Origin of the sequence: Duganella aceris (genome assembly GCF_011090165.1) — a bacterium.
Lineage (GTDB): Bacteria > Pseudomonadota > Gammaproteobacteria > Burkholderiales > Burkholderiaceae_D > Rugamonas > Rugamonas aceris.
In genome coordinates this window covers 114,533-229,875 of the sequence record NZ_JAADJT010000007.1, presented here as the reverse complement: position 1 = coordinate 229,875, position 115,343 = coordinate 114,533, and the positions used below count along the sequence as shown (strand labels likewise).

The window sequence follows — 115,343 nt, the reverse complement described above, 5'->3', positions numbered from 1 at the left end:
CCGGTCGGCGTCGCGCTGCCGATCTTGCTGCTGGGCTTGTACAACGCCTGGTTCAAGCCGCGCCTGTCGAACGCGATCCCGGCCAGCCTGCACCTGGAGGAAATCCAGGTCACCGAGTTCTACGTGATCGGCATGACGCTGGCCGAAGCCGCGCGCAACCTGCCGGCCGGGGTCTCCATCGCCGCCGTGCGGCGCGGTCACCACAACCTGGTGACCGACGACGCCTTCCGCCTGGAGCGCGACGACGTGCTGCTGGTCGCCGGCAACGACTGCGTCGAACTGCATGACGCGGCGACCCGCTTCGGCCCCGCCAACCCAGGCCGCATGCTGCACGACCGCAGCGATCTGGACTACGAGCGCTTCTTCATCTCCAGCCCCGCCATCGCCGGCCTGCAGCTGGCGCAGCTGAAGCTGCCGCAAGCGCTGCAGGCGCGCATCCTGCACCTGCGCCGCAACGACGCCGACCTGGTCCTGACGCCGCAACGCATGCTGGAATTCGGCGACCGCATCGGCGTGCTGGCGCCGCGCGCCAGCTTCCCGGCGCTGCGCAAGCTGTTCGGCGACTCGGTGCGCGGCACCGGCGAAGTCAGCTACATCGGCATCGGCGTCGGTGTGACGCTGGGCCTGGCCTTTGGCGCGATCCACTGGCCGCTGCCGCTGCTGGGGCATTTTTCGCTGGGCTTCGCCGGCCTGCTGCTAGTGGCGCTGCTGCTCGGGCAACGCCGCCGTACCGGCAAATTGCAGTGGGCGATGCCGGTCTCGGCCAATCTGGTGCTGCGCAACTTCGGCCTGACCTTGTTCCTGGCGGTGGTGGGCATCTCGTCCGGCGCGACCTTCGCCGCCACCTTCGCCAACAACGGCCTGCTGTACCTGTTGCTGGGCAGCGCCATCGTCGCGGTGCTGGTGATCGTCACCATGCTGGTGGCGCTGTTGGTGTTCCGCCTGCCGTTCGACAGCGTGGCCGGCATTGTCGCCGGCGCAACCGGCAACCCGGCGATCCTGGCGTTCGCCAACCGCATCGCGCCGACCGACCGGCCCGATATCGGCTACGCCATGATCTTTCCATCGATGACGGTGCTGAAGATCCTGCTGGTGCAATTGGTCGGGATCTGGGCGCCATAGCGCGCTCCGCTCAAGGATTGAATTCCGCGACCAGAAAATCAATGAAGGCGCGCATCTTCGCCGGCAGATTGCTGCGGCTAAGGTAGTACAGATACAGGTCGGCCGAAGGCAGGGTATAGCCGGGCATGACCTCCCTGAGCCGGCCGCTGTCGAGATACTTGGCCACGTCCCACTCCGAGCGCTGCACGATGCCGTGTCCTTCCAGCGCCCAGTTCAGCACGATGTCGCCGTCGTTGCTCGACACCGCGCCGCGCACCTTGACCATTTCTTCCGAGCGCCCCTTCTGCAAGCGCCAGGTGCCGTACACGTCGTCGTTCTGGCGGTGCAGGATGCAGCGGTGGTGGTGCAGATCCTCGGGCGTCTTCGGTTCGCCCGCCTCTTTCAGGTACGCCGGCGAGGCGCACAGGAAGCGCCTGTTCGACATCAGCTTGCGCGCGGTCAGCCGCGTGTCAGGCAATTCGCCGAAGCGGATCGCCAGATCGTAGGCCTCCTCCACCAGGCTGATCGGCCGGTCGGTCAGGTGCAGCTCCACCTCCACCTCCGGATACGCATGCGCGAAGCGCGACACCAGCGGCGCGATCCGCGTGCGGCCGAAACCCGGCGTCGCGTTCACCCGCAGCAAGCCCTTGGGCGCGGCGCGGCCGCTGGACACCGACTCCTCCATGTCGCGGATGCGGTTCAGGATCTGCGCCGCCTGGGTCAGGTACAGCTCGCCCTCGTTGGTCAGGCTGATGCGGCGCGTGGTGCGGTTGATCAGCCGCACGCCGAGCCGCTGCTCCATCAGGTTCAGCCGCTTGGTGATCGCCGGCGGCGTCACGCCGAGCTCGCGCGCGGTGGCGGTCATGTTGCCCAGCCTGGCCAGCAGAACGAAGAAAGCCAGGTCCGGCGCGGTGTCAGTTTTCATTTAAAGTGAAGAATGGTTTTAATTACGGTTAATTATAATCGATCGATTCAAGAGTAATCTGTCGTCATTCCAACCAGGAGACCCTCATGAAAATCGTAGAAATCCGCGAAAAAACCGTTCCGATCAGCTCCCCGATCCGCAACGCCTACATCGACTTCAGCAAAATGACGCTGAGCCTGGTCGCCGTGGTGACCGATGTCATCCGCGACGGCAAGCCGGTGATCGGCTACGGCTTCAACTCGAACGGCCGCTACGGCCAGGGCAAGCTGATGCGCGAACGCTTCATCCCGCGCGTGCTCGAAGCCGATCCGGACAGCCTGGTCGACGACGCCGGCACCAACCTCGATCCGCACAAGATCTGGAACTGCATGTTCACCAACGAAAAACCGGGCGGCCACGGCGAGCGCTCGGTGGCGATCGGCACCATCGACATGGCGATCTGGGACGCGGTCGCCAAGATCGAAGGCAAGCCGCTGTTCCAGCTGCTGGCCGACCGCTACGGCGACGGCAAGGCCGACCGCAACATCTTCGTTTACGCCGCCGGCGGCTACTACTACCCGGGCCAGGACCACACCAAGCTGAAGGACGAGATGCGCAGCTACATCGACCGCGGCTACACGGTGGTCAAGAAGAAGATCGGCGGCGCCTCGCTGGACGAGGACCTGCGCCGCATCGATTCGATCCTGAGCGTGCTGGGCGACGGCCAGAAACTGGCGGTCGACGCCAACGGCCGCTTCGACCTCGACACGGCGATTCAATACGCGAAAGCGCTGTCGCAGTACGACCTGTTCTGGTACGAGGAACCGGGCGATCCGCTGGACTTCGAACTGCAAGCGACGCTGCGCAACTACTACAAGAATCCGATGGCGACCGGCGAGGACTTGTTCTCGATGCAGGACGCGCGCAACCTGATCCGCTACGGCGGCATGCGCTCCGACCGCGACTGGCTGCAATTCGATTGCGCGCTGAGCTATGGCCTGGTCGAGTACCTGCGCACGCTGGACATGCTGAAGGAACACGGCTGGTCGGCCAAGCGCTGCATCCCGCACGGCGGCCATCAGATGTCGCTGAACATCGCGGCCGGCCTGGGCCTGGGCGGCAACGAATCGTATCCTGACCTGTTCCAGCCGTACGGTGGTTTCCCGGACGGCGTCAAGGTCGAGAACGGTCACATCATGCTGCCGGAACTGCCGGGCATCGGCTTCGAAGGCAAGGCCGACCTGTACGCCGAGATGATCAAACTGGCCGACTAATTCGCCGCCGCCATGCAAAGCGGCCGCAGAGCCGGGCATGGCCCCACGCAGCACATCAGACAGAGCGCCGCAAAGGGCGCGGGCATCCCGGCCCGCCTGCTCTCGGCTGGCGCTCGCCCATAGTTTTGTTTCGCGGGAGGAGACCCCATGAATACGCAACGCTTCAAGAAACTGGCTTCCACACTCTACATCCAGGTCATCGTCGGCCTGGCGGCCGGCATCCTGCTCGGTCATTTCTACCCCACTATCGGCGTCGAGCTGAAACCGCTCGGCGACCTGTTCATCAAGCTGATCAAGATGCTGCTGGCGCCGATCATTTTCGCCTCGGTGGTGGTCGGCATCGCCCGCATGGGCAGCGTCAAGGAGACCGGCCGGGTCGGCGCCAAGGCAATGCTCTACTTCGAGATCTGCTCGACCATCGCGCTGGTGTTCGGGCTGATCGTGGTGAACGTGCTCAAGCCCGGCGTCGGCATGAACATCGACGCCAGCACCATCGACACCGCCTCCATCAAGACCTACACGGCGGCGGCGGAACACAAGACCGCGATGGAATTCCTGATGAACATCGTGCCCAACAGCGTGGTCGGCGCCTTCGCGCAGGGCGACATGTTGCAGATCATTCTGTTCTCGCTGCTGTTCTCGTTCGCGCTGAACCGGTTGGGCAAGCGCGTCGCGCCGCTGGTCGACGGCCTCGACATGTTCTTGCACGGCATGTTCGGCGTGGTGCGCATCGTCATGCACTTGGCGCCGATCGGCGCCTTCGGCGGCATCGCGTTCACCATCGCCAAGTACGGCATCGGCACGCTGAACTCGTTCGCCGAGCTGATGATCGCGGTCTACCTCACCTGTTTCCTGTTCGTGGTGATCGTGCTGGGCGCGGTGATGCGCTATTGCGGCGTGCCGTTGTGGGGCTTCCTCAAATACATCAAGGATGAATTGCTGATCGTCATGGGCACGGCCTCGACCGAGGCGGTGCTGCCGCAGATGCTGATGAAGATGGAAGCCATGGGCTGCCAGAAGAAAGTGGTCGGTCTGGTGCTGCCCACCGGCTACACCTTCAACGCCGATGGCACCGCGATCTACCTGACCATGGCGGCGATCTTCATCGCCCAGGCCACCAATGTGGATATGACGATCTGGGATCAGCTGGTGATCCTGAGCGTGATGCTGCTGACCTCCAAGGGTTCGGCCGGCGTGGCCGGGGCCGGCTTCGTGGCGCTGGCGGCCAGCCTGGCGTCGATGCACAAGATTCCGTTGTCGGGCCTGGTGCTGCTGGTCGGGATCGACCGCTTCCTCAACGAGGCGCGCGCCATCACCAACCTGATCGGCAACGGCGTCGCCACCATCGCCATTTCGAAGTGGGAAGGCGCGCTGGACATCGAACAGATGAAACGCGCCTTCGCCGCCTCGGCCGAGGGACGCGAGCTGCCGGTGTCGCCGGCCGAGCCACAGCTAGTGCTCAGCAAGGACACGACGCCGCCGGTCGGCGCCCAACCGCGCAGCGGCACGTTCTGACACGCATCGCCCACGCAGCGGCCCTGCCGCTGCGATTTCCCATCACTTGAATCGACAACCATATGCAACAGCCTCCCACTCCGCCGACCGAACGCGAACGCCATCGCCTGGCGGCGCTTGAATACCATCAGTTGCCAACGCCCGGCAAGATCAGCGTCACCGCCACCAAGCCGATGCTGAACCAGCGCGACCTGGCACTGGCCTACACGCCCGGCGTGGCAGCGCCATGCGAAGAGATCGTTCTCGATCCGGCCAACGCCTATAAATATACCGCGCGCGGCAATCTGGTCGCCGTCATCACCAACGGCACCGCCGTGCTGGGCCTGGGCAACATCGGTCCGCTGGCCGCCAAGCCGGTGATGGAAGGCAAGGGCGTGCTGTTCAAGAAGTTCGCCGGCATCGACGTGTTCGACATCGAAATCAACGAGCAGGATCCGGACAAGCTGGTCGACATCATCGCCGCGCTGGAACCGACCTTCGGCGGCGTCAACCTGGAAGACATCAAGGCGCCGGAGTGCTTCTACATCGAGCGCCAGCTGCGCGATCGCATGAAGATCCCGGTGTTCCACGACGACCAGCACGGCACCGCGATCATCGTCGGCGCCGCCATCCTGAACGGCATCCAGCTGGTCGGCAAGGACATCGCCAACTGCAAGCTGGTGGTGTCGGGCGCCGGCGCGGCCGCGCTGGCCTGCCTGGACCTGATCGTCGACCTCGGCTTCCCGCTGGAAAACATCTACGTCACCGACCTGGCCGGCGTGGTCTACAAGGGCCGCGCCGAGCTGATGGATCCGGACAAGGAACGCTTCGCCCGCGTCACCGACGCCCGCACCCTGGCTGAAGTCATCCCCGGCGCCGACATCTTCCTCGGCGTCTCGGCCGGCGGCGTGCTGAAGCAGGACATGGTCAAGGCGATGGCGCCGAATCCGCTGATCCTGGCGCTGGCCAATCCGAATCCGGAAATCCTGCCGGAGGAAGTCAAGGCGGTGCGCGACGACGCCATCATCTGCACCGGCCGTTCGGACTTCCCGAACCAGGTCAACAATGTGCTGTGCTTCCCGTACATCTTCCGTGGCGCGCTCGACTGCGGCGCCACCACCATCACGCGCGAAATGGAAATCGCCGTGGTGCACGCGATCGCCGAGCTGGCCCACGCCGAGCAGTCGGACATCGTCGCCACCACCTACGGTTTCACCAACCTGTCGTTCGGTCCGGAATACCTGATCCCGATGCCGTTCGATCCGCGCCTGCTGATCAAGATCGCGCCGGCGGTGGCCAAGGCGGCCGAGGATTCGGGCGTCGCCACCCGTCCGATCAAGGATCTGCAAGCGTACGCCGACAGCCTGCAACAGTTCGTCTACCGCAGCGGCACCTTCATGAAGCCGCTGTTCCAGATGGCCAAGAAGACCCACGCCGACCTGAAGCGCATCGTCTACGCCGAAGGCGAAGAAGAGCGCGTGCTGCGCGCGGTGCAGGTCATCGTCGACGAGAAGCTGGCGCGTCCGATCCTGGTCGGCCGTCCGGCCGTGCTGGAGACCCGCATCACCAAGTTCGGCCTGCGCCTCAAGCACGGCGTCGACTTCGACGTGATCAACCCGGACCACGACGAGCGCTACCGCGACTACTGGCAGTCCTATTACGAGCTGACCGCGCGCAAGGGCGTCACGCAGGAGTACGCCAAGCTGGAAATGCGCCGCCGCCACACGCTGATCGGCGCCATGATGATCAAGAAGGGCGACGCCGACGGCATGATCTGCGGCACCTTCGGCACCACCCAGCTGCACCTGCACTACATCGACCAGGTGCTGGGCAAGCGCGAAGGCGCCTGCGTCTACGCCGCGATGAACGTGCTGATCCTGCCGGAACGCCAGCTGGTGATGGTCGACACCCACGTCAACGAGAATCCGAACGCCAACGAGCTGGCGGCGATCACCGTGATGGCGGCCGAAGAGATGCGCCGCTTCGGCCTGTCGCCGCGCGCCGCGCTGCTGTCGCACTCGAACTTCGGCTCGTCCAACAGCGAATCGGCGCAAAAAATGCGCGCCGTGCTGAAACTGGTCAACCAGCTCGATCCGAGCCTGGAGATCGACGGCGAGATGCACGGCGACACCGCGCTGGACTCCAAGCTGCGCCACGCCATGATGCCGGACTCGACCCTGACCGGCGACGCCAACCTGCTGGTGGCGCCGAACATCGACGCCGCCAACATCGCCTACAACCTGGTCAAGACGGCGGCCGGCAACGGCATCGCGGTCGGCCCGATCCTGCTCGGTTGCTCGCAGGCGGTGCACATCCTGACGCCGTCGGCCACGGTGCGCCGCATCGTCAACATGACCGCGCTGTGCGTGGTCGACGCGGTGGCGACCGCAGGGGGGGCCAAATGAGCTCGCGTCTGTTGTGCGCCGCCCCGCTGCCGCCGGCCATCGCCGGCCGCGCCTGCGCCGAGTTCGGCGCCGTCACGTCGCAGGAAAGCCAGCTGAGCACGGCCGAAACCATCGCCGCGCTGCACGCCGATCCGTCCTTGCGCGCGGTGCTGATCTCCAGCCGCATCCGCCTCGACGCCGCCGCGATCGCCACCCTGCCTGTGCACCTGCGCCTGATCGCGACGTGCAGCGCCGGCTACGAGCACATCGACATCGCCGCCGCCACCGAGCGCGGCATCATCGTCACCAACACGCCGGATGTGGTCAGCGAAGCCACCGCCGACATGGCGCTGCTGCTGATGCTGGGCGCGATGCGGCGCGGCCGCGAATACGCCGCCGTCATGGACCAGGGCTGGCGCCAACGCTTCGGCCTGGGCGACATGCTGGGGCTGGACTTCCACGGCAAGACGCTGGGCATCGTCGGCATGGGCCGGATCGGCCAGGCGGTGGCGCAACGCGCGCGCGGCTTCGGCGTCAAGATCCTGTACCACAATCGCCGCCGCCTCGCGCCCGAACTGGAAAACGGCGCGCGGTACTTCGACGACCTGCACGCCATGCTGCCGCATTGTCAGATCCTGTCGCTGCACACGCCGGGCGGCCGCGAGCTCGATGGCTTCATCAATGCCGAAAAGCTGGCGCTGCTGCCGCGCGGCGCGGTGCTGGTCAACACCTCGCGCGGCATGCTGGTCAACGAGGACGACCTGGTCGCGGCGCTGCAAAGTGGGCAACTGGCTGCCGCCGGACTGGACGTATTCCGCAGCGAACCGGACTTCGATCTGCGGCTGAAGGATTTGCCCAATGTGTTCATGATGCCGCACATGGGCACCGCCACCGTCGAGACGCGAGACGCCATGGGCCACCGTGCGCTGGACAATGTGGCTGCCGTCTTCGCCGGCCACGCGGCGCCTGACGCGCTGTAGTTAAACAACGGCAAGCACGGCAAGGTCGCCGGTGCGCCAGACGTTGTCGACCGTGACGCGCTCGATGCGCCAGACCTCTCCTTGCCGCGCCAGCTGGACGTCGTAGCGGTTCTTCATCAGGTAGTGGCGCGAGTGATCGTTCGAAGGCAAGTGCTGCGCTTCGACGATCGCCTCCAGCCTCGCCTTGTCGCCGTCAAGACTGACGCGGGGATTGCTGACCGAGTGCGTGGTATCGAATCCGCTCAGCGAATCCGACAGCGCGGCGACGATCACCTCCCTGCCCTGCAACAGCGGATACTCGAAACCGGCCTTTGCCGCGGCCGGGCCGAAATCCGATACCGCGTTCTCCACAAACGCGGACGCCAGCAATTCCCGGTCGCGCAAATCGATGCCGGCGGCGAAGCGGTACAGGGTTTCAATCACAGCGAACTTGTCGGCGGTGTCATTCGAATTCATCATGGTTACTCCTCATTTAACGAGGCCTCATGGTATACGTTATATACTTGGTGTCAATTAGGCACTTTAAAGCTATCAGGTATATAAAAGGAAACCGCATGGGGCATGACACATCCAATCATTCCAGTCGTTTGCTGCTGGACCAGATCACCGACAAATGGTCGGTGCTGATCCTGATGGCGCTTTGCGACCGGCCGCTGCGCTTCAACGAAATCAAACGCTGCCTGGACGGCGTCACGCAAAAGGCGCTGACGCAAAGCCTGCGCCGCCTGGAGCGCAGCGGCATCCTCGCGCGGCGGGTGATCCCTTCATCGCAGATCGCGGTCGAATACAGCATCACGCCGCTGGGCCGGACTCTGGAAGGACCGTTCACCGCCTTGTTTGCCTGGACCGTCGATTACTCGCCCCAGGTCTTGCAGTCGCAAGCGGAGTTCGACCAGCGCGCAATTTAACCGCACTTAGCGAAATTCCGGCAGCACCCAATATGGATTTTCCGCCGACATGAATTCGACGGGAACTTCCGGCACCAGCGGGGCGAGCCACGCTGGCAGCAACTCCATGCCGGCCTCCTCGAATCGCTCGTGGCTGATGATGATCAGGCCCTTGGGCCGGGGCATCCCAAGGCTGATGGCGTCCCTCACATACTGAAAGACATCGAACTCTTCAGTTTCCCCGACCACCACCACGTCGGTACGGAGCAGGACCGGATGCATTTCCCTGAGATTGTGCGCAGTCACGCCGACATGGCTGACCAGGATCGCCGGATCGCCGATGACGCGAACGTCGCGCGATCCTAGTTTCTCTTGTATATGCTTCGCCAGATTTCTCAGCGAGATATTCGGCAATCGGTAGGCAATGTCGTACGACGTCGGTCCATCGGGCGCGAAATATTTTTCCCACTCCAGCTTCTTGGCCAAGCCCGCGAAAATTGGATCCGGTTGATGCCTATGCCAATGGTCATGAAATCGCCATACGACCAGCCCATGGTCTTCGCAGAACCGGCGTTTCGCGACGAAGACGGGATCTCTTTCCAATGAGCCGGCGACCTCATAGGGCGCATCCTGCTTGAGAGTGCCGACTTCATCGATGAAATCCCAAAACAGTCGTTCATGGGAAATGATGAAATTCTTTTTGGCCGCGGCTGCGCGCTGGAGAACGTCGAACGTGACTTGAAACGTACTGACGATGCCGGTCACGGGCGCGCCAGAATCGCCAATTTTGAACGTGTCCACGCCGCCGCCGGACCAAGCGATTCCTTCCTGGGCGAGTTTCTTCCTGATGCGCTCGACGACCTCCGCAGCGCTCGGCCGCGCCGCCGTTTTCATGGCGGCGTTCGCAAAGCCGCTGCCAAGCAGCAAAGTGGCGCCCAGTTGCGTGCCGAATTCACGTCGGGATATCGGGTGTCGCATACGAACTCTCCTCTCGTTACGCCAGCCAGGACTGTTCCGGTAGCGCGGGTTGGACATCGACCGGGATTCCCGGAAAAGCCGTCCGCAACCAGGCTCCGATTTCCACCGCACCGGGATATTCGGATTTTTCGTAGCCAATTTGCATCAGGCCGACCTTGCGACCGGCTGTGATGGCATCGCGAATATAGCTGGTATTGAAATCAACCTCGGGCGTGGTTCCGGTCACGATGAGATCGACGGTTTGATCCCGCAGCACGTGGGAAAACACCAGCGTGGGAAAAGCGAGGCCGTGAATCACGGCGACACGCTTCACCGACAAATCCGGGTCGCCCACGTTGCGCAGCGTTTTCGCGCTCAGACGTTTGGCGGTAAATTCGGACAGCGCCAAGAGCGACGTTTCCGGCACGGTGCAATACACCGCGCTCCGCTGATCGCCAGGAATTTCCGCGTCGGTCTTCCACCCCAGCGCCCTGGCCAGAGCGCCTGAAAACCACTTCGGCCGCGCGTCATCCCACAGGCTGGCCAGACGGATGATCAGGATGCCGTTGTCTTCGATGAGCGCGCGCTTGGCTTTCAACACCGGGTCGTTCGCCAATTCCGTCTCAACGCCCCGCGACCAATGCTCGCCGAAGAGGTAGTAGGGATGATCACGACAGAGTATGCAGTTTCGCCCTGTCGCGATGGCGAGGCGTACCGCGTCGATCGATGGTTCGTTGGCCACCAATATTCCGGAAACAGGCTCGTACAGGCTGCGTGTGAGCCTGCCCTCGTACATGCCCTCCTTGTGCCGTTCGCCCAAAAGGTCATGAATCCTGTTGACCAGTTGCCACGCATTGATCTTCACCGTCATCCCTCAGTCTCCGTTAACTCTTGTGAACGACCTCGAAGTGGTAGCCATCGGGATCGATGACATCGGCGGCGTAATAGCCGGGGTAGTACTCCAGCCTGGCGCGCGGCGAGATGCGGTCCTTGGCGCCGGCGGCCATGGCGGCCTGGTAGAAGGCGTCGACTTCCTGGTTGCCCGCCGCCTCGAAGCCCCAGTGGATCGCGTCCGGAAAGGGCGTGCCCTGCTTGAGCCAGAAGAACGCGCGCTTGCCGTCGCCGAAGCCCCACAGATCGGCATGTCCGTCCTCGCCTTTGAACGGCATGAACATGGATATATTGAGCGGCGCCAGCGCCGCTTCGTAAAACTTCAACGACCGCTGCACGTCGCTTACACTCAGAATAATGTGGTCCATCATCGCGTTTTCTCCTCGTTTGTTACCTGAAATTTCATTCCCGACAGTTGTTCGCTCAGCACCCAGAGACGCTGTGCGGCCTGCTCGTCCAATGCATGCGGCGCCACGCCGCGCATGAGCGCGGTATCGATCACACCGGCGGCGTCGCCCGCGTCGAGCCGGTCCAGTTGCGCGATGTCCGCGTCTTCGCAGTAGACACCGCCAATATCGGCCAACGCCGGACTGGTCGCGCACCACACGGTGGTAGACGCTCCCTGCGACAGAGTCTTGAGGCCCTTCGACAAGTCATGGATCGGATTGTGGTCTGCGTCGAGCGCGCCGAATTTTTGCAGCGCTTCCCGGGGAAGATCCCGGCTCAGCTCGGTTCCAGCGATGATTCCCGGATGGACGGCATAGGCCCGCACGCCGGCGCCTTTTCCTCGCACATCTAATTCCAGCGAGAACAGCGTACTGGCGGTCTTCGATTGCCCGTAGGCCGACAAGGTGTCGTACTCTCTGGCGAGAAAATTCGGATCGTCAAATACCACGGGCGAATAGTGATGCCCCCACGATGAGACATTGACGACACGCGCACCCCGCGCCATCACCAATGCGCTCCAGAGCCTTGCGGTCAACTGGAAATGGCCGAGGTAATTGGTCGACAGTTGCGATTCGTTGCCACGCTCATCGCGTCGCAGCGGCGCCCACATGATGCCCGCATTGTTGATCAGCACATGCAGGGCGCGGCCCGACGCCAGGAATCTGTCGGCGAATGCATCGATGGAACCCGCGTCCGCCAGATCCATCTCCTCGATCTCGACGTTGGCGATGCCCGCCAGGCTGCGCGTGGCCTTCTCGCGATTTCTCGCCGGGACAATCACACGCGCCCCCGCCGCCGTCAGCGCCTTCACGGTCTCCAGGCCGATCCCCGCATAGCCGCCAGTGACGATGGCGGTTGTTCCCGCCAAATCGATGCCCTTGATGACATCGGAGGTCGTCGACGCGGCGCCGAATCCCGAGCCTATGGGCCGCTGCAAGGCGCCCTGATAGTTGTTCTTTGCCATGCTGTGCATCCTTTAAAGTAATCAACGAAAAAAGTAGCTCTCCTTAGGTAAGTAAGGATATAGTGGTTTGTAAGTCTCCGGAAGGAGGCACTTTTTCGTCAGTCACTAACCTGGAGGTAAGTCTTGAGCACCAGAGAGAAAAGAACCGCGCCGCCCGATCCCGCCAATCTTTGCAAAAGCAAAGACCCCGGCGCGATCCGCGAGATCCTGACCAAGGTGGGCGACAAATGGAGCATCTTCATTTTGCTCACACTGGAGATGTTTCCGGACTGGCGCGCCCGGTTTTCCGAGATCGAGAAATGCATCCCGGGCATTTCGCAGAAGATGCTCACCGTGACCTTGCGCAACCTGGAGCGCGACGGCCTGGTATCGAGGGAGGTGTTTCCGGAGATCCCGCCACGGGTCGAATACCAGCTAACCGAGCTTGGCGAAAGCCTGCTCGATCCTTTGCAGAATCTCCTTAACTGGGTGAATACGAACGCCGAGCAGGTACGCGCCTCTCAGAACAGGTACGACGAAAAATAAGAGACGCCATTGTTGACTTGCAATCTACAATGGCGGATTCCCTGTCATGGAGCGCCGCATGCTCGCACGTTATTTCAAGCTGGCGCTTAGCGCCGCCGTCATTCTGGTTGCTCAACACGCGTCGGCGCTGAATCCCAAGATCCGCCTGCAAGACCTGAACCACGTTTCGTGGAGCGAGAAAGACGGCGTGCCGGGCGACATCCAGAGCATGGCGCAAAGCCGCGACGGCTGGCTATGGCTCGGCACCTCCGACGGCCTGTACCGCTTCGACGGCGTGCGTTTCGAAAAGCGGCCGATGCCGCGCGATCGCATCTTTAACCTGCATGCGCTCGACAACGGCGACCTGCTGGTCAGTTACGACCTCGAAGGCCTGACCATCCTGCATCCCGACGGCAAAACCGAAGAGCTGATCGACACCAAGGCCACCACGATGGGGCCGATCGCCTCGATGGCGCGGGACAAGGACGGCGTCATCTGGGCGGTCTGCGTCACCGGCTTGTACCGGTACCGCGACGGCAAATGGGAAACGATGTCGTCCGGCCCCGAGTGGGCGGGCCGGAGCTTCAGCGTGCTGATCGACCAATATGGCCGGGTATGGGCATCGAACGAAAAATTCGTCTACATGTACGATCGCGCCAGCAAGAAGCTGCAACGCCTGCCCGACGCCGACTTGCACGGCAGCCTGCTGCAGTCGCCGGACGGACGCTTGTGGGTGGCGCGCGCCGACATGGTGCGTCTGGTCCCGACGCCGCCGACCGGCCAACAACTGCCGCGCGACCCGAACGCCACGCAAAGCGAGTCCCGGTCGGGCGGGCAGTTCGACCGCGACGGCAATCTGTGGGCGCTGAAATGCCCGTACGGCATTTGCCGCGTCGCCAACGCCGGCGCCTCCACCGCCAGCGTCATCATTCCATCGCGACAGGCCGACGACCGGCTGGACCAGCAGTGGCAACTCAGCGCGCTGTCCACCAACGTGGTGCTGGAAGACCGGGAGGGCAATATCTGGGTGTCCACCCAATCCGGCCTTGATCGCTTCCGTGAAAACAAACTGATCCCGGCGCGCATCCCCGGCCCCACCGCGATCTACAGCACCGCCAGCGATACCGAAGGCCAGCTGTGGGTGGTCGAAATGCTCAACCGCGCGGTGTGGCGGGTGTCGCCCGGCGTGCCGCCGGAACGCGATCCGCTGCGCAGCGGCTGGGTGCTGGCCAACGACCGCGATGGCGCATTGCTGATCGCGGGCAAACGCGATATCGAACGCATCTACCACGGCCGCTCGACCCGGATCGCCCTGCCTTTGCCACCGGGCACGCAGCCGCCGGACCTGACCGTCATCGGCATGCTGGACGACGGCAAGATATTGTGGATGGCGTCGCTGCAGACCGGCCTGATGGGTTTGGTCGATGGCAAATGGCTGCCGCGCGCCAGCTTCAATCTGCCGAAGCGCATTTTCATGTCGGCGGCCGGCGGCGTCGGCCAGTTATGGCTGAGCCACAACGACGGCAAGCTGACGCTGTACGACGACGGCAAGCTGAGCGAATTCGACATCGGCATGATCGGCGCCGAGTCGGGGATATTCCCCGGGCCGCAGTTGGTGGTCGGCGGCCGCGACGGCATCGCCTTCAAGCGCGAGCAGCACTTCGTGCAGCTGCAACCGCGCGACGCCGAACCTCTGCGCAACGTCACCGGCATGGCCGTCACCGCCGACGGCGACCGCTGGCTGAACGGCAGCAAGGGCGTGGTGCACATCCGCCGCGAGGACTGGGAAGCGTCGATCGCGCAACCGGCGCTGCCGTTGAAATACGCGGTCATCAACGTACTGGAAGGCTACCCCGGCCGGGCGGCGATGGACAACCGGCTGCCGACCATCTTCAACGCCGGCAACGGCCGCCTGTGGTTCCGCGCCACCGGCGGCCTGGTGCGGCTGGAGACGGCCGAGCTGAAGCTGAACACCGTCAAGCCACTGGTGCAACTGCTCGCGGTGGCCACCGGCAAGGCGAGCTATCCGCTGCTGGCGCCGGCGGTGCTGCCGCCGGGCTCCAGCAACTTCTCCATCGAGTACACCGCGCCGGGTTTGCGCAAGCCCGAAGGCATGCGTTTCGAATACCAGCTGGAAGGCCTGGACCAGGGCTGGCAGCAAGCCGGCACACGCCGCGCGGCCTACTACACCAACGTCGGGCCGGGCCACTACCGCTTCCATGTGCGCGCGGTCAACGAGGACGGCATGGTGGGCGACACCATCGCCACACAAAGCATCGAGATCACGCCGACCGTGATGCAGACCTGGTGGTTCCGTCTGCTGTGCGTATTGGCGCTGCTGCTGGCGATCTACGCGGCGTACCGCTATCGGATCAAGGTGGCGACCAGCGCCATCGCGCGCCAGATGCAGGCCCGGCTGGACGAACGCGAGCGCATCGCCCGCACCCTGCACGACACCTTCCTGCAAAGCGTGCAATCGCTGATCCTGCGGGTGTCCTCGGTGTCGCACAAGCTGCCGCACGATAGCGCCACGCGCGACAAGCTGGAGAACATCCTGAGCGACGCCGACCGCGCCATCACCGAAGGCCGCGACCAGGTGCACAACCTGCGCAGCGGACAGGACATCGAAGCGGCGCTGAACGAGACCGGCGAGATACTCGCGGCGACGCACCCGGCGACCGCGTTCGCGGTGGTGGTGGCCGGCGTGCGCCGCAGCCTTCAGGCGCCGGTGCAGGACGAGTTCGCCGAGATCGGCCAGGAAGCGCTGCGCAACGCCTTCGCCCACGCCAAGGCGAGCGACGTGACGGCGCGCATCGAATACGCCGCCGACAGCTTGATCCTGAGCGTCAGCGACAACGGGCGCGGCCTGGATGCGGAGGAAGTGAAGCGACGGCAAGCGGAGCGTCACTGGGGCTTGACCGGCATGAAGGAACGCGCCAAGCGCGTCGGCGCACAATTCGATATCGCCAGCGAGGCCGGCAAGGGCACGACGGTCACCGTCAAACTGCCGGCCCGGCTGGCTTACGACCGTGATTAGAGCATTGCGAGGCTGATGGTATTTAGGGGCGACGCGCCTGGTTAGGAACGGGCCTTGTTTTCGTCAATGACCGCAACCAGTTGGCGTGCTTCGGCGACCGCAATAGTGGCAGACTCTCCGGCATCGAGCCGCTGCCCTAATGGCGCCTGAACGATCGAAAGATACCGCTCATACTCTTCATCGCTCATCGCGATTTTTTTGATAAGTCCAGCCTTCTCCAGCGCACCGAGCTCTTCGGCATGGGACTGGCCTGCGCCTCTGGCAGGTAATCATGGAACCAGCTCAAGCGCGCTCTCATGTTCGCTCTCGCCATGATCCTCCAGCGCCCTGCGGGCGCTGACTAGATCAAGCTCCAACATGGAAGCAATCTGCTGCTCGCTCAACAATTCTTTTTTGTGCGCTGCCATCGCAAGCAGCATCGTGCGCGCGGTGAAGGCAGGAGGTTCAGGCGACAAACCTAACTCTTCTCGAACGATATCCTGATGTTTCAGAGCGAAGCCGTCAGCTTTCAACCGTTCGTACATACCGTTCGGCACAAGGTTGAGTGCAACCATACGGCGCACCAGCGCCTCCATTGAAACGTTGAAGTACAACGTCATGGTTAACAATTCACGAACCGTAAACTTGCCAACGATCTTCTTTAATTCATTGGCCTTTTTTCGAACGGCAGCAGCGGGCATCAACAAACAACAAGCGAAAACATCACAGAATTTCTCTTCTCTGCTATCGAACGACTGGTTAGCAAAATGCACGCTCACTCCTTGTTGCCTGAGTAAGATATGGGCAAGTTCATGTGCGGCCGTTACCCGTCTGCGATAGTTCGGGTGTTTCGCGTTAAGCAGCACGAAACCGCCGGCGGAGTCGGAGAACGCCTTCGCCCCGCTGACCTTGGAAGGTAGCGCACGCTCAAAAATACGCACGCCGAGTTCAGATTCCATCAAGCCGTTGAGATCCTGAATCGAGCCGATACCCAAGCCGAGGCGCGCACGCAGCGCCAAAGCGGCATCCTCAGCCTGCTGTTCCAGAGGTTCGTCTCGCGACAGCATAACTCCAGGCATATCCAGCGGCGACGACGGGAATCCCACAAGCGTCTCCAGCTGCACAACTGAGCGCGCCATTCGGTTGAGCATCGACGCCACCATCACCTCATCAGCGGACTCCGCTTCCGTGACATTGCTGCGAAACTCAACCGCCATATCCAGCATGGGCGTCGTCACATCGAGCAGTTCGCTCTCATGGACGTCAAAGAGCTCGGCAATTTTTCTCAGTTCGCTTGAGCTGATGGCCCGCTTGCCGGCTTCGATGGCAACCATCGTGGTTCGCGACATCCCCAACCGGGTTGCTGCTACCTCTTGCGTCATTCGTGCGGCGACGCGAACCGCCCGCACTCGACCACCGAGTTCATCAGGCCGAACTTTTTGTTCAAATTCCATTTTCTTCATCCTCTTGCAGAGCGAGGCCAAGAAAAGTATAGGTTGAAATCTGACTATGTCAAAAAAATTGCATTAAAACAAAAGACAATGACTAAAGGTTCAACGGCGACCAAATCACTACGCTGCTGAAAAGCGCTGCGCCAGGCGCTGGTCGCGGAACGCGGCGGTAAGGAAATCGACGAAGGTGCGCGTCTTGGCGGGCAGCAGTTTCTGGCTGGCGAAGTACAGCGAGACCGGGCCCGCGTCCAGATACCAGTCCGGCAGCAGCCGCACCAGGTCGCCGCGCTCGATGTGTTCGACCACGTCGGCCAGCGCCAGCAGCGCGACGCCCATGCCCATCAAGGCGGCCGCGCAGATCGCGTCGGGGTCGTTGACCAGCAGCGCCGGCCGCAGCGCGGCCTCCATCTCCACGCCTTTACGGTCGCGCAGGTTGGCGACGCGCAGCCGCCGCGTCTGCGGCGAGCGCATCACGATGCCGTCCAGGCCGGCCAGGTCGGCGGGCGTGCGCGGCGCCGTGGCACAGGCGCGCGCCACATACGCCGGCGCCGCCACCGCGACGATGTGCGCCCGCGCCAGCTCGCGCGCCACCACGCCCGGCGTCAGCTCGAAGCCGCCGCCGATGGCCGCGTCGACCCGCTCGGCGATCAGGTCGACCGCGCGGTTGTCGAAGCTGCAGTCGAGCGTCACCGCTGGAAAACGCTGCGCGTAGTGCCGCAACAGCGGCAGGATGTGCAGGCGGCCGAAGCGCGGCGGCATCGACAGCGTCAGCACGCCGGCCGGTTCGCCTTTGTTGGCGGTGGCTTCGGCGATCGCGCCCTGAATGCTGTCCAGCCCGCCGCCGACGGCGAGCAGGAAGCGTTCGCCCTCCTCCGTCAGCTTCAGGCCGCGCGTGCTGCGCTGGAACAGGCGCACGCCGAGGTTACGCTCCAGCTGGGCGACGTTGCGGCTGACCGCCGCCGGCGTCAACGCCAGCCGGCGGGCGGCGGCCGAGAAGCTGGCCGACTCGGCGCTGCGCACGAAGGATTCGAGATTGGACAGGGTTTCCATGGCTTTCATTTCAAGCATTGCTTGAAACTGATTATAGCCAGTTCCGACTACTGCTGGTGAAGGCGCGCGCCCATACTGGGTTCGTCATCCCACTACTTTACGAAGCTAACCATGAACACCAGCAAACAACTGCAAGGCAAAGTCGCCATCGTCACCGGCGCGTCGCGCAGCATCGGCGCCGCCATCGCCAAGCGCCTGGCCGCCGACGGCGCCAGCGTCGCCATCACCTATCACGCCTCGCCGGAGAAGGCGCAAGCGGTCGTGGCCGCCATCGAGGCGGACGGCGGCAGCGCCATCGCGATCCGGGCCGACGCCGGCTCGCCGCAGGCGGTGCGCGACGCGGTGGCGCAGGTCGCCGCGCGCTTCGGCAAGATCGACATCCTGGTCAACAACGCCGGCATCAGCGTGCTCGGCGCGCCGGAGGAGATCAAGTTCGAGGACTTCGAGCGCATCCTGGCGGTCAACGTCACCGGCGCCTTCGTCGCCACCCAGGAGGCGCTGCGCCACATGGGCCAGGGCGGCCGCATCATCCACATCGGCAGTTCGATGACGCAGTACGCCGCCTTCGGCACCGCCTCGGCCTACACGCTAACCAAGGGCGCGCTGTCCGGCTACACGCGCGGCCTGGTGCGCGACCTCGGTCCGCGCGGCATCACGGTCAACGTGGTCCACCCCGGCCCGACCGACAGCGATATGAACCCGGCCGATGGTCCGATCGCCGATTTCGTCAAGCCGGGCATCGCCGTCGGACGTTATGGCGTCGGAGAGGATGTGGCCGCTGCGGTGGCGTATCTGGCCGGCCCGGAAGCGTCGTTCGTCACCGGCCTGGACATGCGGGTCGACGGCGGCTTCACCGCTTGATTTTCCAGGAGACGAGATCATGAAAATCGCCATCATCGGCGCCGGCGCCATCGGTTCCGCCATCGCCCGCATCCTGATCCGCGCCGGCATCCCCGCCGCGATCGCCAACAGCCGTGGGCCGCAATCGCTGACGGCGCTGACCACTGAACTTGGGCCGCGCTTGCAGGCGGTCGACGTCGCCGAGGCGGCGCGGGCGGAGCTGGTGTTCCTGGCCGTGCCTTGGTCGAAGATCCCGGCGGCGGTCGCCGGCCTCGGCCCGTGGGAAGGCCGCATCGTGGTCGATGCCAACAATCCGATCGAGGCGCCGGCGTTCCAGCCGATCGACCTCGGCGGCCAGGCGTCGAGCAGCGTGATCCAGCAACTGGTGCCGGGCGCGCATGTGGTCAAGGCGTTCAATCATCTGCAGGCGGGGCTGCTGTCCAGCGATCCCGCCGCGCAGGGCGGCAAGCGGGTGTTGTTCGTGTCCGGCGACGACGCCGCCGCCAAGGGCGCGGTGATGGCGCTGGTGCGGCAGCTCGGCTTTGCCGACATCGACCTTGGCACGCTCGACGGCGGCGGACGCCTGGCGCAGTTCCCCGGCGGCCCGCTGCCGACGCTGAACCTGGTCAGGCTTGGCTGATCCGGCGTCAACCATTCGACGGCCAGGCCCGCCCGGTTAAATCCCGCAGTGCCGGCTTAGCTCTTGAGCCAGCCGGCTACCCTGCTTTCGTTCTGGCGCATCCAGATGCGCGCCGCTTCACGCGGCGTGTGCTTGCCGACGTTCACCAGGTAATCCATCTCGGTGACGCCGTCCAGGCCCAGCTCGACTTTGGCCAGGGCGGCGCGCGTCTTCGCCGGCAGCGCGCGCAGCTTGTCGCGCGGCGCCACCAGCGAGGCGTGGTTGACGCCGCCGAGCACACCCTTCGGATCCTGCAAGGGGCGCAGCTTGCCGTCGCGGTTCAGGTATTGCGGCGCCCAGGTGGGAAACACGACCCACTTGCCTGCGGCGCGCGCGGCGTCGTAGGTGGCGATCCATTCGGCTGCGGTGCCGGGGCGCAGGCTGTAGCCGGCGGCGTCCAGGCCGTAGGCGGGGATGGCTTTTTGCGATAGCGTGGTGATGGCGGCGCCGGTGCCGATGCCCTGGATTTGCTTGGCCATGCGCGCGGCCACCGCCGGCTTGGCCAGGTCGGCGATGGTGTGGACTTCGCCGGGCGGGACATAGTCGGGCACGGCCCAGAAGAAGCGGGCGCCGTCGTAGAGTTTCGCGACCTCTTCGGCGTCGTTGCCGTAGCGGGTCCAGTAGGCGGCGTGGCCTTCGGGGAGCCATGCGGCGGCCATCAGGTCGAGCGTGCCGTCGGCCAGCAGGGGAAACATTTCCTCATGCGGCCCCTGGCGCACCACGACCGTGTGGCCCAGGCGTTCCAGCACTTCCTGGATCACCGCGCCGGTCACCGCGTAGAAGCTGAGGCCGACCTGGCCCAGCACCACCCTGCCCGCCGCCGACGTCTCAGCGCCGGCCGACGCTGCCTCTGCCGGCGTGGCGGCAGTCGTGCCGGTGGCGGCAGCGGGCGCGTGGGCGGCTGGGGCCTGCGCGGGGGCGGCTGGGGCCTGCGCGACGGCGGCGTTGGCCCGCGCGGGTGCGGCGTTGGCCTGCGCGAGGGCGGCTTTGGCCTGCGCGGGGGCGGCGTTGGCCTGCGCGGGGGCGGCGGTGGCCTGCGCGACAGCGGCGTTGGCCTGCGCGCGGGCGGCGGTGGCCTGCGCGACAGCGGCGTTGGCCTGCGCGAGGACGGCGTTGGCCTGCGTGACGGCGGCTGGGGCCCGCTCGAAAGCGGCAGTGGCGCCAGAGGTGGCGGCTGAGGCGGCCATGGCGGCCAGTGCCAGCAGCGTGCGGCGGCGTGACGCTACCGGTTCTTCATCGAGTGCGCTATGCGTCATGCCATTCCTCCTTTATTTTGCGCGGCGGCGCGTTTCGTAGGCGTCGCCGAAGACTTGCTTGGCCTGGCCGCGCACTTGCACGAACTCCAGCTGCTCGCCTTCCGGACCCTTGGCGTAGATCAGCGACCACCCGTCGGACTTACCGCTGGTGATGCGGTTGGTCAGCGTATCAAGCGGCGCCTGCTTCCGCTCCTGCTCGCTGCCTGCGGCGACGATGCGATTCGCCCTCACATTGTCCATGCCGCGCCTGGCCGATTCCTCCTCCAGATCATGGATGAACTGGTTGAAGTCGACATCGTCGCGCACATAGAAACAGATGTGCATCGATTTCGGAAAGGCGGGGCTGGTGTGCTCGTGCGGCGGCGCGAAGCTGGCGCCGCTGCCCTGCGGCTGGTTGCTGTCGCGGTATTGCAGCAACTCGATCACCACATTGTCGAACTGCACGAAGCGTACGTCCAGCCGCTGTGCTCCGCCGCGCAGGTCCGGCACCCCCAGTGTGCGCGGATTGACCTTGCGCCGCTTGGCCTCCAGCTCCTCGGTGAGCAGCAAGGTGTTGTGGATGACGTCGCCCTGGAAATCGCCGTCGCGCATGATCTCCGTGCCGCCCAGCACCTGCGTGTAGAACTCGAAAGCGCGGTCCATGTTCTGCACCGTGACGCCGAAGTGCTGCACGCCCTGCAGCCTGGCCCCGACCGCGCCGCGATTGCGTGCCGTCGACGTCGATGCGGGACCCTGCGCCACCGCCGGCGCGGCGACGGCCATGGCCGAAGCGGCAATGCCGGTCAGGGTCGCGGCGCCCGCCACGCGCATCAGTTCGCGGCGACGCGGGTTGTTCAATTCATCCAGATCCATTTGTTTTCCTTCGCAAAATTGTTAATGCAAAGGCCCATCATCACCGACCAGCCAGCGCCGGGGCGAGTAAATTATGGTTAATTTTGGTAAGACGGCGGCCGCCGCGCGGCGTCAAAATTGACAACGATTAACCGTCAAATCACAGCGCTGAATACTAGACTGACTCTTTGAATATCCATCAAGGAGTCTGCAATGCCGTACAAACTATTTCCAGTGATGTTAGCGACAATATTGCTCGCCGCGTGCGCCGCCAAGCCTGAGCTGGCGGACAAACCGGCCGTCGGCAAAGTTGAAATCATCGCCGAACTCGATATCACGCCGGGCAACGTCACCGCCTCCAAGGACGGCAGGGTGTTCGCCAGCATCCACGGCATGCGCCGGGGTCCGGTGCAATTGATCGAAGTGACCGGCAAGAATACCTATGTGCCCTTCCCCGACGCCAGCTGGAACGGCAAGCCGGGCTCGGGACCGGATGTCCTGAATACGCCGCACGGCGTGCTGATCGACAGCAAGGAGCGGCTGTGGGTAATCGACCACGGCAACTGGATGGACCAGCCGCAGCCGCCGAAGCTGCTGGCCTTCGACATCGCCACGCGCAAGCTGGCCTATCGCCACGATTTCAACAAGACCATCGCGCCGGCCGACCAGATCCTGCAAGACCTCGCGGTCGACGGCGAGCGCGGCTTCGTGTACATCGCCGATTGCGGCCTCGATCCGGCCATCGTCGTGGTTGACATCAACAAGAACACGGCGCGCCGTTTCAGCAAACATCCGTCGCTGGCGGCCGAGAATGTCGAGCTGGTGGTGGAAGGCAAGCCGTTGCTGTTCCCCGGCGCCGGCGGCGTCATGGGTCCGGCACGGGTCGGCATCAATCCGATCACACTATCGGCCGATGGCGAAACGCTGTACTTCGGACCGATGAACGGCACCGCGTGGTACTCCGTGCCGGCGCGGCTGTTCCGCGACAACGCCCCGGACGCGCAGATCGCCGCCGCCATCCAGCGTGCCGGCTCGAAACCGATCTCGGACGGCGCGGCCACCGATGCCGAGGGCAATCACTTCTTCACCAATCTGCCCGACAACGGCATCGACATGCTGACCGCGCAAGGCGAGCTGCGTCCGCTGGTGCGCGACGCGCGCTTCCTGTGGCCGGACAACGCGCACTTCGGGCCGGACTCGTGGCTCTACGTCGCGGTCAACCAGCTGCACCGCAATCCGATCTTTTCCGGCGCCGGCGACCAGGGGCAGCCGCCGTATCTGATCGCGCGGGTGTGGACCGGCACGCGCGGCCAGCCGGGACGCTGATCAGTGCGACTCTTCGACGGCCAACGCCGCCCTCACGCCGGCGTCGTCGGCCATGCGGGCCATGAAGGCGGCCAGGTTGTTGAGCCCCTTCTGGTCGACCTGCTTGGCGATGGCCCAGCGCGTGACCACGAACAGGTAGGCATCGGCAACCGAGCGGTTGTCGACCAGCCAGTCGCGGCCCGACAGCTGACGGTCCAGCCGCTCCAGGTAGGTGCGGATGTGATGGCGGGCGTTGGCGTGCAGCAGGTCGTCGAGGTCGCGCTGCTCCAGGAAGCGTGACGGCGAGAAGATCGGCTTGAACGCCTTGTGCACGTCGGAGTTGAGGAAGCCGAGCCAGCGCATCACTTCGGCACGTCCGCGCGGCGTGCCATCGCCGACCAGCTTGGCGGCGGGATGGAGGTCGCACAGATAGCCGAGGATGGCGACGTTCTCGGTCAACAGATAACCGTCGTGCTCCAGCAGCGGCACCGTGCCGCCGGCACAGATCGCCAGATAGTCCGGCTCCTTCATGCTGTCCAGGCTCATGCGCACCGGCGTGTAAGGCACGTCCAGCCAGGCCAGCACGATCATGTCGGCCAAGGAACAGGCGCCCTGCATATAGTAAAGTTTCATCTGATTTTCTCCGGTTACAGGATGAGGTGGTGGTTGATTTGCGGCGTGGCCGTCGGCGGCGGGTCGCCCAGCAGTTGGCGCAGGTCGCATTCGATGCCGTGGCAGATGTGCGTGATCGGCACGTCGTTGGCGCCGCCTTCGAACGGGTTCTCGGTGCTTTCGCCGACCTGGTCCAGCGAGACGTACATCCACGCGATCAGCACGCTGAACGGCACCGCCAGCCAGGCCATATTCCCCGCCAACACGCCGGAGACGACGTCATTCAGCCTGTCGAATTCCTTGACCACGCCGAGCGGCAGCAGCAAGGCGAACGACCATACAAAGATGGTGTGGATGATGGCGTACTGCCGTGGATACGGGAAATTCTTGATGCGCTCGGCGCGGCTGTGCAGGTCGATGAATTCCTTCAGCGTCTTCTGCATTTCCATGTGGTGCAGCACCGGCACCTGGTCGCCTGCGAACAGTTGCTTGATCGCCGCGCTTTGCAGCGCCAGCAAGGCGTTGGCCGGACTGGCGGCATGCGCCACCGCGGCCGATTGTTCCGCATCGAGATAGGGACGCAGCGCGGCGTCCAGTGCGACCTCGTGCTCGGCGACGTTATAGCTGCGCGCGCGGTATTCGAAGTTGTAGCGGTTGGCCGCCGCTTCCCACACCTTGCTCAGTCGCAGTTGATAGCGCACGGCGGTCAGCCAGGCCAGATGGCGCTGGATCAGTGCGCGGGTCTGCTCGCCGTTCTTGGGAAAGTCGCGGCAGATCAAGCCCCAATAGCGGCTGCTGCTGGAGATGCTGCTCCAGATCTGCTGCGCTTCGGTGGTGCGCGCATAGGTTTGAGCGTTCTTGAAGCCGACGATGAACGAGGCCGCCGTGCCCAGCAAGGCGGCCACCGCCCACGGCATCGCGATCCAGTGCCAGCCCAGCAGCTGATAGGCCGCCACCTGCGCGGTCGCGACCGCAAGCAGGATGTACGATTTGCGTCGTGTCCAACGGACAAATTCCGTCAGCGCGTAGGATTTTCCGATGTGCATGGTCAGCTTTCAACGTGACGTTGCAGTATGACAGCGCGGAAAATCCCGATTGGTGCGTATAACTCACCACTGTGATGCTAGGCGAGCTTGAGCCGGTTGACGAACCAGCGTCCGGCCGGTCCGGGCGGATGGTCCTTCATGTGGATGGCGTGCATGGAGAAACCCGGCCCCAGCGCGGCGTGCGGCTCCAGCGCGATGCGCACCAGCTTGCCCGTACGCAGGTCGTCGTCGACCATGTGCAGCGGCATGTAGCCCCAGCCCAGACCGGCGCGCAGGAAGGCGTGCTTGGCGCCGAGGTCGGCCAGCCGCCAGGTCTGCGGCGACATCACGCCAAAGTTGCGTCCGGCCGTCAGCGAGGAGCGGTCGGTCAGCACCAGTTGCACGTGCTTGCCGGCTTCCTGTTGCGAAACCGGCGTCGCCACGGCGGCCAGCGGATGGCCCGGCGCGACTACCGCCACGGCGGCGACGCTGAGCAGAAATTCGGAGGCGCAGCCGGACGGAATTTCCGGCAGCGAACCGATGATCGCGACCCGGCAATGGCCTTCGACCAGCGGCTGCACCACCGCGCCCAGCGCTTCGACGTACAGGCGCAGCGGCGTGCCGGGAAAGGCTCGGTGGAAGGACTGCACCGCCGCCGTCAGCGTGGCGATGGGGAACATCACATCGACCGCGACCGCCAGTTCCGGTTCCAGCCCTTCGGCCAGCGTGCGCGCCTTGGCCTTGAAGGCATCCATGCCGGCGGCGGCCTGGCGCGCCTGCTCCAGCAGCGCCCTGCCCGCCTCGGTCAGTTGCGGATAGCGGCCGGTACGGTCGAACAGCGCGAAACCGACCTGCTGCTCCAGGTTCGCGAGCGTGGTGCTGACCACCGACTGCGCCCGGCGCAGCTTGCGGCCGGCGGCCGAAAAACTGCCCTCGTCGGCGGCGGCGATAAAGGTGCGCAACTGGTCCATCGACATGGCGTCAAGCATATATATCTACTTCCTGAATACTATCCATCCAATTATATAGGCTATTCAGATAGATGACGGAGATCTAATATCGCTTCAACAACCAAGGAGCCAGTCATGATCCAAGCACAAAGAAAACTGACCTATCGCACCCGCGGCCGCCGCCATGGCGCCATCACGCGCTTGGTCAGCCCAGGCGATGTCGGCCAGATGATCAAGCCTTTCGTTTTCCTCGACCACTTCAAGATGGAGGCCGATCGTGGCGGCAAGATGGGCATGCATCCGCATTCAGGCATCGCCACCGTCACCGTCATCTTCGACGGCGCCGTCGAGTATAGCGAAACCACCGGCAGCGCCGGCGTGCTGCGCACCGGCGGCGTGGAGTGGATGGCGGCCGGTAACGGCGTCTGGCACGACGGCGGACCGGTCGAAGGCCAGGGCGTGCACGGCTTCCAGCTGTGGCTGGCGCTGCCAACCGAAGATGAAAACGGCCCGTCGCACAGCCAGTACCTGGCGGCCGAGCAGGTGCCGCATTACGGCCCGGCGCGTGTGATCATCGGCGCCTACGGCGACGCGGTCAGCGCCATCCAGCCGCGCGCGTCGATCAACTACCTGCATGTGAAGCTGGCCGACGGCGAGCGCTGGACCTACGCCCCGCCGGCGGGACACGATGTGGCCTGGGTATCGGTCGGCGCCGGCGCGCTGCTGGCGGCCGGTACGGTGATCGGCCAGGAGGTGGCGGTGTTTGAAGAATGCAACGCGGCGATCGAATTCGTGGCCGAAGGCGCGACCGAGTTCGTGCTGGGATCGGCGGTCAAGCATCCGCACGACTTGGTCACCGGCTACTACTCGGTGCACACCAGCGAGGCCGCGCTGGCGCAGGGCGAGCGCGAGATCGAGCGCATCGGCAAGCAACTGCGCGCGGCGAACCTGATCTAGCCCTTGCTGAACAGCGCCTGCAGATCGCCATAAGCCATGGCGTTGGCGAGCAGCGGGCCGGCGTTGCCGGTGGCCAGGAAGCCCTTGGCCATGTCGGCGGCGACGGCCCACAGCGCTTGCGGAATGCCGGAACCGGCGCTCAGGCGCGCCACGCCCAGGCCGTGCAAGGCATCGGCGGACGGCAGGCCCGGCCAGTCCATCACGTTGAGCGGCAAGCCGGCGCCGGCCGCCACCGCTTCGATCTCTCCGGGCTTGCAGATGCCGGGCACGAACAGGCCGTCGGCGCCGGCCGCCTTGTAGAGCGCGGCGCGCCGCAGAACCTCGGCCACGCGCTCGCCTTCCGGCGCCAGGCCACGCAAGTACACGTCGGTGCGGGTGTTGATGAAGAGGTCCTTGCCCGCTTGCGCCGCCAGCCGCTTGATGGCGGCGATCTTGTCGGCCAGCAGTTGCGGCGCGGCGCCGCCGTCCTCCAGATTGATGCCGGCCACGCCGGCGTCGATCAGGCGTTGCGCGTGCTGCGCGACCACGGCGGCATCATCCGAGTAGCCGTTTTCCAGATCGACCGTCAGCGGCACCGTCAGCACGCGCGCGATGTTCAGCGCGACGCCGATGGCGATCTCGGCCGGCATGCTGTCGCCGTCGGCATAGCCCATGGCCCAGGCCACGCCGGCGCTGGTGGTGGCGATGGCCGGCGCGCCCAGGCTTTCAAACAGGCGCGCGCTGCCGGCGTCCCAGGCGTTGGGCAGGTGCAGCAGTTTGTTGCCATCGTGCAGTTGCTTGAATGCGGTAAAACCTGGACTCATGTTCCCTCCTGGTGCGAATTGTTCTTCATGGCGTGTTTGTTCTTGTACATGTCGGCGTCGCCATGCGCCAGCAGACGCGCGATGTCGGCGTCGCCGTCGGGCGGCAATTCGACCTGGCCGACGCTGAAGCAGATCTCGTAGCCGCGCCGGTCCGCTTCGTTGCGTTCGTTGATGGCGGTGCGCAGGCGATTCACCACCAGCGCGGTTTCGTCGCGGCTGGAATTGATCAGCAACGCGACGAATTCATCGCCGCCCATGCGTCCCGGCAAGTCGCTGCTGCGCAGCACCTTGCGTAGCGTCTCGGCAAATACCTTCAGCGCGCGGTCGCCTTCGGCGTGGCCGAAATTGTCGTTGATCTGCTTGAAGCGGTTCAGGTCGAAAAACAACAGCGAGGCCGGCTTGTCCATGCGCGCACACAGTTGCAGCGCCTGCGGCGCGGCCGCCTCGAAGCCGCGCCGGTTCAGCAGCGTGGTCAGCTCGTCGACGGTGGCCATCTGCACGGCGGCCATTTCCTGTTCGACCATCGCGGCCAGGTCGCGCAACAGCGACACGTCCTCGGCGCTGAACTGGCGCGGTTCGAAGTCGATCAGGCACAGCGAGCCGAGCCGCGCGCCGCCCGGCACCTCCAGCGGGCAGCCGGCGTAGAAGCGGATGAACGGCGCCTGCGTCACATATGGATTGTCGTGGAAGCGCGGATCGTTGCGCGTCTCCGGCACCAGCAGCACGCCGTCGTTGACGATGGCGTGGGCACAGAACGACAGTGCGCGCGGCACCGGCCCGGACGCCTGGCCGGCGCAGGACAGCGCGAACACCGCCTCGTCGTCGACCAGCGTGACCTTGGCCACGGGAACGCCGAACAGCCGCTTGGCCAACCGCGTCAGGCGGTCGAAGCGTTCATCGGGCAAGGCGTCGAGCAGGCCGAGCGAGTGCAGCACATGAATCCGCTGGGCTTCGTTGGTGGGCGTCTGCGGTGCTAACATCGTCATCCCCCGTGGCAAGATTGATCCTGCATTATGCGCCAGCTTCAGAACAAACTGGCTTGCGACGTGGTCAGGCTGGAAAAACTGTCGTGCATCGGCAGCAGGATCGAATCGGCGATCGGTTGCAGCTGTTTCGTCAGGTAATGTTCGTAGTCGATGTGGGAGCGCATCGCCTCCAGCGGCTCCGGGCCGCCGGTGGTCATCACGTAGCTGATCCAGCCGCCGTTCTGGTAGCGCAGCGGGCGGCGCTGGGCCTGGTTGTATTCGTCGGCCAGGCGCGCCGCGCGCACCTGCGGCGGCACGTTGACCTTGTACTCGTCCAGCGGCTGGCGCAGGCGCTTGCGGTAGACCAGCAGCTCGTCGAAATCGCCGGACATCGTCTTCTGCGCATAGTCGCGCACGAAGTCCTGGTAGGGCTGGTCCTTGAAGATGCGCGTGAACAGCCCCTGCTGGAACTGCTGCGCCAGCGGCGTCCAGTCGCTGCGCGCCACTTCCAGGCCGCGATAGATCACTTCCTCTTCGCCCTTGGCGTTGATGGTCAGGCCGGCGTAGCGTTTCTTGCTGCCGGTGTCGGTGCCGCGGATGGTCGGCATGAAGAATTTCTGGTAGTGGGTGTCGAACTCGATCTCGAGGTGGCATTCCAGGCCCAGCTTGTCCTTCAGCGTGGTGCGCCACCATTGGTTGATGCGGTCGGCCAGGCCTTGGCCAATGGCCAGCGCTGCGTCGTTGGCGTATTCCTGTTTCAGCCAGATGAAGATCGAATCGGTGTCGCCGTAGATGACGTCGTAGCCCTCGGCCTCGACCAGTTCGCGGGTCTGCTTCATCATCTGGTGACCGCGCAGCGTCACCGACGATACCAGGCGCGGATTGAAGAAGCGGCACTCGGTCGCGCCCAGCACGCCGCAGAAGGAATTCATCAGCAGCTTCAGCGCCTGCGACAGCGGCTCGTTCCTGGCGCGCTTGGCGGCGTCGCGCTGTTTCCAGATCTGGGTGGTGATCTCCGGCAGGCAATGGCGGGTGCGCGAGAACACGGTGCCGTTGACGCCCTCCACCACCGAGGCCGGATCGTCGGCGTGCTCGCCTTCGACCAGCCCGACCGGATCGACCAGGAAGGTGCGGATAATCGACGGGTACAAGCTCTTGTAGTCGAGCACCACCACCGAATCGTACAGCCCCGGCTTGGAATCCATGACGAAGCCGCCCGGCGAAGCGCCGCCGGAGATGTCGCCGACGCTGGGCGCGACGTAGCCTTCGCGGTGCATGCGCGGCAGATAGTGGTGGCCAAAGGCGGCGATCGAGCCGCCGAGGTGGTCGGCTTGCAAGCCGGTGACGGTGGCGCGTTCGATCATGAAAGCCAGCAGGTTGGCCTTGTCGAAGATGCGCGTGACCAGTTCGCAATCCTTCAGGTTGTAGTGCGCCAGCGCCGGCTTGTCTTCCTGGAAGCGGCGCTCGATCTCGGCCATCTTGTCGTAGACGTCGCCGATGTCCTTGCCCTCGCCCAGCATGGACTGGGCCACGTTCTCCAGGCTGAAGGATGGGAAGGTCCACGACGCCGCCTTGAGCGCATCGATGCCGTCGAGGACGATGCGGCCGACCAGCGGCGCGAACAGGTAGCCCTGCTTGCCCGGATGCTCGCGCCACTCGATGGTCTTGCCCTCGCGGCCGAGGGTCAGCGGAATGCGGTGCTTGTCGGCGTTCTTTTGCAGCACGTGCAGGTCGAACTGCACCACGTTCCAGCCGATCAGCACATCGGGATCGTGGCGCGCGAACCAGCTGTTGAGGCGTTCGATCAGCTGGCGCGGGGTGGCGCAGTATTCGAGGTCGAAGTCGATCTGCTGCGACGAGGCGGCCGGCGGCTCGCCGAGCATGTAGACCTGACGCTGGCCGCAGCCTTCCAGCGCGATCGAATACAGGTCGCCGTAGGCGCTGGTCTCGATGTCGAGCGACACCATCTTCAGCGTGGGGCGGTAGTCGGGCGCGGGCTTGAGCTTGCAGTTGTGGATCACGGCGCCGCTGACGTGGCCGCCGTCGATCTGCACGCCGGCGGTGATGAAGCGTTCCATCAGATAGCGCTCGGGCGGGCGGATATCGGCCTCGTACAGTTTGATGCCGTGGTCGCGCAGCGTGCGCTCCAGCGCGGTCAGCTGCTTGTAGCGTGACGCATAGATGCCGATCACCGGCTGCTGCTCGAAGGTCTTGAGCTCCAGCGCGCGCAGCTCGAAGCCGCCGTCGGGCAGCTGGGCCTCGATGGCGTCGCGCAGCGAGGCTTCGGCGAAGGCCACGGACGTTTGCGCGGTGAGGCGGATCTTGCGCGGACCGTCGTCGGTCGCCAGCCAGAACTCGATCTCCGTCCCCTGGGCCGTATCGCGCCAGTGGCGGGTCAGAATAAAGCCATTGTGGGAGGTGTGCGTCATGCGCGAATTATACTGTACGCGCATACAGCCTGCCCGGTAAAAAACTCCGGGGTCAGAGCTAAAAACTGGACACGGGCTCTACCGTAGCGACCGCTACGGTAGAGCCCGTGTCCAGTTTTTAGCTCTGACCCCGGAGTGAGGGGGACATTTGCTGGCTTAGTATTTCACGTCCAGCTTGACGCTGAAGTAGCGGAACACGTCGCGCGGCGGGACCCAGCTGCTGGCCGAGACTTGCGGCGAGGTCGCGGTCGGGCCGGCGCGGAACGACGATGGACCACTCGAGTTCGCATTCGGGATGTAGAACCGGTCGAACAGGTTGTTGACCCGGAAGCTCAGCTTGTACTTGTCCTGCGCATCGCGGATACCAAAGCCCAGGTCGGTGATGCTGTACGGCTTGTTGACCGAGAATGGATCGTTGTTGATGTTGGTGTTGTACTTGCTCTGGTAGCGCACGTTCAGATTCACGAATCCCTTGAACGGCATGGTCGGAATCAGGAAGTCGTAGTTGGCGCCGATGTTGGCCTTGATCTTCGGCGTGCCCGGAAACACGCCGCCGCTCAGGTCCTGCACACCCGTGGTCGATCCGGCCACGATCGGGAAACAGGCCGCGTTCTGGCCGGCGATCGAGCCGTTGGCGGCCAGCTTGGTGCCGCCCACCGCGACGTTGGTCGAGTCGCTATAGCATGGACCATTTTTCCATTTTTCGATCGTCGGCAGCGTGAACGCCAGCGCCGCGTTGACCGTCAGATCCTTGGCCAGCAAGGCGTTGGCGTCGATCTCGAAACCGTGGGTGCGGATGTTCGGGATCGAGTTCAGCTGGCTGTAGATGGTCGGGTCGTTCGGCAGCACATAGGTGATGTTCTGCTGGTAGTTGAAGAAGTCCGAGTTGTAGTACGTGGCCGCCACCGACATGCGGTTGTTGAACAGGTTGGCCTTGGTGCCGATCTCGAAGCTCTGGCTGGTTTCCGGACGAATCGGGAACGCCGCCACCGCCTTCAGGCCCGACGTCACGTCGTAGGCCTCGCCCTTGTAGCCGGTCGACACCTGCGAGTAGACCATCCATTCCGGCGTGATCTGTTTCTGCAGGCTGACCTTGCCGGTGGTGGCGACGTCGGAGTTGCCGATGCTCTGGAACTGGTCCACGCCGACCGGACCCGGCTTGAACGAGGCCACCGTCAGCTGGTCGGTGAAGTAGTTGCGCTTGTAGTGGTAGCCGGAGATTTCCTCGTTGACGCGCAAGCCGGCCGTCAGGGTCCAGGTCGGCAGGAATTCCCACGACGCCTGGCCGAACACCGCCTTGTTGGTGTTGTAGATGTCGGTGTAGTAGTTGGTCGGGCTCGACGGCGAGTTGGCGTTGCAGGCCACCGGCGCGACGCAATAGCCGCGGATGAAGTGGCGGTAGATCTCGTTGTGCGCCACCCACAGGCCGGCCACGTATTTGAAGGTGCCGGTGTCCGGCGAGACGTAGCGGATCTCCTGCGTCTTGGAGCGGATGTCGTAGGTGCCGAACTGGTTGTTGTCGATGGTCGGGACGGTCTGGCCGGACGGGGCGATGGTCGGCACGTCGGCGAAGTCCTGGTCGCGGAAGTCGTTGGCCAGGTACTTGCTGTACGAGGTGATCGACATCAGTTGGGCGTCGTTCGGCAGCGTCCACGACACCTTCAGGCCGACGCCGCGGTCGGTCGAGATCAGGCCGGTCGGGAAGTCGCGGCGCACGTTGCGGTTGCCCGGATCGTTGACGTTGATGCCCTTCAGGATGGTGCTGGCCGGCAGCAGCGGATTACCGTTCAGGTAGACGTTGTCGAGGCCGATCGGGGTCGACACCTGGTTACCCGCCGCCAGCGAACCGGTGCGCAGGAAGAAGCCGTTAACGGCGGTCACGCCACGGGTGTTGTCCTGGGCGTTGTAGCGCGGCGTCAGGTCGACCGAGATGTTCTCGGTTGGATTCCATTGCAGCTTGGCCATGAAGGTCTTGCCGCCCGAACCGTTGACGTCCTTGCCGTCGGTCAGGTTGTGGAAGGTGCCCGGCAGGCGGGTCTTGCTGGCGTACAGGCGCATCGCGAACTCGTCGTTGATGCGGCCGCCCATCGAGGCGTTGACGCGCCATTCCTTGTCGTCGGTCAGGTAGGTGCTGGCGCGATACACCATCGGCCCGGCCAGCGGCTTGGTGACGATGTTGACCGCGCCGGCCACGGCGGATTTGCCGAACAGCGTGCTCTGCGGGCCTTTCAGCACCTCGATGCGCGCCACGTCGGCCAGGTCTTTGAACGCCTGGAACTGGGTGGCGATCGGGATGTCGTCGATGATCACGGCCACGTCGGATTCGACGCCGATGCCGACCGAGACGGTGCCGATGCCGCGCATGAAGATCGCGTTGTTGGCGGCGGTGGTGCCGGAGTTCAGCGTCAGCGACGGCATCAAGGCCACCACGTCTTCGATCTCGCGGATGTTGGTGCGCTGGATTTCCTGCTCGCTCATGACCGAGATGGCCATCGGAACGTTTTCCAGTTTTTCCACGCGCTTGTTGGCGGTCACCACCACGGTTTCCAGCGTGCCGGGCTTGGTGGTCGATTCTTCCTGCGCCTGCGCGCCGTGCGCGAACAACGCCAGCGCCAGGGCGGACGCCATCGGCGTCATTTTGATGGTTTTGATCATGGTCGTCTGCTGCTTGTAATTGTTGTTAAACACTATTGTCCCCTAATGAACAGAGATGAAAACTGCGATGCCGCGTCGGCCTCCTGAGTTGCGATTTAGTTAAGTTAAAGCATTACCAAAAAATCTGTAATCAGCGCCATTATACGAGGTTTAATGCCAAGTTAAACGGTTTCTGGTACCGGTACCAGTTGTATGATGACTTAGGTTAATCCAAGCTATTTTGGATGTCAATAATTTTTGGAAATGACAGCTATGAGATTTGTAAATGGCGTGCGCTGCGCAACATAAACATGCCGTAATGACATGTTTACAGGCGCGTCAGGCGCTGTCGCGTTCGACGATGGAAAAGCCGATGTCGACGATGCCGTCGCGTACTTCGCGTTCCTCGGAACGCTCGACGATGAAGCGCGCCGCCGTGGCGCCGATGCGGGCGCCGTCGATGCGCACCGTGGTCAGCGCCGGATGCAGATCGCGCGCGAAACTGAGGTCGCCCAGGCCGACGACGGCCAGCCGCCCCGGCACGGCGATGCCCTGCGCTTGGGCCTCGGTCAGCACGCCCAGCGCCACCATGTCGGAACTGCAGAACAGCGCGTCGATGTCGGGATGGCGCGCCAGCAGCTCGCGCAGGCCGGCGCGGCCCATGCCGACGTTGGTCGGCGCCGGCACCAGCCAGCCCGGCACCTCGGTCGCGCCGGGCGCGGCCATGCCGAGTTCGATCGCGGTGTCGGAGAAGGCTTTCATGCGGCGCTGCGCACGCTGGTCGTTGGCGCTCAGCGTGGCGACGCGGCGCTTGCCCTTGCTATGCAGGTAGCGCGCCACCGCCTCGCCCACCTTCTCGTGCGAGAAGCCGACCAGCATGTCGATCGGATTCGGCGTCAGGTCCCAGGTCTCGACCACCGGGATGCCGCTGGTCAGCAGCCGCTGGCGGCCCTGCGGCGAGCGCATGATCCCGGTCAGCACCACGCCGTCGGGACGGCGGCCGATGATGGTCTCCAGCAGCTCGTCCTCGCGCGAATCCTCGTAGCCGGACTGGCCCAGCATCAGCTGGTAGCCATAGGCCGCCAGCGACGCGGTGAGCGACTGCACCATCTCCAGGAACACGTTGCCGGAGATGGTAGGGATCACCGCCGCCACCAGCCGGCTCTTGCGCGAGGCCAGGCCGCCGGCCAGCATGTTCGGCACGTAGCCGGTCTGCTCGACGGCGCTGCGCACGCGCTTGAGGATTTGTTCCGACACCGCGTTCGGCGTGTTGAGCGCGCGCGACGCGGTGATCGGCGCCACGCCCGCCAGCGCCGCCACGTCGCGCAAGGTGGTGCCGCCGCTTTTACGGCGGCTGCGGCGCGGCGGTGGAAGGATGAGGTCTTTTTTGGTTGCCGGGGTATCGTCCATGCGGCGATTCTAACATCCGATTTTGCGGCCGCCTATTTGTAGCGCGCCAGCTCCATCTTGCCGATCTGGCTGCGGTGCACCTCGTCCGGACCGTCGGCCAGGCGCAGCGAACGCGCGCTGGCGTAGGCGTGCGCCAGGAACGGGTCGGCCATGCCGCCGCCGCCCTGCACCTGGATCGCCCAGTCGATGACCCGGCAGGCCATGCTCGGCGCGGCCACCTTGATCATCGCGATCTCCTTGGCCGCGACCTTGTTGCCGACCGTGTCCATCATGTGCGCGGCGTTGAGCACCAGCAGGCGCGCCTGGTCGATCATGATGCGCGCCTCGGCGATGCGCTCCAGCGTCACGCCCTGCTCCGCCACCGGCTTGCCGAAGGCGACCCGCGACAGGCTGCGGCGGCACATCTGCTCCAGCGCACGCTCGGCCAGGCCGATCAGGCGCATGCAGTGGTGGATGCGTCCCGGTCCGAGGCGGCCTTGCGCGATCTCGAAGCCGCGTCCCTCGCCCAGCAGCAGATTGGTCGCCGGCACGCGTACGTTGTCGAACACGATTTCGGCGTGGCCGTGCGGCGCGTCGTCGAAACCGAACACCGGCAGGTGGCGCAGGATGTTGACGCCCGGTGTGTCGCGCGGCACCAGGATCATCGACTGCTGCTTGTGGCGGCTGGGGTTATCGGGATCGCTCTTGCCCATGAAGATGAACACCGCGCAGCGCGGATCGTTGGCGCCGGACGACCACCATTTGCGGCCGTTGATCACGTAGTCGTCGCCGTCGCGGACGATGGAGCTGGCGATGTTGGTGGCGTCGGACGAGGCGACGTCCGGCTCGGTCATGCCGAAGCAGGAGCGGATGCGGCCGTCGAGCAGCGGTTCCAGCCAGTCGCGCTGCTGCTCGGGCGTGCCGTAGCGCGCCAGCACCTCCATGTTGCCGGTGTCCGGCGCCGCGCAGTTGAACACCTCCGGCGCGAAGTGCGCGCGGCCCATGATCTCGCACAGCGGCGCGTATTCGAGGTTGGTCAGGCCGGCGCCGTGTTCGGAGTCGGGCAGGAACAGGTTCCACAGGCCGGCGGCGCGCGCCTCGCGCTTCAAGTCCTCCATGATCCGGGTCGGCAGCCAGGCGTTGCCGGCGGCGCGGTTGGTCTCGATCTCGGCGTGGAAGCGCGCCTCGTTCGGATAGATGTGCTGTTCCATGAAGGCGGTCAGGCGGGCTTGCAGCGCCTGTACTTTCGGGCTGTAGTCGAAGTCCATGGTGGTTCCTTATCGGTAGGTGACGGCGCCGGGTTGGCCCAGCCATTCCAGGTGCGCGTAGTTGTTCAGGTAGCTCAAGGTGAACTGGCCGGGGCGTTGCAGCAGCTTGGTGACGGCGCAATTGGCCAGCGTCCAGTTCATCTCCATCACCTGATAGTCCTGCAGGCCGAGCAGGTGCTGCATCAGCGTCGAGATCACGCCGCCGGAGGTGAACACGATGGTGGCCTGCTTGCTGCTGTCGGTGTCGAGGCGCTCCAGCGCGGCGACGCAGCGGCGCCGGAACGCCGGCCAGGTTTCCTTGTAGTCGTCGTCATGCCAGCCGCCCATCCAGCGCTGCATCGCGGCGCGGAACAGATGCTCCAGCGCGCGCGGCGGATCGACGTGGCGCGCCAGCAGCGCCTTGAACGCGACCGCGTCGGCGAACTCGGGGCAATGGCGCAGCAGCACCTCGTGATGATCGAATTCGGCGAAGCCCTGGTCGGTGATCCAGTCCGCCTCCGCCAGTTGTGGCTTCGGCAGCTCGGCCAGGCAGGTGTCGGCGGTCTGGCGATGGCGCGCCATGCCGCCGGTGACCACCCGCTGAAACGACTGGCGGCCGTTGGCATACCACTGGCCCAGCAGGCGGGCCTGCTCGTAGCCGAGCTCCGACAGCTGGTCGTAATTGACGGCGCCGAACGACGCCTGGCCGTGACGCACCAGGAAAATTTGTCCCATATCGTTTTCATTCCCTCATAAACAGGCACCAGCTTAACGGCCGGCCTATAATTCATCAAATGAATAGTATTAATTCACCCGCATAAATCCCATGCATATATCGAAAGTCGATCTCAATCTGTTCATCGTGTTCGAAGCGATCTACGCCGAGGGCAGCATCACGCGCGCCAGTCTGAAGATGAACCTGACGCAGCCGGCCATCAGCCACGCGCTGAACCGGCTGCGGCAACTGTTCGACGACCCGCTGTTCGAACGGCAGGGTCACGTGATGGTGCCGACGCCGCTGGCACGCTCCATCATAGACCCGGTGCGGCAATCGCTGCGCGGCTTTGAAGTGACGTTGAACGGCGTCGAGCGGTTTGAAGCGGCCGGCAGCGAGCGCAGTTTCTCGCTGGCGCTGCGCGACGTGCTGGAAGCGAGCGTGCTGCCGCCGCTGATGGCGCGGGTGGCGCGGGAAGCGCCGCTGGTCGGGCTGAACACCTTGCAGGTCGGACGGCGCGAACTGGAAAGCGAACTGGCGGCGGGCACGCTGGACGCCGCGATCGACATCCTGCTGCCGCTGTCGAACGACATCCGCCGCACGCTGCTGGCGACCGATCAGACGGTGGTGCTGGTGCGGCGCGATCATCCGGCGGTAAGGGGCACGCTGGATCTGGACGGTTATCTGACACTGGAGCACATCCAGACCAGTTCACGCCGGCGCGGGCCGGGGCTGGAGGATTTCGAGTTGAGCCGGTTGGGATTGCAGCGGCGGATACGCCTGCGCTGCCAGCACTACTTCGCCGCATGCCGTGTCGTGAGCCAGACCGACCTGGCGCTGACGATGCCGGAGCGGCTGGCGCGCGTGGTCAATCAGCAGTTCGGCAACCAGATCCTGGGGGTGCCGCTGCAGATGCCGTCGCTCGACATCTACCTCTACTGGCACGCCAACGTCGACGCCGACCCGGCCAGCCTCTGGCTGCGCGGGCAGATCAACGACGCTGTGCTCGTGACCTAAAAACTCCGGGGTCAGAGCTAAAAACTGGACACAGGCTCAACCGTAGCGGCCGCTACGGTTGAGCCTGTGTCCAGTTTTTAGCTCTGACCCCGGATTATTGGGACACGCACTCAGCAGGTTGGCGGGGTACCGGCGGCGATGGCGAGGACGGCTTTCGAGATGTCGGCGGCGATCCGGGCGACGGCGCGGCGGTGGCCGGCCACCAGCGCGTCGTAGCCGGCGGCGACCTGCTCGTTGGCGACGCTGCGGCAGGTCAGCACCTTGCTGCTGCCCACCAGCCGCACGCTCCATACCGCGTCGATCAAGGCGTACTGCCCCGGCGCGGATTCGAAACGCTGCACGTTGGTGCTGATGCGGTACACCGGCGCGCTGTCCGGCGTCGGCGTGCGGAACACGTCGATCGTCCCCAGCTCGCCCGATATCGCCAGCGACAAGGCCTGCCCGATCTCCGACGCCGGCGGCGACGACCAGCGCTCCTGCTCCAGCAGATCGATCCTCCCCGCGCCGGTGCTCACCACCAGCTGGTTGCGCGCCACCTGCTGCGGCACCGTCACCGCCGGCACTTCGATGTAGTAGGCGGCGCGCGGGGCCTTGGCTTCCGTGACGCCCATGCCGTTACTCAAGCTGTAGAAGCGCTCCGGCGGCGCGCTGGCGCAGCCGGCCAGCAACGCCAGCGCTACGGCGCCGGCGGCGGCATTCATTGGTCGCATCATTTCTGTTCTCCTTTTTTCTCCTGCTTGCCGCGTATCAGCGACTCGGGATGACGCTCCAGATAATCCGACAGCGCGTTCAGCGATTGCATCGTCTGCGTCAGCTGCTGCAACGCTTCGCGCAGGTCCGACTGCACCGGCGAATCCTTCTGCAACAGCTGGTCGGCGGTGCTGAAGGTCTTGCGTGCCGCGCCCAGCGTGTCCTTCATCTCCGGCACCACCTGCGTATCGAGCTGCTTGAACAGCACGTTGGCGGTCTTCAGCGTGTCGCGCAGGTTGTTGCCGATTTCTTCAAACGGCACCTTGTCCAATTTGCGCGCGATGCTGGAGAGCTGCGTCTGTAACTCGTCCAGACTGTTCGGCACCGTCGGCACCTCCATCGGATACTGCGTCACGTCGACCTTGACCTTGGCCGCGTTGGGGAAGAAGTCCAGCGCCACGTACAACTGCCCGGTCAGCAGGTTCCCGGTGCGCAGCTGGCCGCGCAGCCCGCGTTCCACCATCCGCTCCAGCACCAGCGGGCCGGCGTTGCGATCCTGGTCGTCGGCCAGCGTCTTCTGGAAGCTGCGTCCCAGCCGCGCCGGATACATGTCGACCGTGACCGGCATGCGGAAGCTTTTCTTGACCGGGTCGAATTCGACGCCCACCGAGCGTACTTCACCCATGACGATGCCGCGGAAGTCCACCGGCGCGCCCGGAGACAAGCCGCGCAGCGATTGATCGAAGTACAGCACCGTGGTGATCGGCGTGCCGTCCGGTTCGCGCAGCGCGCTGGCCTGGTCGGCCGCCAGCAGGAAGTTGCTGCCGGCCGCCGCCACCGCGTCCGGCTTCTGCCCGGTCATCGATTCGAAGGCGATGCCGCCCACCAGCACCGCCGCCAGCGATTGCGTGTTGACCTTGAAGCCGCTGGAGTCGAGCCGCACGTCGACGCCGCTGGCATGCCACCAGCGCGTGTTCTTGCCGACATACTGGTCGTACGGCGCGGTGACGAATACCCCGATCTTCACGCCGCGCCCCTTGTCGTCGAGGTCGAAGCTGGTCACCTGCCCCACCTGGATGCGGCGGTAGAAGATCGGCGAGCCGACATCGACCGAGCCGAGGTTGTCGCTGTGGAGCGTGTAGGCGCTGCCCTTCTCGTCGCCCGCGACCTGCGCCGGCTTTTCCAGCCCGACGAATTCCTTGCTGGTCTCTTCGGACTTGCCGGCGTCGACGCCGATGTAGGCGCCGGACAGCAAGGTGCCCAGCCCCGATACGCCGCTGGCGCCGACGCGCGGCCGCACCACCCAGAAGCGCGAATCGGCGGCGGTGAAGCGGCTGGCGCCCTTGCTCATCTCGATCGTCACCAGCACCTTGGACAGGTCGCGCGACAGCGATATGGTGCGCACCAGACCAATGTCGACGTCCTTGTACTTGACCTTGGTCTTGCCCGGCTCCAGCCCATCGCCGGTGCGGAAGCTGACCGTGACCGTCTCGCCCTGGTCGATGATGGACTTGGCCACCAGCGCCACGCCGATCAGCGCCGCCAGCAGCGGTATCAGCCACACCAGCGACGGCAGCCAGCGGCTGGCCTTTTCCACGTGCGGTTGCGGCAGCGGCGGCGGCGCGCCGTTCTCGTTTTCAGACATGCTTCTCTCCAGATGTATCGATGGGATCCCAGATCAGGCGCGGATCGAACTGCATGGACGCGATCATGGTCAGCACCACCACCGCGCAAAACGCCATCGCTCCCGGTCCGGCCGTGATCACGGCCAGCGACTGGAAGCGCACCAGCGCCACCGTCAGCGTAATGACGAAAATATCGAGCATCGACCAGCGGCCGACGAATTCAACGATCCGGTATAACACCGTGCGTTGCAAGGGCTGCCAGCGCGAGCGCCGCTGCGCGGTGTAGGCCAGCAGCGACAACGAGGCCAGCTTCAGCACCGGCACCACGATGCTGGCGATGAAGATGATCACCGCCAGCGCGGGCGAGCCGCTGGTCCAGAAGTAGACCACGCCGCTGATGATGGTGTCGTCCTCCTTGCCGAACAGAGAGGAGGTGTACATCACCGGCAGCAGGTTGGCGGGGATGTAAAGGATGGTGGCCGCCAGCAGGAAGGCCCAGGTGCGGCCGACGCTCTGCCGGCGACGGCGGTGCAGCCTGGCGCCGCAGCGTTGGCAGTACTGGCGCTGCTTGCCGAACTCGCGCGCCGCGACCAGGCCGCAGGCGGGGCAGTCGATCAGCGGCTTGCCGGCCAGCGCCTGATAGTTGAAGGTCTGCTGCGCGGCGCGGCGCGGTCCCGGCAGGTGCTCGCCGATATTCCACAGGATTTTCGGATCGAAGGCCGTCACGATGGCCAGCATCAGCGTCAGCGCGCCGAAGGCGAACAGGCCCGGTTGCACCAGCACCTGCGCCAGGCTGGTCATCTTGACGATGGTGATCAGGATGCCGATCATCAGCACCTCGGTCATGCCCCAGCGTCGCGCGGCGCCCACCGCGCGCAGCAGATGGTCGAAGCCGGGCGGACGGTAGCCGCCGCGCAGCGCCAGCGTCACATACAGCAGAGAGCCCAGCTCCACCGCCGGCAGCAGGATCGTGAACAGGAAGACGACGATCGCCACCAGCTGCATCTGCTCCAGCCACATGACGCGGATGGCGCCCAGCAGCGTGGCGCTGGTGCTGTAGCCGTTGATCTCCAGCTCGACGATGGGGAAGCACTGCGCGATCAGGAAGGTGAAGATGGCGGCCAGCGTGATGGCGGCCATACGGCTGGCGTCGGAATGAATGCCGCGATACAGGATGGCCTGGCAGCGCACGCAGCGCGCTTTTTCGCGCGGGCGCACCGGGCGGCGCAGATGCAGCACGCCGCAGTCGTGACAGGTGATCAAGTCGTATCGATGCACAGGCCGGCCATAGGGTCAATAATGACCCTATGATACGACACTCGGGCGAAACGACTGTGTACGCTCGGACACATTCGCCCGAAGCCGGGCGATGTCGCTCAGCCCAGGAAATCCAGCAGCGTGGCGGCGACGATTTTGGTGGCCTTCCTCAAATCCTCCAGCAGCAGCCGCTCGTCTGCTTTCTTGGCGTTCGACTCCGGCACGGTGCGCGGGCCGGCGCCGTACAGCACCGCTGGAATGCCATGTTCGCCGTACAGGCGCGCGTCCGCATACAGCGGCGTGCCCTGCGCCGGGATGGTCTCGCCGATGACGCTTTGCGCGTTGCGTTGCAGGCTGTCGACCAGCTTTTGCGTGCCAGGCAACTCGCGCAGCGCGTGCGACAGCAGCAGGCGCTTGATATCCAGCGTGATGCCGGGCTGGCCGCGCACCGCGTCCTCGATCAGCGCGCGCACCTGCGCCTCCACCGCGGCCGGATCCTCTTCCGGGATCATGCGGCGGTCCATCTTCAGCACCACCTTGCCCGGCACCACGTTGGTGTTGGTGCCGCCGTCGATGCGGCCCACCAGCATGGTCGGCGAGTCGATGCCGGCCACCTTGGACTTGATCTTCTTTAGCTTCGGCAGCTGGTCGTAGATCGCGTTGAGGATGCGCGTGGCCGCCTGCAAGGCGTCGTGGCCGGTCTCCGGCATCGCGCCGTGGCCGGACTTGCCGTTGACCGTGATCTCCAGTTGCAGGCATGCGTTGTGCGCGGTGACGATGTTGTAGCTGAAGCCCGCCGCGATCACGTAGTCCGGCCTGGTCAACCCCTGCTCCAGCAGCCAGCCCGGCCCGAGCAGGCCGCCGAATTCCTCGTCGTAGGTGAAGTGCAGTTCCAAGCCGCCCTTGAGCGGCACGCCCAGCGCCTCCAGCGCGCGCGCGGCGAAGATGTAGGTGGCGAAGTCGCACTTGGAGACGGCGGCGGCACGGCCGTAGATATAGCCGTCGGCGATCACGCCGCCATACGGCGGATAGGTCCAGTTGTCGCCCGGCGGCACCACGTCGCCGTGCGCGTTGAGCGCCACGGTCGGGCCGCCCGGCTGATACAGCCGGCGCACGATCAGGTTGGTGATCGATTCCATGCCGTAGTCCTGCACCGCCTGCGCCGGCACGGCGTGCTTCTCGGCGGTCCAGCCGTAGGCCTGCACCAACCCGGCCACCAGTTCCGCGTGCGGCGCGTTGTTGCCGGGCGGCGTATCGGTCGGGACGCGCAGCACCTGCTGCAGGAAGGCGACTTCCTCGTCAAAGTGCGCGTCGATCCACTGCGCCAGTTGTTCTTTTGGAGTGCTCATATCGTGTTCCTTCATTTTGCGCCGGCGTGGAACCAGGCCGCGAGTTGGGCGCGTTCGGCGTCCGTCATATTGGTCAGGTTCGCCAGCGGCATGGCTTTCAGCTCGACCGCCTGCTTGTAGATTTTTTCCGCGTTCTGGTGGATCTGGTCGGCGTTGTCCAACGCGATGCCGGCCGGCGCGGTGGCGAAGCCGGCCTGGGTCGGATGCGCCGAGTGGCAGGCCACGCAGCGCTGATCGATGACCGACTTGACTTTGGCGAATTCCGCCGCCGGATCGGCGGCGGCAGCCACCGCGACCGGACGCGCCGGCGCGATCGCCACCGCCACGCCGGCCAGCAGCGCGACGCCGATGGCCGGATAGCGCCACTCGACGCGGCCCTTGTGGCGCAGGTTGAAGAAGTGGCGGATGAAGACCCCGGCCGCCATGATGAACGCCAGCACCAGCCAGGCATGATCGTGACGATAGGTCATCGCGTAGTGGTTGCTGATCATGATGAACAGCACCGGCAGCGTGAAGTAGTTATTGTGCACGCTGCGCTGCTTGGCCTTCTGGCCGTGGATCGGATCGGGCATGCGGCCGGCCGACATGGCCTCGACCATCTTGCGCTGGCCGGGAATGATCAGCATCAGCACATTGCCGACCATGATGGTGCCGATCAGCGCGCCGACGTGGATGTAGGCCGCGCGTCCGCTCAGCACATGCGTCAGGCCGTACGCCGCCGCGACGATCAGCACGAACACCACGATGCCGAACCACAGGTCGCGCTTGCCCAGCGGCGAGCGGCACAGCAGGTCGTACACGGTCCAGCCGACCACCAGCGTGCCGACGCCGATGCCGATCGCCTGAAGGCTGCTAATGTCGGCCACCGATTTATCGATCATCATCGCCTGCGCGTTGAAGTAGTAGGCGATGGTCAGCAGCGCGATGCCGGACAGCCAGGTGGAATAAGCCTCCCACTTAAACCAGTGCAGCTCCTTCGGCAGTTCGGCCGGCGCCACCAGGTATTTTTGCGGGTTGTAGAAGCCCCCGCCATGCACCGCCCACAATTCGCCCGACACGCCCTTCTTCGCCAGCTCCGATCCGGCGGCGGGCGGGCGGATCGAGTTATCCAGCCAGACGAAGTAGAACGAGGCGCCTATCCAGGCGATGCCGGTGATGACATGCAGCCAGCGCACAATCAGGTTCAACCACTCGAGGCCATAGGGGATCAGGTATTCCATGTGTGCTTTCAGGTCAAAGATGTGGCTAATTTACAGAAGATAAACGGAATCGGTTCCGAGCACATGAACATTAGAGTATATTAAACATATCCGATCCCATATACCGAAGACCAAACGCACCTCATGGCCGCCTTGCCGCAACACCTGGACCTGCACCTTATCCGCATTCTCTACCTGCTACTGGTGGAAAAAAACGTCTCACGCGTCGCCCTCAAACTGAATCAGCCGCAGCCCTCGATCTCCGCCTCGCTGCGCAAGCTGCGCGAGCTGACCGGCGATCCGCTGCTGGTGCGCGGCGCGCGCGGCATGGTGCCGACCCAGCACGGCGAGAGCCTGCTGATCCCGGCCAAGCGCATCCTCGACGAGACCGAGAACCTGTTCCTGAAAAAGTCGCCCTTCATTCCGCAGGAAGAGGCGCGCACCTTCCACGTCGCCGCGCCGGATTACCTGGACAGCCAGTTCCTGCCGAATCTCGTGGCGCTGCTGCGGCGCGGTTCGCCCAACAGCCGCATCAAGATCCACAGCCTGGGACCGGGCGTGGACTATGTTCGCTTGCTGTCGGACGGCGACATGGACCTGGTCATCGCCAACTGGGACGAGCCGCCCGAACATCTGCACATGTCCAAGCTATTCGAGGATCCGATCATCTGCGTGATGCGCGCGGACTGTCCCTACGCGCTGCGCACCGCCGGCGACGAAATGACGCTCAACGATTACCTCACGCTGCCGCACGTGGCGCCGACCCAGATCTTGCCAGGCTACCACGGCGTCATCGACGACTACCTGGAACGACAGGGCATGCAGCGCAACGTCATGGTGGAATCGGCTTACTTCGGCCTGATCCCCAACATGCTGGCGCAGACCGACCTGGTGCTGACCACCGGCCGCCAGTTTGTGCGCCACTACGAAAAGCAGATGTCGCTGAAGACCTATTCGGTGCCGGTGAAATTCCCGGCGATGCGCTTCTACCAGCTGTGGCACGAGCGCGTGCACCAGGCGCCGGAACACAAGTGGCTGCGCGAGCAGGTCTCGGCCGCCGCCAAGGGACTGGCGACGCAGAAGTAAGCGCAGTCATATAAACCTTACCGCATACCGCATATATCGCGGTGGCGCTTGCAAGCTATGATGGTGACCATGATGACACTCTCCGAATTAAACAGCTGCGACACCGCCACCTTCACCGACCACCTGCGCGGCATCTACGAGCATTCGCCGTGGATACCGGAACGGGCTGCGGCGCAGCGGCCCTTCGTCAACGCCACCGCCTTGAAGCTGGCCTTGCAGTCGGTGGTCAGCGCCGCTGCGCTGGACGAGCAACTGGGCTTGATCCGCGCCCACCCCGAGCTGGCGGGCAAGGCCGCCGTCGCCGGCCAGCTGACGGCGGAATCGACCAGCGAACAAGCCAAGTCCGGCCTGCATCTTTGCAGCGCGGACGAATTCGCCGTGCTGCACCAGCTGAACGCGGACTACAACGCGAAGTTCGGCTTCCCGTTCATCCTCGCGGTCAAGGGCCCGGATGGCCAGGGGCTGACGCGGCGCGCCATCATCGCCACCTTCACGCGCCGCCTGAAAAACCAGCGCGCGGACGAAATCGCCGAGTGTCTTCGCCAGATCAAGCGCATCGCCGAGATCCGTCTCAACGATCTGCTGGGCGTGACGCTGGACTTCGGTCCGGCCATCATGCAGTGGTGCGAGACGCTCGGCGCCTGGAGCGATGCGGACAACACCGGCGCCGCCGACTTCGACCTGACCTGCGCCTACATGACGCCGGCCCACCGCCGGACCGCCGCGCAGCTGGCGGACTGGATGCGCGAGGCGGGAATGGACGCGCATATCGATGCGGTCGGCAACGTGGTCGGCGTCTACCGCTCCGATGTCGACGGCGCCAAGACCTTGATGACCGGCTCGCATTACGACACGGTGCGCAATGGCGGCAAGTACGACGGCCGTCTCGGCATCCTGCTGCCGATCGCCATCGTGCGCCATCTGCACCAGCGCGGCGAGAAGCTGCCGTTCCATTTCGAGATCGTCGGTTTCGCGGAGGAGGAAGGTGTGCGCTTCAAGAGCACTTTCCTGGGCAGTAATGCGGTGACGGGGCGTTTCGATCTGTCGCTGCTGGATCAGACGGATGCCGATGGCGTCAGCATGCGCGAGGCTTTGCTGGCGGCCGGTCATGACGTCAGCCGCATTCCCGCCATCGCGCGCGATCCTGCGGAGTTGCTTGGTTTCGTGGAGGTGCATATCGAGCAGGGACCGGTGCTGCTGGAGCGCGATCTGGCGCTGGGCGTGGTCACCGCCATCGCCGGCAGCTCGCGATATCTGGTGGAGTTGACCGGGCTTGCCAGCCATGCCGGCACCACGCCGATGACCATGCGTAAGGATGCGGCGGCGGCGGCGGCGGAAATCGTGCTGCTGGTGGAGCGGCGTTGCGCGCAGGGTGAAGCGCTGGTCGGAACGGTTGGGCAGTTGCAGGTGCCTGGCGGTTCGGTCAATGTGATTCCGGGGGCGTGCAAGCTGTCGCTGGATATCCGCGCCGCCGACGATGCGGTACGGCTGGCGGCGGTCAAGGATGTATTGGACGGCATCGCCGCGATTTGCGCGCGCCGGCAGGTCGAGTTCTCGCTTCAGCAGATTGTCGACGCCTCGGCCGCACCGTGTTCGCCGCGTTTGATGCGGCAGTTCGGCGACGCCGTCATGCGGGCGGGTCTTCCACGTTTCGACCTGCTGTCCGGCGCGGGGCATGACGCCATGGCGATGGCCGCCATCACCGAAGTGGCGATGCTGTTCACGCGCTGCGGCAACGGCGGCATCAGCCACAACCCGCTGGAAACCATGACCGCCGACGACGCCGACATCGCCGCCCACGTCCTGCTCGACTTCCTGCGCAGCTACCAGGCCTGAGCCGGCGGCGACGACGACGCCAGTTGCGCCAGCGCCGCCGCCACTTCCGTGATGACCGGTGCCCAGCCGCCGCCGGGCCGCTGGCGGAACAGGCGCATCGATGGATACCATGGGCTGTCATCGCGCTCCGTCATCCATCGCCAGTCGCAACGATAGTCGGGCAACAGCAGCCAGCACGGCTTGCCCAGCGCCCCCGCCAGATGCGCCACCGCCGTATCGACGCTGATCACCAGATCCAGATTCGCCATCACCGCCGCCGTGTCGGCAAAATCCCCGAGCAGCGGGCCGATCGCGTGCAACGACATGCCCGCCGGCGGCTGCAACGCCTCCTCCTCGCCCGCCCCTTTCTGCAAGCTGACGAAGTGCGCCGGCACGGTCGCCAGCGGCGCCAGCGTCATCACTGACGGCAGCGAACGATCCGCATCGTTCTCGAAATTGGGATTGCCCTTCCATGCCAAACCAACGCGCAAGCCCCGCTGCGGCAAGCGCCCGCCCCACTGCCGCACCAGCTCCGGCCGCGCCGACAGATAAGGCACCGCAGCCGGAATACCGTCCATCTGCGTGCCGAACAAACCTGGCAAGCGCATGGCCCGCGTCCAGAAATCCCACCCCTCGGCCGGCATCGGCGCCCCGAGCGCATACACCTCATCCACGCCCGGCAGCGTGACGAACAGGCGCACCAGCGACGGATGACACACCACCGCAACCCGCGCCGCGCCGCGCTCCTTCAACAACGCCGCATAGCGGAAAAAATGTATGGTGTCGCCATTGCCCGCCTCCTGCATGACGACCACCGACCGCCCATCCAGCGACTGCCCCTCCCACAAAGGACAATCGACCGCCTGCGGCACCTGATCGAAATCCCAGCGCGCATCCAGCATCCGCCAACCCTCCGCGAACCGCGCCTGACGCAGCAGCAGATAGCTCAGATTGAAGCGCGCCCGCGCATGCTGCGGATCCAGCGCAAGCGCCTCGCGGTAGCAAGCCTCGCCGTCCGCCTCGCGATGCGTACACACCAGCAGCATGCCCAACTGACTCCATGCCGATGCCGACTCCGGCGCCAATTCCACCGCCGCGCGCATCGCCGGTTCGGCGTCGGCAAAGCGCTTCTCGCGCCACAGCAGCACGCCCAGGTTCTGATACAGCTGCGCATGATCCGGCATCAGCGCGATCGCTTGCAGATAATGGAACTCCGCCTCCGCCAGCGCGCCCTGCCGCTCCTTCAGATAACCGAGATTGGCGCGCGCCGGCCCATGCAGAGGCTCCAGCGCAAGCGCGCGCAGATAGCACGCCTCGGCGCCGGCATCATCGCCGTCCGCCATGCGGTGATTTCCATCGAGGTAGGCTTGCTGCGGATCGGTATGCATCAAAATAACGACGCCAATTCCGCTTCGGGAACCGGCTTGCTGAACAGGTAGCCCTGATAATATCCGCAACCCTCGGAACGGATAAAGGACAACTGCTCCGCCGTCTCCACGCCCTCGGCCAGCACCGACATCTTCAGCGCCTTGCCCAGCGCGACGATGATGCGCACGATGGCCGCGCCATGCCCCTCCATGAACGCCTCGCGGATGAAGGAACGGTCGATCTTCAACTGATCCAACGGCAACCGGTGCAGATAGGACAGCGACGAATAACCGGTACCGAAATCGTCCAGCGAAAAGCTGACGCCGGCCTCGCGCAACCGCTGCATTTTCTTCGCCGTGCCCTCGACATCCGTCAACAGCAAGCTCTCCGTCAATTCCAGCCGCAGCCGGTCGGGCCGAGCGCCGGTCCGCGCCAGCGCTTCCAGCACCTGCTCGACGAAGTCCGGACGATGGAACTGCGCCGTACTGACGTTGACCGCCATTTCCAACATCTCCGTGCGCGGATCGCTCGCCCAGCGCGCCAACAGGCGGCAGGCCTCCTCCATCACCCAGGCGCCCAACGGCAGGATCATATTGGTTTCCTCGGCCACCGCGATGAACTCCATCGGCGACACCAGCCCGCGCAGCGGGTGATTCCAGCGCACCAGCGCCTCGACGCCCATGACGCGACCGTCCACATGCAATTGCGGCTGGTAGTACAGCACGAACTCGCCGCGGTTCAACGCCAGCCGCAGGTCGGCTTCCAGCGTCGCGCGCGCGGAGACACGCGCATGCATCGCCGCGTCGAACAGCGACATGCCGTTGCGCCCCGCCGCCTTGGCCTGGTACATCGCCAGGTCCGCGCGCCGCAGCACCTCGTCCACGCTGAGCGGCTCCCGATTGAAAATGGCGACGCCGATGCTCGGCGTGCTGTAATGGTCCATGCCGGCGATCTGGAACGGCGCGTCGAAGGCCCGCAGCAGCTTGGCCGCACATTCTTGCGCCGCCTGCACCGCCGCCTCCTCGATGAGGCCCAAGTCCTCCAGCAGCACGACGAATTCATCGCCGCCGAAGCGCGCCACCGTATCGCAGCTGCGCACGGCGTTATTCAGACGGTCCGCCACCATTTGCAGCAGCAGGTCGCCCTTGGCGTGGCCGCGCGTGTCGTTGATGCTCTTGAAGTTATCCAGGTCGATGAACAGCACCGCGCCGGGGAGGCCGGAACCGTGGGCGATGCCCAACGCATCCTCCAGACGGTTCAGCAGCAGTTGTCGATTCGGCAGCCCGGTGAGCTTGTCGTAGTAAGCCATGCTGTGGATCTCGGCTTCGATGGCGCGGCGCTCGCTGATGTCGCGGAAGTAGACGGTGAGGCCCTGCTCCGACGGATAGGCGCGGACTTCGGTCCACAAGTCCAGCGGCGCGTAGTGCTCCTCGAACGACACCGGGCTGCCGGTATCGACGGCTTGATGGTAGCAGCGATAATACGGGCCGCCGACCGCTTCCGGAAAGACCTCCCACAAGTTGGTGCCGACCACGTCGTCGAGCGTCACTTGCAGCAGTCGCGCGGCGTTGCCGTTCAAGTAGAGGATCTCCCAATCGTGACCCAGCATCATGACGGCATCCGAGATGCTCTCCAGCGTCGCCGTCAGGGAGATGACATGCAGCGCTTCGGTCTGCGGTTGATGCGATCCTTGCATATCGATAGCAGGCGGGGCCTGGTCCGGTTCAAAATCGGACCAGTATGCACCCCGTCCGCGCGGCGGTCAAACGATGCGCGCGCGCTCCAGCATCGCGTGCAACAGGACGTTGCAGCCGGCTTCCAGATGTTCGGACTTGGCGTCCTCGATTTCATTGTGGCTGATGCCGTCCTTGCAAGGGACGAAGATCATGCCGGCCGGCGCCAGGCGCGCGGCGTAGATCGCATCGTGGCCGGCGCCGGAGACCACGTCCATGGTCGAATATCCCAGCTTGGCGGTGGCGCTGCGCACCGCGTCCACGCATTCGGGATGGAACGGGCATGGCGGGTAGTAGGAGACGCGCTCGATCGAAATCGCCAGGCCGGTTTCGACGCGGGTCTTCTCGATAAAGGCCAGCATTTCCTCGTGCATGGTGTTGAGCAGTTCGTCGTTCACATTGCGCAGGTCGATGCTGAATTTGACTTCGCCCGGGATCACGTTGCGGCTGTTCGGGAATACCTGCACCATGCCGACCGTGCCGCGTCCATACGGCGGATAGCGGTTGGCGATGGCCACCACTTCCTGCATGATCTTCGTCGACACTTGCAGCGCGTCCTTGCGCAGGCCCATCGGCGTCGGACCGGCGTGGGCCTCCATGCCGTTGACCACGCAGTCGTACCACGACAGTCCCATCACCGCCGGCACCACGCCGATCACCTTGTCGGCGTCTTCCAGCACCGGGCCTTGTTCGATATGGGTTTCGAAGTAGGCGCCGATCGGGTGGTCGCCTGGCACCTGGTCGCCCTTGTAGCCGATGCGCGCCAGCTCCTCGCCGACGGTCTTGCCTTCGGTGTCCTTGGCGGCGTAGGCGGTCTCCAGGCTGAAGGCGCCGCAGAACACGCCGGAGCCCATCATCACCGGCACGAAGCGCGAGCCTTCCTCGTTGGTCCAGAAGGCGACTTCGATCGGCGCCTCGGTCTTGATCTGCAAGTCGTTCAGCGTGCGCACCACTTCCAGGCCGGCCAGCACGCCGTAGTTGCCGTCGAATTTGCCGCCGGTAGGCTGGGTGTCGATATGGCTGCCGGTCATCACCGGCGGCAGCGCGTTGTTGGTGCCGTCGCGGCGCATGAAGACGTTGCCGATCTGGTCGATGGTGATCGACATGCCGGCGTCCCTGGCCCAGCCGACCACCAGGTCGCGGCCCTGCTTGTCCAGATCCGTCAGCGCCAGGCGCTTGACGCCGCCCTTGGCGGTCGCGCCGATCTGGGCCAGTTCCATCAGCGCCGCCCACAGGCGGTCGCCATTAATGCGCATATCGGTCATGCCACTTCTCCTGTTGATGCGGCCGGCGCCAAACGGACGCTGCGGCCGCGATGAATTAACGCGCCGAAGTCGGCTTGAACGCCGGACGGTCGATGTGGCGGCCCGCGCCCTCAACGGCCATCAGCACGCCGCGATGGAACACGACGTTGCCGGCGGCCAGCGTGGTGCTCGGGATGCCGCGCACGGTCCGTCCTTCGAACACATTGAAGCCGCCCTTGGCGAACTGGGTCAGCGACGAAATGGTGCGCGTGCCTTCCGGATCCCAGACCACGATGTCGGCATCTGCGCCGACCGCGATCACGCCCTTGCGCGGATACATATTGAAAATCTGCGCCGTGTTGGTCGACGTCACCTTGACGAATTCCGACGGCGTCAGCATGCCGCTGTTGACGCCCGCGTCCCAGATCACCGACATGCGATCTTCGACCCCGCCGCAGCCGTTCGGGATCCTGGTGAAATCGTCCTTGCCCGCCGCCTTCTGCTCGGCGCAGAAGGTGCAGTGATCGGTGGCCGTGGTGTGCAGGTTACCGCTCTGCAGCCCATGCCACAGCGCCGCCTGATGATGCTTGCTGCGGAACGGAGGACTCATCACATGGGCCGCCGCGAATTCCAGATCGTCGCTCTGATAGACGCTGTCGTCGATGATCAGATGCCCCGCCAGCGCCTCGCCGTACACGCGCTGCCCATTGGCGCGGGCGCGGGTGATGGCCTCCAGCGATTCCGCGCACGAGACATGGACGATGTACACCGGCGTATTCAGCACATCGGCGATGGCGATGGCACGGTTGGCCGCCTCCGCCTCCACCGCCGGAGGACGCGACAACGGATGCGAACTCGGTCCTGTCAGGCCTTTCTTCAACAGATCCTGCTGCAGCTGATAAACCAGCTCGCCGTTCTCCGCATGCACGGTCGGAATCGCGCCCAGCTCCAGCGAGCGGCGGAAGCTTTTCACCAGCGTCTCGTCGTCGGCCATGATGGCGTTCTTGTACGCCATGAAGTGCTTGAAGCTGTTGACGCCATGGTCGCGCACCAGGATGCCCATGTCGCGGTGCACGGTCTCGTCCCACCATGTGATCGCGACGTGGAAGGTGTAATCGCCGGCCGCCTTCTGCGCCCAGCCGCGCCACTGGTGATAGGCCTCGATCAGATTCTGCTTCGGCGCCGGGATAACGAAATCGATGATGGTGGTGGTGCCGCCGGCCAGGCCGGCCGCCGTGCCGGTGTAGAAATCGTCCTGCGTCACGGTGCCCATGAAGGGCAGGTTCATATGGGTGTGCGGATCTATCCCGCCCGGCATCACATACTGCCCGCCGGCGTCGATCACCTTGGCCGAGGGCGGCGCTTCGAGGTTTTCGCCGACGGCGACGATCTTGTCGCCGTAGCACAGCACATCGGCGCGAAAGGCGCGGTCGGCGTTGACCACCGTCCCGCCGCGAATGATAGTTGTCATAACGTCTCCTGAATCTCTATGGGTGGGCCGGCGCCCTGATCGCGGGCACGGTTTTGCCCTTCATCATAATCCCATACACCACGGCCGAAATAGCGATTCCGACAAACCAGGCATAGGTATAAATTGTTTTGAAGCCGTCCGCCACGTCCGGGAAGGACGCGGGGAAGGCGGCATTGAGGAAACCGGGAATGTTCGGCGCCACGCCGATCACGAAAGCGATCAGCGCCGCCATGTTCCAGCCGCTTCCATATGAATACTGACCACCCTCGCGATACAGCTCGCCGACGTTCAATTCGGTTTTGCGCACCAGGTAGTAGTCGACGATCAGGATGCCGGCGATGGGGCCGAGCAGCGCCGAATAGCCGATCAGCCAGGTGAAGATGTAGCCCTGGGTCGATTCCAGTATCTTCCACGGCATCATGACGATGGCGATGCCGGCGGTGATGTAGCCGCCGGTTTTATACGAGATCTGCTTCGGCGCCAGCGACGAGAAATCGTAGGCCGGGCCGACCAGGTTGGCGGCCAGGTTGACCGAGACAGTGTCGATCAACAGGATCAGCAGCGCCACCAGCACCGCCGCGCCGGTCATGCGGCTCGACAGCTCGACAGGATCCCAGATCGCCTTGCCGTACAAGACCACCGTGGCCGAGGTGACGATCACCGCCATCGCCGCCAGCAGGCCCATAGGCAGCGGCAGGCCGACCGACTGGCCGATGACCTGGTCGCGCTGCGATTTGGCGAAGCGGGTGAAGTCGGGAATGTTCAGCGCCAGCGTGGCCCAGAAGCCGACCATCGCCGTCAGCGATGGCCAGAAAACGGTCCAGAACTGGCCGGCCTTCTTGCCGCCTTCGACGAACTGCGAAGGCGCCGACAGCAGGTCGCCGAAGCCGCCGGCCTTGCTGTGGACCCAGCCGAGCAGCACGAAGCAGATCAGGATCTTCAGCGGCGCGGTGTAGGTCTCCAGCTTGCGGATCGCATCCATGCCGTGCACGATGTACCAGAACTGGATCGCCCAGAAAGCCAGGAAGCAAAGCAGCTGCGCCAGATTGATGCCGAGGCCCGCGAGCTTGTCGCCGCCGATCTCGCCGCCCATCATCACGCCCAGCAGCGTGTAGATCATCGAACCGCCGAACCAGGTCTGAATGCCGTACCAGCCGCAGGCGACGATGGCGCGCATCAGCGCCGGCAGCCGCGCGCCGGACGTGCCGAAGGAAGCGCGCGCCAGCACCGCGTAGGGGATGCCGTACTTGGTGCCGGCGTGGCCGATCAACAGCATCGGCAGCAGCACGATCGCGTTGGCGAGGAACACCGTCAGCACCGCCTGGTAGCCGGACATGCCGCCCTCGATCAAGCTGGCGGACAGCGTGTAGGCCGGGATGCACATCACCATCCCGACCCACAGCGCGGCGAAGTGATACCAGCGCCAGGTGCGTTGCGCCTCGGTGGTCGGAGCCAGGTCTTCGTTCCAGAGTTGCGTGCTGCCAGACAGTTCTTTGCTCACGGGGCGTTCTCCAAGGGTTGATGTATCCTCTTATCGCTGCAAGTTCCGTACCTTGATGCTTGCGTTCACCCCGCACTGCGCTCCGCCGGGGTCAGACCCCGTACGGGGTCTGACCCCATGTGGCTGGGGGTGGCCGTGGCGCTCAATCATGCCGTCTCGGTGACCTTTTCGGCGCGCGGGTTGCGCGGGTCCTGGGTCCAGTTCATATACGGCTTGCCGGTATCCTGCGGCACCATCGTGATGCAACCCTGCACCGGACAAGTGATTTCGCACAGATTACACCCAACGCACTCCTCCTTGATCACCTCATACGTGCGCGTGCCGGTGGCCGCGTCGATCAGCTGCGCGATCGACTGGTGCGAAGTATCTTCGCAAGCCACGTAGCAGCGGCCGCACTTGATACAGTCGTCCTGGTTGATCTGCGCGATGACCTGATAGTTCATGTTCAGGTATTTCCAGTCAGTCGTATTCGGCACCGCCTTGCCGACGAATTCGCTCACGCTCTGGTAGCCCTTCTCGTCCATCCAGCGCGACAGGCCATCCTTCATTTCCTCGACGATGCGGAAACCGTGCAGCATGGCCGCCGTGCAAACCTGCACGCAGCCCGAACCCAGCGCCATGAACTCCGCCGCGTCGCGCCAGTTGCCGATGCCGCCGATGCCGGAAATCGGCAAGTCCTTGGTCTGCGGATCGCGCGCGATTTCGGCCACCATGTTCAGCGCGATCGGCTTGACCGCGGAACCGCAGTAGCCGCCGTGCGTGCTGGCGCCACCGACAATCGGAAACGCCACCATCTGATCCAGGTCCAGATGCGTGATCGAGTTGATGGTGTTGATCAGCGAAACCGCATCGGCGCCGCCGGCCTTGGCCGCGCGCGCCGGCGCGCGCACGTCGGTGATGTTCGGCGTCAGCTTGACGATCACCGGCAGCTTGCTGTGCGTCTTGCACCAGCGCGTGACCATCTCCACATACTCCGGCACCTGCCCGACCGCCGCGCCCATGCCGCGCTCCGGCATGCCGTGCGGGCAACCGAAATTCAGTTCGATGCCGTCGGCGCCGGTGGCTTCCACCAGCGGCAGGATATCGGCCCACAGCTGCTCTTCGCACGGCAGCATCAGCGAGACGATGATGACGCGGTCCGGCCAATCCTTCTTGACCTGCGTGATCTCTTCCAGATTGATCGCCAGCGAACGGTCGGTGATCAGTTCGATGTTGTTGAAGCCGAGGACTTCGCGGTTCTTGCCGTAGTGCGCGGAGTAGCGCGACGAGACATTGACGGCGGCCGGATCCTCGCCCAGCGTTTTCCACACCACGCCGCCCCAACCGGCTTCAAAGGCGCGCACCACGTTGTAGGCCTTGTCGGTCGGCGGCGCGGACGCCAGCCAGAACGGGTTGACCGATTTGATGCCGCAGAATTCTATGCTCAGGTCAGCCATTATGCAGCCTCCACTTTCTTGACGTTGATGTCTTCATGAATGGCGTGCGCCGCCAGCTTACCGTGTTGTACCGCCTGCACCGTCAGATCCTGCCCCGGCGCCACGCAGTCGCCGCCGGCGTAGATGCCCGGCAGGACGGTACGGAACTGGTCGTCGACATGGATCTTGTCGCCGTCGCGTTTCAGCGTCTTCGCCAGCGGATCGCTGATGCCGCTTTCGTCCATGCTTTGGCCGATGGCTTTGAAGATGGCGTCGGCCGCGATCTCGAAGGTCTCGCCGGTGCCGGCCAAGCGACCGTTGACGATGGCGGTCTTCTCGAAGCGCATGCCGCGCACGCGGCCCGCGTCGTCCAGCAGCACTTGCTGCGGCTGGGCCCAGGTGCGCATGCGGACCTGGTTCTCTTTCGCGATGTGCTGTTCGTGCTCGGTCGCGCTCATCGCCTCGAAGCCGCGACGATAGACCAGCGTGACTTCCTCCGCGCCGAGGCGCTGGATCTGCACCGCCATATCGATCGCGGTGTTGCCGGCGCCGATGACGATGGCGCGCGAAGGCAGCGGCAGTTTGCTCAGGTCATCGGCCTGGCGCAGCGCGGCGATGTAGTCGACGGCGGCCAGCAGGCCTGGCGCGTCCTCGCCGGTCAGGCCCAATTGCTTGCTGGCGCCGAGGCCGAGGCCCAGGAACACGGCGTCGTATTGCGCGTGTAGATCCTTCAGTTGCAGGTTGCCGCCCAGGGTCTGGCCATGCTTGATGTCGATGCCGCCGATTTGCAGCAGGAAGTCGACTTCCTTCTGCGCGAAGTTGTCGGTCAGCTTGTACTTGGCGATGCCGTATTCATTCAGGCCACCGGATTTTTCTTTCGCTTCGTAGATGACCACGTCGTTGCCAAGCATCGCCAGGCGGTGCGCGCAGGACAGGCCGGCGGGGCCGGCGCCGACCACGGCGATCTTCTTGCCGGTCGATGCGAAGCGCTTGAACGGATGCGCGTCCAGCTTCATGTTGTCGATGGCGTAGCGCTGCAGCAGGCCGATTTTCACCGGCTGGCCTTCGGCGTCGTGATTGCGCACGCAGGCGTCCTCGCACAGGATTTCGGTCGGACAGACGCGCGAGCAGCTGCCGCCGAGGATGTTCTGTTTCAGGATGCCGACCGCCGCGCCGTTGATGTTCTCGTCGTGGATGTTGCGGATGAAGCTCGCGACGTCGATGTCCGATGGGCAGATGCGCGTGCACGGCGCGTCGTAGCAATACAGGCAGCGCGAACTTTCAATCGCGGCCTGGCGGGCGTTGAGCGCGGGCGCGAGATCAGTGAAGTGTTTGGCCAACGAATCATTGGCTTCCTTCGGCTGGGGCATGTAGTTGAGCGATTCGATCATCATACTTTTTCCTGGCTGAGAATTCGGGAGTTACTTCATCTGTGGGAATGCAAATTCCGCGCCAGCGCTGGCGGTGTTCGGCCAACGCTGCATCACCGCTTTATGCCGCGTGTAGAAGCGCACGCCTTCCGGACCATAGGCGTGATGGTCGCCGAACAAACTGCGCTTCCATCCGCCGAAACTATTGAAGGCCATCGGCACCGGCAACGGCACGTTGACGCCCACCATGCCGACCTGGATCTGCCGCACGAATTCGCGAGCCACGCCGCCATCGCGGGTGTAGATCGCGACGCCATTGCCGTACTCGTTGCGGTTGATCAGCTCCACCGCGCTGCCCACGTCCGGCGAGCGCAGCATGCACAGCACCGGCCCGAAAATCTCTTCCTTGTAGATGGTCATATCCGGCGTCACGTGATCGAACAACGTGCCGCCGATGAAGAAGCCGTTCTCGCGTCCGGCCACCACATGATTGCGTCCATCGACCACCAGCGTCGCGCCCTGCTCGACGCCCTCGCCGATCAAGCGCTCTATGCGCTGCTTGGCCGCGCTTGATACGACCGGCCCCATTTCGGCGTCCGACGCCATCCCGTCGCGCACTTTCAGTGCGGCGGTGCGCTTTGCCAGTGCGTCGACGATCTTGTCGCCCGCATCGCCGACCGCGACCACCACCGAGATCGCCATGCAACGCTCGCCGGCGGAACCATAGGCCGCGCCCATCAAGGCATCGACGGTCATCTCCATATCCGCATCCGGCATCACCACCATGTGGTTCTTCGCACCGCCCAAAGCCTGCACGCGCTTTCCTGCCGCGCAGCCGCGCGCGTAGATGTATTCGGCGATCGGCGTCGAGCCGACGAAGCTCACCGCCTGCACCACCGGATGATCCAGCAGCGCATCGACGGTGACCTTGTCGCCCTGGATGACGTTGAACACGCCGTCCGGCAAACCGGCTTCCTTCAACAAGCGCGCATGCAGCAGCGACGGCGACGGATCGCGCTCGGAAGGCTTCAGGATAAAGGTGTTGCCGCAGGCGATAGCCACCGGGAACATCCACATCGGCACCATCACCGGGAAGTTGAACGGCGTGATGCCGGCCACCACGCCCAACGCCTGGCGCATCGACCAGGCGTCGATGCCGCGCGAGATCTGGTCGGTGAATTCGCCCTTCAGCAACTGCGGAATGCCGACCGCGAATTCCACCATCTCGATGCCGCGCGCGACCTCGCCCTGCGCATCGGCGAAGGTCTTGCCGTGTTCGCGCGTCAGCATCGCCGCGAATTCGTCGGTGTGCTGCTGGCACAGTTGCAGATACTTGAACAGCACCCGCGCGCGCGTCAGCGGCGGCGTCGCCGCCCATGCGGGGAATGCCGCTTCGGCCGCGCGCACTGCGACGTCGACTTCCTCGGTGGTGCCCAGCGCAACGCGGGCCACCGGCTCGCCCATCGCGGGATTGAATACGTCCGCATAGCGGCCGCTTTGCGTATCGACTTTTACGCCGTTGATGAAATGGGTGATGGTGTCAAGGTTGCTCATGGTGTTCTCTCAAAATTGGGTCAGCCCAACAGGCTGTCCGCGTCCACATAGGGGTAGCCCAGGCCGTGCGCCACCGCTTCGTAGGTGACGTGGCCGAGGCAGACATTCAAACCGTTCTTCAAATGCGGATTGGCTTTCAGCGCTTTCTGCCAACCTTTGTCGGCCAGCGCCAGCGCATGGCCTATCGTTGCGTTGTTCAATGCGAAGGTCGAAGTACGCGCGACCGCGCCCGGCATGTTGGCCACGCAGTAGTGCACCACGCCGTCGACCACATAGGTCGGCTTCTCGTGCGTGGTGGCGTGCGAGGTTTCGAAGCAGCCGCCCTGGTCGATCGCCACGTCGACCACCACCGCGCCCGGCTTCATGCGCGCGATCATGGCCTTGGTCACCAGCTTCGGCGCGGCGGCGCCGGGCACCAGCACGCCGCCGATCACCAGGTCCGCGTCCAGCACCGCTTCCTCGATCGAGTGCGCGTTGGAATACATGGTGGCGATGCGGTTGCCGTAGACCAGATCGAGCTGGCGCAGGCGGTCGATGTTCTTGTCCAAAATCGTCACGCGCGCGCCGATGCCGACCGCCATCTGCAGGGCGTTGGTGCCGACCACGCCGGCGCCGATGATGGCGATATGTCCCGGCGCCACGCCCGGCACGCCGCCCAGCAGCAAGCCCATGCCGCCTTTGGATTTCTCCAGGTGCGCGGCGCCGGCCTGGATCGACATCCGTCCAGCCACTTCGCTCATCGGCGCCAGCAACGGCAAGCCGCCGTTGGCGCCGGTGATGGTTTCATACGCGATGCAGACCGCGCCGGATGCAACCAGCGCCTTGGTCTGTTCCGGGTCGGGTGCCAGGTGCAGATAGGTGTAGAGGATCTGGCCTTTGCGCAGCATCGCGCATTCCTCCGGCTGCGGTTCTTTCACTTTCACGATCATTTCGGCGCGGGCGAAGATCTCCGCCGCGTCCTCGATGATGGTGGCGCCGGCGCCGACATACATCGCATCGGTCAGGCCGATGGCGGCGCCGGCGTTTTGTTGCACTAAAACTTGATGGCCACGCAAAACGAGTTCCTTCACGCTGGCCGGGGTGAGGCCGACGCGGGACTCCTGGTTTTTGATCTCTTTTGGGACGCCTACCAGCATGGTGTTCTCCTTTTCACGGACTTGTGCGGCACAGTTCAACCCCGCACTGCGGCGGGCAAGGGTCAGACCCCGTACGGGTCTGACCCTTTCGGTTAGGGGTACTGCGCGGCTCAAGCGAGGTTCTGCAGGACCTTCGTTAGCTTTCCGAATAACTCGTCGATGTGTTTTTTCTCCAGCACCAGCGGCGGCGACAACGCGATGATGTCGCCCGTCGTACGGATCAACACCCCGTCGGCAAAGGCCTGCTTGAACGCGGCGAAAGCGCGCGCGCCCGGCTTGCCCGCGATCGGCGCCAGCTCGATGCCGGCGATCAGGCCGATGGTGCGGATGTCGATCACATGCGGCAGGCCTTTCAGCGAATGCACAGCGTCGGCCCAATAAGCGGCCATACCTGCGGCATGCTCGAGGATCTTCTGTTCCTTGAACACTTCCAGCGTCGCCAGCGACGCGGCGCACGCCACCGGATGGCCCGAGTAGGTGTAACCGTGGAACAACTCGATGCCGGCCGGCGCCTCCATGAAGGCATCGTGGATGTGCTTCTTGCTGAACACCGCGCCCATCGGAATGGTGCCGTTGGTCAGCCCCTTGGCGACGGTCATCATGTCCGGTTCGACGTCGAAGTAGTCGGCGGCGAATGGCGTCGTCAACCGGCCGAAGCCCGTGATCACCTCATCGAAGATCAGCAGGATGCCGTGCTTGGTGCACAGCTCTCGCAGGCGCTTCAAATAACCCTTCGGCGGAATCAGCACACCGGTGGAGCCGGCGACCGGCTCGACGATCACCGCCGCGATGGTCGACGCATCGTGCAGCGCGACGATGCGTTCCAGCTCGTCGGCCAGCTCGGTGCCGTATTCCGGCTCGCCGCGCGTGTAGGCGTTCTTCTCCAGATTGTGCGTGTGCGGCAGGTGGTCGACGCCGGGCAGCATCACGCCGTAAGGCTTGCGGTTGCCGGCGATGCCGCCGACCGAGATGCCGCCGAAGCCGACGCCGTGGTAGCCGCGTTCGCGGCCGATCAAGCGGGTGCGGCTCGCCTCGCCGCGCGCCTTGTGGTACGCCAGCGCGATCTTCAGCGCCGTGTCCACCGCTTCGGAACCGGAGTTGGTGTAGAACACATGGCCGTATTTGTGATTGGTGTACTCCATCAGCTTTTCAGCCAGGTCGAAGGCGGCCGGGTGGCCCATCTGGAAGGTCGGCGCGAAGTCCAGCTGGCCGACCATCTCGCGCACGGCGGCGACGATCTTCGGCTGCGCGTGGCCGCACGGCACGCACCACAGGCCGGCGGTGCCGTCCAGGATGCTGTTGCCGTCGACGTCCTTGTAGTACATGCCTTCCGCCGACACCAGCAGGCGCGGATTGGCCTTGAAGTCGCGGTTATTGGTGAAGGGCATCCAGAAGGACGCCATCGATTCAGGTCGGGATTCGTTCATGCATATCTCCTGTGGCAACACTCGCGGATTTTCAACGCGCCGGAAAAAAAATTTACCAGTTGGCAAAATGATGATGCAATAATAGACAGCGCAACAACTATGGCACAGATACACAAATATCAAAACTGTCCAACCGTACTGGCGATAAAAACACTACAGTTTGGGTTTGCGGCGTTTATGGAGTCAAGGATGGAACAAGCGAGTCCTGCGATCGATCAAACCGACTGCCCACCCGGCGGCGCGGGCTGGCCGGTGCTCGCCATCGAGCGCAGCCGCAAGGGCGGCCTGGTCGACCAGATCGTCTCCGCCATCAGCGCCATGGTGGGCCGCAGGGAGTTGCGCATCGGCACTAAAATGCCTTCGGTGCGACAGTTTGCGAAGTGTAATGGCATCAGCACCTTTACAGTTGTCGAGTCCTACGACCGCCTCGTCACGCTGGGACTGTTGTCGTCGCGCCGCGGTTCCGGCTACTTCGTCGCGCGCCAGGACGTGCCGGCGACGCTGCTGCCGCTGGCCCTGCAGGCGACGCCCACCGCCATCGACGCCCTCACCCCCGACCTGTATTCCGGCGTCTCCGACGCGCTGCCGGTGGGCGCCGGCTGGCTGCCGCCCGAGTGGTACGGCGAGGACACCATCCTCGACGCCGTGCGCCAGGCGATGCGCATCCCAGCCAACCGCCTGCGCGGCTACGGCCACCCGCTCGGCTTCCCGACGCTGCGCCAGCACATGGCGGCGACGCTGAGCGAGGAGCTGTTCCCGGTCGAGCCGGAGCAGATCCTGCTGACCCATGGCGCCACCCACGCCTTCGACCTGATCCTGCGCACGCTGACCAAGCCGGGCGACACGGTGCTGGTCGAGGATCCCGGCTACAGCAACCTGCTGTCGCTGATCCGCCACCACGGCTGCATTCCGGTCGGCCTGCCGCGCGGCGAACAGGGGCTGGACCTGGACACGCTGGCGCAGCAGGCGGCGCAGCTGCAGCCCAAGCTCATGTTCGTCAACACGGTGCTGCAAAATCCGCTCGGGACGTCCTTGAGCGCGGCACAGGCGCACCGGCTGCTCGCGCTGGCCGAACAGTTCGACTTCTGGCTGGTGGAGGACGACATCTACCGCGAACTGGCGCCGCGCGGCGAAGCCTCGCTGGCGGCGATGGACGGCTTGCGGCGCGTGATCCGCGTCGGCAGCTTCTCCAAGACCTTGTCGCCGGTGCTGCGGGTCGGCTCGATCTGCGCCTCGGCCTCGCTGATTCCCGAGCTGTTGCGGGTGAAGATGCTGGCCGGGCTGACCACCTCCGAGATCAACGAGCGCGCCGTCTACCACGCCATCACCGCCCGCCCCTACAAGCGCATGGTGGAGAAGCTGATCTCGCAACTGGAGGACGGCCGCGAGCGCGCCATCGACAGCCTGCGCGGCATCGGCTTGACGCCACTGGCGCGGCCGCGCGGCGGCATGTTCGTCAGCGCCGGCTGGAGCACGCCGCCGTCGGCCGACTGGAACGGCAAGACCATCGCCGACCTGGCGCTGAAGTCCGGCATCCTGCTGTCGCCGTGCGACTTCTTCATGCTGCGCGCGCCGGAATCGATCTGGTTCCGCTTCAACGTCGCCTACACCGACCACCCGCAACTACTGACCTTCCTGAGAGACCTATGCCGACAGCCAAACTGAATGCGGAACCGGCGCCGAAAATCAAACGGCGCGTCCTCAACCGCGACAAGCTGGAGGCGGAGATCGCCGCCGAAGCGGTGCGCGTCTTCGCCGAATGCGGCTACGAGGGCACCTCGATCGCGACGGTGGCGGAGAACGCCGGGCTGTCGAAGCAGAACCTGATGTACTACTTCCCCACCAAGCAGGCGCTGTACCAGCGCGTGCTGGACGATGTGCTGGACGAGTGGCTGGACCGGATGGAGAACCTGGCCGCCGGCGACCAGGAGCCGCGCGAAGTGCTGCGCACCTATGTGCAGGCGAAGCTGAAGTTCTCGCGCGAGCAGCCGTGGGCGTCGCGCGTGTATGCGATGGAGGTGATCAGCGGCGCGCAGCTGTACGGCGCGCAGATCCAGAACCGCGTGGTGCCGCTGGTGCGCAAGGATATCGAGGTGTTCGAGAAGTGGATCAGCGATGGCAGGATCGCGCCGATCAACGCGACGCATCTGCTGTTCGCGATCTGGGCGATGACGCAGTCCTATGCGGACTTCTCCGCCCAGATGGCGCTGGTGTTGAACCGCAAGCAGCTGACCAAGAAAGACTTCGACGATGCCGAGAAGGTCATCGTCGACATGGTGCTGGCCGCGATCAGCGTGCCGCAGCCTGTTTGCGGCGACGCGCGATAAAGCCCATCAGGCCCAGGCCGGCGAGCAGCATGGCGTAGGTGTCGGCTTCCGGCACGGCGGTTGGAATAGCGCCGCTGTAATTGTACTGGTGGATCTCGCCGCGCTGGGTGATCGACGCCGAATACACGCCGCCGTCGATCGAATTCCCGTTGGTGAACGAGGCGCCGATGGCCAGCACCGAACCACCCCATTCGGTGCCGATGCTGACGCTGCCGGCCTTGTACATATTCCAGATCAGGCTGGAGCCGACCACGGTCGGGTCTTTGAAATTGGCGGCGGTGCTGATGCTGGTGTTGTCGGTATTGATGATCACCGAGGTGGCGCCGTTCAGATTGAACGTGATGCTGGATGCGGCGAACACCAGGTCGTCCAGCTGCGTCAGGTCGCTGCCGCCCGGATGGGCCAGCGCGGTCAGGTCGAACACCGCGACGCCGTTGTTCGACACCGCGTTGAACACCACGCCCTGGCTGTTGAATTCCACGCTGCTGTTGCCCTGCAGCTTGGACAGGTCGGTCGACAGTCCACCCAGCACAGTGGCGAAGTTGGTCGAGGTGGCCGCTTCGGTATTGGTGGCGATCAGCGTCTGCGAAGCGCTCGACAAGCCGCTGCCATTGACGTGCGAAGCGCTGTCGCCCAGCAAGCCGACATGTCCGCCGCCGTTCAGATTGCCGTTGGTGATGGTGCCGGTGATGTAGGTCGGATTCTGGTAATTCGTGTTGGCCGAATTGCCGCCGACGAAACTGGCGCCGACGCTGTGCTGCACATCACCGTTGGAGGCGCTGCCGCCGATGTTGACGCCGTTGTAGCCGCCACGGAAACCGCTGGCGCTGCCGATGACGGTCAGGCCGGCATACGACGACGCCGGCAGCGAGGACGACATGGCATACTGGCCGCCGGCGACGGTGCCGCCGATCCAGGCGCGGCCGATGGTTTCGGTGGTAGAGGTGGCGCTGCCCAGGGTGACCTGGCTAAACTGCTGCAATACTTCCAGGCCGGTCAACGGCGTGGTGGCGGCATGGACGGAACCGGACAACATCGCTGCGGCGGCCAGGGTCGTGAGTGCGAAACGGTGAATCATCATGGTTCGTCCTTAAGTTATTGCATTTAAATAACAACTATTGTGTTTAGTGTATCATGCTTTGTTTCGTTTAGTACATTTACGAATTATTTCAGCAACGGAATCCCTATGCCGAGCTTTTCTCCCTGCGAGCTGCACACCGAGCGCCTGACCTTGCGCTTCATCGATGGCGGCGATGCCGACGCCCTGTTCCGACTGTTCTCCGATCCGCAAGCGCTGCGCTACTGGAGCAGCGGCCCGTGGCTGCACATGGCGCAGGCGGCCGACAACATCGAGCAAACGCTCAAGGGTTACCAGGACGGCGCCGCGCTGCGCCTGGCGCTGGTGCTGCCGGACGGCGAATTGATCGGGACCGCCACCCTGTACGCCTTCGACCGCCGCAACCATCGCTGCGAGATCGGCTACATGCTGGCGCGCCCGTACTGGGGCCAGCGTTACATGCAGGAGGCGCTGGCGGCGCTGATCGGCTACGGCTTCGGCGCGCTGGAGCTGCACCGCATCGAGGCCGATATTCATCCCGACAATATCGCCTCCGGCCGCATCCTGGAAGGTTTGCAATTCCGCCAGGAAGGCCATCTGCGCGAGCGCTGGTTCGTCGGCGGCGAAATCTCGGACAGCATCATCTACGGCCTGCTGCGCCGCGACTGGATCGGCCCCATTCATCCGGCGCAATAACCGGCCATCCCCGCCAAACCGCAGTTGATCGGAATCCACTACGGTCCCCGGTGGCGCTTTGATACAGTGATCTCATCGCAACACGTTTTGATGGAGACACAACATGAGCAAACTGACGATGCAATCGGTGCTGGACCTGTTCGACGAAATCTTCCGCGCCTTCGCGCAACTGGCGCGCCACTGCGTGCGCCTGGTCGGACGCATGTCGCCGCAGGCGCTGCTCGGCGCGGCACTGATCCTGGCCTTCATCCTGAGCATCCTGCCGCTGGCGCTGGTGCTGTTCGTGGTGTTCATGCTGATCAAGATCGCGGTCGGCGCCTGCGTCATCGGCAAGCGCCGTCAGGCGGTGCGGCAGGAGCCGGGTAAATGAAGAAGCGGCTGGCCAAGGCCGGCTACGACAACGCCAAGAGCCTGCTCGACATCGTGCGCGAGGTCGGCGAGACCGCGGCTGGCTTGTGGTGGCGCTTCTTCGACTGGCTGGCCCAGGTCGAGTGGCGCAAGCTGATCATCATCTGGCTGCTGCTGTTGATCCTCGGCCTGACCCCGTTCGGCTTGCCGAAGCAGACCGGCGCGCTGATCCTGCTGTCGTTCGGCCTGAAGGTGCTGGCCGGCGGCAAGCGCAAGGCAGAGCTGGAGGCGCGCGACGCCACCTCGCACGCCGACGAGGAAGGCCTGGAGCGGCGCCTGGTCGAAGCGCGCATGGCGGCCTTGCAGGCGCAGGTCGAGCCGCACTTTTTGTTCAACACGCTGGCCCTGATCGGCCAGTTGATCGAAACCGATCCGCCGCAAGCGGCGCTGATCCACCAGAACCTGATCGACTACCTGCGCGCCACGCTGCCGCAGATGCGCGCCAAGGGCGCCGGCACGCTGGGCCGGCAGATCGAGATGTCGCGCGCCTACCTGGCCATCATGCAGGCGCGCATGCGCTCGCGGTTGGCGGTGTCGGTCGACGTGCCGGAGGAAATGCTGAGCGCCACCTTCCCGGTGATGATGCTGCAGATCCTGATCGAGAACGCCATCAAGCACGGGCTGGAGCCGAAGATCGAGGGCGGCCGCATCGACATCCGCGCCTCGGTCGAAGGCCGCATGCTGCAAGTGGACGTGATCGACGACGGCATCGGCTTCAACATCCACGCCGGCGATGGTGTCGGCCTGGCCAATGTGCGTGAACGGCTGCGCATCCTGTACGGCAACCGCGCGCAGCTGGTGATCGAAAAACCGCTGATCGGCGGCACGCAGGCCAGCATCCGCATCCCGTATGCGCCGGACATCTTCGCCGGGAGCGGCAAATGAACCTGAACAAACCGGGCGGCCAACGCCGCGCCACCGCGCTGATCGCCGACGACGAGGAGCCGATGCGCCAGCAGTTGCGCAGCCGTTTATTGGAAGCCTGGCCGGGTCTGGAGATCGTGGCCGAAGCGGCCAACGGCATCGAGGCCGTGGCGCTGGCGGGCCAGCATCAGCCGGACATCGTCTTCCTCGACATCCGCATGCCTGGCCTGTCCGGCATCGAGGCGGCGCGCATGCTGTTCAACCGCTGTCACCTGGTGTTCGTCACCGCCTACGACCAGTATGCGATCGAGGCGTTCGAACAGGGCGCGCTGGACTACCTGCTGAAGCCGGCCGGCGGCGAGCGGCTGAAGACCACCTGTGCGCGCTTGCAGACGCTGATCGGCCAGCAGCCGTCCGACATCGAGCGGCAGCTGACGCAGCTGCTGTCGAGCCAGGCCAAGCCGGCCGCCAAGCCGGATTACCTGCGCTGGATCCAGGCGGTGGTCGGCAGCAACCTGCGCATGATCAGCACGCGCGAGGTGTTGTTTTTTCGCGCCGATGAAAAGTACACGCGGGTGCAGACCGAGCAGTCCGAGGTGCTGATCCGCAAGACGCTGAAGGAGCTGGCCGACGAGCTGGATCCGGACGAATTCTGGCGCATCCACCGTTCGACGCTGGTGCGGGTCGATGCGATCGAGGAAGTGACGCGCGACTTGCGCGGGCGGCAGATGGTCAAGATCCGCAACTTCCCGGAGCAGCTGGAAGTGAGCCGCGGCCACGCACATTTATTCCAGCAAATGTAACGTGGTCCGCGCGCGCACGCGGGTATACTCGGCGTTCCAACTCAAGGAGGGAATGATGTCCAGCATACCCAAGCAGACTCTCACCAATGTCATCCCGTGCATGCGCTACCGGGATGCGCCAGCCGCGATCGAGTGGCTGTGCGATACCTTCGGTTTCGAAACCCAGCTGGTGGTGCCCAACGAGGACGGCAGCATCGCCCACGCCCAGCTCGCGTTCGGCAACGGCATGATCATGCTGGGCTCGGCGTTCGACACCGAGTACGGGCGGCTGTTGAAGCAGCCTTCCGAGATCGGCGATTTCGTCACGCAGAGCGCCTACCTGGTCGTCAACAACGCGGACCTGGTGTACGGCCGCGTGCTGGAGGGCGGGGGCAAGATCCTGCTCGACATCAAGGACGAGGAGTACGGCGGGCGCGGCTTCACGTGCCGCGATCCGGAGGGGCATGTCTGGAGCATCGGCACCTACGATCCGCAGGCCTGATGGCGTTACAGGCCGGCGAACCAGTTGTAGCCGTGCAGGTCTTCCCAGTAGCCGCTGGTGAAGCTGTTGGAGACGGTCATGCCGGTCAGGTGCTTGGGGTTCTTGAATCCGAGCTTGGTGGGGATGCGCAGCCGCAGCGGGAAGCCGAATTCGTCCGGCAGGCTGGCGGCGCCGTTGAAGCTGAACGCCAGCATGGTCTGCGGGTGCAGCGCGCTCGCCATGTCGATGCTGGTGAAGTAGCCGTCGGCGCAGGTGAAGGCGACATATTTGGCGCTGGTGTCGGCGCCGATCAGCTTGAGGAAGTGATGCAGCGGCACGCCGGTCCATAGTCCGATGGCGCTCCAGCCTTCGATGCAGACCAGGCGGGTGATTTCGGTCAGCGGCGGCAGGGCCTTCAGTTCGGGCAGCGTCCATTCGCCGGGTTTGCGCACCAGGCCGTCGACCTTGAAGCGCCAGGTCTGTTCGTCGATCTCGGGGACCGAGGCTTCGGAGTAGAAGGCGTTGAAGCGGAATGGCAGCGTCAGCTCGTTTTTGTGGAACAGCGGCGCCAGCGTTTGCGGGCGGAACAGGGCCGCCTGGGCGGCGTCGTTGAAGCGTGAGACGCGCTTCAGGGCGGCTTCGACGGTTTCGTTTTCCGTGATGCTACAGGCGGGCAGCAGCGCTGCCGCCGCGGCGCCCAGCGACAGGCGCAGCAGGCGGCGGCGGCCGGGGTCGGGTGTCCAGATTTCTTTTGTCATGATGCGTTCCGTTTCAGGCCCAGCATCGCCAGCAGCAGACGCGGCGACAGCAGCGCGAGGCAGATGTGGCCGGCGACGAACATCGCCAGCAAACTCATACAGATGAAATGGGCTTGGCGGGCGGTTTGGTAACCGCCGAAGGCTTGCGTCAGCCATTGCAGCTGCACCGGCTTCCAGATCGACAGGCCGGACAGCACGATCAACGCCAGCAGCGACAGCACGCCGAGGTAGGCGATCTTTTGTACGCGGCTGCGATCGCTGCCCTTGTGCGTCGCGCCGAGCGACAGGTACTGCCGCCGCAACCGGCCGGTGGTCAGCAGCAGGGTCAAGGCGACCAGGCCGTTGGCGGCCAGCAGCCACATGCCGGCGAAATGCCACATCAAGGCGCCGGGCAGCGAGCCACCAAGCGTCAGGTAGCTTTTAAACCCGGCGATCCAGAACGGAGCGGCGTTATAGATTTGCCAGCCGCTGGTCAACATCACCGCGAAGACCACGGCATTGGTCCAGTGGCACAGCCGCACCCACAGCGGCGGCGCGACGTGCGCAGTGGGCGATGCGACGTGCGCGGCAGGCGGCGCGGCACGAGCGACGGGCGGCGCGACATCGGCGGCAGGCGGCGCGACGTCGGCGGCAGGCGGTGCGACGGGCGCGGTGGGCGACGCGGCGGCTGCGGGCGGAGCGGCCGGGGTGGCGGGCTGGGGGCTCGGTGTCATGCGGCTGCTCCGGTCACGCTGGGCTTAGATCGGTGGCAGGAAGCCGTCGCGGCCCACCAGCACCGCGTTGGCGGCGGTGGCGCCGTCGGCGGTCGGGGCACCGATGACCAGCACCTTGGCGCCGACCACGATCAGCTCACGCTTGCCCGGCACGAACTGACCATACACGGTGGCCTTGTCCAACACCACCACCTGCGTCTTGCCGCCGAAGCGCATTTCCAGCTCGGTCGCGCTGGACTTCTTGCTCACCTTGGCGACGGTGGCGTTGGTCATCGTGCTCTTGTCGCCCATGTCCCAAGGGAAGTGCCCCTCGTTCAAACCGCGCGCCGGCTCCGGGAACACCATCACACCCAGCGCACGCACCTTGCCCTCCGGCGCCGGCGCCGCAGCCACGCCCAGATAACTATTCTCCTTGATCGCATCGACACTGCTGCGCGACACATCCAGCACCTGCGCCTGCTCCGGCAACTTGACGACGGTCTTCACACCCTTGCGGTCGGTGATGGTCAGATCGGTGGCGGTAACGGCGGTGACCTCGCCGCGCAGATGAACCGGGCGGTCGGCGGCAAAGCCGGAGGTGGCGGTGAACAGAGCGGCACCGGCGATCAGTACTTTAAGCATTTTCATGGCAGTCCTTGGATTGATGTTCGCAGTCGGAACAGGAGCCTGCACTATGGCGCAGCGCCGCCCCCCCGGCTATCGGTCAAACAACCGATGCGAACGTAAAACCGCGCATATCGCTATAATCGCCCCATGTACCCCGCCACCACCGCATCCATCACCGACGCCATGCACACGCTGGCCTACGTCGGCGACCTGAGTATGGGCCAGCCCACCGACCACTCGCTGCGCACCGCCTGGCTGGCCGCCCGCATCGCCGAAGCGATGGGCCACAGCGGCGCCGATATCGCCGCCGTACAGCAGGTCGCGCTGCTGCGCTGGTCCGGCTGCACCGCCAACGCGGCGGAATTCAGCGCCCTGATCGGCGACGACGTCGGCGTGCGGGCGAAACTGCTGTCGCAGAATCCGGACGATCCCGAGCTCCGCCGCGCCGGCGCGTTGGTCTTCCCCGAGATGCAGCCGCTATCGCAGATACACTGCGAAGTATCCGGCGAAATCGCCCGCATGCTGCAAGTGCCGGCCGAAGTCGAGCACGCGCTGCGCGCCATCTTCGCCACCTACGACGGCGCCGGCCCGAATCACGCGGCGCAAGGCGGCGTGCCGGACAGCGTGTACATCGTCGCCATGGCCAGCGATATCGAAATCTTCGGCCGCGAGCAAGGGCTGCCGCGCGCGCTGGCGCGCATCGCGCACAAGAGCGGCAAGACGTATCCTCCGGCGCTGGCCGACATCGCGCCGCGCCATGCCGCCGGCTGGCTGGAACAGCTGGACCACGACGAAGACTGGCACGCATCGCTCAGTTTCGGCGCCCTGGCCGGCAGCGACGCCGTGCCGCTGGAACTGCTGGCCGACGTGATCGACCTGAAGCTGCCCTGGATGACCGGCTATTCACGCAGCGTCGCGCAGACCGCGCACGGCGCGGCGGCGGCGATGGGCATGGCCGCCGAAGCGCAACTGCGCTGCTACCGCGCGGGACTGGTGCACGGCATCGGCCGGGCCGCCGTGCCGAACACAGTGTGGAACACGATCGGCAGATTGTCCGCCGCCGCGCGTGAACAGCTGCGGCTGGCGCCCTACTGGACCTGCCGCGCCGGCGCCCGCATCGGCGCGCTGGCCGGCGATGCCGACATCGGCTCCTACGCCGGCGAACGGCTGGACGGCAGCGGCGCCTTCCGCGCCTGCGGCGATACCGCGATCCCGCTCGAAGGAAAAATCGTCGCCGCCGCGACCGCGTGGGTGGCGTTGCAGTCGGCGCGGCCGTGGCGAGCGGCGATGTCGGCCGACGAAGCGCGCGCGCTGTTGCAGGCGGAAGCCGATGCCGGCCGCTTCGACGCGGCAGCCGTGCGCGCCGTCAGCGGCGCCGCGCGGCCTGCGGAAGCACCGGACAAGGTGCTGCTGACCGAACGCGAGATCGAAGTCTTCAAGGGCATCAGCCTGGGACAGACCAACAAGGAAGTGGCGCGCGCGCTGGCGATCAGCCCGAGCACCGTGCGCACCCACGTCGAAAACGTGTTCCGCAAACTGGGCTGCACCTCGCGCGCCGCCGCCACGCTGAAGGCGTCGACGCTGCGGCTGATCTAAGTCAGCGCAGCGATCAAGGCATGGTCGGCGACCGGCGTCGGCCGAATGCGGATCACGTCGCGATACAGCGGCGGCATGGCGGCGCAGATGGCGGCCAGGTCCGCCTCGGGCATGGCAGACAGCACATACTGGAATTGCGTCGGATTCGCCGCCGGCAGCGGGCCCTCCATCGTCGAGCCGTAAGCGCCGAGGTTCATGAAGCTGACCGCGCCGCCGTCCGGCCCGTGGGCGAAGACGAAGGTGCCGTCCTTGGGATGGCCGAGGAATTTGCGCACCTCGTCCTGCTGCGCCAGCGTGGCGCCGTTCATCAACTTGTAGCGCAGTTGCGCATAGGCGCGCGTGGTCTCCATGAAGGCGCTGCGGATGCCCGATTGCGACATCCGCCCCGGCATGCAGAGCAGCAGATTGCCGAACGAATCCAGCAACGCCACCGCATCCCCCGCCCCGCCATGTTCACGGTCGCGCGCCATCGCCTGCGTCAGGAACGGCGCGAGGCCGGCGTCGGGCAGGCGCGGCGCACAGCGATAGGCCAACGCATCGGGATACAACTGCTTGAGCGCGCGCACGATGGCATGGTCCGGCGCCAGCGTGGCCGGATCCCGCAACAGCTCCTGCGACGGATCGGTGCTGAACTTCTCCATCACCTCGGCCGACGTGGCCTCGAACACCAATGAGCACAAGGCCTGTGTCGGTTCGGCGATGGTTTTTCCGATGAAGAAGGACTTCGGCGCCGCGCCGCTGCCGGCGCGCGAATATTGCGAGGAGCCCAGCACCGCCGGATAGCCGAAGCTGGCGCCGGCCTGTGCGCGCAGCGATGCCGGCAGCGCATCGAAAGTCGCGGCCTGGTCGAAATTGATACCCGCGTTTTTATCCGGCGCGGCCACCACGACATTGAAGCCGCCGGCCAGGATCGCGCCGCTGCACATGCAGCAGGGATCGAGCGAGGTGACGAGGGTGATGTCCTCCGGCGCCGGCAGCTCGCGGCCCTTGGCGCGTTCGGCGTAGTACCAGTCGATCAACTGGCGCTCACCGTGCGCGGTCGGGTCGAAGATCAGGCCCTGCTTGATGACGTTGTTGTGCAGCGACTGCAGCACGTTGCCGTGCTGGTCGAGCATCAGGCCGCCGACACCGAAGGTGCCCTGCGTCTTGGCGGCGATCGCCTCGGCCGCCGCGATGGCGACGGCCGCCTGCACATCTATCGTCTTCTTGAAGGCCAAGGTATTACTTCTTTTTCAGGTCGGCGCCGCCGAAGGCGTTCGGCAGTTGATCGGCCGCCGTGGTCTCGTGGATGTCGCCTTTGAGATTGGTCAGCAGCACCGGCAACTCGTTGCCGCCCAGTTCCAGGATCACCTGGCGGCAGGCGCCACACGGGGCGATCGGGCCGTCGGTTTCGCCGATGACGACCAGTTGCTCGAAGTCGCCCTGCTTGTAGCCGTGCGCGAAGGCGCTGAAGAAGGCGGTGCGCTCGGCGCAGTTGCACAAGCCGTAGGAGGCGTTTTCCACGTTACAGCCGTGGAACACCTTGCCGTCGTTGGTCAGCAGCGCGGCGCCGACCTTGAAGTTGGAGTACGGCGTGTAAGCCTTCAGCCGCGCGGCGGCGGCTTCGGCGATCAGTTCTTGTTTGTTCATACTGCTCCTTGTGGGGCTGCTGTTCTTTTTGCCGGTGGGTGGCGCGGCTGGCTTAACCCGCACTGCCACCCTGGGGTCGGACCCCGTACGGGGTCCGACCCCGCCTTGCCGGGGTTACGGGCGAATAGTGCGGTAGATGACCGGATTCGCGGTCGGCGCGGCGTCGGCGATCTGGTAGGACGCCTGGATTTCGCGGATCGCCTGCTCGGCGGCTTCCTGCGTGCGCGCATGGACCATCGCCAGCGGCTGGCCGGCTTCGATCCTGTCGCCCAGGCCCACCAGCCCGGTCAGGCCGACGGCGAAGTCGATCGGATCGGCGGCGCGGCGACGACCGCCGCCCAGCGACACCACCGCCAGACCGATCTCGCGGCAGTTGGCCGTCGACGCATAACCCGACACCAGCGCCGGCGCCGGCACGATGATCGGAGAACGTTCCAGGTACTTGTCCGGATTGTCCATCAGGTCAGCCGGGCCGCCCAGCGCCACCACCATGCGCGAGAAGCGCTCGGCGGCTTCGCCGCTGTCCAGCGACGCCTGCAACTTGGCGCGCGCTTCGTTTTCATCGGCGGCCAGCTTGCCCAGCACCAGCATCTCGGCGCACAGCGCCATCGTCACTTCGTGCAGACGCGCGGGACGCGATTTGCCGGTCAGGTAATCCATCGCGCCGCGTACTTCCAGCGCGTTGCCGGCGTATGGCGCCAGCGATTCGTTCATGTCGGTCAGAATGGCCGAGGTCATCATGCCGGCGCCGTTGCCGACCTTGACGATGCTGTCGGCCAGCTCCACCGATTTGTCGTAGCTCGGCATGAAGGCGCCGCTGCCCACCTTCACGTCCATGGCCAGCGCGTCCAGGCCGGCCGACAGCTTTTTCGACAGGATGGAGCCGGTGATCATGGCGACCGATTCCACGGTGGCGGTGACGTCGCGCACGCCGTAGAAGATCTTGTCCGACGGCGCCAGCGACGCGGTCTGGCCGATGATGGCGACGCCGACTTCCTTGACCACTTTGCGGAACTGTTCGTTGGTCGGCACGGTGGTGTAGCCGGGGATGGAGTCGAATTTGTCCAGCGTGCCGCCGGTGTGGCCCAGGCCACGGCCGGAGATCATCGGCACATAGCCGCCGCAGGCCGCGACCATGGGGCCGAGCAGCAGCGAGACCACGTCGCCGACGCCGCCGGTGGAGTGCTTGTCGACCACCGGGCCGTTCAGGTCCAGCGCGCGCCAGTCCAGCACCTCGCCGGAGTCGCGCATGGCCAGCGTGAAGGCGACGCGTTCATCCATGGTCATGTCGTTGAAGTAGACGGCCATCGCCAGCGCGGCGATCTGGCCTTCGGTGACGCGGTTGGAGGTGATGCCGCCGACGAAGAACTGGATTTCTTCGGCCGACAGCACGCCGCCGTCACGTTTCTTGCGGATGATTTCCTGGGGTAGAAACATGGAATGCTCGCTTTCTCTAAATTGATAACGCCGCAGTGGAGCTCGCGGCACCCGCGAACCCCGCACTGCGGCGGCGCTCGGGGTCAGACCCCTTTATGGGGTCTGACCCCTTCTGTTAGGGGTAGCTTTAAACGCCGTAGGGGATCCAGACGTTTTTCACTTGCGACGCGTGCGCCAGCACCGCGCGGCCGCCGGATTGGGCGGTGCTGTACCAGTCGCGGCCCTTGGCGCCACCAACCCAGGTACGCTTCAGCGAAGCCGCCGACAGACGCTCCACTTCGGCGCAACCTTCGGCCGAACCGTCATGACGCCACACCGCATCGATGTCCGAGTGCGTCGCCAGCGTGCGCGCCAGCTCGTCCGCCGAACCGGTGACGATGTTGACCACACCGCCCGGCAAATCCGACGTATCGAACACCTGATACAGATCGGTCGCCGACAGCGGATGCGCTTCCGACGGCACCACCACCACGCGATTACCCAGCGCAATCGCCGGCGCCACCAGCGAGATGAAGCCCAACAACGGCGCCTCGTTCGGGCAAACGATGCCGATCACGCCGACCGGCTCGTTCAGCGCCACAGTGATGCCATGCATCGGCGGCTGATGCGCCAGACCGTCGTACTTGTCGGCCCACGCCGCATAGTAGAACAGGCGCTCGATCGAAGCCTCGACTTCCTTCTGCGCGTTCCTGGAGCCGGTCATGGCGGCGATGCGCGCCGCGAATTCCTCGCCGCGCGCGGCCAGGTTCTCGGCGATGTAGTACAGCACCTGCGCGCGGTTGTGCGACGTGGCTTTCGCCCAGCCGCCGGCCTTGTGCGCCGCTTCCACCGCGTTGCGGATGTCCTTGCGGCTGCCCTCGCCCACTTCGGCGATGAACGAGCCGTCGGCGCCGTGCACCGGACGGCTGTAGGCGCCGTCCGGGCGTGCCTGCTTGCCGCCGATGTACATCTTGGCGGTGCGGTCGATGGCGAACGCGCCGCCGCTGGCGGGAGCGGCCTGCTTGGCCTTGGCCTGGGCTTCGCGCAGCGGCGCCGCAGGACGCGCGTCTTCCGATTTCGCGGTCAGGTATTCGTACATGCCTTCGCGACCGCCCTCGCGGCCGAAGCCGGACTCGCGGTAGCCGCCGAAGCCGCACGCGGCGTCGAACTGGTTGGCGGTGTTAATCCACACCACGCCGGCCTTGATCTGCGGCGCGACGTCCAGCGCCAGCGAGATGTTCTCGCTCCAGACGCAGGCCGCCAGGCCGTAGACGGTGTTGTTCGCCAGCTGCACCGCTTCCGCCGGAGTGCGGAAGCTCATCGCCACCAGCACTGGTCCGAAGATCTCGGCCTGCGCCACGGCGGCCGAGGTCGAGGCGCCGGTGATCAGCGTCGGCGGGAACCACGAGCCGTTGGCCGGGATCTCGCACGCCGGCTGGTACACGGTGCAGCCTTCGGCGCGGGCCGATTCCACCAGGCCGGCGATGCGCTGCTGCTGGATCGGATCGACCAGCGCGCCGATGTCCATCGACTTGTCCAGCGGCGAACCGAGGGTCAGCTTGTCCATGCGGGCGCGCAGCTTGGCAAGGAATTTCTCCTGCACCGATTCCTGCACCAGCAGGCGCGAACCGGCGCAGCAGACCTGGCCCTGGTTGAACCAGATCGAATCGACCAGGCCTTCGACGGCGGCGTCCAAGTCGGCGTCGTCGAAGACGATGAACGGCGACTTGCCGCCCAGTTCCAGCGACAGCTTCTTGCCGCTGCCGGCGGTGGCGACGCGGATCAGGCGGCCCACTTCGGTCGAACCGGTGAAGGCCAGCTTGTCGATGCCGGGATGGTTGACGATGGCTTCGCCGACGCGGCCGTCGCCCGTGACGATGTTGACCACGCCCGCCGGCACGCCGGCCTGCACGCAGATCCATGCGAACAGCATCGCGGTCAGCGAGGTGAATTCGGCCGGCTTGAAGACGATGGTGTTACCGGCGGCCATGGCCGGCGCGATTTTCCACGACAGCATCAGCAGCGGGAAATTCCACGGCACGATCTGGCCGACCACGCCGACGGCGCGGTAGTCGGCGAATTCCTCGGCCTGCAGTTGCGCCCAACCGGCATGGTAGTAGAAGTGACGCGCCACCAGCGGCAGGTCGATGTCGCGGGTTTCGCGGATGGTCTTGCCGTTGTCCAGCGTCTCCAGCACGGCGAACAGGCGCGCGTGCTTTTGCATCAGGCGCGCGATCGAGTACATGACCTTGGCGCGGCCATGGCCGCCCAGCGCCTGCCAGCCCGGCTGCGCGGCGCGCGCGGCGGCCACGGCGCGGTCGACGTCGTCGCCGGTCGCTTGCGTCAGGTCGGCCAGCTTGGCGCCGTCGGCCGGATTGGTCGAGGCGAACAGCTCGCCCGGCTCGCTCCACTGGTTGTCGATGAACAGGCCGAAGGCGCGGCCGTGCTGTTCCAGCCACGCTTGCGCTTCTTTTTGGCTTTCGGGTGCTGGGCCGTATTCCATGGTGTTGAGGATCTCTTTAATTGATGGCATGACGTGTCCGTGTTCTTAAGGTTGCGCGTGGCGGTGAGCGGCCGAGTAGTTCCCGGTGACGTAATGCTCAAGCTGGCGTTCGATGTCGGTCAGCAGGCTGGATGCGCCGATGCGGAACAGATGCGGCTCCAGCCACTCGTTGCCCAGTTCTTCCTTCATCAGCGTCAGATACTGCAACGCGGCCTTGGCCGTGCCGACGCCGCCGGCCGGCTTGTAGCCGATCTTGAAGCCGGTCTGCTCGTGGTAGTCGCGAATCGCGCGCACCATCGTCAGCGATACCGGGATCGTGGCGTTGACAGGCTCCTTGCCGGTCGAGGTCTTGATGAAGTCCGCGCCGGCCATCATGCACACCCACGACGCCTTGGCGACGTTTTCCAGCGTGGCCAGTTCGCCGGTGGCCAGGATGGCCTTGACGTGCGCGTCGCCGCAAGCCTTGCGGTAGGCGACCATCTCGTCGTACAGCGCCTGCCAGTTGCCGGTCAGGACGTGCTGGCGGGTGATGACGATATCGATCTCGGTCGCACCTGCGGCCACCGACAGTTCGATCTCGCGCACCTTGGTCTCCATGCTGGTCAGGCCGGCCGGGAAGCCGGTCGACACGGCGGCGATCGGCAGACGGCCTTGCAGCACCTGCACCGCCGGCTGGATCATCTCGTGGTAGACGCAGACCGCGCCGGTGGTCAGCGTGGTGTCCTGCAGGCCCAGCGCCTCGACCAGGTCGGAACGCAGCGGACGCATCGCCTTCATGCACAGGCGCTCGACACGGCCCGGGGTGTCGTCGCCGGACAGCGTGGTCAGGTCGATCAGGCCGATGGCCTTGACCAGCCATGCGGCCTGATATTCCTTCTTCACCGTGCGGCGGTTCGCCAGGCTGGCGGCGCGGCGGTCGGCGGCGTTCTTGTTGATGTGGATGTGGTTGATCCAGCCCAGGTCCAGGGGGACCGCCTCGTTGCGCTTGAAATCAGTGCTCATAACAGATTGCTTCCGTGGGAAAGTGGTTTGACGCCGAGGTGATGGGCCAGGGTCTGGCCGATGTCGGAGAAGGTTTCGGAAATCGGCAGCTGCTGCGCCTTCACGCCCGGGCCGAAGAAGATCATCGGGATATGTTCGCGGGTGTGGTCGGAGCCGGGCCAGGTCGGGTCGCAGCCGTGATCGGCGGTGATCACCACCAGGTCGCCCTCTTTCAGTTTGGCGATGAACTCCGGCAGGCGCGCGTCCATCTCGTGCAGCGCGTTCGAGTAGCCGACGACGTCGCGGCGATGGCCGAAGGCCTGGTCGAAGTCGACGAAGTTAACGAAGGTGAGCGACTTGTCGCCGGCTTCCGCTTCAACCTTCAGCAGCGCGTCGAACAGCGCCATGTTGTCCTTGCCCTTGACCACGCGCGACACGCCCTGGGTGGCGAAGATGTCGCTGATCTTGCCGAGCGCGATGACTTCGCCGCCGTCGTTCTTGACGTGGTCCAGCAGCGTCGGCGCCGGCGGCGCGACCGCGTAGTCGTGGCGGTTGGTGGTGCGGGTGTAGTTGCCGTTGGCGCCGGTGAACGGGCGCGCGATGACGCGGCCGATGTTGTACGGTTCCACCAGCTTGAAGGCGATCTCGCACACTTCATACAGGCGCTCCAGGCCGAACGATTCCTCGTGCGCGGCGATCTGCATCACCGAGTCGCCGGAGGTGTAGATAATCAGCTTGCCGGTGGCGACATGCTCGTCGCCGTGCTTGTTGATGATGTCGGTGCCGGAGGCGTGGCAGTCGCCGAGGAAGCCCGGCACGCCGGTCAGCTGCTGCAGTTTGGCGGTCAGCTCGGCCGGGAACGACGGCACGGTTTTCGGGAAGTAGCCCCAGTCGAATTCCACCGGCACGCCGGCGATTTCCCAGTGGCCGGACTGGGTGTCCTTGCCGGTCGAGCGTTCGCGCGCGGCGCCGTAGGCGGCGCTGAAGCCGTCGCGCTGCGCGAAGCCTTCGGCCCACTGGCCGCTGGCGGTGTGGGCGGCGGCGGCAAGGCCCAGTTTTTCCATGGTCGGCAGCGACATCGGCTTGCCGGCCTTGGCGGCCCACTCGGCGATGTGGCCGAAGGTGTTGGCGCCGACGTCGTTGTACTTGGCCGCGTCCGGCGTGGCGCCGAGGCCGAAGGAATCCAGCAGCAGGATAAATGCGCGTTTCATAATGTGCTCCAGAAAAGCAAAAAGGGCGGCTCAGCCGCCCCTTGGGATGTTACGCCTGCGGCGTTTTGGCCACGTTGGCCAGGAAGCCGAGGATGACTTCGATCAGCGAGGTGGCGGCGATGGCCGCGTACTTCAGCGTCTGCTCGTGCGACAGCGGGAACGGCGACAGGCCTTCGGCCAGGTTGGTGATCGCCGACACGCCGACCACCTTCAAACCGCAGTGGCGCGCCGACACGACTTCCGGCACCACCGACATGCCGACCACGTCGGCGCCCAGCGTCTTGAAGGCGCGGATCTCGGCCGGGGTCTCGAAGTTCGGACCGGCGTAGGCGATGTACACGCCTTCATGCAGCGGCACGTTCTTCTCGGCGGCGGAGGACTTCAGCAGCGCGCGCAGGTCGGCGTCGTAGGCGTTGGCCATGCTGAAGAAGCGCGGACCGAAACGCTCGTCGTTCGGACCCATCATCGGCGTGCCCGGCAGGTAGTTGATATGGTCGGTCAGCGCGACCAGCGCGCCGGCGTCGACTTCGGTGCGCAGCGAACCGGCGGCGTTGGTCACGAACAGCATCTCGCAACCCAGCAGCTTCATGGTGCGTACGGCGCTGGTCATCACGCCGAGGCCGTAGCCTTCGTAGACGTGGCCGCGGCCCTTCATGCACACCACCTGCACGCCCGACAGCGTACCGACCACCAGCTCGCCGGCGTGGCCGTGCACGGTGGAGATCGGGAAGCCCGGCAGTTCGTTGAAGCTGATGGTGACCGCGTCGGTCATCTGTTCCGCCAGCACACCGAGGCCGGAACCGAGGATCATCGCGACGCGCGGCTTGAAGCCGGCGGGAATGCGGGCGCGGATGATGTCGGCTGCCTGGAATGGGGAATTATTAGACATGGATATCCTCTGTTTTTTGTGTTGTGGCTGGGGAAGCTGACACTATGCATCATCCTCCATATGTATGGCAAATACCATTTTTCTTCAGCATTTATACTAAAGCGATATAAATCGGCGGTATTATAAATCAATGAAAACTTAGCTGCAGCGCGCTGTTGACCGGATTAAAACAAATGTTTACCATGATGGACAATTGTTCAAAAGGGCCACGACCGTGACCGACTCCTCCAAGAAGGAACAGCTCTACCAGCTGATCCGCGCCAACCCCTTCATCTCCCAGCAAGACCTGGCGGTGGAGCTGCGCCTGTCGCGCTCCGCCGTGGCCGGCCACATCGCCGGACTGATCCGCGAGCGCCGCCTGCTGGGCCGCGCCTACGTCATGCCGGACAAGCGTCCGGTGATGTGCATCGGCGCCGCCAACCTCGACCGCAAGCTGCGCACCATCGCGGCAATGCAACTGGGCACCTCCAACCCCGCCACCGCCGAGGAAGTGTACGGCGGCGTGGCGCGCAACATCGCCGAGAACCTGGCCCGGCTGAACCTGCCGACCGCGCTGCTGACCGCGCTGGGCGACGACAGCGCCGGGCGCGCCCTGCAAGAGCACGCGGAACGGAACGGCATCGACACGCGCGGCAGCCTGAAGCTGCTCGACAGCCCCACCGGCACCTACACCGCCATCCTCGACGACCACGGCGAACTGGTGGTGGCGCTGGCCGACATGGCGCTGTACGACCGCATCACGCCGGAGTTCCTGGCCGGCCGCCTGCCGCAGCGCTCCGCCGCCGCGATGACCGTGGCCGACCTGAACCTGCCGGCCGACAGCATCGCCGCGCTGCTGGCCGGCGCGCACGCCGACCAGGTGCCGCTGGTGATCGTCGCCGTGTCGCAGCCGAAGATGGCGCGGCTGCCGGCCGACCTGGCCGGCCTGCGGCTGCTGATCCTGAATCGCGGCGAACTGGAAACCCGCGCCGGCCGCGCCCTGCCCACCGAGGCCGACGTGCGCGCCGCCTGCCGCGACCTGCAGGCCCAGGGCGCGCAGGACGTGATCGTCACCTGCGGCAGCCAGGGCGTGTTCCACACCAAGGCCGGCGAACTGGTCTGGCTGGCCGCGCACCAGGTGGACGTGGTCGACGTCACCGGCGCCGGCGACGCTTTCTCGGCCGCCGTCTGCTGGTCGCTGCACCAGGGCAGCACCGACCTGACGCTGGCCTGCCGGCGCGGCCTGAAGGTCGCCGCCATGACGCTGGAAAGCCCTGACACCGTGTCGCCGATGCTGGCCGCCGACGTGCTCGACGAGATCCACGACTTCGACCTGAACGCTCCGCTGTTCCCATTTAAAGGATAAACAATATGCATCAATACCTGCTGTTTTCGCCGGAAGTGGCCGCCGCCCGCGCCGCCGGCAAACCCGTGGTTGCGCTGGAATCGACCATCATTTCGCACGGCATGCCCTATCCGCAGAACGTGCAGATGGCGCGCGAGGTCGAGCAGATCATCCGCGACGGCGGCGCCGTGCCGGCCACCATCGCCATCATCGGCGGCAAGATCTGCATCGGCTTGTCGGACGAGCAGCTGGAGCTGCTGGCCACCTCGCCGGACGCGATGAAGGTCAGCCGGCGCGACCTGGCGTATGTGCTGTCGCAGGACAAGCTGGGCGCCACCACCGTGGCCGCCACCATGATCTGCGCCGAACTGGCCGGGATCCAGGTGTTCGTCACCGGCGGCATCGGCGGCGTGCATCGCGGCGCCGAGACCAGCTTCGACATCTCGGCCGACCTGCAGGAGCTGGCGCAGACGTCGGTGGCGGTGGTGTGCGCCGGCGTCAAGTCCATCCTCGACATCGGCCTGACGCTGGAATACCTGGAGACCTTCGGCGTGCCGGTGATCAGCGTCGGCCAGCGCGGCTTCCCCGCCTTCTTCACCCGCGAGAGCGGCTTCGACGCCGACTTCCAGTTGGACAGCGCGGTGCAGCAGGCCGCCTTCATCCGCGCCAAGTGGCAGCTGGGCTTGAAGGGCGGCGTGGTGGTCAGCAATCCGGTGCCGGCGGCCGACGCCATGCCGAAGGAAGAAATCGACGCCATCACCGCGCAGGCCTTGCAGGAAGCCGATGCGCAGGGCGTCACCGGCAAGCGCGTCACGCCGTTCCTGCTGGGACGGATCAAGCAGCTGACCGAGGGCCGCAGCCTGGCGACCAACATCGCGCTGGTGAAGAATAATGCACGCTGCGGCGCCGCGCTGGCCGTCGCCATGCAAACGCAGTAAAAAAACAAGGCCGCCGCCATGTCCATCGATCTGAAACAACTAAAGTACTTCCTCGCCGTCGCAGAAGAAAAGAGTTTCAGCCGTGCCGCCGAGCGGCTGCATATTTCACAGCCGCCGCTCAGCCAGCAGATCATGAAGCTGGAAAGTGAACTGGGCGTCAAACTGTTCGCCCGCACCACCCGCACTTTCGAGCTGACGGTGGCCGGCAAGGCCTTGATGGCCGAGGCGTCCGACCTGCTGGCCAAGATGCGCATGACGATCGACACCATCCGCCAGATCGACCGCGGCGAAGTGGGACGGCTGCGGGTGGGCATCGTCGGCTCGGCGATGTGGGGGCCGATCCCGAGTCTGCTGGAAGAGTTCCAGACCAAGTTCCCGCGCGTGACCTGGACCCTGCACGAACTGGGTCCGACGCAGCAGTACGAAGCGCTGCGCGCCAAGCAGGTCGACGTCGGATTCTGGCGCGAGCCGAGGCTGGACGAGGACGACCTGAAGGCCGACAACCTGCGCCAGGAACTGTGCTTCCGCGAGGACGTGTGCGTGGCCATCAACGAACATCACCCGCTGGCCAAGCAGGAGGCGATCGAATTGATCGACATCGCCGACGAGCCGATGCTGACGCTGACCCTGGAGCGCTCCTCGTTCCCGCGCTATCTGGTGCAGTGCTGCGTCAAGGCCGGCTTCCAGCCGACCATCTTCCAGGAAGCGTCCGAGCCGCAGACATTGCTGGCGATGGTGGGCGCGGGCCTGGGCGTGACGCTGCTGCCCGAGACCACCAGCCGCATCGGCTGGCCGGGCGTGGTGTTCCTGCCGATCCGCAGCAATCCGCCGTCGGCGAACCTGTACATCACCTACACCACGCTGGACGATGCGCCGGTGGTGCGGGCCTTCCTGAATATCCTGAATCCGCCGGCGCGCGCCGATTGAAGCGAACGCCTTAGTGGGTAAGGCCGCCCGCTTCGCGCAGATCGACGGTGTGGGCGAGCGTGGTGCGGATGGCGATACGCAGTCCTTCGACCATGTCCTCCAGCTTCATGCTGGCGAAGCCCGGATGCGCGGCCGCCTGCTGCGGCAGATACGGAATGTGAATGAAGCCGGCGCGCATGGTGGTGCCCCACTCGTGCGCCTGGTGCATCAGGCCATAGAACACATGGTTGCAAACGAAAGTGCCGGCGCTCTGCGACACCGACGCCGGCAAGCCCGCCTCGCGCAGCGCGTGCACGATGGCCTTGATCGGCAAGGTAGAGAAATAGGCGGCGGGGCCGCTGTTGACGATGGGCTGGTCGACGATCTGGCGCATCTGGTTGTCGGCGATCGGCGCGTCGTCGATATTGATGGCGATCCGCTCGATCGACAAATCCGGACGGCCGCCGGCCTGGCCGACCGCGATCACGATACTTGGCTGCAGTTCCTCCACCGCCCGGTGCATCACCTTGTTGGCGTGCCCGAAGACGCACGGCAGTTGCCGCGCATGCACCACAAAATCACCTTCATGCCAACCTTGCAGGCTACGCACCGCTTCCCACGAGGGATTGATGGTCTCCTGGTTGAAGGGCTCGAAGCCCGTCAACAATATTATCTTTTTCATCTCGACTCCAATTGCTTTGCTGCGTGCGCATTACTCTACTCCAACTTTCTGCATCTCACAGGTTCATCAGAAAATAAAGAAGTGCAATATTTGCAAGCAGCAGCGGCAATGCCGTCGCGATCTGGATCTTCACCACCGCGTTCTTGTCGGGCAGTTCCAGCAGCGCGGCGGGCACGATATTGAAGTTGGCCGCCATCGGCGTCATCAGCGTGCCGCAGTAGGCGCTGAACATGCCGATCGCCGCCATCACCGCCGGGTTGGCGTGATAGACGCCGACCAGCACCGGGATGCCGACCCCGCCCGCCATCACCGGAAACGCGGCGAAGCCGTTGCCCATGATGATGGTGAACAGCGCCATGCCGACGCAGAACACCGCCACCGCCACCAGCCGGATGTCGAGGTTGATATACGAGGTGACCACGTGCGCCACCGCCTTGCCCATGCCGGCCTCGGTGAACAACAGCCCCAGCACCGCCAGCATGTGGGGCAGCACCACCGCCCAGCCCAGGTGGTCGATCAGGCGGCGCGATTCGCGCATCGCCTGCAGGGGCGTGGAGCGCGTCAGCCAGCACGCGGTGGCGACCGCGAACAGCGAACCGCAACCGAGACTGACCAGGGTGGAGTTCTTCGGATCGAGCAGGAACAGGCCGTCGAGCTTGACGTCCTTGAACAGCGTGGAGCCGATCACGGTGGTGATCGGGATCAGCAGCGCAGGAATCAGCAGCTTGTGGCCGAGCCGCTGCGCGCTGTCGCGCCGCTGCTCCGCCGAGCGGTCGCCGTAGCGGCCCAGCGTGACGCCGCCGAAGCCGGCGATCAGCGCCATCACCACCATCAGCACGCCGGCGGCCACCGGCGGCAGCTGCTCGCCGGCCAGGTAGACCAGCGCGTACAGCGCCCAGAACAAGGCGCTGGAAAAACGCTTCGGATTGTGCTGGTCGCGCAGCGCCATCACGGCGACCAGCAGCAGCATCGCGCCCAGCACGTAGTAGAAGTAATCAAGCTTGAGGATCATGCCGCGCCCTTGCCCAGCATGGCGCGGGCGATGTGCGCGTCGAGCCGGCGCAGCCGCCAGGCGTGGATGACGAAGGCCGTCACCGCCGTCGGGATGCCCCACAACGCCATGTGCAGCGGATCGACCTCGATCCCCTCGCCGCGCAAAATGGTCTGCATCAGCAGGATCGCGCCGAAGGCGACGAAGACATCCTCGCCGAAGAACAAGCCGACGTTGTCGGTGGCGGCGGACATGGCGCGGATGCGGTAGCGCAGTTCCGTGGTCAGCCCCGGATAGCGGGTTTCGGCCGCGCCTTCGGCCATCGGTGCGATCAGCGGCCGCACCATGTTCGGATGGCCGCCGATGCTGGTCAGGCCGAAGGCGGCGCTGATCTCGCGGATCGCCAGGTAGACGATCAGCAGGCGGCCGGTGGTGGCCGACTTGATGCGGGCGATCGACGCCTGCGCGTGCTCCTTCAGGCCGTAGCGCTCCAGCAGGCCGATCGCGGCCAGCGGCAGCAGCAGGATCAGCGGCAGGTTGCGGGTCTTGATGAAGGCCGCGCCCAGCGACGCCAGCAAATGCTCGACCGGCATCGCGGCGGCGAAGCCGGTGACGGCGCAGGCGGCGATCACCACCAGCACCGGATGCGCGCGCAGGGCGAAACCAAGAATGATGACGGCCACGCCCAGCAGCGGCCATAGATTGACGACGGTGTTCACGAACAGTCCTCCAATGTAAAAATCCCCGCACTCCTTTCGGACGTGCGGGGAATTCTAAAACAAGATCAGATCAGATTAGAAATTGATCTTGAAGGTACCGCCCCAGGTGCGCGGCTCGTTCAACATACCGGTCAGGTTGTCGAAGTCGATGGCGCCGAGGATGACTTGCTTGTCGGTGATGTTGCGGCCGAACAGAGCGACTTCGTACTTGCCGCCGCCCCATTTGTAGCCGGCGCGCACGCCGCCTTCGGTCAGCGACTTGGCCTTGTACTCAGGCGCTTCGTACAGGAAGAAGTTGTAGCTGGTACGGTAGGTCCAGTCGGTCATCGCGTAGAACTCGCCGTTGGCGATTTCGGTGGCGTACTTCAGCGTGAAGTTCAACTGGTTCTTCGGCGCGCGCGGCAGCGGATTGCCGTCGATCTTGGACGTGCCGGCGAACGGACCCGCAGCATTGGTCGGGGTGCAACCGCTGAGGTGGGTCGGGTTGTTGCCGTAGTTGCCGCAGTACTGCACGAACAGGTTCTTGTCCTTGATCTCGGTGTCGTTGTAGCTGTAGCCGAAGGTCGCGCTGAACTCGTCGCTCAGGTTGGCCTGCATGTCCAGCTCGAAGCCTTGACCGACGACCTTGTCGGCGTTGATCAGCTGGTTCATGTTGACCGAGCCGCTACCCGCGGTCAGCTGCTTGTCCTTGACGCGGTAATGGAACACCGACGCGCTCAGACGGGCGCGCTTGTCGAACAGATCCTGCTTGACGCCGGCTTCATACGACAGCGCTTTTTCGGCGCCGGCGAACGATGGCTTGCTGGTCAGGTCGTCCAGGCGGCCCTGCATCGACGGTGCGCGGTAGCCGGTGGCGACGCGGGCGAACACGTTGGTCGACGGCGTGACCACGTAGTTGCCGCTCAAATCCCAGCTGACGTTGTGCGAGGTGTTGTCGATGTTGAACAGGGTGCTGCCGTCGGTCTGGACGCGCGACGCGGCGAATTCCTTCTTGTCGTTGGTATAGCGCACACCGCCGCGCACTTTGAACGCGTCGGACACGGCGTAGTTCAGCGAACCGAACGCCGCCCACGACTTGGTGTCCTGGAACTGCACGGCGTAGTTGGCGTTCTGCGGGTTGCCCGGCGCGAAGGTGTTGAAGCTGATGCTGTCGATCTGGATCTTCTCGTTGAAGAAGAACAGGCCGCCGATCCACTGCAGCGGACCCTTGTAGTTCGACTCGGCGCGGAACTCTTGCGAGAACTGCTTGTGGTTCGGCAGCACGTCGGCGGTTTCGACCGCGAACGGGATGTAGCCTGGGCCATATGGCGGAGCGTAGACCGCGCCATAGCCGCCGTCGACGTCGGCGCGGCTGTAGAAGTCCAGCTTCTCGTAGCCGGTGATCGAGTTGAAGGTGATGTCGCCGGCGTTGTACTTGACGCGAACGCTGCCGCCCTTGGTTTCCAGCTTCTGGCTGTTGATGCCGTCCGAAGCGTAGGAACCGTAGTCGAAGCCATCGACCAGGTCGTTGGTGCCGCGCTTGATGATGTTGGCGCGGAACAGCGTGGCGTTGCCGTGGTAGTTGCGCTCATGGTAGTTGAACAGCACGCTCAGGTCCTTGTTCGGCTGCACCAGGGCTTGCAGGCGGAAGGCGTTGTCGCCGTAGCCTTCGAAGTCCTGGGTGCCCTTGCCGCTCGGATTGGTGTTGTGCACGCGGTCGTCGCGGTGCTGGCTGGTGCCGGAGAAGCGCAGCGCCACGGTGTCGCTGACCGGGAGGTTGAACATGCCTTCGGCGGTCTTGGCCGAGAAGTTGCCCAGGCCCAGTTGCAGATAGCCTTCGGTCTTGAAGACCGGCTTGGCGGAGTCGAACTTGATCACGCCGGCCGGGGAGTTACGGCCGAACAGCGTGCCCTGCGGGCCGCGCAGCACTTCGACCTGGTCCACGTCGAACACCGGGAAGCCCTTGAGCATGGCGTTTTCCTGGACGATGTCGTCCATCACCAGGCCGACCGGCTGCGAAGCGTTCAGATCGAAGTCGGTGTTGCCCAGGCCGCGAATGTAGAAGCGCGGGAAGGTGCGGCCGTAGTCCGATTCGACGCTGACCGACGGCGAGCGGCCGTTCAGGAAGCGGATGTCGGCGGCGCCGGCGGTGATGGCGTCCAGCTTGTCGCCCTTGAGCGTGGCGATCGACATCGGCACGTCCTTGATGTTCTCGGCGCGGCGTTGCGCGGTCACGATCACGGTTTCCAGCTGGCCCTTGGTGGTGGCCTCCGGTACCGCCGCAGTGTCTTGTCCCTCAGCGGCTGCCGCCAAGGCGACCGCCTCGGTTTCGGTGGCCAGAGCCGAATGCAGCGGGAAGGCGCTTGCGACGGCCAGGGCGATCAACGATCGCACTGCGAAACCACTACTGTTTTTGCTCATTTGTCCTGCTCCCTTTTTGTGTTGTTGAATTCTCTTTTTGTTTATATATTTGCATCAAAACCCTAGGTTTTGATATATCGATATACAAATTAATAATCATGCTAGCACGGAAAAAAATGACAGAAACTCACTTTTTCAATGTTTCGATTCATATCTATTTTATATAAATAGCTAAAGAAAATCGAATTTGTCGTACATATTGACGCTGATGCATAGTAGTGAGCTGCCTGAAAAGCATGTCTTTTCGCAGGGTCGTACCACCTGACTTGCAGGGAAAAAGCCGTTTTGAGACGCGGCCGACGAACCCGGCCCAGCCCCGCCGGGCCTATCCTTTAGGCAGGAATTTTTTCCAAACGGACAAAAAAGCAACGCTATAAAAATATTTAATTCGGCGCGAACTGTTGCGGCAGTGCGACATAGCCCCCTTGCTCCAAGCGACGGGGCCGGTTGCGGTGACCAACTGTCGCGTTGATGCGTCGCACCACACACTTGGAACGGTAGATGAACAACATCCTCGAACACAACCCGGCCGGCCTGGTCGCCTTCGACCTTCCGGCCCACCTGGCGCACGACGCCGCCGCCATCGTCGCGGAAGCCAAACGGCTGTGGGCCGCCCTCGCCCGCGCGGACGCCGCGATCGGCGTCGCGGCCACGCCGGCCGGCATCGAAGCGCTGGAACACCTGGTCCACGCCGGCATCCCAACCCATCTGACCTTGATGTTCGGCGCCGGCCAGATCCGGGCGGCGCGCGCGGCGCATCGGCGCGGCCTGGCGCGGCGTCTGCACGACAAGCTGCCGGTGCAGCGCATCGCCAGCGCGGTCAGCATCGACCTGGCCCGCATCGACGCCGCCGTCGACGCGCTGCTGGCCAATTCGGCCGACGCCACCGCCGTCGCGGTGCGCGGCCAGGCGGCTCTGGCCGCCGCGCGCATGGCCCAGCGCGAGTGGCGGCACGATAACGAGACCGCCTTCGCCGTGTTCGCCGCCTTCGGCGCGACGCCGCAAGCACTGCATTGGCTGGGCGCCACGGCGCCCGCCGACGCCCCGGACGAAGCCGAGATCGAGTCGGCGCGCGCGGTGCTGGCGCAACTGGCCCATCATGGTATCGATCTGGACATCGTCGGCCAGCAATTGCTGGCCGCCGGCCTGCTGCAATTTGAGCAAGATTTTGACGAACGGCCGGCGCTGGCCGCCTGAATCCCAGAGAGAAAGCTCTAGAAATCAGGGATTTGCCGCATAAAACGGCACCGGATTACATGTTTCGTCCAATAAAAATATACAATATCGATCTTCCAGGAGCCTATTCATGAAACTTTCACAACTTAGTTTGACGGTTGCAGCACTGTTCATCGCTGCCAGCGCGTCCGCGGCTGACCCAAAGCTGGGCATCGTGTATGACGCGGGCGGCAAATTCGACAAGTCGTTCAACCAGTCCGCGTTTGAAGGCGCCTCGCGCTTCAAGAAGGAAACCAACATCAATTTCATCGAGGTGCAAGCCTCCAGCGACACCCAGGCCGAACAGGTGCTGCGCGGCCTGGCCCGCAAGAACCTGGACCTGATCGCCTCGATCGGCTTCGCCCAGCAGCAGGCGGTGCAGAAGGTCGCCAAGGAATTCCCGAAAGTGCGCTTCGTGCTGATCGACGGCGTCGCGCAAGGCGCCAACGTCAATTCGATCACCTTCAAGGAAGAAGAAGGCTCGTACCTGGTCGGCGTCGCCGCCGCCATGGCCTCCAAGTCGAAGAAGCTGGGCTTCATCGGCGGCATCGACATTCCGCTGATCCGCACTTTCGCCTGCGGCTACTCGCAGGGCGCGAAGTCGGTCAATCCGAAGATCGACGTGACCTCGAACATGGTCGGCACCACCTCGGCCGCCTGGAACGATCCGGCCAAGGGCGGCGAGCTGGCGCGTTCGCAGTTCGACCGCGGCGTCGACGTGGTGTTCGCCGTGGCCGGCGGTTCCGGCATGGGCACGCTGCAGACGGCCAAGGAAAAAGGCAAGCTGGCGATCGGCGTCGATTCGAACCAGAACCACCTGTACCCGGGCACGATGCTGACCTCGATGGTCAAGCGCGTCGACAACGCCGTCTACGACGCCTTCATGCAGATGAAGGCCGGCACCTGGAAGGCCGGCGTCACCGCCAAGGGCCTGAAGGAAAACGGCGTCGACTGGGCGCTGGACGAGAACAACCGCAAGCTGATCACGCCGGAGATCGAGAAGCGCGTACTGGGTGCGCGCAAGGACATCATCGACGGCAAGGTCAAGGTATTCGACATTCGTTCGGGCGCAGCCTGCCCGGCCTGATATCTGTTTGAACATTGAGCGCGCCGCCGGGGCTTTCCCCGCGCGGCGCGTTTTACTTAAATGAAAACGATCCTATGCAGCCAGCTGTAGAATTTCGCGGCATCTCCAAGCATTTTGGAGCCGTCAAAGCGAACACGGACGTCAGCTTCACCATCGCCAAGGGTTCGATCCACGGCCTGGTGGGCGAGAACGGCGCCGGTAAATCGACCCTGATGAGCATCCTGTACGGATACTACCGCGCCGACGGCGGCGAGATCCTGCTCGATGGCCAGGCGCGCCACATCCGCAACAGCCAGGAAGCGATCGAGCTGGGCATCGGCATGGTGCACCAGCACTTCATGCTGGTCGAGAACATGACGGTGCTCGACAACGTCATGCTGGGCAGCGAGGGCGGCTTCAAGCTGAAGGCCCAGCGCGCCATCGTCGAAGCGCAGCTGCGCGAGATCTGCACCCGCTACCGCCTCGACGTCGATCCGCTGGCCACCATCCACGACCTGTCGGTGGGCGCGCAGCAGCGGGTCGAGATCCTCAAGCAGATCTACCGCAGCGCCAACATCCTGATCCTGGACGAGCCGACCGCCGTGCTGACCGCGCAGGAGACCGCGTCGCTGTTCGAGATCCTGCGCCTGTTCAAGGAACAGGGCAAGACCATCATCCTGATCACCCACAAGCTGCAGGAGATCCTCGACATCACCGACACCGTCACCGTGATGCGCGGCGGCCGCGTGATCGGCGCCGTGCCGACCGCCGGCACCACCAAGGAAGAACTGGCCAATATGATGGTCGGCCGTCCGATCGAGAACAACCTGCCGCGCGCGCCGTACAATCCGGGCGAGCCGGTGCTGCACGTCGAGAACCTGCAACTGATGGACGATCAGCAGGTCAAGCTGCTGGCCGACATCGGCTTCACGCTGCGCGCCGGCGAGATCGTCGCCATCGCCGGCGTCTCCGGCAACGGCCAGAGCGAGTTGATGGAGATCCTGTCGGGCATGCGCTTGCCGACCTCCGGCCAGGTCGACTTCAAGGGCAAGGCGCTGCCCTACGCCGGCCGCTCCGACGCCGACGGCCTGCCGCGCACCTTCCGCGACATGGGCATCGCCCACATTCCGGAAGACCGCTTGCGCGACGGCGTGGTGAAGAACTTCTCGGTGATGCACAACACCATCCTGGGCTACCAGGACAAACTGAAGAACCGCTGGGGCCTGTTCGACTTCAAGGCCATCGCCGCGCGCTGCGCGCAGCTGATGCAGAACTTCGACGTCCGTCCCAACAACCACGACCTGCGTATCGGCCTGCTCTCGGGCGGCAACCAGCAGAAGGTGGTGATCGCGCGCGAAGTGCTGGCGCAGCCGAAGCTGATGCTGGTCGGCCAGCCGACGCGCGGCGTCGACATCGGCACCATCGAAAGCATCCACACGCAACTGCTCGCCCTGCGCGACGCCGGCGTAGCGATCCTGCTGGTCTCCGTGGAGCTGGAGGAAGTGCGCGCGCTGGCTGACCGTATCCTGGTCATGTGCGGCGGCCGCATCACCGGCGAACTGAAAATTGAAGAATTCGACACCACCCGCATCGGCTTGCTGATGGGCGGGATGCACAAATCTTGACGTCCTCTGCACTCTACTAAAGAGCGGAGATTCCTACAGCCAGCGTCGCACGTCCGCGACGGAGAATGTTTAATGCAGCATTGAGATCACGATCATGTACCGCACCACAATTACTGCATCGCCACTCTCTTATTCCAAGGTCTGCGATACCTTTCGGCCTCGTATCGGGCAGATTGCCACAATTCGAGCAGACTTGGGTGGTGAAACGTTCGTCAACTTCCTCAAACCAGGCACCATGCTTAACAGCCTTGTACGCCAATTGAGTTCTGAAGGACGACCAGCCAGCATCGAGGACCGACTTGGCCATGCTGGTTCTAGCCAGTTTAGTGACGTTAGCATTGCCAACAGCAATGTAGTCATATTCGTGTACGATGGCCGTTGTCCACTTGTGAATAAAATCCTGCCTGTGGTTGGCTATCCTCCGGTGGATCACTTTGACCCTCCTCTGTTTTCTAGCGCGCTGCGCCACGGCAAGCGCAGCTTCGGCGTCTCGATAAATACGCGGCGCCGCAATCTTGCATCCGTTCGACATCGTAGCAAGATCTTTCAAACCGAGATCGATGCCAACACCTCTTATCGGCATCCTTGCGGAAGGCTCGGCTATTTCGATCACGATGTTCAAGAACCAATTGCCCCGGCGATCACGGGAAAAATTCGTGCCGTCTGTGATCTTTCCCTCGGGAAGAGGCCGAGAGAAAAATACCCTGAAAGTATTGCCAGAAAAGCGAAAGGCATTGCCTTCCCGTTTAAGCTCGCGGCCTTTGATTGGCACCCAACCCAGGGATTTACGTCCGCGGTAACGCAGATACGGTCTGTGCGATTGTCGCCGCGATCGGGCATATTGCTGACACACGTCATTTACCGTGCCAGAATGCAATCCGAGTTCTTTACTGCAGCCGGTGGTCAGCCTTATCAGATCAAAACCAGAGTGCCAGCGGCGATTGAAACGCAATGCGTCCTTCTGCCTGTCGTTACAATAATTCCAAACGAAGTTGACCGCCCTAGCCTGCTTGTTCAGCAGGCCTGTAAAAGATTTCACTCGATATCTATAGACAAGTCTCATGCTAGTTTGACCTATAGAGTTAGAACTAGTTCCATTTTTTTAGAAGCAAAAATTGCATGAATAACCACGACCTGCCACGCTGGGCGACCGCGTTTGTAATGCCCATCCTGAACCTGCTGTCGGCGCTGTTGGTCGCCGCGCTGGTGATCCACCTGCTCGGCGAAAGCCCGACCGAATCGATGGCGATCCTGATCAACAGCGCCGTCATCAATCCGGAGGGCTTGAGCTACACGCTGTTCTATGCGTCGACCTTCATCTTCACCGGTCTGTCGGTGTCGATCGCGATGCAGGCCGGCCTGTTCAACATCGGTTCGGAAGGCCAGATGTATCTCGGCGGCCTTGGCCTCACGCTGGCCATGCTGGCCTTCGACAGCTCGCTGCCGACGTGGGCGCTGATCCCTGCCGGCATCGTCGGCGCCGCGCTGTTTGGCGGCCTGTGGGCTTTCCTGCCCGGCTACCTGCAAGCGAAACGCGGCAGTCACGTCGTGGTCACCACCATCATGTTCAACTTCATCGCGGCCTCGCTGATGAACTTCGTGATCGTCAAATACCTGATCCCGGCCGGCGAGCAGAACACCGCCAGCCGCGCCTTCAGCGCCGCCGCCGAGATGCCGCGCCTGAACCAGTGGTTCCCGATCCTGGGCGAGACGCCGCTCAACATCAGCTTCTTCCTGGCCATCATCGCGCTGGTGATTTATGGCGTGATGGTGTCGCGATCGTCGTGGGGCTTCAAGCTGCGCGCCACCGGCTTGAACAAGCACGCCGCGCACTATGCCGGCATCCGCATCAGCAAGATGATCATCATCGTCATGCTGATCTCGGGCGCGCTGGCGGGCCTGGGCTCGGTCAACTCGATCATGGGTTCGACCCACTACCTGTCGCTGAACTTCGTCGGCGGCGCCGGCTTCGTCGGCATCGCCATCGCGCTGATGGGCCGCCAGCATCCGGTCGGGATCTTCCTGTCGGCGGTGCTGTTCGGCGCGCTGATCCAGGGCGGCTTCGACCTGTCGCTGGAAAAGCAGAACATCCCGCCGGAGACCTTCATCTTCATCCAGGGCTTGATCATCCTGTTCTGCGGCGCGATGGAGAACTTCTACGCGCCGGCCATCGCCAAACTGCTCAAATTGAAGAAGTGAGGACAATATGACTTTTGACGACCTCCATATCGGCAGCATCCTGGTATCGACCGTGCGCAACGCGCCGGTGCTGATTTTCGCCGGCATGGCCGGCCTGTTCGCCGAACGTTCGGGCGTGATCGACATCGGCCTGGAAGGCAAGATCCTGGCCTCGGCCTTCGTCTCGGCCGCCGTCGCCTTCACCACGCAGAATCCGTGGTACGGCATCCTGGCCGGCATGCTGGTGTCGGTGCTGCTGGCGACGCTGCAAGGCTATGTCGCCATCTCGCAAAAAGGCAACCAGCTGGTGGCCGGCATCGCCATCAATATCGCCATGAGCGGCCTTACCTTCGTGGTGGCGCAGTACCTGTTCCAGCAGGGCGGCCGCACGCCGGACCTGGGTTCGGCGCGCTTGTTCGACGTGGTGCTGCCGGGCAGCGCCGCCGTCGAGGGCATCCCCTTCATCGGCTGGGTCTACGCGCATCTGATCGGCGGCCATTCGGTGCTGGTGTACCTGGCGTTCGCGCTGGTGCCGATCGTGCACTGGGTGGTGTACCACAGCCGCTTCGGCCTGCGCCTGCGCGCCTGCGGCGAGAACCCGCACGCGGCCGACGCGGCGGGCATCAGCGTCGAGCGGCAGCGCTACATGGCGATGCTGATCGCCGGCGTCTTGTGCTCATTCTCGGGCGCGTACCTGGCGATCGTGCAGAGCGGCTTCTTCCTGCGCGACATGTCGGCCGGCGCCGGCTACCTGGCGCTGACCGCGATGGTGTTCGGGAACTGGCGTCCTGTGTACACCTTCCTCGGCTGCCTGATGTTCGGTTTCTTCGGCGCGGTGCAGATCCAGATCGAAGGCGTCGACCTGCCGGTGGTCGGCCGCCTGCCTGGTTCGCTGATCCAGATGGTGCCTTACGTGGTCACCGTGATCGTGCTGGCGGGCCTGATGGCCAAGTCGGTGGCGCCGAAAGCGCTGGGCACGCCGTTCGTCAAATCGCGCTGATCACTTCAGCGTGCGCATATAGGACAGCAGGTCGGCGACCTGCTGTTCATCCTTGATCCCCCAGAACCGCATGCTCGTCCCCGGCACCACGTCGTGCGGCGCGCGCATGAACGCGGCCAGGGTTTTCTCGTCCCACACCAATCCCGACTTCTTCATCGCCTCCGAGTACTTGTAGTCGGTGGTGCTGGCCGCCTTGCGGCCGATGATGTTCTGCAGCTGCGGCCCGAAGCCGGCGCGCGCATACGGCCCGACGGCGTGGCAGGAGGCGCAGCGCTGGAACAGGAAGGCGCCGTTCTTGACATCGCCCGCCGCCGTGGCGTGCCCCGCCGCCAAAAGCGCGAGTAAGAGGAATCTTCTCATGCGTCGATGTTACCGCTTTTAGATGCGCACCGCTTACTTGAGCTGCTCCAGCAGGAAGCTGTAGGTGGTGGCCCACCATTGCACTTCCTGCTCGATCGAGGCGGCCGGGGAGTGGCCGCCTTCGGTGTTTTCCCAGTACAGCACGTCGTGGCCCTGGTCCTGCATCCTGGCCGCCATCTTGCGCGCGTGGCCGGGGTGGACGCGGTCGTCGCTGGTGGCGGTGGTGAACAGCACGCGCGGGTAGCGCTTGTCCTTCACCACGTTCTGATACGGCGAATACTTGCCGATGTAGGCCCATTGCGCCGGATCGTCGGGATCGCCGTATTCCGCCATCCACGACGCGCCCGCCAGCAGCTTGCTGTAGCGCCGCATGTCCAGCAGCGGCACGCGGCAGACCACGGCGTTGAACAGCTCCGGACGCTGGGTGAAGGCGGCGCCCATCAACAGGCCGCCGTTGCTGCCGCCCGAGATGCCGAGGTGGCGCGGGCTGGTGATCTTGCGCTGGATGAGATCCTCGGCCACGGCCAGGAAGTCGTCGAAGGCGCGCTGGCGATGTTCCTTCACCGCCGCCTGGTGCCAGGCTGGCCCGAACTCGCCGCCGCCACGGATATTGGCCAGCACGTAGACGCCGTCGTTCTTCAGCCACGCTTCGCCCATCGGACCAAGATAGTACGGCTTCATCGACACCTGGAAGCCGCCATAGGCATTCAGCAGCGTCGGGTTCGCGCCATCCAGCTTGGCCTGCTTGGCCATGACCACGAAGTACGGCACCCGCGTCCCGTCCTTGGAGACGGCGTGGAACTGCTTGACCGTGTACTTCGCCGCGTCGAAATACGCCGGCATCGATTTGAGCGGCGTGCGCTGGTCGCTGCCGATGCGCGCCAGGTAGGTGGTGGACGGCGTCAGGAAATCGGTGACCCTCAGGATGTATTCGTCGGAAGCCACCGGATCGAGCGCGGTCACGCTGAACACGCCGAACGCGGGCGCATCGACTTTGCGTTGCCGCCATTTGCCGCGCGCTGGACTGACTTCGACCAGACGGTTTCTCACGTTGTCCAGGATGTTGAGCAGCAGCGCGCCGCGCGTGATGCTTACGCCGTCCAGCGAACTGCTTGGCGTCGGCGTGAATAGCACGTCGAAGCGCCGCTCGCCCGCCATGAAGCGGCGGAAGTCGGTCCCCAGCAAGGCGCCCTGTGGATAGCGCTTGCCGTTCACTGTCCACTCCGAGTTCAACTCGACGATCAGCTGCGCGCCCATCGTGTAAGCCTTGGCGTCGCCGGGTACGTCGACCCTGGCCAGCTTGCCGTCCCGGCGCAAGAACAGCTCGGTGCGATAGAAGTCGACCGTGCGCGAGACCAGCTGGAACTCATGGCCCGGCGTGAAGTTCTTTTGCGCCGAGACGCTCATGTCCTCTGCCCTGCCCTCGAACACCGTGCGCGCCGCGTCCAGCGGCGTGCCGCGCGTCCACTCCTTGACCACGCGCGCATAGCCGGAAGCGGTCAGCGTGCCGGTGCCGAAATCGCTGGCGACGAAGATGGTGTCGGCGTCGATCCACGCCACGCTGCTCTTCGCCTCCGGCAGCGTGAAGCCGTCGCGCACGAAGCTGCGGCTGGCGGTGTCGAACTCGCGCACAACGTTGGCATCGCCGCCGCCGCGCGACAGCGACAGCAGGCAGCGCTGCTCCTTCGGATACAGGCATTGCGCGCCGTGCCATACCCACTGTTCATTTTCATCGGCGGACAGCTGGTCCAGATCGAGCACGGTTTCCCACTCGGGCTCGGGACGCTGGTACTGCGCCATCGTCGTGCGGCGCCAGATGCCGCGCTGATGCTGCGCGTCGGTCCAGAAGTTGTACAGGAAGCCGCCCTGCGCGACCACCTCTGGCACACGCGCCATGGTGTTGAACATCGCCCGGACGTTGGTCTCGATGACCGGAAATTCAGGGCGTGCATGCAGCTCCTTCAACGTCACCGCATTCTGCCGGTCGACCCACTCCATCTGCCGGTCGCCCTTCACGTCCTCGAGCCAGAGATAGGGATCGCTGTCCTGGGCATGGGCGTACAGGGACAAGCCGAGCAGCAGGCCGCCGGCGATTCTTTGATACAAACGCATAGCTTTACTCCGTTGTTGAAATCAGTTGCGCAGCGCCTGCGCCGGCGGCATGCGCAGCGCGGCCAGCGTGTGGCGGGCGGTGGCCAGCAGCGCGACCAGCAAGGCCAGCGCCAGCGACGCGGCCAGGGTCCAGACGCCCATCGGCGCCTGCTCGACGTAGCCGGCGAGGTAGCGCTGGATCGCCAGCCACGCCGGCGGCAGGCCGACCGCCGCGCCGGCACCGACCAGCGCCAGCATCTCGCGCGTCATCATCAGCGCGATGTCGGCGCGGCCGGCGCCGTACAGTTTGCGCATGACGATTTCGCGCCGGCGCCGCTCGACGCTGTAGGCCGACAGCACATAGATGCCGAATGTCGCCAGCGCGATCGCGATCGCGCTGGACGCGGCGAGGATGCGCATCAGCCGCGCGTCGGTGGCGTAGCGCTCCGCCAGCACCGCTTCCTGGGTCTTGAGTTCCAGGATGTCGTTCGGGAAGTGGCGGCGCCACAGCGGCTCGATGTTGTCGTAGGCCGTTTGCAGGCCGTCGGCGGTACGGATGTTCAGCACCGATGCCGGCGCGATGAAGTAGATGACAGCCTTGGGCGCCGTGCGCAGCCCCTGGAAGCGCAGCTCCGGCGCGATGCCGATGATCCGGTAGCCGGTGGCGATCGACTTGCCGACCGCCTCCTGCGGCGTCGCATAGCCGAGCGCCAGCGCGCCGGCGGCGTTCACCATCACGCTGCCGGTGTCGCCGTCGCCTCCCGGATCGCGCGACGGATCGAAGGACTGCCCGTAGTCCGCGTGCAGCCGGTGCATCTCGAACCAGCCGGCGCTAACGTTCTTGGCCTCCATCGGAATTTCCTGGCCATCGCTGGTCCTGATCTTTCTGGTGTTCTTGAAGCCATCGCGGCCTACCGCTTCGGAGATGGTGGACACGCCGTCGATACCGGGCAAGCGCCGCAGCTGTTCGATGAACGAGGCATCGGGCGGCGTGTCCTGCGCATAGGATGGCAGGACCAGCACCAGCAGCCTGGCCGGATCGAAGCCGGGCGATGCGTGCATGGCGAACGACGTCTGCCAGCCGACCGCCAACGCCGTCGCGCTGAGCGCCATCGCGCTGGAGAATTGCAGCACGGTGAGCACGCGCCGCAGCCACAGGCCGGCGGCGGTTTCGCTGTTGCCGCGCCCCGCCATCGCGGCTCCCGGCAGCGCGTGTTGCGCCAGCCAGGTCGGATAGGCGCCGGCGCACAGGCCGATGAAGACGCTGAACGCCAGCGCCGCCGCGCAACGCTTGACGGTGAACATGCCGTCCAGCGGGCGGTTCACCAGATCGGAAAACACCGGCAGCAGCAGCCACGCCAGCACCAGGCCCGCGACCGCCGCGAGCACGGTGGTCAGTATGGCCTCGCTGAGGAATTGCCGCGCCAGACGTCCGGCGCTCGCGCCCAGCAGCTTGCGGATGCCGATCTCGCGCTGCCGCTGCAAGGTCAGCACCGTCGCCAGATTGACGTAGTTGATCACCGCCAGCAGCAGGATCAGCGCACCGCCCGCCGCAAGACCGTAGACGCTGGCGCGCTGGCCGTATCGCTCGGCGTTGCGGGTGTTTGCCAGATCTTCGTCGAAGTAGGCATCGCGCAGCGGAAGCAGGCTGATATCGGAGACGTTGCGTCCTTTCAGCGTGTTGGCGCCCACTGATCTCATGCGCTGGCTCTGCGCGGAATTTTCGCTCGCCTGCTGAAGCAGCGCGGTCAGCGCGGGCATCGACACGCCCGGTTTGAGCTTCAGGTAGACGCTGCCCCGGTTCCATTCGCTGAACGCGGTTTCACGCTCGCGCCACGCGCTGCTGCCGGTGCCGACCAGCGCTTCGTACAACTGGGTGCTGTTGGCCGGAGGATCGGGCAACAGCGCGCGCACTTGCAGCGCGGTGCCGCCGATGTTGCCGGTGCGGCCCAGCGCAGAGCCGGCGTCGGCGCCAAACAGTTTGCGCGCGCCGGTGCTGGTGAGCGCGATGCCGTCCGGCTGCGTCAGCGCCGCATGCAAATCGCCTTGCAGCGCGACGACCGCGAACATGGCGCCGAACGCCGGATCGACCGCTTGCAGGTCCAACGCGCGCAGCGTATTCCCGGCACGCAGCGGCGCATCGATCGACTTGGCGATGCCCGCCGCCTCGACCATGCCGCTGGCCAGCGCGACATCGCGCAACGGCAGATAGGCCCAGGCCTCCCATTCGGGACGTGGGAATATATTGTTGCGCTGCTTGACCACCACCACGCGGTCGTTGTCCGGGATGGCGCTGTTGTAGTTCAGGCAGAAATCGACAAATCCGAACAGCAGAAAACAGGCGGCGAATCCCACCGCCAGCCCGCCGGTGATGACCAGTGAATAAGCGGGGTGCAGCAACAGCAGGCGCCAGCCGATACGGAAATCGCGCAGGTTCAGTTTTTCGAAGTTCATGCCAGACTTAGAGCAAACGCCGTGCCAAGAACGGCAAGCGCGCGTTTGCGCCGATTCTACCGCGTGGCGCGGCGCCGCTGTCCAGATGCGAACATCACCAGTGTTCGGATATGGACATCACGCGCGCGACGGGCAGCAAGTGCAGCGCGGCGTATTGCAGCAGCATGATGGTCTTGCCGTCGGCGATGCGGCCGTCGGCCATCATGCGCATGGCTTCATCCATGTCCAGTTCCAGCACCTCGATGTCCTCGCCCTCCTCTTCGATGCCGCCGCCGTCGCCAGCGCGCGAGGCGGCGTCGTATTCGGCGACGAAGAAGTACAGCCGCTCCGTCACCGAGCCGGGACTCATGAAAGCTTCGAACACCTTGCGCACCTCGCTGATGCGGTAGCCGGTTTCCTCTTCCACCTCGGCCTTGATGCGCTCCTCCGGGCTGGCCTTGTCCAGCAGGCCGGCCGCCGCTTCGATCAGGAAGCCGTCGTGGCCATCGCCCCAGGTCGGGAAGCGGAACTGCCGCACCAGCACCACCGTGCGCCGCTCCAGGTTGTACAGCAGGATGGTGGCGCCGTGGCCGCGATCATAGGTCTCGCGCGTCTGGCGCTGCCAGCTGCCGTCGCTGCGGCGATAATCGAAGGTGGTTTTTTGCAGCAGAAACCAGTCGTGCGACAAAGTCTCCACCTTGTGGATGCGGATGCGGTCCTCGGCCATGCTGTTCTCCCGGATGCGTATTTTTACGATATCATGCAATATCGTGCAATATCAAGATAATTCATGCAAACATGCTGACACGCCAACGCAAGGAACTCCTGCTCGCCCGCCTCAGGCAGGACGGCCAGATCATCGCCAAATCGCTCAGCGAAGAGTTGGCGCTATCCGAAGACACCATCCGCCGCGACCTGCGCGAGCTGGCTGCGGAAGGCTTGCTGCAACGCGTGCACGGCGGCGCGCTGCCGCTGGAACTGCCGCCGTCGCCGGCGATGGGCAACTTCGCCGAGCGCCAGCGGATCTCCAGCGACGCCAAGCCCGCCATCGCCCGCGCCGCCGCCGCGATGATCGAACCGGGACAGGTCGTGTTCATCGACGGCGGCACCACCGCCGTGCAGCTGGCGCGCGCGCTGCCGCACACGCTGCGCTGCACGGTCGTCACCCACAGTCCCTCGGTGGCGGTGGAGCTGGCGGAGCATCCGTCGATCGATGTGATCCTGATCGGCGGCCGCCTGTTCAAGCACTCCATCGTGGCAATGGGGCCGAGTGCGCTGGAAGCGATCGCGCAGATCCGCACCGACATCTACTTTATGGGCGTGTGCAGCCTGCATCCGCAGACCGGCATCAGCACCGGCGATTTCGACGAGGCGGGCATCAAGCGCGCCATCAGCGCCATGGCGCGGCGCACCGTGGTGCTGGCGTCGCCGGAGAAACTGGACACCGCCTCGCCCTACCAGATCGCGCCGTTGTCGCAGGTCAGCGCCATTGTCGTCAACCGGGACGTGCCGGAAGCGCTGCTGCAGCCGTACAGCGCCATGGGCATAGGCGTCGTCCGCGCGTAGAAGGCGCTTGATGAACAGCAGCCAGGCGTGGCACACTGGGTGCATGATAAAAGTCTGGCGACATGGTTACCGCACCGCGCGACTGCTGCTGGCGGCCGCGCTTTGCCTGCCTGCGGGCGGAGCCGGCGCGACCGACCGGCTGGTCTATCCGCTGACCAGCCTTGACGATATCGACAGCCGCTACGACTACGACTGGGCGGTGCTGCGCGCCGCGCTGGAAAAGACCGTGCCGCGTTTCGGCCCCTTCGAGATCAAGCAGTCGGCGCATGTGATGTCGTGGCAGCGCATCGCGCAGGAATTGGCGCGGTCGGGAGGCGGCATCAACATCCTTGCCCGCGCCACGTCGCCCGAGCTGGAAAAACAATTCATCCCGATCCGCCTGCCGATCGATCGCGGCCTGCTGGGTTACCGCATGTTCCTGGTGCGCGAGGCCGACCTGCCGCGCTTCGCCGCCGTTCGCACGCTGGAAGATCTGCGCAAGTTCCGCGCTGGACAGGGCAAGGACTGGATCGACGTGCCGATCCTGCGCGGTGGCGGGCTCACCGTGGTGGAAGGCGGCACCTACCGGGGCTTGTTCGCGATGCTCGACGCGGGGCGCTTCGATTTTTTCTCGCGCGGCATCGACGAGGCGGGACGCGAATACCAGGAGCGGCGCGCCGCCTATCCGAACATGGCGGTGGAGCCGACCTTGCTGCTGCAGTATCCGCTGCCGCTGTACTTCTTCCTGCGCCGCGACGCCGAGGGCAAGCTGCTGGCGCAGCGCATCGAAGCCGGCATGGAGATGATGATCAAGGACGGTTCGCTGAACGTCCTGTTCCAGAAATACAAAGGCGAGAGCATCAAGTCCGGCGCGCTGCAGAAGCGCCGCGTGATCCACCTCGACAATCCGCACATCACGCCCGAGACGCCGCTGTCGCGCGGCGAACTCTGGTTCAATCCCGCCACCGGGAAATAATCAGGGCCAGATGGCCTTCAGTATCGAGGCCAGGTGGTAGCCGCCCTGGATCAGCTGCGTCTTGGCGGCGGCGGATGTCGGCACCGGGTAGTTGTCCGGCACCGCCAGCGGCCACACGTTGTAGGTTTCACCGGTGGTCTTGCTGGTCTGCTGGTACATCACGCCCGGCACCACGTCGGTGTAGGCCAGCTTGGCCACCACCAGCGCCTGGTCGGCCCATTGATACGGCCAGGTCGACAGCTCGCCGCTGTTCGGCGACACCACCGGATTATCGGCGATCACCGTCTGCGCGAACTGCTCCGGCGTGCGCGCGCCGATGCGGCGGAACGCGTAGTTGACCACCGTGGTGTCCCAGTACGAGTGGAAGGCGCGCGTGGCCTGCGGCGGACGCGGCGGCGTGGCCGGCGTGCCGGCCGGCTTTTCTTCGACCGGCGCGGCCGGAATCAGCTGACCGCTGTTGGCGCTCAGCTTGAGATCATCCAGTTGCAGATTGTTGCCGCCCTGCGTGGCGAAGGCTTCCTTGGCGTCCAGCTGTTTCTGGGTCGGCACCACGAAGGCGCCGCTCTTGTCGACATAGCCTTCGCCCACATGCAGCGGCTGCGCGATGTCGCCGGTCAGGTGGGTCAGCATCAGCAACGCCTGGCGCGGCGTGAAGCCGTGCGGATTGGTGTTCTTGTCGCTTTTCCCTTGCAGCACCGCGATGCACTGCTTCAGCGTCTGCACGATGTCGTGGTCGTGCGTGCCGACGCCCTTGTCCTCGTAGTGCGACAGCTGGAACGGCACGTCGGTGTAGTGGTACTCGCCGTGTTTCGGATTGGCGGTGGTGTAGGCCACCATCTCCTCCGTCTGCGGACCGCAGTAGGTGCCCTTGACGCAGTCCGCCCAGCTGGCGATCTTGGCCAGGTTCTCGCCCGGCAGCAGCAGGGCCTTGACCTGCTTCTCGGCGTTGCTGCCCTTGATCAGCTGGTCGGCGATGGCGCCGACCGCGCGATGGCCGTCGTTGCCCCATGCCTGCGCGTTGAAGGAGACGACGGCGCCGCTGAGCGCCAGGACCAATGTGAGCTTGTTCATTCAGGAGTGCCTTTCGCCGGTTTGGCGTATTGTTTGTTGATGTCCAACGCTTGCGCGTACGGCGAGCTCCAGGTCTGTTCCTGCATCGCGGCCAGGCGCTGCGCCATTTTCTCGTTGCGCATCACGACCTCCAGGTTGCGCGACAAATCCATATAGCCGCCGGCCCAGTTGCTGGTGCCGACCCACGCCACCTGATTGTCGATCACCATTGTCTTGCTGTGGATGACGCGCGCGAACGGAATAAAGCCGGTCGACGCCACCGGCAGCGTCACCACGCGGATCTCGACGTTGGGCAGGATCGCCAGGCTTTTCAGGTAGACCAGCGCAGGCTGTTCCAGGTTCCAGTTCGACACCATCAGCTTGATCTTGACGCCACGGTTGGCGGCGGCGCGCACCGCGTTGTCGATCACCGCGTAGTAGGGACGCGTACCTTTCGGGCCGTAGCTCAGCGGCGCGTAGTCGAGCAACTGGATGCGTACCTCGCTCTTGGCGTCGGCCAGCAGCGCCGGCAACCCGGTCTCGGAATCGCCGACGCCGGACGGGTTGTATTGATTCGGGCTGGCCAGCAGAAAGGCGTTCTGGCGGATGTCGCCAGCCTCGGTCTTGACGTTCAGCGCCGGAGCCTTCAGGCCCTGCGCGGTCAACGCCTGCGCGCGCCAGTCCTGGTTGAAGATCGCCAGCACCTGGCCCGCCACCTTGGCGTCGGTGATGCGCAAGCCGGTTTCGTGGATATGCTCGAACGAGCGCCAGTCGAAGTTCTGGCTGCCGACGTAGGCCGTGGCGCCGTCCACCACCAGGTACTTGGCGTGGATGATGCCGTTGCCGGTCAGCTTGCTGTAATCGAGGATGCGCAGTTCCAGGTTGGGGATGGCCTTCAGCTGGTCGATGGTGGACTTCTCGGACAGGCCGACGCCTTTCTGGTCGAGCAGGAAGCGGATCTTGACGCCACGCTTGCCGGCGGCCGCCAGATGCTCGAACACTTTTTCGAACACGCTGCCAGGCTTGTTGACGGCATAGAACTGGCCGATGACGATCTCGCTCCTGGCGTTGTCGAACAACTCGGTCCAGACCGCGGCGGCGCTGCGCAAGTCGTCGCTGTGCAGCGGCGTTTCCACCGGCGCGGTTTGCACCAGTTCGAAACCGGGAATCGAAAACTCGGCATGCGCGGGAGCGCCGGCGATGAACGCGGCCGATACGACAAAGGACATTAATACACGACGCATGGATGCTCCAGTAAGTTATTGCACGCGCTTGTAGCGCGTGAGCGGCGCGGCGACGCCGGCCGGCTTGCGGTCCTGCTCGCGCTTGACCAGGTAATCGGTCAGCGCGTCGATATCGCGGATCTCGGTGGCGGCGCGGTTGCCGCCCTTGGCGAAGGTCGGGAAGCCGTCGCCGCCCTCGGCCAGGAAATTGTTGGTCACCACGCGGTAGGAGCTGCCCATGTCCAGCGGCACGCCGTTCAGCTTCACGCTGCCCGGCACCACGCGGCTGCCCGGCGGCTGCCTGGCGTCCCACTCGTAGCTGAAGCCTTCCGACACCTGCAGCAGGCCGCGCGTCGCATCGCGCTCGCCGATCCACTGCTCTTCCAGCAGCTCGACGATCTGCGCGCCGCGCAGGTTCATCGCCACCAGCGTATTCCCGAACGGCAGCACCACCAGCACCTGGCCCGCCGTCACGCGGTTGCCCGGGCCGCTCTCCAGATCCTGGCGGATGCCGCCCGGATTCTGCAAGGCGATCTGCGCGCCGAAGCGGCGGCCGGTCGCCAGCATCGAGTCGGCCACCAGGTCGCCCAGCGCGGACTCGCGGTCGTGTTCTTTTTCGCGCTTGACGCTGGGCACCGCCAGCGTCGCCACCGGGCGCGCCAGCGCGGCGTTGCTGCGGTCGCGGGTCTTCTTCAGATAAGCATCGATCGCCGGATCGGCGGGCCAGGCGCCCGGCACCATCACCTCCTGCGTGGCGCTGACGTCGCGCAGCGTGTTGGTGTTGGTATCCACCGTCAGCTTAATGCGCGACATGACGTGGCCGCCCATGTCCGACTGCGTCACCAGACGGCCGTCGACCTTGCACAGATAACCCTTGTGCGAATGGCCGCTGACCACCAGCCGGATCGCCGGATCGAGGCGCTTGACCACGTCGACGATGGGGCCGGTCAGGTTGGCGCAATCCTGCTGGTCGAACTTGTCGATGGTGCGGCCGCCCTGGTGGATCAGCACCACGAACACGCCGACGCCCTGCTTGCGCAGTTCCGGCAGTTGGCGGTTGATGGCTTCCGCCTCGTCGCCGAAATCCAGCCCGGCGATGCCGGAGGCCAGCGCCGATTCGGCGGTGTCGCGCAGCACGGTGCCGATGAACCCGACCTTGACGCCGTGCGAGGTCTCGATGCGGTACGCCGGCAGCACCGGCTTGCGGGTCACCATGTCGATCACGTTGGCGGCCAGGTACTGGAACTTCGCGCCTTCATACGTGCCTTCGAATTTGCAGGCCTTGTCGGGCCGTGGCGAATTGCAGCCGCCCTTCTGCTGGCGCAGCAGCTCCATGCGGCCCTGGTCGAATTCATGATTGCCGACCGAGCTGGCGCGCAGGCCCAGCAGGTTCATCGCGCCGATGGTCGGCTCGTCGGCCCACATCGACGAGATGGCGGGACTGGCGCCGATCAAGTCGCCGGCGCCGACCAGCAGCAGCTCCGGATCCTGCTTGCGCCACGCCTGCAAGGCGGCGCCGATGGTGTCGATGCCGCCGGCCTGGATGGTGCGCTCGCCCGGCGCGTAGGCGCTGGCCCAGACGTATTTGCTCGCTTCGATATTGCCGTGGAAATCGTTCAGCGTGACCAGCTGGATTTGCTGGGTGCCTGGTGGCGGTCGCGTCGCGCAACCGGCCAGCAACGCCGCCAGCAGCGACAAGGTCAGGCCGGCGACCGGGCTCGGATATTTTTTCATGGATGTGGAGCTTGGAAGTAATCGAATATTGTACAGCCCAAAGCCGCCGCCGATCGCGCCGCGACGGCGTCTAAAACGTTACGTTACAAAGCGGCGGACGAAAAAAAACGGCCGGTGTCGCCACCAGCCGTTCTTGTATCCCGCTACGAAACTACGATGTTAGAACTCGTACTTCACGGTAGCCTGGACAGCCCATTGCGACTCGCCTTTTACCTGACGGATGTCGACGGTTTCCACGTCGCGTACACGGTAGATGTATTTGCCGGTCGAATCCAAACCTTGGTAATCGACGAAGCTGCGAGCGGTACCGCCGTTGGTCTGGAAGCCGACTTCATTGATACGGCCCCACTTCTTGTTCAGCAGATTGCCGACGTTGAAGATGTCGAACGACAGGGTGCCCTTGTTGCCGGTGAACAGGCCAGGAACTTCCTGAGCGATGCGCAGGTCGAAGCTGTTGGTCCATGGTGCGAAGTCGGTGTTACGACCGGTCACGCCGCCGATGGCTTTCTTCAGCTTAGGATTGCCGTTGACGATGCTCCAGAACTTGTCTTCGTTGGCGTGGTTGGTGGCGGTATCGCCGTAGAACACCACCTGGCCCGAACCCGGCGCCGAAGGGATGAACATCAGGTCGTTACCGGCCAGGCCGTCACCGTTCAAGTCGTTGTTGATGGTCCAGCTGTATGGCTTGCCCGAACGGCCTTCATAGAACACGCCGAAGGTGGTGTTGTAGGCGCCGAACAGACGCTTGCGGAAGTTGATCAGCGCGCTGATACGGTCTTTCACCAGGTAGTTCGAGTTGGCGCTGACATCTTCGTTAGGATTGAAGATGGCGCGGCTGGCGTAGTTCGACGACGAGGTCGACGAAGTCAGCGGCGACACTTCCTTGGCGCTGGTGTAGGTGTAAGCCAGCGACCAGTTCCAGCCGTTCATCATCGGACGCGACAACGACATGGTGGCGACGTTGCTGGTGCCCTGGTCGGTTTTGGTCGCGACCAGCACGTTGTTGAACGCGGAGTTGCTCAGTGCCTTGGCGGTGAAGCCGGTGCAAGCCGTGCCATTGGTGATCGAGCCACCGGTGGCGCTCCAGCAGGCGGTGTTGTAACCCTGCGCGTTGTAGTACAGCGGACGGCCGTCGGTACCGGTCTTGGTCGGGACACCCAGGTTGGCGTTCTGATAGTAGATCGCGTCTTTCGACTTGAACTTCAGGAATTCCACGCCCAGGACCAGGTTGTACCATGGCAGTTCATGTTCCACCGCGATGTTGGACTTCCACACCGCAGGCTGTTTCAGGCCAGGCGCCAGCGCGTCGACGTTGGCGGCAGGGATCGAGCCGGTGAAGCTGGTGACTTGCTTGTTGATGTCCGGGCTGTACAAGCCGTCGGTGGTCGGGCAAGCCGCGTAGCCGGAGATACCGCAACCGACGGTCTTGGTCTGCACGCCGGTGTTCGAGAACGGGTTCGACAGCCAGACGGTCAGGGCCGAGCCTTGGAACAGGCCGGCGCCGCCGCGGATCTGGGTCTGACGCGCGGTGTCGAGCGTGTAGTTGAAGCCTGCGCGCGGCTGGATCAGTTGCTCGCCGTCGAAGGTGTTGGTGTTGTCGATACCGAAACCACCGGTGGCGCGGGTGTTGGTGGCGGGGTTGCCCGGCACGGCGGCCAGAGCGACCGTGTTGTTGCGCAGCGGACGGCCGCCGACTGCGGTGCGGTCGACGCGCACGCCGTAGCTGACGCTCAGGCGCGGGTTGATGGTCCAGGTGTCCTGGGCGAAGCCGCCGTAGTTCTTCATGTTGAAGACCGATACCGCGTCGTCCAGGGTCAGACCGGCGTTAGCCACTTGCACGCTGTAGGCGGTTGGACGGCCACGGCGGAAGTTTTCCAGCACCGCCGCTTCGACCTGCGCGTTGGTCGCGGTCGAGCAGTTGAACGTGCTGCTGTTCAGGAACTGGTAGTTGATGTTGTTGATACAGCCGAAGGTGTAGTTACCCCAGACGTTTTGCAGGAACGCGTTGTAGATCTCGTTCTTGCTGTAGTCGCCGCCGAATTTGATTTCGTGGTCGCCGACCGACCAGTTGGCGCCCAGGTAGGCGTCGGTGGTCTTGGTGCCCAGGATGTTACGTTGACGGCTGTTGTCGGTACCGAAGTTCAGGAAACGGTCGGCCGACGACACGGTAGTTGGCGTGCCGGCAGGCAGCGCGCCGGAGAAGCGCAGGCCGACCAGCGGCAGCTTGGCGTTCACCACTGGCACGGAATCGTAGTCGCGCGAGGACAGCTTGAATTCGGTCGAGAAGTTAGGCGTCCAGTCCGACAGGATCTGGCCGACTTTGGTCTCGATGGTCTTGCCCTGCTGGTACCACTCGGAGTTCAGCGAGACGCCGGTGGCCGAGATGCCGGTGAAGAACGGCTCGGTCTGGTCGGTCTTCGAGTAGCGGAACATCGCGCGGTGGTTCTCGTTGATGTTCCAGTCGACCTTGAACAGTTTGTCGGTCACGTTCAGTGCGGTGCCGGAAGGAACTTCCTGGGTGCCGATGTCGACGCCGTAGGTGTTCTTGGCGATCGCTTGCGCGGCGGCGATGGACGACGGGGTCACGCCGACGTTGGTCATCGAGCTGCCCAGCGGGCCGAACGATGGCGCGGTACGGGTCGATTCCAGTTTTTCCCAGTTCGCGAACAGGAACAGCTTGTCCTTGATCAGCGGCAGGCCGATGGTGCCGCCCTTGGTGGTTTCCTTGAACGGCGCTGGTGGCGCGTAGGTGTTGGACGAGGCGTTGAAGCGGTCGCCGGCCATGCTGTCGTTACGGAACACGTAGTAGACGCTGCCCTTGACGGTGTTGGTGCCGGACTTGGTCACCGCGTTGATGTTACCGCCGGTGTAGCCCTTCTGGGTCACGTCGTAGTTGGCGACGTTGATCTGCACCGACTGGATCGCGTCGATCGAGATCGGCTGCTTGGCGGTCGGCGAGCCGCTCGCTTCCAGGCCGAAGGTGTCGTTGACCGAGACGCCGTCGATGGTCAGCGAGTTGTAGCGCGAGTTCTGGCCGGCGACGGACATTTCGCCGCGCTCTTTGTCGGTCTGCGAAACGCGCGGATCGGAACGGGCATAGTCTTGCAGGTTGCGGTTGATCGAACCCTGGATCGCCAGTTCGGTCGCGGTGATGCTGGTGCCGGCGCCCATGGCGGTCTTCGAGAACTTGTCGGAACGGCCGCCGGTGCCGGCGATGGTCACGGTCTGCATCGAGGCGGCAGGCGCGCCCAGGGTGGCGTCCACGTTGGCGGTTTCGGCCAGCTGGATGAACACGCCGTCGCGGGTTTCGGTGACGCCATCTTTGGTGATGGTGATGGTGTACGGACCGCCGGTACGCAGACCGCGCTGGACATAACGGCCTTCCGCGTCGGTCACGACCTTGGTGACCGAACCGGATTCGGCGTGAATGATGGAAACGACTGCGCCGGCAGCCGGTTTACCGTCGCCGCCGGAAATGCGGCCGCCGATCGCCGACGTGGTGTTCTGCGCGAACGCAGGCGCCGCCAGGGCGATGGACAGGCTGAAGGCGATTTGCGTCAGCTTGAGCCGTTTATGATTGATCATTGTATAACCCCAAAAAAGACTAATAGTTATTTGAAACCCTTGCGATAAAGCAGGTATTTCCTCTTTACTGTATTGCAACTTGTTTGCCGAACAATGCCCGGCGCGCCTAGGGCAGCGGGTGAGTGTAACGGCTTAATATGTCAGGGCCGTGACGTCTTTATGACAACTTTGTGACACAAAAGATGGCGCTGAAAGCGCCGCGTCTGGCGGTTTTGCTACCTACGTACTGGACTGTGAGAAAAGCAATAAACTTGCTTTTTTGGATCATCTCGTCCAACTATGCATTAAGGAAAAATGTATGACAAATACGATTTAATTTACGAATTTAGACGATAAATATATAAATCAGGCGCGGTCGGACAGCAATTTCCAGGTAGCGTCGCCCGTTGAGGGCGTTCAGGCGGAATTATAAGTCGGCAACTGTTGCGTGAAATCTTTTCATTGGTTAAAAGCAAAAAGATGCGGGCTGGACACGCTAATGTGTCGCGGGGTCGCCACAGAGTTGGCAGAAAAAGATTGGCTTCTGATAAGTGCTGGGATTTATGACAACAAGGCGAATGCTGTTGTACGGAAGATAAATTTGTAACAAACCCGGGCGTCTGTGGGATACATGCCACAGCGCCCGGTGTCGCAGGCCGCGATCAGCGGCCCGGCTTGCCTTGCGATGCGGCGATCTCGGCTTCGAATTTGCCGAACTTGAGCGCCAAAGCCTTCAACAAGCGTTGTTTATCCGCGTCAGCCAGGAAGGAATAGCGGATGCTGTCATATGACAGTTTTTTGACTTCGGCGTAATCCGGCTGGTAGCGGGCGGCGTACAGCACGTACTCGCCGGACAGATTATTACGCGATACGCCGGCGTCGTCGGTCGACAACACGTAGGGCACGCCATATTTGCGGTACAGGGTGACCGGATGGGCCGCGCCCTTGATGCCCAGGATGAAGTCGTTGCTGCTCAGGTTGACCTCGACCGCGATGTCTTTCTCACGCATTTTTTTCATGATGGCCAGCGGATTGGTCTCATGCGCGATGTCCATGCCGTGGCCGATGCGGCTGGCGCCGGCGACGTCGATGGCGTCCTTGATGTGGAAGGTCAGGCCTTCCGGCTCGACCATGCCCAGCGACAGCTCGCCGGCGTGCAGCGCCAGTTTCACGGTCGGATACTTGGCCTTGAGGAATTTATACATCTGCATGTGCAGCGCATAGTCGCGCATGGCGACGTTGACGCTTTCCTGGCCGACGATGTTGGCGCCGACGATCATCGGGCTGGAGCTGGCCAGCTTGAAGCTGGACACGATCTGCGAAAACACCTGCGACGGCGACAGGAAGCGCAGCGCGAACGGCTGGTAGCGCAGCGTGAAGTCGGCGTCGTCGATGCCGGCGCCGGCGGTCTTGACGTTGTCCAGATACGCGGCGATCCAGCCCTGGAAGGCCGGATTCTGATCCAGCCGGGCGCTCAGCGCGGCCAGGTCGGCGTCGGTGACGGCGCCGGCGGCGGCCTTCTTGTCGAAATCTGCGTCCTGCGCGATCGGGGCGATCTCGTAGATGGTCTCGATGTAGCTGAGATTTTCCTGGATCGCGCGCTGCTTCAGGCGCTTCAGGCCATCGGCGGCGTTGGTCGACGCCACCGGATTGAAGTAGGCGAAGGTGTCGAAGAACTGGCGGTCCGGCGGCGACTGGATGCCGCTGTGGTTATGGAAGTCCTTGTCCGACCAGCGCTGCAGCAGGTTGGCCAGCACGGTGTTGTTGTTCATGACGTCCTGGCCGGACAGGCAGGCCCGCTCCGCCAGCGGCTTGCCCTGCTCCGCCTTGGCCACGTCCTTGGCGACGTCGATCTGGTAGCTGGTCTTGTTGACGCAGAAGCCTTCCTTGTCGACCCACTCCAGATACTGCTCGGCGTACAGCGCGCCCGAATAGTGGTGATGCAGGTCGCCGCCCTTGGGCATCATGGTCATGAACATCGTCAGCTCGGCCAGCTTCGGCTCCGGGCCTTTGACCAGCGAGGCGAAGTGGCGCCTGGTGATCTCCTCGTCCTTGCTGGCCGCCTGCGCGCCGTGCGGCAAGGCGCATAACAGGGAAGCGGCGAGTGCGACGGCCTTCAGGCTGGCGATATTCTTTTGCATGTGTGATCCCAATGTGATTTAAGTTGTTTCGCGAGTGTGCACCTGGCGTCCGGCGGAATACGTCGCCGCGATCGCGCGGTCGTCGCCCAGCAGGGCCAGCGCGAACAGCAGTTCTTCCAGGCTCTCGCGCCGCGCGGTGCGCCGTTGCAGCAGCGGCGTGGCCTGCGGATCGACGACGATGAAGTCGGCCTCGGCGCCCGGCGCAAAATTACCGATCACGCCTTCGAGCTGCATGCTGCGCGCCGCGCCGAGCGTGGCCAGGTAGAACATCCGCAAGGCCGGCAAATAACTGCCTTTCAAGCGCGCTACTTTATAGGCTTCATTCATGGTTTGCAACATCGAGAACGAGGTGCCGCCGCCGACATCGGTCGCCAGCGACAGCAGCACGCCGGCGTCGTCGGCGCGCTCGAAGTCGAACAGGCCGCTGCCGAGGAACAGGTTGGAGGTCGGGCAGATGGCGGCGGCCGACTGCGTTTCGGCCATGCGCTGGCGGTCGCGCTCATCGAGCCAGATGCAGTGGCCATACATGGCGCGCGGACGCAGCATGCCGTAGCTGTCGTAGACGTCGATGTAGCTGCGCGAGTTGGGGAACAGTTCGCGCACCCAGGCGCATTCGGCTTCGTTCTCCGAGACGTGGGTCTGGATGAAGGTGTCCGGGTAGGCTGCCGCCAGTTCGCCGGCCAGTTGCAGCTGGCGCGGGGTCGAGGTGGGTGCGAAGCGCGGCGTGATCGCGTACAGCGAGCGGCCGCGCTTGTGCCAGCGCTGGATCAGCGTCTCGGTGTCGCGCGCGCCGGATTCGGCGGTGTCGCGCAGGAACTCGGGGCAGTTCCGGTCCATCATCACCTTGCCCGCGACCATGCGCAGGCCGCGCCGCTCGCTGGCGGTGAAGAAGGCGTCCACCGATTGCGGATGCACGGTGCAGTAGACCATGGCGGTGGTGGTGCCGCACCGCAGCAGCTCGTCGAGGAAGAATTCGGCGACGTCGGCGCCATGCGCGGGATCCTCGAACTGGCGCTCGACCGGGAAGGTGTAGGTCTCCAGCCATGGCAGCAGGCCTTCCGCCGGCGAGGCGATCATGTCGGTCTGCGGGTAGTGCACGTGGGTGTCGATGAAGCCGGGCATCAGCAGCTTGCCGCTGTAGTCGTGCAGCGGGGTGCCGGGCGGCAGCGCGGCGTGCAGCGTGGTGTAGTCGCCCGCCGCCTGGACTTTGCCGTCGGCGACGATCAGCAGGCCGTCCTCGTGCCACGCGTGGGAGCGGTCGCTGAAGGCGGGATCGGCGAGAAAGTGCAGCAAGCTGCCTCGGTAGGCTTGCAGGTTGGTGGTCATGAGGGGCTTTCTTATGCTTGAATTCGGATCTTGACGGTGCTGTCGAGGGCGGCGATCTGTTGCGCTTCCCATACCATCAGCAATTGGGCGCAGACCGAGGCGGCGATCGCGGCGGGCAGTTTGTTGGTGATGCCGGCCAGGCCGATCGGGCACACCATGGCGTCGATGCGGTCTTGCGGCAGACCGCGCGCGGCCATGCGGCGCTCGAACTGCACGCGCTTGGTTTTGGAGCCGATCAGGCCGAACCAGCCGACGTCGGCGCGGGCGAGGATGGTTTCGCTCAGGCGCTGGTCCAGAGTGTGGCTGTGGGTCATGACGAGGTAGCTGGCATCGGGCGGCGCGGTGGCCACCAGGGCTTCCGGCAGGTCGGTCGCTTCGATGGTGACGTTGGCCGGGATCGATGGCGGGAACATGTCCTCGCGTTCGTCGATCCAGGTGACGGTGCACGGCAGTTCGCCCAGCATGCGGACGATGGCGGCGCCGACGTGGCCGGCGCCGAACAGCAGCAAATGCGCGCGCGGAGCGAGGCATGGGTCGGCAAGCCAACGGCGGCCGGCAGCGTCGCGCAGGATGTGCGTGCCGCGTTGGCGGTCGACCGGCGGCGGGCCGGCGGACGCGGCGGCAATGGCTGCGGCCGGCGTGGCCAGGGGCGACGCTGCGGCAGGCGTGGCGAGGGCCGGCGCTGGGGCGACCGGTGCGGCGGCGAGCACGCCGGTGGCGTCCAGCAGCAGTGAGGCGGCGGGGCCGTCGATGGCGCTCAGGCGCCAGCTGTCTTCGCGGCGGCGGGCGCGCAGGCTTGCCAGCACGGCGGCGAGTTGCGCATCCACCAGCTCGAAGGCGAGATGCACCACGCCGCCGCAGCACTGGCCCAGCGTCGGACCGAGCGCGTAACGCTCGAGGCGCGCGGTGGCGCCGGCGGCGGACAGCATGCCGCGCGCCAGCTCGACCGCGCACAGCTCCAGATGTCCACCGCCGATGGTGTCATGCTGGCCGCTCGCGGTGACGAGCATCTTGGCGCCGGGCTCGCGCGGGCCGGAGCCTTCGACGATCGCCACGGTCACCAGCACCGCCGGTTCCGCCATCCGCGCTGTCAGCCACTCGTTCATTACGCAGCCATTTCCACCGCGGAGATCGCCCGCAGTATCTCTTCACTGGTCGCCGGCGCGTTCAGCGGCGGATTGACGCGATGCCCGCCCACGGCGGAAATCGCATCCCGGATCGCAAAGAACACCGAAAACGGCAACAGCAACGGCGGCTCGCCCACCGCCTTCGAACGATGAATGCTGTCCTCCACATTACCGTTGTCGTAAAGCTTGATCCTGAAATCCTCCGGACAATCCGACACACCCGGGATTTTGTAGGTGGACGGCGCATGCGTCATCAGCTTGCCGGCCGGGTTCCACCAAAGCTGCTCGGTGGTCAACCAGCCCATGCCCTGTATGAACGCCCCTTCGACCTGCCCGATATCGATGGCAGGATTGAGCGAACGGCCGGCATCGTACAGCGCATCCGCGCGCAGCAGCTTCCACTCGCCGGTCAGCGTATCGACCACCACTTCCGACACCGCCGCGCCATAGGCGTAGTATGAGAACGGATGCCCGTTCATCGTCTTCGGATCCCAATGCAGGCCCGGCGTGGCGTAGAAACCATCGGACCACAACTGCACCCGCGCCAGATAAGCCTTCTGCACCATCACCGGGAACGGAACGATATGCCCGTTGACGTGCACCGCGTTGTCGAA

97 protein-coding genes (2 of these 97 running past the window's edge) are annotated in these 115,343 nt (G+C 64.6%); 33 read left to right on the top strand and 64 right to left on the bottom strand.

What is annotated here, in order from left to right; genetic code table 11:
- A protein-coding gene (locus GW587_RS16930) for an aspartate-alanine antiporter-like transporter (RefSeq protein WP_166105393.1) crosses the window boundary here: on the top strand, nucleotides 1-1,122 show its 3' portion. Its footprint begins 468 nt before the window's first position; 1,122 of the gene's 1,590 nt are visible here — the last part of the coding sequence; the start codon falls outside the window, past its left edge; its stop codon occupies nucleotides 1,120-1,122.
- Nucleotides 1,123-1,132: 10 nt separating this feature from the next.
- Here GW587_RS16930 and GW587_RS16925 read toward each other — a convergent pair whose 3' ends face one another.
- Nucleotides 1,133-2,026 (bottom strand): LysR family transcriptional regulator, encoded by an 894-nt coding sequence (locus tag GW587_RS16925; RefSeq protein WP_166105392.1) that lies wholly within the window; start codon nucleotides 2,024-2,026, stop codon nucleotides 1,133-1,135.
- An 86-nt stretch (nucleotides 2,027-2,112) separates the two neighbouring features.
- On the opposite strand from GW587_RS16925, the gene GW587_RS16920 reads away from it, so the two are divergent.
- From GW587_RS16920 to GW587_RS16905, 4 genes are all read left to right on the top strand, one after another.
- Entirely contained in the window at nucleotides 2,113-3,279 is a 1,167-nt protein-coding gene (locus GW587_RS16920; protein WP_166105390.1) for a mandelate racemase/muconate lactonizing enzyme family protein, read from the top strand.
- A gap of 147 nt (nucleotides 3,280-3,426) precedes the next feature.
- Nucleotides 3,427-4,794 carry a C4-dicarboxylate transporter DctA gene (gene dctA, locus GW587_RS16915; protein WP_166105388.1) on the top strand — a complete coding sequence of 456 codons (1,368 nt, stop codon included), beginning with the start codon at nucleotides 3,427-3,429 and terminating at the stop codon, nucleotides 4,792-4,794.
- A gap of 62 nt (nucleotides 4,795-4,856) precedes the next feature.
- Nucleotides 4,857-7,178 carry an NADP-dependent malic enzyme gene (locus GW587_RS16910; RefSeq protein WP_166105387.1) on the top strand — a complete coding sequence of 774 codons (2,322 nt, stop codon included), beginning with the start codon at nucleotides 4,857-4,859 and terminating at the stop codon, nucleotides 7,176-7,178.
- The gene (locus GW587_RS16905; protein ID WP_166105385.1) at nucleotides 7,175-8,137 is read left to right on the top strand and encodes a 2-hydroxyacid dehydrogenase; all 963 of its coding nucleotides are present in this window, start codon (nucleotides 7,175-7,177) and stop codon (nucleotides 8,135-8,137) included. The genes GW587_RS16910 and GW587_RS16905 overlap by 4 nt, the downstream gene beginning before the upstream one ends.
- Here GW587_RS16905 and GW587_RS16900 read toward each other — a convergent pair whose 3' ends face one another.
- Nucleotides 8,138-8,596: a nuclear transport factor 2 family protein gene (locus tag GW587_RS16900; RefSeq protein WP_166105383.1), complete on the bottom strand. Its 459-nt coding sequence runs from the start codon at nucleotides 8,594-8,596 to the stop codon at nucleotides 8,138-8,140.
- A gap of 95 nt (nucleotides 8,597-8,691) precedes the next feature.
- Between GW587_RS16900 and GW587_RS16895 the strand changes: the two genes are divergently transcribed.
- Entirely contained in the window at nucleotides 8,692-9,045 is a 354-nt protein-coding gene (locus GW587_RS16895) for a winged helix-turn-helix transcriptional regulator (RefSeq protein ID WP_207393527.1), read from the top strand.
- A gap of 6 nt (nucleotides 9,046-9,051) precedes the next feature.
- On the opposite strand, the gene GW587_RS16890 is transcribed toward GW587_RS16895, so the two are convergent.
- From GW587_RS16890 to GW587_RS16875, 4 genes are read right to left on the bottom strand one after another with little or no spacing between them, the layout of a single operon-like run.
- Entirely contained in the window at nucleotides 9,052-10,002 is a 951-nt protein-coding gene (locus tag GW587_RS16890; RefSeq protein ID WP_166105379.1) for a Nif3-like dinuclear metal center hexameric protein, read from the bottom strand.
- A gap of 16 nt (nucleotides 10,003-10,018) precedes the next feature.
- Complete coding sequence (locus GW587_RS16885) at nucleotides 10,019-10,852, bottom strand: Nif3-like dinuclear metal center hexameric protein (RefSeq protein WP_166105377.1); 834 nt, start codon at nucleotides 10,850-10,852, stop codon at nucleotides 10,019-10,021.
- Nucleotides 10,853-10,865: 13 nt separating this feature from the next.
- Nucleotides 10,866-11,243, bottom strand: coding sequence for a VOC family protein (locus GW587_RS16880; protein WP_166105375.1), 378 nt, complete (start codon nucleotides 11,241-11,243; stop codon nucleotides 10,866-10,868).
- Nucleotides 11,240-12,283 carry an SDR family NAD(P)-dependent oxidoreductase gene (locus tag GW587_RS16875; RefSeq protein ID WP_166105373.1) on the bottom strand — a complete coding sequence of 348 codons (1,044 nt, stop codon included), beginning with the start codon at nucleotides 12,281-12,283 and terminating at the stop codon, nucleotides 11,240-11,242. The genes GW587_RS16880 and GW587_RS16875 overlap by 4 nt, the downstream gene beginning before the upstream one ends.
- Nucleotides 12,284-12,406: 123 nt before the next feature.
- On the opposite strand from GW587_RS16875, the gene GW587_RS16870 reads away from it, so the two are divergent.
- Nucleotides 12,407-12,808: a winged helix-turn-helix transcriptional regulator gene (locus tag GW587_RS16870; protein ID WP_166105371.1), complete on the top strand. Its 402-nt coding sequence runs from the start codon at nucleotides 12,407-12,409 to the stop codon at nucleotides 12,806-12,808.
- Between the two features lie 58 nt (nucleotides 12,809-12,866).
- The gene (locus GW587_RS16865) at nucleotides 12,867-15,824 is read left to right on the top strand and encodes a sensor histidine kinase (RefSeq protein WP_166105369.1); all 2,958 of its coding nucleotides are present in this window, start codon (nucleotides 12,867-12,869) and stop codon (nucleotides 15,822-15,824) included.
- A 41-nt stretch (nucleotides 15,825-15,865) separates the two neighbouring features.
- On the opposite strand, the gene GW587_RS16860 is transcribed toward GW587_RS16865, so the two are convergent.
- The 3 genes from GW587_RS16860 to GW587_RS16850 form a co-directional block, all read right to left on the bottom strand.
- A complete protein-coding gene (locus GW587_RS16860; protein WP_166105367.1) occupies nucleotides 15,866-16,012 on the bottom strand; it encodes a hypothetical protein in 147 nt (48 codons plus the stop codon).
- A gap of 81 nt (nucleotides 16,013-16,093) precedes the next feature.
- On the bottom strand, nucleotides 16,094-17,257 hold the full coding sequence (locus GW587_RS16855; RefSeq protein WP_166105366.1) for an XRE family transcriptional regulator: 1,164 nt from the start codon (nucleotides 17,255-17,257) through the stop codon (nucleotides 16,094-16,096).
- 117 nt (nucleotides 17,258-17,374) lie between these two features.
- A complete protein-coding gene (locus GW587_RS16850) occupies nucleotides 17,375-18,304 on the bottom strand; it encodes a LysR family transcriptional regulator (protein ID WP_166105594.1) in 930 nt (309 codons plus the stop codon).
- 111 nt (nucleotides 18,305-18,415) lie between these two features.
- On the opposite strand from GW587_RS16850, the gene GW587_RS16845 reads away from it, so the two are divergent.
- Complete coding sequence (locus GW587_RS16845; protein ID WP_166105364.1) at nucleotides 18,416-19,165, top strand: 3-oxoacyl-ACP reductase family protein; 750 nt, start codon at nucleotides 18,416-18,418, stop codon at nucleotides 19,163-19,165.
- Nucleotides 19,166-19,184: 19 nt separating this feature from the next.
- On the top strand, nucleotides 19,185-19,784 hold the full coding sequence (locus tag GW587_RS16840) for an NADPH-dependent F420 reductase (protein WP_166105362.1): 600 nt from the start codon (nucleotides 19,185-19,187) through the stop codon (nucleotides 19,782-19,784).
- A 56-nt stretch (nucleotides 19,785-19,840) separates the two neighbouring features.
- Here the strand turns inward: GW587_RS16840 and GW587_RS16835 are convergent, their stop codons facing one another.
- Together GW587_RS16835 and GW587_RS16830 are read right to left on the bottom strand one after the other, a co-directional pair.
- Entirely contained in the window at nucleotides 19,841-21,079 is a 1,239-nt protein-coding gene (locus GW587_RS16835; RefSeq protein WP_166105360.1) for a glycine betaine ABC transporter substrate-binding protein, read from the bottom strand.
- Between the two features lie 12 nt (nucleotides 21,080-21,091).
- A complete protein-coding gene (locus GW587_RS16830) occupies nucleotides 21,092-21,931 on the bottom strand; it encodes a VOC family protein (RefSeq protein ID WP_166105358.1) in 840 nt (279 codons plus the stop codon).
- A gap of 216 nt (nucleotides 21,932-22,147) precedes the next feature.
- On the opposite strand from GW587_RS16830, the gene GW587_RS16825 reads away from it, so the two are divergent.
- Nucleotides 22,148-23,236, top strand: a complete 1,089-nt coding sequence (locus GW587_RS16825) for an L-dopachrome tautomerase-related protein (RefSeq protein ID WP_207393526.1) — start codon at nucleotides 22,148-22,150, stop codon at nucleotides 23,234-23,236.
- Here GW587_RS16825 and GW587_RS16820 read toward each other — a convergent pair whose 3' ends face one another.
- The 3 genes from GW587_RS16820 to GW587_RS16810 form a co-directional block, all read right to left on the bottom strand.
- The gene (locus GW587_RS16820; RefSeq protein WP_166105354.1) at nucleotides 23,237-23,848 is read right to left on the bottom strand and encodes a glutathione binding-like protein; all 612 of its coding nucleotides are present in this window, start codon (nucleotides 23,846-23,848) and stop codon (nucleotides 23,237-23,239) included. It lies immediately after the preceding gene.
- 14 nt (nucleotides 23,849-23,862) lie between these two features.
- Nucleotides 23,863-24,873 carry a bestrophin family protein gene (locus GW587_RS16815; protein ID WP_166105352.1) on the bottom strand — a complete coding sequence of 337 codons (1,011 nt, stop codon included), beginning with the start codon at nucleotides 24,871-24,873 and terminating at the stop codon, nucleotides 23,863-23,865.
- Nucleotides 24,874-24,950: 77 nt separating this feature from the next.
- A complete protein-coding gene (locus GW587_RS16810; protein WP_166105350.1) occupies nucleotides 24,951-25,841 on the bottom strand; it encodes a LysR family transcriptional regulator in 891 nt (296 codons plus the stop codon).
- Between the two features lie 96 nt (nucleotides 25,842-25,937).
- Between GW587_RS16810 and GW587_RS16805 the strand changes: the two genes are divergently transcribed.
- Complete coding sequence (locus tag GW587_RS16805) at nucleotides 25,938-26,759, top strand: pirin family protein (protein ID WP_166105349.1); 822 nt, start codon at nucleotides 25,938-25,940, stop codon at nucleotides 26,757-26,759.
- On the opposite strand, the gene GW587_RS16800 is transcribed toward GW587_RS16805, so the two are convergent.
- From GW587_RS16800 to GW587_RS16770, 7 genes are all read right to left on the bottom strand, one after another.
- Nucleotides 26,756-27,562 (bottom strand): isocitrate lyase/PEP mutase family protein, encoded by an 807-nt coding sequence (locus GW587_RS16800; RefSeq protein ID WP_166105347.1) that lies wholly within the window; start codon nucleotides 27,560-27,562, stop codon nucleotides 26,756-26,758. The two genes, GW587_RS16805 and GW587_RS16800, sit on opposite strands and share 4 nt — an antisense overlap.
- Nucleotides 27,559-28,542, bottom strand: coding sequence for a GGDEF domain-containing protein (locus GW587_RS16795; protein WP_166105345.1), 984 nt, complete (start codon nucleotides 28,540-28,542; stop codon nucleotides 27,559-27,561). The genes GW587_RS16800 and GW587_RS16795 overlap by 4 nt, the downstream gene beginning before the upstream one ends.
- A 44-nt stretch (nucleotides 28,543-28,586) precedes the next feature.
- A complete protein-coding gene (locus GW587_RS16790) occupies nucleotides 28,587-30,956 on the bottom strand; it encodes a DNA polymerase II (protein WP_166105343.1) in 2,370 nt (789 codons plus the stop codon).
- A 156-nt stretch (nucleotides 30,957-31,112) separates the two neighbouring features.
- The gene (locus GW587_RS16785; protein ID WP_166105341.1) at nucleotides 31,113-33,611 is read right to left on the bottom strand and encodes a TonB-dependent receptor; all 2,499 of its coding nucleotides are present in this window, start codon (nucleotides 33,609-33,611) and stop codon (nucleotides 31,113-31,115) included.
- A 318-nt stretch (nucleotides 33,612-33,929) separates the two neighbouring features.
- Nucleotides 33,930-35,000, bottom strand: a complete 1,071-nt coding sequence (locus GW587_RS16780) for a LacI family DNA-binding transcriptional regulator (RefSeq protein WP_166105339.1) — start codon at nucleotides 34,998-35,000, stop codon at nucleotides 33,930-33,932.
- A 32-nt stretch (nucleotides 35,001-35,032) separates the two neighbouring features.
- A complete protein-coding gene (locus tag GW587_RS16775; RefSeq protein WP_166105336.1) occupies nucleotides 35,033-36,247 on the bottom strand; it encodes an acyl-CoA dehydrogenase family protein in 1,215 nt (404 codons plus the stop codon).
- Between the two features lie 9 nt (nucleotides 36,248-36,256).
- Nucleotides 36,257-36,961 (bottom strand): histidine phosphatase family protein, encoded by a 705-nt coding sequence (locus GW587_RS16770; RefSeq protein ID WP_166105334.1) that lies wholly within the window; start codon nucleotides 36,959-36,961, stop codon nucleotides 36,257-36,259.
- Between the two features lie 91 nt (nucleotides 36,962-37,052).
- Here GW587_RS16770 and GW587_RS16765 point away from each other — a divergent pair, with 91 nt between their 5' ends.
- Nucleotides 37,053-37,958 carry a LysR family transcriptional regulator gene (locus GW587_RS16765; protein WP_166105331.1) on the top strand — a complete coding sequence of 302 codons (906 nt, stop codon included), beginning with the start codon at nucleotides 37,053-37,055 and terminating at the stop codon, nucleotides 37,956-37,958.
- Nucleotides 37,959-38,068: 110 nt separating this feature from the next.
- Here the strand turns inward: GW587_RS16765 and GW587_RS16760 are convergent, their stop codons facing one another.
- The 5 genes from GW587_RS16760 to GW587_RS16740 form a co-directional block, all read right to left on the bottom strand.
- Nucleotides 38,069-38,671, bottom strand: coding sequence for a PqiC family protein (locus GW587_RS16760; RefSeq protein WP_166105329.1), 603 nt, complete (start codon nucleotides 38,669-38,671; stop codon nucleotides 38,069-38,071).
- On the bottom strand, nucleotides 38,668-40,293 hold the full coding sequence (locus tag GW587_RS16755) for a PqiB family protein (RefSeq protein ID WP_166105326.1): 1,626 nt from the start codon (nucleotides 40,291-40,293) through the stop codon (nucleotides 38,668-38,670). The genes GW587_RS16760 and GW587_RS16755 overlap by 4 nt, the downstream gene beginning before the upstream one ends.
- A complete protein-coding gene (locus tag GW587_RS16750) occupies nucleotides 40,286-41,551 on the bottom strand; it encodes a paraquat-inducible protein A (protein WP_166105323.1) in 1,266 nt (421 codons plus the stop codon). Before GW587_RS16750 ends, GW587_RS16755 begins: the two co-directional genes overlap by 8 nt.
- A 98-nt stretch (nucleotides 41,552-41,649) precedes the next feature.
- Nucleotides 41,650-42,879, bottom strand: a complete 1,230-nt coding sequence (locus tag GW587_RS16745) for a M20/M25/M40 family metallo-hydrolase (protein WP_166105320.1) — start codon at nucleotides 42,877-42,879, stop codon at nucleotides 41,650-41,652.
- An 11-nt stretch (nucleotides 42,880-42,890) separates the two neighbouring features.
- Nucleotides 42,891-44,099, bottom strand: coding sequence for a urate hydroxylase PuuD (locus GW587_RS16740; RefSeq protein WP_166105317.1), 1,209 nt, complete (start codon nucleotides 44,097-44,099; stop codon nucleotides 42,891-42,893).
- Between the two features lie 123 nt (nucleotides 44,100-44,222).
- On the opposite strand from GW587_RS16740, the gene GW587_RS16735 reads away from it, so the two are divergent.
- Both GW587_RS16735 and GW587_RS16730 read left to right on the top strand, forming a co-directional pair.
- Nucleotides 44,223-45,164 carry a LysR substrate-binding domain-containing protein gene (locus GW587_RS16735; RefSeq protein WP_166105314.1) on the top strand — a complete coding sequence of 314 codons (942 nt, stop codon included), beginning with the start codon at nucleotides 44,223-44,225 and terminating at the stop codon, nucleotides 45,162-45,164.
- 69 nt (nucleotides 45,165-45,233) lie between these two features.
- Nucleotides 45,234-47,000 carry an allantoate amidohydrolase gene (locus GW587_RS16730; protein WP_166105311.1) on the top strand — a complete coding sequence of 589 codons (1,767 nt, stop codon included), beginning with the start codon at nucleotides 45,234-45,236 and terminating at the stop codon, nucleotides 46,998-47,000.
- On the opposite strand, the gene GW587_RS16725 is transcribed toward GW587_RS16730, so the two are convergent.
- The 10 genes from GW587_RS16725 to aptA form a co-directional block, all read right to left on the bottom strand.
- Nucleotides 46,988-48,367: a tetratricopeptide repeat protein gene (locus GW587_RS16725; RefSeq protein WP_166105309.1), complete on the bottom strand. Its 1,380-nt coding sequence runs from the start codon at nucleotides 48,365-48,367 to the stop codon at nucleotides 46,988-46,990. The genes GW587_RS16730 and GW587_RS16725 overlap by 13 nt on opposite strands.
- Nucleotides 48,367-50,043 (bottom strand): putative bifunctional diguanylate cyclase/phosphodiesterase, encoded by a 1,677-nt coding sequence (locus GW587_RS16720; RefSeq protein ID WP_166105306.1) that lies wholly within the window; start codon nucleotides 50,041-50,043, stop codon nucleotides 48,367-48,369. The genes GW587_RS16725 and GW587_RS16720 overlap by 1 nt, the downstream gene beginning before the upstream one ends.
- Before the next feature lie 66 nt (nucleotides 50,044-50,109).
- Nucleotides 50,110-51,345, bottom strand: a complete 1,236-nt coding sequence (locus tag GW587_RS16715) for a Zn-dependent hydrolase (protein WP_207393524.1) — start codon at nucleotides 51,343-51,345, stop codon at nucleotides 50,110-50,112.
- 55 nt (nucleotides 51,346-51,400) lie between these two features.
- The gene (gene hydA / locus GW587_RS16710; RefSeq protein ID WP_166105302.1) at nucleotides 51,401-52,795 is read right to left on the bottom strand and encodes a dihydropyrimidinase; all 1,395 of its coding nucleotides are present in this window, start codon (nucleotides 52,793-52,795) and stop codon (nucleotides 51,401-51,403) included.
- 16 nt (nucleotides 52,796-52,811) lie between these two features.
- On the bottom strand, nucleotides 52,812-54,296 hold the full coding sequence (locus tag GW587_RS16705; protein ID WP_166105300.1) for an NCS1 family nucleobase:cation symporter-1: 1,485 nt from the start codon (nucleotides 54,294-54,296) through the stop codon (nucleotides 52,812-52,814).
- Nucleotides 54,297-54,442: 146 nt separating this feature from the next.
- Nucleotides 54,443-55,732 carry an NAD-dependent dihydropyrimidine dehydrogenase subunit PreA gene (preA, locus tag GW587_RS16700; protein WP_166105297.1) on the bottom strand — a complete coding sequence of 430 codons (1,290 nt, stop codon included), beginning with the start codon at nucleotides 55,730-55,732 and terminating at the stop codon, nucleotides 54,443-54,445.
- Complete coding sequence (locus GW587_RS16695) at nucleotides 55,732-57,105, bottom strand: NAD(P)-dependent oxidoreductase (protein WP_207393523.1); 1,374 nt, start codon at nucleotides 57,103-57,105, stop codon at nucleotides 55,732-55,734. Before GW587_RS16695 ends, preA begins: the two co-directional genes overlap by 1 nt.
- 27 nt (nucleotides 57,106-57,132) lie before the next feature.
- Nucleotides 57,133-58,635 carry a CoA-acylating methylmalonate-semialdehyde dehydrogenase gene (locus tag GW587_RS16690; protein ID WP_166105294.1) on the bottom strand — a complete coding sequence of 501 codons (1,503 nt, stop codon included), beginning with the start codon at nucleotides 58,633-58,635 and terminating at the stop codon, nucleotides 57,133-57,135.
- A 20-nt stretch (nucleotides 58,636-58,655) separates the two neighbouring features.
- A complete protein-coding gene (ald, locus tag GW587_RS16685) occupies nucleotides 58,656-59,771 on the bottom strand; it encodes an alanine dehydrogenase (protein ID WP_166105292.1) in 1,116 nt (371 codons plus the stop codon).
- A gap of 110 nt (nucleotides 59,772-59,881) precedes the next feature.
- The gene (aptA, locus tag GW587_RS16680) at nucleotides 59,882-61,198 is read right to left on the bottom strand and encodes an omega-aminotransferase AptA (protein ID WP_166105289.1); all 1,317 of its coding nucleotides are present in this window, start codon (nucleotides 61,196-61,198) and stop codon (nucleotides 59,882-59,884) included.
- A 189-nt stretch (nucleotides 61,199-61,387) separates the two neighbouring features.
- On the opposite strand from aptA, the gene GW587_RS16675 reads away from it, so the two are divergent.
- Together GW587_RS16675 and GW587_RS16670 are read left to right on the top strand one after the other, a co-directional pair.
- Nucleotides 61,388-62,863: an aminotransferase-like domain-containing protein gene (locus GW587_RS16675; protein WP_166105286.1), complete on the top strand. Its 1,476-nt coding sequence runs from the start codon at nucleotides 61,388-61,390 to the stop codon at nucleotides 62,861-62,863.
- The gene (locus GW587_RS16670; protein ID WP_166105283.1) at nucleotides 62,845-63,525 is read left to right on the top strand and encodes a TetR/AcrR family transcriptional regulator; all 681 of its coding nucleotides are present in this window, start codon (nucleotides 62,845-62,847) and stop codon (nucleotides 63,523-63,525) included. The genes GW587_RS16675 and GW587_RS16670 overlap by 19 nt, the downstream gene beginning before the upstream one ends.
- Here GW587_RS16670 and GW587_RS16665 read toward each other — a convergent pair.
- Nucleotides 63,488-64,606, bottom strand: a complete 1,119-nt coding sequence (locus tag GW587_RS16665) for a collagen-binding domain-containing protein (RefSeq protein ID WP_166105279.1) — start codon at nucleotides 64,604-64,606, stop codon at nucleotides 63,488-63,490. The genes GW587_RS16670 and GW587_RS16665 overlap by 38 nt on opposite strands.
- A 105-nt stretch (nucleotides 64,607-64,711) precedes the next feature.
- On the opposite strand from GW587_RS16665, the gene GW587_RS16660 reads away from it, so the two are divergent.
- From GW587_RS16660 to GW587_RS16640, 5 genes are all read left to right on the top strand, one after another.
- Complete coding sequence (locus tag GW587_RS16660; protein WP_166105275.1) at nucleotides 64,712-65,278, top strand: GNAT family N-acetyltransferase; 567 nt, start codon at nucleotides 64,712-64,714, stop codon at nucleotides 65,276-65,278.
- A 103-nt stretch (nucleotides 65,279-65,381) separates the two neighbouring features.
- Complete coding sequence (locus GW587_RS16655) at nucleotides 65,382-65,648, top strand: hypothetical protein (protein ID WP_166105273.1); 267 nt, start codon at nucleotides 65,382-65,384, stop codon at nucleotides 65,646-65,648.
- Nucleotides 65,645-66,571, top strand: a complete 927-nt coding sequence (locus tag GW587_RS16650; RefSeq protein WP_166105270.1) for a sensor histidine kinase — start codon at nucleotides 65,645-65,647, stop codon at nucleotides 66,569-66,571. The genes GW587_RS16655 and GW587_RS16650 overlap by 4 nt, the downstream gene beginning before the upstream one ends.
- The gene (locus GW587_RS16645) at nucleotides 66,568-67,353 is read left to right on the top strand and encodes a LytR/AlgR family response regulator transcription factor (protein ID WP_166105268.1); all 786 of its coding nucleotides are present in this window, start codon (nucleotides 66,568-66,570) and stop codon (nucleotides 67,351-67,353) included. Before GW587_RS16650 ends, GW587_RS16645 begins: the two co-directional genes overlap by 4 nt.
- A gap of 55 nt (nucleotides 67,354-67,408) precedes the next feature.
- On the top strand, nucleotides 67,409-67,834 hold the full coding sequence (locus GW587_RS16640; protein ID WP_166105265.1) for a VOC family protein: 426 nt from the start codon (nucleotides 67,409-67,411) through the stop codon (nucleotides 67,832-67,834).
- A 5-nt stretch (nucleotides 67,835-67,839) separates the two neighbouring features.
- Here the strand turns inward: GW587_RS16640 and GW587_RS16635 are convergent, their stop codons facing one another.
- Genes GW587_RS16635 through GW587_RS16625 form a run of 3 tightly spaced genes read right to left on the bottom strand, consistent with a single transcriptional unit; the run spans nucleotide 67,840 to nucleotide 69,911 of the window.
- Nucleotides 67,840-68,571 carry a molybdopterin-dependent oxidoreductase gene (locus tag GW587_RS16635; protein WP_166105262.1) on the bottom strand — a complete coding sequence of 244 codons (732 nt, stop codon included), beginning with the start codon at nucleotides 68,569-68,571 and terminating at the stop codon, nucleotides 67,840-67,842.
- Nucleotides 68,568-69,284 carry a cytochrome b/b6 domain-containing protein gene (locus GW587_RS16630; RefSeq protein WP_166105260.1) on the bottom strand — a complete coding sequence of 239 codons (717 nt, stop codon included), beginning with the start codon at nucleotides 69,282-69,284 and terminating at the stop codon, nucleotides 68,568-68,570. Before GW587_RS16630 ends, GW587_RS16635 begins: the two co-directional genes overlap by 4 nt.
- A 24-nt stretch (nucleotides 69,285-69,308) precedes the next feature.
- On the bottom strand, nucleotides 69,309-69,911 hold the full coding sequence (locus tag GW587_RS16625) for a hypothetical protein (RefSeq protein WP_166105257.1): 603 nt from the start codon (nucleotides 69,909-69,911) through the stop codon (nucleotides 69,309-69,311).
- Nucleotides 69,912-70,037: 126 nt separating this feature from the next.
- Here GW587_RS16625 and GW587_RS16620 point away from each other — a divergent pair, with 126 nt between their 5' ends.
- Nucleotides 70,038-71,486: an HD domain-containing phosphohydrolase gene (locus GW587_RS16620; protein WP_166105254.1), complete on the top strand. Its 1,449-nt coding sequence runs from the start codon at nucleotides 70,038-70,040 to the stop codon at nucleotides 71,484-71,486.
- On the opposite strand, the gene GW587_RS16615 is transcribed toward GW587_RS16620, so the two are convergent.
- The 7 genes from GW587_RS16615 to xapA all read right to left on the bottom strand — a co-directional run bounded on the left by GW587_RS16615 (nucleotide 71,483) and on the right by xapA (nucleotide 80,115).
- Nucleotides 71,483-72,703, bottom strand: a complete 1,221-nt coding sequence (locus GW587_RS16615) for a nucleoside deaminase (protein WP_166105251.1) — start codon at nucleotides 72,701-72,703, stop codon at nucleotides 71,483-71,485. The two genes, GW587_RS16620 and GW587_RS16615, sit on opposite strands and share 4 nt — an antisense overlap.
- A 4-nt stretch (nucleotides 72,704-72,707) precedes the next feature.
- Nucleotides 72,708-73,115, bottom strand: coding sequence for a cytidine deaminase (locus GW587_RS16610; RefSeq protein WP_166105249.1), 408 nt, complete (start codon nucleotides 73,113-73,115; stop codon nucleotides 72,708-72,710).
- A 114-nt stretch (nucleotides 73,116-73,229) separates the two neighbouring features.
- Nucleotides 73,230-74,552 (bottom strand): thymidine phosphorylase, encoded by a 1,323-nt coding sequence (deoA, locus tag GW587_RS16605; protein ID WP_166105246.1) that lies wholly within the window; start codon nucleotides 74,550-74,552, stop codon nucleotides 73,230-73,232.
- A gap of 127 nt (nucleotides 74,553-74,679) precedes the next feature.
- The gene (locus GW587_RS16600) at nucleotides 74,680-77,064 is read right to left on the bottom strand and encodes an aldehyde dehydrogenase family protein (protein ID WP_371875605.1); all 2,385 of its coding nucleotides are present in this window, start codon (nucleotides 77,062-77,064) and stop codon (nucleotides 74,680-74,682) included.
- A gap of 15 nt (nucleotides 77,065-77,079) precedes the next feature.
- Nucleotides 77,080-78,036: a deoxyribose-phosphate aldolase gene (deoC, locus tag GW587_RS16595; protein WP_166105243.1), complete on the bottom strand. Its 957-nt coding sequence runs from the start codon at nucleotides 78,034-78,036 to the stop codon at nucleotides 77,080-77,082.
- The gene (locus GW587_RS16590; protein ID WP_166105240.1) at nucleotides 78,033-79,226 is read right to left on the bottom strand and encodes a phosphopentomutase; all 1,194 of its coding nucleotides are present in this window, start codon (nucleotides 79,224-79,226) and stop codon (nucleotides 78,033-78,035) included. Before GW587_RS16590 ends, deoC begins: the two co-directional genes overlap by 4 nt.
- A 49-nt stretch (nucleotides 79,227-79,275) precedes the next feature.
- Nucleotides 79,276-80,115 (bottom strand): xanthosine phosphorylase, encoded by an 840-nt coding sequence (gene xapA / locus GW587_RS16585; RefSeq protein ID WP_166105237.1) that lies wholly within the window; start codon nucleotides 80,113-80,115, stop codon nucleotides 79,276-79,278.
- Between the two features lie 214 nt (nucleotides 80,116-80,329).
- Here xapA and GW587_RS16580 point away from each other — a divergent pair, with 214 nt between their 5' ends.
- The 3 genes from GW587_RS16580 to GW587_RS16570 are packed head-to-tail and all read left to right on the top strand — an operon-like array spanning nucleotide 80,330 to nucleotide 83,304.
- Nucleotides 80,330-81,460, top strand: a complete 1,131-nt coding sequence (locus GW587_RS16580; protein WP_166105235.1) for a carbohydrate kinase — start codon at nucleotides 80,330-80,332, stop codon at nucleotides 81,458-81,460.
- A gap of 5 nt (nucleotides 81,461-81,465) precedes the next feature.
- A complete protein-coding gene (locus tag GW587_RS16575; RefSeq protein ID WP_166105232.1) occupies nucleotides 81,466-82,377 on the top strand; it encodes a pseudouridine-5'-phosphate glycosidase in 912 nt (303 codons plus the stop codon).
- A gap of 18 nt (nucleotides 82,378-82,395) precedes the next feature.
- Entirely contained in the window at nucleotides 82,396-83,304 is a 909-nt protein-coding gene (locus GW587_RS16570; RefSeq protein ID WP_166105229.1) for a LysR family transcriptional regulator, read from the top strand.
- Between the two features lie 10 nt (nucleotides 83,305-83,314).
- On the opposite strand, the gene pcp is transcribed toward GW587_RS16570, so the two are convergent.
- The 4 genes from pcp to GW587_RS16550 form a co-directional block, all read right to left on the bottom strand.
- Entirely contained in the window at nucleotides 83,315-83,965 is a 651-nt protein-coding gene (pcp, locus tag GW587_RS16565; protein ID WP_166105226.1) for a pyroglutamyl-peptidase I, read from the bottom strand.
- Between the two features lie 55 nt (nucleotides 83,966-84,020).
- Nucleotides 84,021-84,977 carry a DUF979 domain-containing protein gene (locus GW587_RS16560; protein ID WP_166105224.1) on the bottom strand — a complete coding sequence of 319 codons (957 nt, stop codon included), beginning with the start codon at nucleotides 84,975-84,977 and terminating at the stop codon, nucleotides 84,021-84,023.
- Nucleotides 84,974-85,675, bottom strand: coding sequence for a DUF969 domain-containing protein (locus GW587_RS16555; RefSeq protein ID WP_166105221.1), 702 nt, complete (start codon nucleotides 85,673-85,675; stop codon nucleotides 84,974-84,976). Before GW587_RS16555 ends, GW587_RS16560 begins: the two co-directional genes overlap by 4 nt.
- Nucleotides 85,676-85,750: 75 nt before the next feature.
- Complete coding sequence (locus GW587_RS16550) at nucleotides 85,751-88,075, bottom strand: TonB-dependent receptor (RefSeq protein WP_166105218.1); 2,325 nt, start codon at nucleotides 88,073-88,075, stop codon at nucleotides 85,751-85,753.
- A 501-nt stretch (nucleotides 88,076-88,576) separates the two neighbouring features.
- Between GW587_RS16550 and GW587_RS16545 the strand changes: the two genes are divergently transcribed.
- The 3 genes from GW587_RS16545 (at nucleotide 88,577) to GW587_RS16535 (ending at nucleotide 91,981) form a co-directional block, all read left to right on the top strand.
- A complete protein-coding gene (locus tag GW587_RS16545; protein ID WP_166105215.1) occupies nucleotides 88,577-89,272 on the top strand; it encodes a transaldolase family protein in 696 nt (231 codons plus the stop codon).
- A 109-nt stretch (nucleotides 89,273-89,381) separates the two neighbouring features.
- Nucleotides 89,382-90,377: a BMP family lipoprotein gene (locus GW587_RS16540; protein ID WP_166105212.1), complete on the top strand. Its 996-nt coding sequence runs from the start codon at nucleotides 89,382-89,384 to the stop codon at nucleotides 90,375-90,377.
- Between the two features lie 74 nt (nucleotides 90,378-90,451).
- Nucleotides 90,452-91,981: an ABC transporter ATP-binding protein gene (locus GW587_RS16535; protein WP_166105209.1), complete on the top strand. Its 1,530-nt coding sequence runs from the start codon at nucleotides 90,452-90,454 to the stop codon at nucleotides 91,979-91,981.
- A gap of 16 nt (nucleotides 91,982-91,997) precedes the next feature.
- Here the strand turns inward: GW587_RS16535 and GW587_RS16530 are convergent, their stop codons facing one another.
- A complete protein-coding gene (locus GW587_RS16530) occupies nucleotides 91,998-93,044 on the bottom strand; it encodes an RNA-guided endonuclease InsQ/TnpB family protein (RefSeq protein ID WP_166105206.1) in 1,047 nt (348 codons plus the stop codon).
- A 56-nt stretch (nucleotides 93,045-93,100) separates the two neighbouring features.
- Here GW587_RS16530 and GW587_RS16525 point away from each other — a divergent pair, with 56 nt between their 5' ends.
- The gene (locus tag GW587_RS16525; RefSeq protein WP_166105204.1) at nucleotides 93,101-94,180 is read left to right on the top strand and encodes an ABC transporter permease; all 1,080 of its coding nucleotides are present in this window, start codon (nucleotides 93,101-93,103) and stop codon (nucleotides 94,178-94,180) included.
- Nucleotides 94,181-94,187: 7 nt separating this feature from the next.
- Nucleotides 94,188-95,159 (top strand): ABC transporter permease, encoded by a 972-nt coding sequence (locus tag GW587_RS16520; protein WP_166105201.1) that lies wholly within the window; start codon nucleotides 94,188-94,190, stop codon nucleotides 95,157-95,159.
- Here GW587_RS16520 and GW587_RS16515 read toward each other — a convergent pair whose 3' ends face one another.
- The 4 genes from GW587_RS16515 to GW587_RS16500 all read right to left on the bottom strand — a co-directional run bounded on the left by GW587_RS16515 (nucleotide 95,160) and on the right by GW587_RS16500 (nucleotide 100,770).
- Nucleotides 95,160-95,519: a c-type cytochrome gene (locus tag GW587_RS16515; RefSeq protein ID WP_166105199.1), complete on the bottom strand. Its 360-nt coding sequence runs from the start codon at nucleotides 95,517-95,519 to the stop codon at nucleotides 95,160-95,162.
- 33 nt (nucleotides 95,520-95,552) lie between these two features.
- Nucleotides 95,553-97,631, bottom strand: coding sequence for a prolyl oligopeptidase family serine peptidase (locus tag GW587_RS16510; protein WP_166105196.1), 2,079 nt, complete (start codon nucleotides 97,629-97,631; stop codon nucleotides 95,553-95,555).
- A gap of 21 nt (nucleotides 97,632-97,652) precedes the next feature.
- Nucleotides 97,653-100,064, bottom strand: coding sequence for an FtsX-like permease family protein (locus GW587_RS16505; protein ID WP_229259488.1), 2,412 nt, complete (start codon nucleotides 100,062-100,064; stop codon nucleotides 97,653-97,655).
- A gap of 94 nt (nucleotides 100,065-100,158) precedes the next feature.
- Nucleotides 100,159-100,770: an NUDIX domain-containing protein gene (locus GW587_RS16500; RefSeq protein ID WP_166105194.1), complete on the bottom strand. Its 612-nt coding sequence runs from the start codon at nucleotides 100,768-100,770 to the stop codon at nucleotides 100,159-100,161.
- Nucleotides 100,771-100,841: 71 nt separating this feature from the next.
- Here GW587_RS16500 and GW587_RS16495 point away from each other — a divergent pair, with 71 nt between their 5' ends.
- Both GW587_RS16495 and GW587_RS16490 read left to right on the top strand, forming a co-directional pair.
- Complete coding sequence (locus GW587_RS16495; RefSeq protein WP_166105191.1) at nucleotides 100,842-101,609, top strand: DeoR/GlpR family DNA-binding transcription regulator; 768 nt, start codon at nucleotides 100,842-100,844, stop codon at nucleotides 101,607-101,609.
- A gap of 43 nt (nucleotides 101,610-101,652) precedes the next feature.
- Complete coding sequence (locus GW587_RS16490; protein WP_229259487.1) at nucleotides 101,653-102,564, top strand: transporter substrate-binding domain-containing protein; 912 nt, start codon at nucleotides 101,653-101,655, stop codon at nucleotides 102,562-102,564.
- On the opposite strand, the gene GW587_RS16485 is transcribed toward GW587_RS16490, so the two are convergent.
- The 8 genes from GW587_RS16485 to xdhB form a co-directional block, all read right to left on the bottom strand.
- Nucleotides 102,565-103,635, bottom strand: coding sequence for a S1/P1 nuclease (locus GW587_RS16485; RefSeq protein ID WP_166105188.1), 1,071 nt, complete (start codon nucleotides 103,633-103,635; stop codon nucleotides 102,565-102,567).
- Complete coding sequence (locus tag GW587_RS16480) at nucleotides 103,632-104,858, bottom strand: phospholipase D-like domain-containing protein (RefSeq protein ID WP_166105185.1); 1,227 nt, start codon at nucleotides 104,856-104,858, stop codon at nucleotides 103,632-103,634. Before GW587_RS16480 ends, GW587_RS16485 begins: the two co-directional genes overlap by 4 nt.
- A gap of 15 nt (nucleotides 104,859-104,873) precedes the next feature.
- Nucleotides 104,874-106,571, bottom strand: a complete 1,698-nt coding sequence (locus GW587_RS16475) for a bifunctional metallophosphatase/5'-nucleotidase (protein WP_166105183.1) — start codon at nucleotides 106,569-106,571, stop codon at nucleotides 104,874-104,876.
- A 159-nt stretch (nucleotides 106,572-106,730) separates the two neighbouring features.
- Complete coding sequence (locus GW587_RS16470; RefSeq protein ID WP_166105180.1) at nucleotides 106,731-110,156, bottom strand: TonB-dependent receptor; 3,426 nt, start codon at nucleotides 110,154-110,156, stop codon at nucleotides 106,731-106,733.
- Nucleotides 110,157-110,797: 641 nt separating this feature from the next.
- Nucleotides 110,798-112,276, bottom strand: coding sequence for an amidohydrolase family protein (locus GW587_RS16465; protein ID WP_166105177.1), 1,479 nt, complete (start codon nucleotides 112,274-112,276; stop codon nucleotides 110,798-110,800).
- Between the two features lie 18 nt (nucleotides 112,277-112,294).
- Entirely contained in the window at nucleotides 112,295-113,602 is a 1,308-nt protein-coding gene (gene guaD, locus GW587_RS16460) for a guanine deaminase (protein ID WP_166105175.1), read from the bottom strand.
- An 11-nt stretch (nucleotides 113,603-113,613) separates the two neighbouring features.
- Entirely contained in the window at nucleotides 113,614-114,708 is a 1,095-nt protein-coding gene (gene xdhC, locus GW587_RS16455; protein WP_166105173.1) for a xanthine dehydrogenase accessory protein XdhC, read from the bottom strand.
- Nucleotides 114,708-115,343 carry the final stretch of a xanthine dehydrogenase molybdopterin binding subunit gene (gene xdhB, locus GW587_RS16450; protein WP_166105170.1) on the bottom strand. It continues 1,698 nt past the right edge of the window, so 636 of the gene's 2,334 nt are visible here — the last part of the coding sequence; the start codon falls outside the window, past its right edge — the gene reads right to left on this strand; it ends in the stop codon at nucleotides 114,708-114,710. Before xdhB ends, xdhC begins: the two co-directional genes overlap by 1 nt.

Coding starts and splice junctions, on each gene's coding strand:
- GW587_RS16755 (WP_166105326.1), bottom strand. CDS start 40,293: ATGTCTGAAAACGAGAACGGCGCGCCGCCGCCGCTGCCGCAACCGCAC.
- GW587_RS16575 (WP_166105232.1), top strand. CDS start 81,466: ATGCATCAATACCTGCTGTTTTCGCCGGAAGTGGCCGCCGCCCGCGCC.
- GW587_RS16860 (WP_166105367.1), bottom strand. CDS start 16,012: ATGAGCGATGAAGAGTATGAGCGGTATCTTTCGATCGTTCAGGCGCCA.
- GW587_RS16665 (WP_166105279.1), bottom strand. CDS start 64,606: ATGATGATTCACCGTTTCGCACTCACGACCCTGGCCGCCGCAGCGATG.
- GW587_RS16645 (WP_166105268.1), top strand. CDS start 66,568: ATGAACCTGAACAAACCGGGCGGCCAACGCCGCGCCACCGCGCTGATC.
- GW587_RS16845 (WP_166105364.1), top strand. CDS start 18,416: ATGAACACCAGCAAACAACTGCAAGGCAAAGTCGCCATCGTCACCGGC.
- GW587_RS16630 (WP_166105260.1), bottom strand. CDS start 69,284: ATGACACCGAGCCCCCAGCCCGCCACCCCGGCCGCTCCGCCCGCAGCC.
- GW587_RS16530 (WP_166105206.1), bottom strand. CDS start 93,044: ATGAGACTTGTCTATAGATATCGAGTGAAATCTTTTACAGGCCTGCTG.
- GW587_RS16815 (WP_166105352.1), bottom strand. CDS start 24,873: ATGCACATCGGAAAATCCTACGCGCTGACGGAATTTGTCCGTTGGACA.
- GW587_RS16490 (WP_229259487.1), top strand. CDS start 101,653: ATGATAAAAGTCTGGCGACATGGTTACCGCACCGCGCGACTGCTGCTG.
- ald (WP_166105292.1), bottom strand. CDS start 59,771: ATGCTGGTAGGCGTCCCAAAAGAGATCAAAAACCAGGAGTCCCGCGTC.
- GW587_RS16925 (WP_166105392.1), bottom strand. CDS start 2,026: ATGAAAACTGACACCGCGCCGGACCTGGCTTTCTTCGTTCTGCTGGCC.
- GW587_RS16625 (WP_166105257.1), bottom strand. CDS start 69,911: ATGAAAATGCTTAAAGTACTGATCGCCGGTGCCGCTCTGTTCACCGCC.
- GW587_RS16510 (WP_166105196.1), bottom strand. CDS start 97,631: ATGCGTTTGTATCAAAGAATCGCCGGCGGCCTGCTGCTCGGCTTGTCC.
- GW587_RS16515 (WP_166105199.1), bottom strand. CDS start 95,519: ATGAGAAGATTCCTCTTACTCGCGCTTTTGGCGGCGGGGCACGCCACG.
- xapA (WP_166105237.1), bottom strand. CDS start 80,115: ATGTCTAATAATTCCCCATTCCAGGCAGCCGACATCATCCGCGCCCGC.
- GW587_RS16670 (WP_166105283.1), top strand. CDS start 62,845: ATGCCGACAGCCAAACTGAATGCGGAACCGGCGCCGAAAATCAAACGG.
- GW587_RS16560 (WP_166105224.1), bottom strand. CDS start 84,977: ATGATCCTCAAGCTTGATTACTTCTACTACGTGCTGGGCGCGATGCTG.
- GW587_RS16485 (WP_166105188.1), bottom strand. CDS start 103,635: ATGAACAAGCTCACATTGGTCCTGGCGCTCAGCGGCGCCGTCGTCTCC.
- GW587_RS16850 (WP_166105594.1), bottom strand. CDS start 18,304: ATGGAAACCCTGTCCAATCTCGAATCCTTCGTGCGCAGCGCCGAGTCG.
- GW587_RS16590 (WP_166105240.1), bottom strand. CDS start 79,226: ATGAAACGCGCATTTATCCTGCTGCTGGATTCCTTCGGCCTCGGCGCC.
- GW587_RS16770 (WP_166105334.1), bottom strand. CDS start 36,961: ATGGGACAAATTTTCCTGGTGCGTCACGGCCAGGCGTCGTTCGGCGCC.
- pcp (WP_166105226.1), bottom strand. CDS start 83,965: ATGAAAAAGATAATATTGTTGACGGGCTTCGAGCCCTTCAACCAGGAG.
- GW587_RS16505 (WP_229259488.1), bottom strand. CDS start 100,064: ATGAACTTCGAAAAACTGAACCTGCGCGATTTCCGTATCGGCTGGCGC.
- GW587_RS16800 (WP_166105347.1), bottom strand. CDS start 27,562: ATGAGTCCAGGTTTTACCGCATTCAAGCAACTGCACGATGGCAACAAA.
- GW587_RS16540 (WP_166105212.1), top strand. CDS start 89,382: ATGAAACTTTCACAACTTAGTTTGACGGTTGCAGCACTGTTCATCGCT.
- GW587_RS16740 (WP_166105317.1), bottom strand. CDS start 44,099: ATGGAATACCTGATCCCCTATGGCCTCGAGTGGTTGAACCTGATTGTG.
- GW587_RS16835 (WP_166105360.1), bottom strand. CDS start 21,079: ATGACGCATAGCGCACTCGATGAAGAACCGGTAGCGTCACGCCGCCGC.
- GW587_RS16890 (WP_166105379.1), bottom strand. CDS start 10,002: ATGCGACACCCGATATCCCGACGTGAATTCGGCACGCAACTGGGCGCC.
- GW587_RS16795 (WP_166105345.1), bottom strand. CDS start 28,542: ATGTTAGCACCGCAGACGCCCACCAACGAAGCCCAGCGGATTCATGTG.
- GW587_RS16735 (WP_166105314.1), top strand. CDS start 44,223: ATGGCCGCCTTGCCGCAACACCTGGACCTGCACCTTATCCGCATTCTC.
- GW587_RS16785 (WP_166105341.1), bottom strand. CDS start 33,611: ATGATCAAAACCATCAAAATGACGCCGATGGCGTCCGCCCTGGCGCTG.
- aptA (WP_166105289.1), bottom strand. CDS start 61,198: ATGAACGAATCCCGACCTGAATCGATGGCGTCCTTCTGGATGCCCTTC.
- GW587_RS16885 (WP_166105377.1), bottom strand. CDS start 10,852: ATGACGGTGAAGATCAATGCGTGGCAACTGGTCAACAGGATTCATGAC.
- GW587_RS16635 (WP_166105262.1), bottom strand. CDS start 68,571: ATGACAAAAGAAATCTGGACACCCGACCCCGGCCGCCGCCGCCTGCTG.
- GW587_RS16475 (WP_166105183.1), bottom strand. CDS start 106,571: ATGAAAAAATATCCGAGCCCGGTCGCCGGCCTGACCTTGTCGCTGCTG.
- GW587_RS16650 (WP_166105270.1), top strand. CDS start 65,645: ATGAAGAAGCGGCTGGCCAAGGCCGGCTACGACAACGCCAAGAGCCTG.
- GW587_RS16465 (WP_166105177.1), bottom strand. CDS start 112,276: ATGCAAAAGAATATCGCCAGCCTGAAGGCCGTCGCACTCGCCGCTTCC.
- GW587_RS16820 (WP_166105354.1), bottom strand. CDS start 23,848: ATGAAACTTTACTATATGCAGGGCGCCTGTTCCTTGGCCGACATGATC.
- hydA (WP_166105302.1), bottom strand. CDS start 52,795: ATGACAACTATCATTCGCGGCGGGACGGTGGTCAACGCCGACCGCGCC.
- GW587_RS16690 (WP_166105294.1), bottom strand. CDS start 58,635: ATGAGCAACCTTGACACCATCACCCATTTCATCAACGGCGTAAAAGTC.
- GW587_RS16810 (WP_166105350.1), bottom strand. CDS start 25,841: ATGCTTGACGCCATGTCGATGGACCAGTTGCGCACCTTTATCGCCGCC.
- GW587_RS16855 (WP_166105366.1), bottom strand. CDS start 17,257: ATGGAATTTGAACAAAAAGTTCGGCCTGATGAACTCGGTGGTCGAGTG.
- GW587_RS16480 (WP_166105185.1), bottom strand. CDS start 104,858: ATGCGTCGTGTATTAATGTCCTTTGTCGTATCGGCCGCGTTCATCGCC.
- GW587_RS16640 (WP_166105265.1), top strand. CDS start 67,409: ATGTCCAGCATACCCAAGCAGACTCTCACCAATGTCATCCCGTGCATG.
- GW587_RS16900 (WP_166105383.1), bottom strand. CDS start 8,596: ATGATGAATTCGAATGACACCGCCGACAAGTTCGCTGTGATTGAAACC.
- GW587_RS16780 (WP_166105339.1), bottom strand. CDS start 35,000: ATGGACGATACCCCGGCAACCAAAAAAGACCTCATCCTTCCACCGCCG.
- GW587_RS16495 (WP_166105191.1), top strand. CDS start 100,842: ATGCTGACACGCCAACGCAAGGAACTCCTGCTCGCCCGCCTCAGGCAG.
- GW587_RS16875 (WP_166105373.1), bottom strand. CDS start 12,283: ATGGCAAAGAACAACTATCAGGGCGCCTTGCAGCGGCCCATAGGCTCG.
- GW587_RS16760 (WP_166105329.1), bottom strand. CDS start 38,671: ATGATGCGACCAATGAATGCCGCCGCCGGCGCCGTAGCGCTGGCGTTG.
- GW587_RS16525 (WP_166105204.1), top strand. CDS start 93,101: ATGAATAACCACGACCTGCCACGCTGGGCGACCGCGTTTGTAATGCCC.
- GW587_RS16470 (WP_166105180.1), bottom strand. CDS start 110,156: ATGATCAATCATAAACGGCTCAAGCTGACGCAAATCGCCTTCAGCCTG.
- GW587_RS16805 (WP_166105349.1), top strand. CDS start 25,938: ATGATCCAAGCACAAAGAAAACTGACCTATCGCACCCGCGGCCGCCGC.
- GW587_RS16500 (WP_166105194.1), bottom strand. CDS start 100,770: ATGGCCGAGGACCGCATCCGCATCCACAAGGTGGAGACTTTGTCGCAC.
- GW587_RS16825 (WP_207393526.1), top strand. CDS start 22,148: ATGTTAGCGACAATATTGCTCGCCGCGTGCGCCGCCAAGCCTGAGCTG.
- GW587_RS16790 (WP_166105343.1), bottom strand. CDS start 30,956: ATGACGCACACCTCCCACAATGGCTTTATTCTGACCCGCCACTGGCGC.
- GW587_RS16720 (WP_166105306.1), bottom strand. CDS start 50,043: ATGCAAGGATCGCATCAACCGCAGACCGAAGCGCTGCATGTCATCTCC.
- GW587_RS16840 (WP_166105362.1), top strand. CDS start 19,185: ATGAAAATCGCCATCATCGGCGCCGGCGCCATCGGTTCCGCCATCGCC.
- GW587_RS16545 (WP_166105215.1), top strand. CDS start 88,577: ATGAACAACATCCTCGAACACAACCCGGCCGGCCTGGTCGCCTTCGAC.
- GW587_RS16620 (WP_166105254.1), top strand. CDS start 70,038: ATGTACCCCGCCACCACCGCATCCATCACCGACGCCATGCACACGCTG.
- GW587_RS16695 (WP_207393523.1), bottom strand. CDS start 57,105: ATGATGATCGAATCGCTCAACTACATGCCCCAGCCGAAGGAAGCCAAT.
- GW587_RS16730 (WP_166105311.1), top strand. CDS start 45,234: ATGATGACACTCTCCGAATTAAACAGCTGCGACACCGCCACCTTCACC.
- GW587_RS16745 (WP_166105320.1), bottom strand. CDS start 42,879: ATGAGCACTCCAAAAGAACAACTGGCGCAGTGGATCGACGCGCACTTT.
- xdhC (WP_166105173.1), bottom strand. CDS start 114,708: ATGAACGAGTGGCTGACAGCGCGGATGGCGGAACCGGCGGTGCTGGTG.
- GW587_RS16880 (WP_166105375.1), bottom strand. CDS start 11,243: ATGATGGACCACATTATTCTGAGTGTAAGCGACGTGCAGCGGTCGTTG.
- GW587_RS16895 (WP_207393527.1), top strand. CDS start 8,692: ATGGGGCATGACACATCCAATCATTCCAGTCGTTTGCTGCTGGACCAG.
- GW587_RS16830 (WP_166105358.1), bottom strand. CDS start 21,931: ATGGATCTGGATGAATTGAACAACCCGCGTCGCCGCGAACTGATGCGC.
- deoC (WP_166105243.1), bottom strand. CDS start 78,036: ATGAGCACTGATTTCAAGCGCAACGAGGCGGTCCCCCTGGACCTGGGC.
- guaD (WP_166105175.1), bottom strand. CDS start 113,602: ATGACCACCAACCTGCAAGCCTACCGAGGCAGCTTGCTGCACTTTCTC.
- dctA (WP_166105388.1), top strand. CDS start 3,427: ATGAATACGCAACGCTTCAAGAAACTGGCTTCCACACTCTACATCCAG.
- GW587_RS16725 (WP_166105309.1), bottom strand. CDS start 48,367: ATGCATACCGATCCGCAGCAAGCCTACCTCGATGGAAATCACCGCATG.
- GW587_RS16520 (WP_166105201.1), top strand. CDS start 94,188: ATGACTTTTGACGACCTCCATATCGGCAGCATCCTGGTATCGACCGTG.
- preA (WP_166105297.1), bottom strand. CDS start 55,732: ATGGCTGACCTGAGCATAGAATTCTGCGGCATCAAATCGGTCAACCCG.
- GW587_RS16655 (WP_166105273.1), top strand. CDS start 65,382: ATGAGCAAACTGACGATGCAATCGGTGCTGGACCTGTTCGACGAAATC.
- GW587_RS16765 (WP_166105331.1), top strand. CDS start 37,053: ATGCATATATCGAAAGTCGATCTCAATCTGTTCATCGTGTTCGAAGCG.
- GW587_RS16660 (WP_166105275.1), top strand. CDS start 64,712: ATGCCGAGCTTTTCTCCCTGCGAGCTGCACACCGAGCGCCTGACCTTG.
- GW587_RS16570 (WP_166105229.1), top strand. CDS start 82,396: ATGTCCATCGATCTGAAACAACTAAAGTACTTCCTCGCCGTCGCAGAA.
- GW587_RS16910 (WP_166105387.1), top strand. CDS start 4,857: ATGCAACAGCCTCCCACTCCGCCGACCGAACGCGAACGCCATCGCCTG.
- GW587_RS16535 (WP_166105209.1), top strand. CDS start 90,452: ATGCAGCCAGCTGTAGAATTTCGCGGCATCTCCAAGCATTTTGGAGCC.
- GW587_RS16610 (WP_166105249.1), bottom strand. CDS start 73,115: ATGAACAAACAAGAACTGATCGCCGAAGCCGCCGCCGCGCGGCTGAAG.
- GW587_RS16550 (WP_166105218.1), bottom strand. CDS start 88,075: ATGAGCAAAAACAGTAGTGGTTTCGCAGTGCGATCGTTGATCGCCCTG.
- GW587_RS16775 (WP_166105336.1), bottom strand. CDS start 36,247: ATGGACTTCGACTACAGCCCGAAAGTACAGGCGCTGCAAGCCCGCCTG.
- GW587_RS16920 (WP_166105390.1), top strand. CDS start 2,113: ATGAAAATCGTAGAAATCCGCGAAAAAACCGTTCCGATCAGCTCCCCG.
- GW587_RS16600 (WP_371875605.1), bottom strand. CDS start 77,064: ATGCCATCAATTAAAGAGATCCTCAACACCATGGAATACGGCCCAGCA.
- GW587_RS16715 (WP_207393524.1), bottom strand. CDS start 51,345: ATGACCGATATGCGCATTAATGGCGACCGCCTGTGGGCGGCGCTGATG.
- GW587_RS16675 (WP_166105286.1), top strand. CDS start 61,388: ATGGAACAAGCGAGTCCTGCGATCGATCAAACCGACTGCCCACCCGGC.
- GW587_RS16905 (WP_166105385.1), top strand. CDS start 7,175: ATGAGCTCGCGTCTGTTGTGCGCCGCCCCGCTGCCGCCGGCCATCGCC.
- GW587_RS16865 (WP_166105369.1), top strand. CDS start 12,867: ATGCTCGCACGTTATTTCAAGCTGGCGCTTAGCGCCGCCGTCATTCTG.
- deoA (WP_166105246.1), bottom strand. CDS start 74,552: ATGTTTCTACCCCAGGAAATCATCCGCAAGAAACGTGACGGCGGCGTG.